The 113,834-nt window shown below is 66.9% G+C and carries 112 protein-coding genes, 1 tRNA gene and 4 pseudogenes (1 of these 117 running past the window's edge); 60 read left to right on the top strand and 57 right to left on the bottom strand.

What is annotated here, in order from left to right:
• The 4 genes from A5758_RS00975 to phoU all read left to right on the top strand — a co-directional run.
• A protein-coding gene (locus tag A5758_RS00975; protein ID WP_067202980.1) for an acyl-ACP desaturase crosses the window boundary here: on the top strand, window positions 1–899 show its 3' portion. Its footprint begins 124 nt before the window's first position; only the last 899 of its 1,023 coding nucleotides appear in the window; its start codon lies off the left edge, out of view; the stop codon is at window positions 897–899.
• A 7-nt stretch (window positions 900–906) separates the two neighbouring features.
• Complete coding sequence (dusB, locus tag A5758_RS00970; RefSeq protein ID WP_067735257.1) at window positions 907–2,040, top strand: tRNA dihydrouridine synthase DusB; 1,134 nt, start codon at window positions 907–909, stop codon at window positions 2,038–2,040.
• 218 nt (window positions 2,041–2,258) lie between these two features.
• Window positions 2,259–4,286: an LCP family protein gene (locus A5758_RS00965; protein WP_067735254.1), complete on the top strand. Its 2,028-nt coding sequence runs from the start codon at window positions 2,259–2,261 to the stop codon at window positions 4,284–4,286.
• A 58-nt stretch (window positions 4,287–4,344) separates the two neighbouring features.
• Window positions 4,345–5,013: a phosphate signaling complex protein PhoU gene (gene phoU / locus A5758_RS00960; RefSeq protein WP_066957929.1), complete on the top strand. Its 669-nt coding sequence runs from the start codon at window positions 4,345–4,347 to the stop codon at window positions 5,011–5,013.
• A gap of 17 nt (window positions 5,014–5,030) precedes the next feature.
• On the opposite strand, the gene pstB is transcribed toward phoU, so the two are convergent.
• The 6 genes from pstB to A5758_RS00930 all read right to left on the bottom strand — a co-directional run bounded on the left by pstB (window position 5,031) and on the right by A5758_RS00930 (window position 10,757).
• Complete coding sequence (gene pstB, locus A5758_RS00955; protein ID WP_067202987.1) at window positions 5,031–5,807, bottom strand: phosphate ABC transporter ATP-binding protein PstB; 777 nt, start codon at window positions 5,805–5,807, stop codon at window positions 5,031–5,033.
• Window positions 5,808–5,820: 13 nt separating this feature from the next.
• Window positions 5,821–6,735: a phosphate ABC transporter permease PstA gene (gene pstA, locus A5758_RS00950; protein WP_067203159.1), complete on the bottom strand. Its 915-nt coding sequence runs from the start codon at window positions 6,733–6,735 to the stop codon at window positions 5,821–5,823.
• Complete coding sequence (gene pstC, locus A5758_RS00945) at window positions 6,732–7,766, bottom strand: phosphate ABC transporter permease subunit PstC (RefSeq protein WP_369816356.1); 1,035 nt, start codon at window positions 7,764–7,766, stop codon at window positions 6,732–6,734. Before pstC ends, pstA begins: the two co-directional genes overlap by 4 nt.
• A gap of 48 nt (window positions 7,767–7,814) precedes the next feature.
• Complete coding sequence (pstS, locus tag A5758_RS00940) at window positions 7,815–8,945, bottom strand: phosphate ABC transporter substrate-binding protein PstS (protein ID WP_067735251.1); 1,131 nt, start codon at window positions 8,943–8,945, stop codon at window positions 7,815–7,817.
• A 127-nt stretch (window positions 8,946–9,072) separates the two neighbouring features.
• Window positions 9,073–9,984 (bottom strand): mycothiol synthase, encoded by a 912-nt coding sequence (mshD, locus tag A5758_RS00935; protein ID WP_067735248.1) that lies wholly within the window; start codon window positions 9,982–9,984, stop codon window positions 9,073–9,075.
• On the bottom strand, window positions 9,981–10,757 hold the full coding sequence (locus A5758_RS00930) for a response regulator transcription factor (protein WP_067202995.1): 777 nt from the start codon (window positions 10,755–10,757) through the stop codon (window positions 9,981–9,983). The genes mshD and A5758_RS00930 overlap by 4 nt, the downstream gene beginning before the upstream one ends.
• A 177-nt stretch (window positions 10,758–10,934) precedes the next feature.
• On the opposite strand from A5758_RS00930, the gene lmeA reads away from it, so the two are divergent.
• The 8 genes from lmeA to A5758_RS00895 all read left to right on the top strand — a co-directional run bounded on the left by lmeA (window position 10,935) and on the right by A5758_RS00895 (window position 18,639).
• Entirely contained in the window at window positions 10,935–11,747 is an 813-nt protein-coding gene (gene lmeA / locus A5758_RS00925; protein WP_067735245.1) for a mannan chain length control protein LmeA, read from the top strand.
• 84 nt (window positions 11,748–11,831) lie between these two features.
• The gene (locus tag A5758_RS26435) at window positions 11,832–11,921 is read left to right on the top strand and encodes an Ms5788A family Cys-rich leader peptide (RefSeq protein ID WP_369816355.1); all 90 of its coding nucleotides are present in this window, start codon (window positions 11,832–11,834) and stop codon (window positions 11,919–11,921) included.
• A gap of 102 nt (window positions 11,922–12,023) precedes the next feature.
• Window positions 12,024–12,491 carry a DUF4395 domain-containing protein gene (locus tag A5758_RS00920; protein ID WP_067203000.1) on the top strand — a complete coding sequence of 156 codons (468 nt, stop codon included), beginning with the start codon at window positions 12,024–12,026 and terminating at the stop codon, window positions 12,489–12,491.
• A gap of 35 nt (window positions 12,492–12,526) precedes the next feature.
• Complete coding sequence (locus A5758_RS00915) at window positions 12,527–13,360, top strand: sulfurtransferase (RefSeq protein WP_067203002.1); 834 nt, start codon at window positions 12,527–12,529, stop codon at window positions 13,358–13,360.
• 1 nt (window position 13,361) lies between these two features.
• Complete coding sequence (locus A5758_RS00910; RefSeq protein WP_055403506.1) at window positions 13,362–13,664, top strand: DUF1416 domain-containing protein; 303 nt, start codon at window positions 13,362–13,364, stop codon at window positions 13,662–13,664.
• A 145-nt stretch (window positions 13,665–13,809) separates the two neighbouring features.
• Window positions 13,810–14,466 (top strand): FABP family protein, encoded by a 657-nt coding sequence (locus A5758_RS00905; protein WP_067735242.1) that lies wholly within the window; start codon window positions 13,810–13,812, stop codon window positions 14,464–14,466.
• Between the two features lie 129 nt (window positions 14,467–14,595).
• Window positions 14,596–16,971: a hypothetical protein gene (locus tag A5758_RS00900; protein ID WP_067735239.1), complete on the top strand. Its 2,376-nt coding sequence runs from the start codon at window positions 14,596–14,598 to the stop codon at window positions 16,969–16,971.
• 141 nt (window positions 16,972–17,112) lie between these two features.
• On the top strand, window positions 17,113–18,639 hold the full coding sequence (locus A5758_RS00895) for a sensor domain-containing protein (RefSeq protein ID WP_067735236.1): 1,527 nt from the start codon (window positions 17,113–17,115) through the stop codon (window positions 18,637–18,639).
• A gap of 242 nt (window positions 18,640–18,881) precedes the next feature.
• On the opposite strand, the gene A5758_RS00890 is transcribed toward A5758_RS00895, so the two are convergent.
• Window positions 18,882–19,754: an aminodeoxychorismate lyase gene (locus tag A5758_RS00890; RefSeq protein ID WP_156622467.1), complete on the bottom strand. Its 873-nt coding sequence runs from the start codon at window positions 19,752–19,754 to the stop codon at window positions 18,882–18,884.
• 151 nt (window positions 19,755–19,905) lie between these two features.
• Between A5758_RS00890 and A5758_RS00885 the strand changes: the two genes are divergently transcribed.
• A complete protein-coding gene (locus A5758_RS00885) occupies window positions 19,906–21,000 on the top strand; it encodes a folate-binding protein YgfZ (protein WP_067735233.1) in 1,095 nt (364 codons plus the stop codon).
• A 144-nt stretch (window positions 21,001–21,144) separates the two neighbouring features.
• The gene (locus A5758_RS00880; protein WP_067735230.1) at window positions 21,145–21,330 is read left to right on the top strand and encodes a DUF3073 domain-containing protein; all 186 of its coding nucleotides are present in this window, start codon (window positions 21,145–21,147) and stop codon (window positions 21,328–21,330) included.
• Window positions 21,331–21,391: 61 nt separating this feature from the next.
• Here A5758_RS00880 and purM read toward each other — a convergent pair whose 3' ends face one another.
• From purM to A5758_RS00865, 3 genes are all read right to left on the bottom strand, one after another.
• Window positions 21,392–22,486, bottom strand: a complete 1,095-nt coding sequence (gene purM / locus A5758_RS00875; RefSeq protein WP_067735227.1) for a phosphoribosylformylglycinamidine cyclo-ligase — start codon at window positions 22,484–22,486, stop codon at window positions 21,392–21,394.
• A gap of 71 nt (window positions 22,487–22,557) precedes the next feature.
• On the bottom strand, window positions 22,558–24,084 hold the full coding sequence (gene purF, locus A5758_RS00870) for an amidophosphoribosyltransferase (protein WP_067203019.1): 1,527 nt from the start codon (window positions 24,082–24,084) through the stop codon (window positions 22,558–22,560).
• Between the two features lie 139 nt (window positions 24,085–24,223).
• On the bottom strand, window positions 24,224–24,613 hold the full coding sequence (locus tag A5758_RS00865) for a sterol carrier family protein (protein WP_067203021.1): 390 nt from the start codon (window positions 24,611–24,613) through the stop codon (window positions 24,224–24,226).
• A 19-nt stretch (window positions 24,614–24,632) separates the two neighbouring features.
• On the opposite strand from A5758_RS00865, the gene A5758_RS00860 reads away from it, so the two are divergent.
• The gene (locus A5758_RS00860) at window positions 24,633–25,847 is read left to right on the top strand and encodes an MCE family protein (RefSeq protein ID WP_067735224.1); all 1,215 of its coding nucleotides are present in this window, start codon (window positions 24,633–24,635) and stop codon (window positions 25,845–25,847) included.
• Here A5758_RS00860 and A5758_RS00855 read toward each other — a convergent pair.
• The 5 genes from A5758_RS00855 to A5758_RS00835 form a co-directional block, all read right to left on the bottom strand.
• Window positions 25,829–26,464, bottom strand: a complete 636-nt coding sequence (locus tag A5758_RS00855; RefSeq protein ID WP_067735221.1) for a CPBP family intramembrane glutamic endopeptidase — start codon at window positions 26,462–26,464, stop codon at window positions 25,829–25,831. The genes A5758_RS00860 and A5758_RS00855 overlap by 19 nt on opposite strands.
• Window positions 26,465–26,483: 19 nt before the next feature.
• Entirely contained in the window at window positions 26,484–28,781 is a 2,298-nt protein-coding gene (gene purL, locus A5758_RS00850) for a phosphoribosylformylglycinamidine synthase subunit PurL (RefSeq protein ID WP_067735218.1), read from the bottom strand.
• A 49-nt stretch (window positions 28,782–28,830) separates the two neighbouring features.
• Window positions 28,831–29,178, bottom strand: coding sequence for a VOC family protein (locus A5758_RS00845; RefSeq protein WP_067735216.1), 348 nt, complete (start codon window positions 29,176–29,178; stop codon window positions 28,831–28,833).
• Between the two features lie 70 nt (window positions 29,179–29,248).
• Complete coding sequence (locus tag A5758_RS00840; protein ID WP_067735215.1) at window positions 29,249–30,775, bottom strand: multicopper oxidase family protein; 1,527 nt, start codon at window positions 30,773–30,775, stop codon at window positions 29,249–29,251.
• Window positions 30,772–31,194, bottom strand: a complete 423-nt coding sequence (locus A5758_RS00835; protein WP_067735213.1) for a hypothetical protein — start codon at window positions 31,192–31,194, stop codon at window positions 30,772–30,774. Before A5758_RS00835 ends, A5758_RS00840 begins: the two co-directional genes overlap by 4 nt.
• Window positions 31,195–31,507: 313 nt before the next feature.
• Between A5758_RS00835 and A5758_RS00830 the strand changes: the two genes are divergently transcribed.
• Together A5758_RS00830 and A5758_RS00825 are read left to right on the top strand one after the other, a co-directional pair.
• Window positions 31,508–31,957 (top strand): nitroreductase family deazaflavin-dependent oxidoreductase, encoded by a 450-nt coding sequence (locus tag A5758_RS00830; RefSeq protein WP_067735211.1) that lies wholly within the window; start codon window positions 31,508–31,510, stop codon window positions 31,955–31,957.
• Window positions 31,958–32,004: 47 nt separating this feature from the next.
• On the top strand, window positions 32,005–32,373 hold the full coding sequence (locus A5758_RS00825; RefSeq protein WP_067735208.1) for a DoxX family protein: 369 nt from the start codon (window positions 32,005–32,007) through the stop codon (window positions 32,371–32,373).
• Between the two features lie 12 nt (window positions 32,374–32,385).
• Here A5758_RS00825 and A5758_RS00820 read toward each other — a convergent pair whose 3' ends face one another.
• A complete protein-coding gene (locus A5758_RS00820) occupies window positions 32,386–33,654 on the bottom strand; it encodes a M18 family aminopeptidase (protein ID WP_067736046.1) in 1,269 nt (422 codons plus the stop codon).
• 166 nt (window positions 33,655–33,820) lie between these two features.
• On the opposite strand from A5758_RS00820, the gene A5758_RS00815 reads away from it, so the two are divergent.
• From A5758_RS00815 to A5758_RS00805, 3 genes are all read left to right on the top strand, one after another.
• On the top strand, window positions 33,821–34,831 hold the full coding sequence (locus A5758_RS00815; protein WP_067203046.1) for a Dyp-type peroxidase: 1,011 nt from the start codon (window positions 33,821–33,823) through the stop codon (window positions 34,829–34,831).
• Entirely contained in the window at window positions 34,828–35,625 is a 798-nt protein-coding gene (locus A5758_RS00810) for a family 1 encapsulin nanocompartment shell protein (protein ID WP_067203048.1), read from the top strand. Before A5758_RS00815 ends, A5758_RS00810 begins: the two co-directional genes overlap by 4 nt.
• Window positions 35,626–35,688: 63 nt before the next feature.
• Window positions 35,689–36,429, top strand: a complete 741-nt coding sequence (locus A5758_RS00805) for an SDR family NAD(P)-dependent oxidoreductase (protein WP_067735206.1) — start codon at window positions 35,689–35,691, stop codon at window positions 36,427–36,429.
• Between the two features lie 14 nt (window positions 36,430–36,443).
• On the opposite strand, the gene A5758_RS00800 is transcribed toward A5758_RS00805, so the two are convergent.
• Window positions 36,444–38,138: an MOSC and FAD-binding oxidoreductase domain-containing protein gene (locus A5758_RS00800; protein WP_067735204.1), complete on the bottom strand. Its 1,695-nt coding sequence runs from the start codon at window positions 38,136–38,138 to the stop codon at window positions 36,444–36,446.
• A 203-nt stretch (window positions 38,139–38,341) separates the two neighbouring features.
• Here A5758_RS00800 and A5758_RS00795 point away from each other — a divergent pair, with 203 nt between their 5' ends.
• From A5758_RS00795 to A5758_RS00760, 7 genes and pseudogenes are all read left to right on the top strand, one after another.
• Window positions 38,342–39,214, top strand: coding sequence for an alpha/beta fold hydrolase (locus A5758_RS00795; protein ID WP_067735201.1), 873 nt, complete (start codon window positions 38,342–38,344; stop codon window positions 39,212–39,214).
• A gap of 65 nt (window positions 39,215–39,279) precedes the next feature.
• Window positions 39,280–40,598 (top strand): annotated as a pseudogene (locus A5758_RS26430) (TetR/AcrR family transcriptional regulator).
• 145 nt (window positions 40,599–40,743) lie between these two features.
• Window positions 40,744–41,790, top strand: coding sequence for a zinc-binding alcohol dehydrogenase family protein (locus tag A5758_RS00780; RefSeq protein ID WP_067735193.1), 1,047 nt, complete (start codon window positions 40,744–40,746; stop codon window positions 41,788–41,790).
• Window positions 41,791–41,852: 62 nt separating this feature from the next.
• Complete coding sequence (locus A5758_RS00775) at window positions 41,853–42,446, top strand: TMEM175 family protein (protein WP_231987193.1); 594 nt, start codon at window positions 41,853–41,855, stop codon at window positions 42,444–42,446.
• A 2-nt stretch (window positions 42,447–42,448) separates the two neighbouring features.
• Window positions 42,449–43,129, top strand: coding sequence for a haloacid dehalogenase type II (locus tag A5758_RS00770; protein ID WP_067735190.1), 681 nt, complete (start codon window positions 42,449–42,451; stop codon window positions 43,127–43,129).
• A 26-nt stretch (window positions 43,130–43,155) separates the two neighbouring features.
• Window positions 43,156–44,607: an NAD(P)/FAD-dependent oxidoreductase gene (locus A5758_RS00765; RefSeq protein ID WP_067735188.1), complete on the top strand. Its 1,452-nt coding sequence runs from the start codon at window positions 43,156–43,158 to the stop codon at window positions 44,605–44,607.
• A gap of 3 nt (window positions 44,608–44,610) precedes the next feature.
• Window positions 44,611–45,066, top strand: coding sequence for a cupin domain-containing protein (locus A5758_RS00760; protein ID WP_067735185.1), 456 nt, complete (start codon window positions 44,611–44,613; stop codon window positions 45,064–45,066).
• 4 nt (window positions 45,067–45,070) lie between these two features.
• On the opposite strand, the gene A5758_RS00755 is transcribed toward A5758_RS00760, so the two are convergent.
• Complete coding sequence (locus A5758_RS00755; RefSeq protein ID WP_067735182.1) at window positions 45,071–45,478, bottom strand: VOC family protein; 408 nt, start codon at window positions 45,476–45,478, stop codon at window positions 45,071–45,073.
• 131 nt (window positions 45,479–45,609) lie between these two features.
• Between A5758_RS00755 and A5758_RS00750 the strand changes: the two genes are divergently transcribed.
• The 4 genes from A5758_RS00750 (at window position 45,610) to A5758_RS00735 (ending at window position 49,478) form a co-directional block, all read left to right on the top strand.
• Window positions 45,610–46,428 (top strand): GntR family transcriptional regulator, encoded by an 819-nt coding sequence (locus tag A5758_RS00750; protein WP_067735179.1) that lies wholly within the window; start codon window positions 45,610–45,612, stop codon window positions 46,426–46,428.
• 97 nt (window positions 46,429–46,525) lie between these two features.
• The gene (locus A5758_RS00745; protein WP_067735176.1) at window positions 46,526–47,002 is read left to right on the top strand and encodes a hypothetical protein; all 477 of its coding nucleotides are present in this window, start codon (window positions 46,526–46,528) and stop codon (window positions 47,000–47,002) included.
• 207 nt (window positions 47,003–47,209) lie between these two features.
• Window positions 47,210–48,025 (top strand): lysophospholipid acyltransferase family protein, encoded by an 816-nt coding sequence (locus tag A5758_RS00740; RefSeq protein WP_067735173.1) that lies wholly within the window; start codon window positions 47,210–47,212, stop codon window positions 48,023–48,025.
• Window positions 48,026–48,098: 73 nt separating this feature from the next.
• Window positions 48,099–49,478, top strand: coding sequence for a wax ester/triacylglycerol synthase family O-acyltransferase (locus tag A5758_RS00735; RefSeq protein ID WP_197503666.1), 1,380 nt, complete (start codon window positions 48,099–48,101; stop codon window positions 49,476–49,478).
• On the opposite strand, the gene purQ is transcribed toward A5758_RS00735, so the two are convergent.
• The 3 genes from purQ to A5758_RS00720 form a co-directional block, all read right to left on the bottom strand.
• Complete coding sequence (gene purQ / locus A5758_RS00730) at window positions 49,475–50,149, bottom strand: phosphoribosylformylglycinamidine synthase subunit PurQ (protein WP_067203085.1); 675 nt, start codon at window positions 50,147–50,149, stop codon at window positions 49,475–49,477. The two genes, A5758_RS00735 and purQ, sit on opposite strands and share 4 nt — an antisense overlap.
• A complete protein-coding gene (purS, locus tag A5758_RS00725; RefSeq protein WP_066955000.1) occupies window positions 50,146–50,385 on the bottom strand; it encodes a phosphoribosylformylglycinamidine synthase subunit PurS in 240 nt (79 codons plus the stop codon). The genes purQ and purS overlap by 4 nt, the downstream gene beginning before the upstream one ends.
• Window positions 50,386–50,446: 61 nt before the next feature.
• Complete coding sequence (locus A5758_RS00720; protein WP_067735170.1) at window positions 50,447–51,181, bottom strand: ATPase; 735 nt, start codon at window positions 51,179–51,181, stop codon at window positions 50,447–50,449.
• Between A5758_RS00720 and A5758_RS00715 the strand changes: the two genes are divergently transcribed.
• Window positions 51,158–51,796, top strand: a complete 639-nt coding sequence (locus tag A5758_RS00715; RefSeq protein ID WP_067735167.1) for an MBL fold metallo-hydrolase — start codon at window positions 51,158–51,160, stop codon at window positions 51,794–51,796. The two genes, A5758_RS00720 and A5758_RS00715, sit on opposite strands and share 24 nt — an antisense overlap.
• A 94-nt stretch (window positions 51,797–51,890) precedes the next feature.
• Here the strand turns inward: A5758_RS00715 and A5758_RS00710 are convergent, their stop codons facing one another.
• Together A5758_RS00710 and A5758_RS00705 are read right to left on the bottom strand one after the other, a co-directional pair.
• Window positions 51,891–53,558, bottom strand: coding sequence for an FAD-binding dehydrogenase (locus A5758_RS00710; RefSeq protein ID WP_067735164.1), 1,668 nt, complete (start codon window positions 53,556–53,558; stop codon window positions 51,891–51,893).
• Between the two features lie 48 nt (window positions 53,559–53,606).
• Entirely contained in the window at window positions 53,607–54,311 is a 705-nt protein-coding gene (locus A5758_RS00705) for a DUF2334 domain-containing protein (protein ID WP_067203096.1), read from the bottom strand.
• Between the two features lie 137 nt (window positions 54,312–54,448).
• On the opposite strand from A5758_RS00705, the gene A5758_RS00700 reads away from it, so the two are divergent.
• Complete coding sequence (locus A5758_RS00700; protein ID WP_067735161.1) at window positions 54,449–56,104, top strand: DHA2 family efflux MFS transporter permease subunit; 1,656 nt, start codon at window positions 54,449–54,451, stop codon at window positions 56,102–56,104.
• A gap of 84 nt (window positions 56,105–56,188) precedes the next feature.
• Complete coding sequence (locus A5758_RS00695) at window positions 56,189–57,811, top strand: DHA2 family efflux MFS transporter permease subunit (RefSeq protein WP_067735158.1); 1,623 nt, start codon at window positions 56,189–56,191, stop codon at window positions 57,809–57,811.
• 266 nt (window positions 57,812–58,077) lie between these two features.
• Here A5758_RS00695 and A5758_RS00690 read toward each other — a convergent pair whose 3' ends face one another.
• A complete protein-coding gene (locus A5758_RS00690; protein WP_067736037.1) occupies window positions 58,078–60,240 on the bottom strand; it encodes a S9 family peptidase in 2,163 nt (720 codons plus the stop codon).
• On the bottom strand, window positions 60,237–61,124 hold the full coding sequence (locus A5758_RS00685; RefSeq protein ID WP_067735155.1) for a phosphoribosylaminoimidazolesuccinocarboxamide synthase: 888 nt from the start codon (window positions 61,122–61,124) through the stop codon (window positions 60,237–60,239). The genes A5758_RS00690 and A5758_RS00685 overlap by 4 nt, the downstream gene beginning before the upstream one ends.
• Before the next feature lie 64 nt (window positions 61,125–61,188).
• On the opposite strand from A5758_RS00685, the gene A5758_RS00680 reads away from it, so the two are divergent.
• A complete protein-coding gene (locus A5758_RS00680; RefSeq protein WP_067203105.1) occupies window positions 61,189–61,809 on the top strand; it encodes a hypothetical protein in 621 nt (206 codons plus the stop codon).
• Here the strand turns inward: A5758_RS00680 and A5758_RS00675 are convergent.
• From A5758_RS00675 to purB, 3 genes are read right to left on the bottom strand one after another with little or no spacing between them, the layout of a single operon-like run.
• The gene (locus A5758_RS00675) at window positions 61,774–62,793 is read right to left on the bottom strand and encodes a tellurite resistance/C4-dicarboxylate transporter family protein (RefSeq protein ID WP_067735152.1); all 1,020 of its coding nucleotides are present in this window, start codon (window positions 62,791–62,793) and stop codon (window positions 61,774–61,776) included. The genes A5758_RS00680 and A5758_RS00675 overlap by 36 nt on opposite strands.
• Complete coding sequence (locus A5758_RS00670; protein WP_067735149.1) at window positions 62,790–64,037, bottom strand: cytochrome P450; 1,248 nt, start codon at window positions 64,035–64,037, stop codon at window positions 62,790–62,792. The genes A5758_RS00675 and A5758_RS00670 overlap by 4 nt, the downstream gene beginning before the upstream one ends.
• Entirely contained in the window at window positions 64,034–65,452 is a 1,419-nt protein-coding gene (gene purB / locus A5758_RS00665; RefSeq protein WP_067735146.1) for an adenylosuccinate lyase, read from the bottom strand. Before purB ends, A5758_RS00670 begins: the two co-directional genes overlap by 4 nt.
• Before the next feature lie 42 nt (window positions 65,453–65,494).
• On the opposite strand from purB, the gene A5758_RS00660 reads away from it, so the two are divergent.
• Window positions 65,495–66,241 (top strand): DUF429 domain-containing protein, encoded by a 747-nt coding sequence (locus A5758_RS00660; protein ID WP_067735143.1) that lies wholly within the window; start codon window positions 65,495–65,497, stop codon window positions 66,239–66,241.
• Here A5758_RS00660 and A5758_RS00655 read toward each other — a convergent pair.
• Window positions 66,175–66,837, bottom strand: a complete 663-nt coding sequence (locus A5758_RS00655) for a TetR/AcrR family transcriptional regulator (RefSeq protein ID WP_067203118.1) — start codon at window positions 66,835–66,837, stop codon at window positions 66,175–66,177. The two genes, A5758_RS00660 and A5758_RS00655, sit on opposite strands and share 67 nt — an antisense overlap.
• A gap of 73 nt (window positions 66,838–66,910) precedes the next feature.
• On the opposite strand from A5758_RS00655, the gene A5758_RS00650 reads away from it, so the two are divergent.
• Entirely contained in the window at window positions 66,911–67,828 is a 918-nt protein-coding gene (locus A5758_RS00650; protein WP_067735140.1) for an alpha/beta hydrolase-fold protein, read from the top strand.
• A gap of 75 nt (window positions 67,829–67,903) precedes the next feature.
• Complete coding sequence (locus A5758_RS00645; RefSeq protein ID WP_067736034.1) at window positions 67,904–69,487, top strand: gamma-glutamyltransferase family protein; 1,584 nt, start codon at window positions 67,904–67,906, stop codon at window positions 69,485–69,487.
• On the opposite strand, the gene purD is transcribed toward A5758_RS00645, so the two are convergent.
• Both purD and A5758_RS00635 read right to left on the bottom strand, forming a co-directional pair.
• Window positions 69,484–70,752: a phosphoribosylamine--glycine ligase gene (purD, locus tag A5758_RS00640; protein WP_067735137.1), complete on the bottom strand. Its 1,269-nt coding sequence runs from the start codon at window positions 70,750–70,752 to the stop codon at window positions 69,484–69,486. The two genes, A5758_RS00645 and purD, sit on opposite strands and share 4 nt — an antisense overlap.
• Window positions 70,753–70,776: 24 nt before the next feature.
• Window positions 70,777–71,208: a MarR family winged helix-turn-helix transcriptional regulator gene (locus A5758_RS00635; RefSeq protein ID WP_231987192.1), complete on the bottom strand. Its 432-nt coding sequence runs from the start codon at window positions 71,206–71,208 to the stop codon at window positions 70,777–70,779.
• Window positions 71,209–71,266: 58 nt separating this feature from the next.
• On the opposite strand from A5758_RS00635, the gene A5758_RS00630 reads away from it, so the two are divergent.
• Entirely contained in the window at window positions 71,267–72,352 is a 1,086-nt protein-coding gene (locus A5758_RS00630; RefSeq protein ID WP_067736028.1) for an aldo/keto reductase, read from the top strand.
• Between the two features lie 9 nt (window positions 72,353–72,361).
• On the opposite strand, the gene A5758_RS00625 is transcribed toward A5758_RS00630, so the two are convergent.
• The 5 genes and pseudogenes from A5758_RS00625 to A5758_RS00610 form a co-directional block, all read right to left on the bottom strand.
• Complete coding sequence (locus A5758_RS00625) at window positions 72,362–72,796, bottom strand: carboxymuconolactone decarboxylase family protein (protein WP_067203126.1); 435 nt, start codon at window positions 72,794–72,796, stop codon at window positions 72,362–72,364.
• Complete coding sequence (locus A5758_RS00620; RefSeq protein WP_067735134.1) at window positions 72,796–73,653, bottom strand: NAD(P)-dependent oxidoreductase; 858 nt, start codon at window positions 73,651–73,653, stop codon at window positions 72,796–72,798. The genes A5758_RS00625 and A5758_RS00620 overlap by 1 nt, the downstream gene beginning before the upstream one ends.
• Window positions 73,650–73,748, bottom strand: a pseudogene (locus A5758_RS26425) (hypothetical protein); the annotation flags it as partial. The gene A5758_RS00620 and the pseudogene A5758_RS26425, both read right to left, overlap by 4 nt.
• Before the next feature lie 2 nt (window positions 73,749–73,750).
• Window positions 73,751–74,500, bottom strand: coding sequence for an SDR family oxidoreductase (locus A5758_RS00615; RefSeq protein ID WP_067203130.1), 750 nt, complete (start codon window positions 74,498–74,500; stop codon window positions 73,751–73,753).
• A 14-nt stretch (window positions 74,501–74,514) separates the two neighbouring features.
• Window positions 74,515–75,984: an aldehyde dehydrogenase gene (locus A5758_RS00610; RefSeq protein ID WP_067735131.1), complete on the bottom strand. Its 1,470-nt coding sequence runs from the start codon at window positions 75,982–75,984 to the stop codon at window positions 74,515–74,517.
• Window positions 75,985–76,203: 219 nt separating this feature from the next.
• On the opposite strand from A5758_RS00610, the gene A5758_RS00605 reads away from it, so the two are divergent.
• From A5758_RS00605 to A5758_RS00560, 10 genes and pseudogenes are all read left to right on the top strand, one after another.
• Window positions 76,204–76,842, top strand: coding sequence for a TetR/AcrR family transcriptional regulator (locus A5758_RS00605; protein WP_067203137.1), 639 nt, complete (start codon window positions 76,204–76,206; stop codon window positions 76,840–76,842).
• Entirely contained in the window at window positions 76,839–78,065 is a 1,227-nt protein-coding gene (locus A5758_RS00600) for a cytochrome P450 (RefSeq protein ID WP_067735128.1), read from the top strand. Before A5758_RS00605 ends, A5758_RS00600 begins: the two co-directional genes overlap by 4 nt.
• On the top strand, window positions 78,066–78,890 hold the full coding sequence (locus A5758_RS00595; protein WP_067735125.1) for an SDR family oxidoreductase: 825 nt from the start codon (window positions 78,066–78,068) through the stop codon (window positions 78,888–78,890).
• Window positions 78,887–80,242: a cytochrome P450 gene (locus A5758_RS00590; protein WP_067735122.1), complete on the top strand. Its 1,356-nt coding sequence runs from the start codon at window positions 78,887–78,889 to the stop codon at window positions 80,240–80,242. Before A5758_RS00595 ends, A5758_RS00590 begins: the two co-directional genes overlap by 4 nt.
• 8 nt (window positions 80,243–80,250) lie before the next feature.
• Complete coding sequence (locus A5758_RS00585; protein WP_067201549.1) at window positions 80,251–80,460, top strand: ferredoxin; 210 nt, start codon at window positions 80,251–80,253, stop codon at window positions 80,458–80,460.
• Window positions 80,460–80,999 carry a hypothetical protein gene (locus A5758_RS00580; RefSeq protein ID WP_067735119.1) on the top strand — a complete coding sequence of 180 codons (540 nt, stop codon included), beginning with the start codon at window positions 80,460–80,462 and terminating at the stop codon, window positions 80,997–80,999. The genes A5758_RS00585 and A5758_RS00580 overlap by 1 nt, the downstream gene beginning before the upstream one ends.
• Before the next feature lie 154 nt (window positions 81,000–81,153).
• Window positions 81,154–82,281 (top strand): NDMA-dependent alcohol dehydrogenase, encoded by a 1,128-nt coding sequence (locus A5758_RS00575; protein ID WP_067201556.1) that lies wholly within the window; start codon window positions 81,154–81,156, stop codon window positions 82,279–82,281.
• Window positions 82,282–82,308: 27 nt separating this feature from the next.
• Window positions 82,309–84,363 carry an FAD-dependent oxidoreductase gene (locus A5758_RS00570; RefSeq protein ID WP_067735116.1) on the top strand — a complete coding sequence of 685 codons (2,055 nt, stop codon included), beginning with the start codon at window positions 82,309–82,311 and terminating at the stop codon, window positions 84,361–84,363.
• A gap of 17 nt (window positions 84,364–84,380) precedes the next feature.
• Complete coding sequence (locus A5758_RS00565) at window positions 84,381–84,800, top strand: ketosteroid isomerase family protein (protein WP_067201563.1); 420 nt, start codon at window positions 84,381–84,383, stop codon at window positions 84,798–84,800.
• Between the two features lie 37 nt (window positions 84,801–84,837).
• Window positions 84,838–85,140 (top strand): annotated as a pseudogene (locus tag A5758_RS00560) (HIT family protein); the annotation flags it as partial.
• 85 nt (window positions 85,141–85,225) lie between these two features.
• On the opposite strand, the pseudogene A5758_RS00555 reads toward A5758_RS00560, so the two are convergent.
• Both A5758_RS00555 and phoP read right to left on the bottom strand, forming a co-directional pair.
• A pseudogene (locus A5758_RS00555) lies at window positions 85,226–86,684 on the bottom strand (sensor histidine kinase).
• Between the two features lie 40 nt (window positions 86,685–86,724).
• Window positions 86,725–87,444, bottom strand: coding sequence for a two-component system response regulator PhoP (phoP, locus tag A5758_RS00550; RefSeq protein ID WP_067201572.1), 720 nt, complete (start codon window positions 87,442–87,444; stop codon window positions 86,725–86,727).
• 153 nt (window positions 87,445–87,597) lie between these two features.
• Here phoP and A5758_RS00545 point away from each other — a divergent pair, with 153 nt between their 5' ends.
• Both A5758_RS00545 and A5758_RS00540 read left to right on the top strand, forming a co-directional pair.
• Entirely contained in the window at window positions 87,598–88,314 is a 717-nt protein-coding gene (locus A5758_RS00545) for a hypothetical protein (RefSeq protein ID WP_067735110.1), read from the top strand.
• Window positions 88,315–88,342: 28 nt separating this feature from the next.
• Window positions 88,343–88,414, top strand: a tRNA-Thr gene (locus A5758_RS00540).
• A gap of 548 nt (window positions 88,415–88,962) precedes the next feature.
• Here A5758_RS00540 and A5758_RS00535 read toward each other — a convergent pair.
• Complete coding sequence (locus tag A5758_RS00535; protein WP_067735107.1) at window positions 88,963–89,748, bottom strand: DUF732 domain-containing protein; 786 nt, start codon at window positions 89,746–89,748, stop codon at window positions 88,963–88,965.
• A gap of 305 nt (window positions 89,749–90,053) precedes the next feature.
• Here A5758_RS00535 and A5758_RS00530 point away from each other — a divergent pair, with 305 nt between their 5' ends.
• Window positions 90,054–90,257, top strand: a complete 204-nt coding sequence (locus tag A5758_RS00530; protein WP_067201582.1) for a cold-shock protein — start codon at window positions 90,054–90,056, stop codon at window positions 90,255–90,257.
• Window positions 90,258–90,760: 503 nt separating this feature from the next.
• Here A5758_RS00530 and A5758_RS25560 read toward each other — a convergent pair.
• Window positions 90,761–90,979, bottom strand: coding sequence for a hypothetical protein (locus A5758_RS25560; RefSeq protein WP_156622454.1), 219 nt, complete (start codon window positions 90,977–90,979; stop codon window positions 90,761–90,763).
• A gap of 398 nt (window positions 90,980–91,377) precedes the next feature.
• On the opposite strand from A5758_RS25560, the gene A5758_RS00525 reads away from it, so the two are divergent.
• Entirely contained in the window at window positions 91,378–92,286 is a 909-nt protein-coding gene (locus tag A5758_RS00525; protein ID WP_067736025.1) for a transglycosylase SLT domain-containing protein, read from the top strand.
• Between the two features lie 73 nt (window positions 92,287–92,359).
• Here the strand turns inward: A5758_RS00525 and A5758_RS00520 are convergent, their stop codons facing one another.
• The 6 genes from A5758_RS00520 to A5758_RS00495 form a co-directional block, all read right to left on the bottom strand.
• A complete protein-coding gene (locus A5758_RS00520; RefSeq protein WP_067735105.1) occupies window positions 92,360–93,130 on the bottom strand; it encodes an enoyl-CoA hydratase in 771 nt (256 codons plus the stop codon).
• Between the two features lie 16 nt (window positions 93,131–93,146).
• Window positions 93,147–93,386, bottom strand: coding sequence for a hypothetical protein (locus tag A5758_RS00515; protein ID WP_066955110.1), 240 nt, complete (start codon window positions 93,384–93,386; stop codon window positions 93,147–93,149).
• Between the two features lie 67 nt (window positions 93,387–93,453).
• On the bottom strand, window positions 93,454–94,452 hold the full coding sequence (locus tag A5758_RS25985) for an MAP_0585 family protein (RefSeq protein WP_067735102.1): 999 nt from the start codon (window positions 94,450–94,452) through the stop codon (window positions 93,454–93,456).
• A 40-nt stretch (window positions 94,453–94,492) separates the two neighbouring features.
• On the bottom strand, window positions 94,493–94,960 hold the full coding sequence (locus A5758_RS00505) for a lipoprotein LpqH (protein ID WP_067735099.1): 468 nt from the start codon (window positions 94,958–94,960) through the stop codon (window positions 94,493–94,495).
• A 149-nt stretch (window positions 94,961–95,109) separates the two neighbouring features.
• A complete protein-coding gene (locus A5758_RS00500) occupies window positions 95,110–95,757 on the bottom strand; it encodes a S1 family peptidase (RefSeq protein WP_067201596.1) in 648 nt (215 codons plus the stop codon).
• 168 nt (window positions 95,758–95,925) lie between these two features.
• The gene (locus A5758_RS00495; protein WP_197503695.1) at window positions 95,926–96,792 is read right to left on the bottom strand and encodes an alpha/beta fold hydrolase; all 867 of its coding nucleotides are present in this window, start codon (window positions 96,790–96,792) and stop codon (window positions 95,926–95,928) included.
• 90 nt (window positions 96,793–96,882) lie between these two features.
• On the opposite strand from A5758_RS00495, the gene A5758_RS00490 reads away from it, so the two are divergent.
• Window positions 96,883–98,367 (top strand): amidase, encoded by a 1,485-nt coding sequence (locus A5758_RS00490; protein WP_067736019.1) that lies wholly within the window; start codon window positions 96,883–96,885, stop codon window positions 98,365–98,367.
• Here A5758_RS00490 and A5758_RS00485 read toward each other — a convergent pair whose 3' ends face one another.
• Window positions 98,368–98,547: a hypothetical protein gene (locus A5758_RS00485; protein ID WP_067735096.1), complete on the bottom strand. Its 180-nt coding sequence runs from the start codon at window positions 98,545–98,547 to the stop codon at window positions 98,368–98,370.
• A gap of 265 nt (window positions 98,548–98,812) precedes the next feature.
• A complete protein-coding gene (locus A5758_RS00480) occupies window positions 98,813–99,961 on the bottom strand; it encodes a TDT family transporter (protein ID WP_067735093.1) in 1,149 nt (382 codons plus the stop codon).
• 63 nt (window positions 99,962–100,024) lie between these two features.
• On the opposite strand from A5758_RS00480, the gene A5758_RS00475 reads away from it, so the two are divergent.
• On the top strand, window positions 100,025–100,297 hold the full coding sequence (locus A5758_RS00475; RefSeq protein ID WP_197503693.1) for a hypothetical protein: 273 nt from the start codon (window positions 100,025–100,027) through the stop codon (window positions 100,295–100,297).
• A gap of 278 nt (window positions 100,298–100,575) precedes the next feature.
• Window positions 100,576–102,132 (top strand): LCP family protein, encoded by a 1,557-nt coding sequence (locus A5758_RS00470; protein WP_156622452.1) that lies wholly within the window; start codon window positions 100,576–100,578, stop codon window positions 102,130–102,132.
• 17 nt (window positions 102,133–102,149) lie between these two features.
• Here the strand turns inward: A5758_RS00470 and A5758_RS00465 are convergent, their stop codons facing one another.
• Window positions 102,150–102,941, bottom strand: a complete 792-nt coding sequence (locus A5758_RS00465) for an SDR family NAD(P)-dependent oxidoreductase (RefSeq protein ID WP_067201611.1) — start codon at window positions 102,939–102,941, stop codon at window positions 102,150–102,152.
• Window positions 102,942–103,017: 76 nt separating this feature from the next.
• Here A5758_RS00465 and A5758_RS00460 point away from each other — a divergent pair, with 76 nt between their 5' ends.
• Window positions 103,018–103,911: an NAD(P)-dependent oxidoreductase gene (locus A5758_RS00460; RefSeq protein ID WP_067735087.1), complete on the top strand. Its 894-nt coding sequence runs from the start codon at window positions 103,018–103,020 to the stop codon at window positions 103,909–103,911.
• Here the strand turns inward: A5758_RS00460 and A5758_RS00455 are convergent.
• The 4 genes from A5758_RS00455 to A5758_RS00440 form a co-directional block, all read right to left on the bottom strand.
• A complete protein-coding gene (locus A5758_RS00455; protein ID WP_067201619.1) occupies window positions 103,894–104,724 on the bottom strand; it encodes an SDR family oxidoreductase in 831 nt (276 codons plus the stop codon). The genes A5758_RS00460 and A5758_RS00455 overlap by 18 nt on opposite strands.
• A 92-nt stretch (window positions 104,725–104,816) precedes the next feature.
• Complete coding sequence (locus A5758_RS00450; RefSeq protein ID WP_067201623.1) at window positions 104,817–105,740, bottom strand: enoyl-CoA hydratase; 924 nt, start codon at window positions 105,738–105,740, stop codon at window positions 104,817–104,819.
• Between the two features lie 64 nt (window positions 105,741–105,804).
• Window positions 105,805–106,602, bottom strand: coding sequence for an iron export ABC transporter permease subunit FetB (gene fetB, locus A5758_RS00445; protein ID WP_067735084.1), 798 nt, complete (start codon window positions 106,600–106,602; stop codon window positions 105,805–105,807).
• A complete protein-coding gene (locus tag A5758_RS00440; protein ID WP_197503664.1) occupies window positions 106,602–107,279 on the bottom strand; it encodes a phosphate ABC transporter ATP-binding protein in 678 nt (225 codons plus the stop codon). The genes fetB and A5758_RS00440 overlap by 1 nt, the downstream gene beginning before the upstream one ends.
• A gap of 16 nt (window positions 107,280–107,295) precedes the next feature.
• On the opposite strand from A5758_RS00440, the gene A5758_RS25545 reads away from it, so the two are divergent.
• The 3 genes from A5758_RS25545 to A5758_RS00430 all read left to right on the top strand — a co-directional run bounded on the left by A5758_RS25545 (window position 107,296) and on the right by A5758_RS00430 (window position 109,605).
• Window positions 107,296–107,460: a hypothetical protein gene (locus tag A5758_RS25545; protein ID WP_156622451.1), complete on the top strand. Its 165-nt coding sequence runs from the start codon at window positions 107,296–107,298 to the stop codon at window positions 107,458–107,460.
• Window positions 107,461–108,942 (top strand): trehalose-6-phosphate synthase, encoded by a 1,482-nt coding sequence (locus A5758_RS00435; protein WP_067735080.1) that lies wholly within the window; start codon window positions 107,461–107,463, stop codon window positions 108,940–108,942.
• 84 nt (window positions 108,943–109,026) lie between these two features.
• Window positions 109,027–109,605 carry a hypothetical protein gene (locus tag A5758_RS00430; protein WP_067201633.1) on the top strand — a complete coding sequence of 193 codons (579 nt, stop codon included), beginning with the start codon at window positions 109,027–109,029 and terminating at the stop codon, window positions 109,603–109,605.
• 9 nt (window positions 109,606–109,614) lie between these two features.
• Here the strand turns inward: A5758_RS00430 and A5758_RS00425 are convergent, their stop codons facing one another.
• Genes A5758_RS00425 through A5758_RS00410 form a run of 4 tightly spaced genes read right to left on the bottom strand, consistent with a single transcriptional unit; the run spans window position 109,615 to window position 113,687 of the window.
• Window positions 109,615–110,106: a mammalian cell entry protein gene (locus A5758_RS00425; protein WP_067735077.1), complete on the bottom strand. Its 492-nt coding sequence runs from the start codon at window positions 110,104–110,106 to the stop codon at window positions 109,615–109,617.
• Entirely contained in the window at window positions 110,106–110,795 is a 690-nt protein-coding gene (locus tag A5758_RS00420) for a mammalian cell entry protein (RefSeq protein ID WP_067735074.1), read from the bottom strand. The genes A5758_RS00425 and A5758_RS00420 overlap by 1 nt, the downstream gene beginning before the upstream one ends.
• A complete protein-coding gene (locus tag A5758_RS00415; RefSeq protein WP_067735070.1) occupies window positions 110,795–112,519 on the bottom strand; it encodes a virulence factor Mce family protein in 1,725 nt (574 codons plus the stop codon). The genes A5758_RS00420 and A5758_RS00415 overlap by 1 nt, the downstream gene beginning before the upstream one ends.
• A 13-nt stretch (window positions 112,520–112,532) precedes the next feature.
• On the bottom strand, window positions 112,533–113,687 hold the full coding sequence (locus A5758_RS00410) for a virulence factor Mce family protein (protein WP_156622450.1): 1,155 nt from the start codon (window positions 113,685–113,687) through the stop codon (window positions 112,533–112,535).
• Between the last annotated feature and the right edge of the window lie 147 nt (window positions 113,688–113,834).

Raw genomic sequence — 113,834 nt, 5'->3', positions numbered from 1 at the left:
ACGGCAAGAACTTCTACGCGCTCGGGGGTCAGGACTGGGAACCCGAGCAGAGCAAGCTATCCGACCTCGCCCAGGTGGCGATGGTGCAGAACCTGATGACGGAAGACAACCTCCCCTCGTACCACCGCGAGATCGCGATGAACTTCGGCCTGGACGGCCCCTGGGGCCAGTGGGTCAACCGGTGGACCGCCGAGGAGAACCGGCACGGGATCGCGCTGCGCGATTACCTGGTGGTGACTCGCGCGGTGGATCCGATCGAGCTGGAGAAGCTGCGCGTCGAGGTGGTGAACCGGGGCTTCAGCCCGGGCCAGAACCAGCAGATTCGAGCCGACCTGTTTGCCGAAAGCCTGTTCGACTCGGTCATCTACGTGACGTTCCAGGAGCTGGCCACCCGGATCTCCCACCGCAACACCGGCAAGGCGTGCAACGAGACGATCGCCGACCAGCTGCTGGCCAAGATCTCGGCCGACGAAAACCTGCACATGATCTTCTACCGCGATGTCAGCGACGCCGGGTTCAGCGCAGCGCCCAACCAGGCGATGAAGTCGCTGCACAAGGTGCTGCGCAACTTCCAGATGCCGGGCTACCAGGTACCCGAGTTCCGCCGGAAGGCTGTCCTCATCGCCGTGGGCGGCGTGTACGACCCGCGCATCCACCTCGACGACGTGGTCATGCCGGTGCTGAAGAAGTGGCGCATCTTCGAGCGTGAGGACTTCACCGGAGAGGCGGCCGCCATGCGCGACGACCTTGCGCTGCTGATCAAGGAGCTCGAGCAAACCTGCGAGAAGTTCGAGATCTCGAAGCAGCGCCAGCTCGACCGGGAAGCCCGCACCGGCAAGAGGACCACCGCGTTCGAGCTGCACCAGACCGCGGGCACGCTGAGCATGAGCCGGCGGTAACCACGCCGTGCGCATCGGGCCCATCGCACTTGCCAGCCCGGTGGTGCTGGCACCGATGGCGGGCGTAACCAACGTCGCCTTTCGGACCCTGTGTCGTGAACTAGAGCAGTCGAAGGTCGGCACGGTCAGCGGCCTCTATGTCTGCGAGATGGTGACGGCGCGCGCGCTCGTCGAGCGGCATCCGGTCACCATGCACATGACCACCTTCGCGCCCGACGAGTCGCCACGCTCGTTGCAGCTCTACACCGTCGATCCGGCGACCACGTACGCCGCGGCCAAGATGATCGCCGACGAGGGCTTGGCCGACCACATCGACATGAACTTCGGCTGTCCGGTGCCCAAGGTCACCAAACGCGGCGGCGGCGCCGCCCTGCCGTACAAGCGGCGGCTGTTCGGGCAGATCGTCGCGGCGGCCGTGCGCGCAACCGAAGGCACCGACATCCCGGTGACCGTCAAATTCCGCGTCGGCATCGACGACGAGCACCACACGCACCTCGATGCCGGCCGCATCGCCGAAATGGAGGGTGCCGCCGCGGTCGCGCTGCACGCCCGCACGGCGGCGCAGCGCTACTCGGGCATCGCAGATTGGGAGCAGATCGCCCTGCTCAAGCAACACGTGCGGACGATTCCAGTGCTGGGCAACGGCGACATCTATGACGCCAGCGACGCCCTGACGATGATGGCCAGCACCGGATGCGACGGCGTCGTGATCGGGCGCGGCTGCCTGGGCCGGCCCTGGCTTTTCGCCGAGCTGTCGGCCGCGTTCACCGACAGCCCAGCCCCCATGCCGCCCACGTTGGGCGAGGTTGCCGACATCGTCCGCCGGCACGGGCAGCTGCTGGCCGCGCACTTCGGCGAGGACAAGGGGATGCGCGACATCCGCAAGCACATCGGCTGGTACCTGCACGGCTTCCCGGCCGGCTCGGAGCTGCGCCGAGCCCTGGCGATGGTCAAGACGCTCGACGAACTCGATTCGCTGCTAAACCAATTGGACGGCACCGTGCCCTTCCCGGACGCGGCGAGCGGCCCGCGGGGCAGGCAGGGCTCACCCGCCCGGGTGGCGCTGCCCGAAGGCTGGCTCACCGACCCGGACGACTGCACCGTGCCGGCCGGCGCCGACGTGATGCACTCCGGAGGCTGATCGACCGCGCGAAATCGCGTCCGGACAGATAACTCAGTACGATGTGGACCTTGCTGCATTGCGCGTTGCTGCGGCGGATCGGTAACGCGCCGCCGCCCGAGCGCGACAAAGGAGTGCGCCCACGGGTGGCACGGGCCGCAGCGCTGATACGCCAAGCGGGCCGATATTGCGCACGGATACGCTGACATCCGCATCAGAGCTTCGGAGGCCGGTAAGACATGAGTGACGCCGAGGACGACGCCACTCGCGACGCCCGACGCGCTGCGCTTGGCGCCGCCCCCTGGGAGCGGTTCTCGGAGCCACCGGCTGACTACAGTCGCCATCTCTGGCAGGCCGAGACCGCAGTCGAGCCCATCCAGTCCCGAGCCGCCGACGACGAGGAATCCGGATCCCATACGGCGGGCGGAGTGAGCGTCGCCGACCTGATCGCGAAACTCGGTGCCCCTTCGACCGCCCGGTCCACTCACCGTCGCGCCGAGTCGGACGTCGAACCCGTCGAGGCCGAATCGGCCCTGCCGGTGGAGCTGCAGAAAACGCAGGTGATCGAGGACCTGGCCTATTCGCTCGACGCGGTCTCGGAGCTCCCCGACCTCGACGCCGCCGACCATCCGAGCGGCCAGGGATCCGTATCCGACGACGATCCCGACGCTCAGCGGCGGACATCCCGGCGCCGCCGCCGGCCGATGCTGCTGGCCGCGCGCTCGGTGGCGGCGGTGCTCGCGGCGCTTACCCTGGCCATGACCGGCGGGGCGTGGCAATGGAGTACGTCGAAGAATGCCCGGCTCAACACCATCAATGCCCTCGACCAGGACTCCAGCGACATCCGCGACCGCAACGGCCAATACGGGGACGAAGACTTCTTGATCGTCGGCCTTGACTCTCGTGCCGGCGACAACGCCAACATGGGCGCCGGTAACACCGACGACGCGGACGGCGCCCGGTCGGACACCGTGATGCTGGTCAACATTCCGGCCAACCGCAAACGCGTGGTGGCGGTGTCGTTCCCGCGCGACCTGGCGATCACCCCGATGCAATGCGAGGCGTGGAACCCGGAGACGGGTAAGTACGGGCCCCTCTACGACGCAAAGACCAAATCCTGGGGCCCGAAGATGGTCTACACCGAGACCAAACTGAACTCGGCATTCGCCTTCGGCGGGCCGAAGTGTCTGGTCAAAGAGATCCAGAAGCTATCCGGTTTGAGCATCAATCGCTTCATCGCCGTCGACTTCGCGGGGTTCGCCAGAATGGTCGACGCCCTGGGCGGTGTGGAGGTGTGCTCGAAAACCGCGCTGCATGACTACGAGCTGGGCACGGTGCTCGACCACGGCGGCCGGCAAGTCCTGGACGGCTCGACCGCCCTGAATTACGTGCGAGCCCGCCAGGTCACCACCGAAACCAACGGGGACTACGGCCGCATCAAACGTCAGCAGCTGTTCTTGTCCTCGCTGCTGCGCTCGCTGATCTCCGAGGACACGCTGCTCGACCTGAACAAGCTCAACAATGTCGTCAACATGTTCATCAGCGACACCGTCGTCGACAACGTGCAGTCGAAGGACTTGATCCAACTCGGTCAGTCGTTGCAGGGCATGGCGGCCGGGCACGTCACGTTCGTCACCGTGCCGACCGGCGTCACCGACCAGAACGGCGACGAACCGCCGCGCATGGCCGACATGCGGGCGCTGTTCGACGCCATCATCAACGACGATCCGCTGCCCGAGGAAAACGACCAGAACGCAAAGAATCTCGAGACCTCCGACGACAAGTCCGGGCAGACGAAGGCACCCGCCACCAAGAAGGCGCCGGCCCCTACCGCGGCTCCCGAGGCCCGGCACGAGCAGGTCACCACGACCACGCCGGGCGATGTCACGGTGCGCGTCTCCAACGCGACGACGCAGAGCGGCCTGGCGGCCACCGCGACCAGCCAGCTCAAGCATGACGGCTTCAACGTGATGACGCCGGACGACTACCCGAGCTCGGTGAACACCACGACGGTGTTGTTCTCGCCCGGCAACGAGCAGGCGGCGGCGACCGTGGCGTCTTCCTTCGCCAACGCGAAGGTGCAGCGAGTGTCCGGCTACGGGCAGGTCGTTCAGGTGGTACTCGGACCCGACTTCAAGTCGGTCGCCACTCCCCAACCGAGCGGCTCGTCGATCAGCTTGCAGATCGAACGCGGCTCGAGCAGCGCCCCGGCCAAGCTGCCCGAGGACTTGACCGTTACCAACGCCGCCGACACCACCTGCGAGTAAGCGCCTTTGGCGGCGCTCCGCCGCTCTTTTTCTCTGCCGAGAACGTAGGCTTGGCGATATGCGGACCGCCTACCACGAGCAGCTCTCGGAGTTGTCCGAGCGGCTCGGCGAGATGTGCGGGCTGGCGGGCATCGCCATGGAGCGGGCCACCCAAGCCCTGCTGCAGGCCGATCTGGTGCTGGCCGAACAGGTGATCTCGGACCACGAGAAGATCGCCACCCTGAGCGCCCGCGCCGAGGAAAGCGCCTTCGTGCTGCTGGCCTTGCAGGCGCCGGTCGCCGGTGATCTGCGGTCCATCGTGAGCGCTATTCAAATGGTGGCCGACATCGACCGGATGGGCGCGCTGGCCCTGCACGTCGCGAAGATCGCCCGCCGCCGGCATCCCCAGCACGCGCTGCCCGAAGAGGTCAATGGTTACTTCGCCGAAATGGGCAGGGTCGCAGTCGAATTGGGGAACAGCGCGCAAGAAGTGGTGATGTCACGCGATCCGGAGAAAGCCGCCCGGATCCGCGAAGAAGACGACGCCATGGACGATCTGCACCGCCATCTGTTCTCGGTGCTGATGGACCGCGAGTGGAAGTACGGTGTGGCGGCCGCCGTCGACGTGACGCTCCTGGGCCGGTTCTACGAGCGCTTCGCCGACCACGCGGTCGAAGTAGCCAGGCGCGTCATCTTCCAGGCGACCGGCAAGCTGCCCGAGGAAGAAACGAAACCCACCTCGCAGTAAGCCAAAGCAGGGCCGGGCTAGCCGAAGCGCCCGGAGATGTAATCCTCTGTCGCCTTCTGGCTCGGGTTGGAGAAGATCTTTTCGGTGTCGTCGACCTCGATCAGTCGCCCCGGCTTTCCGACGGCTTCCAGGTTGAAGAACGCGGTGTAGTCGCTGACTCGCGCCGCCTGCTGCATGTTGTGGGTGACGATGACGATCGTGTAGTCCTGCTTCAGCTCGCTGATCAACTCCTCGATGGCCATCGTCGAGATCGGGTCCAGCGCAGAGCACGGCTCGTCCATGAGCAGCACGTCGGGCTGCACAGCGATCGCCCGCGCGATGCACAGGCGCTGCTGCTGGCCGCCGGACAATCCGCCGCCCGGCCTGTCCAGCCGGTCCTTGACCTCATCCCACAAGTTCGCGCCGCGCAGCGAGTATTCAGCGGTCTCGTCGAGCACCTTGCGATTGCGCACGCCCTGCAGCTTCAAACCCGCCACCACGTTGTCGCGAATCGACATGGCGGGGAACGGGTTCGGCCGCTGGAACACCATTCCGATCGCCCGGCGCACGCCGACGGGGTCGACCCCGGCGCCGTAGATGTCCTCGTCGTCGAGGAGCACGCTGCCCTCGACCCGGCCGCCGGGGACCACCTCGTGCATCCGGTTGAGCGTGCGCAGCACCGTCGTCTTGCCGCAGCCTGACGGGCCGATGAACGCGGTCACACTGCGGGGCAGGATCGACAGCGTCACATCCCCTACCGCGTGAAACGCACCGTAGTAGATGTTGACGGCTTTGAGGTCCAACCGCTTTGCCACTTAGTGCTCCTGCCTATGACTTTCTGGCGCCAAGAAACTTCGCTGTCACTCGGGCCCCGATGTTGATGGTGGCGATCACCAGGATGAGGGTTAGGGCGGCACCCCACAACCGATCCGTAGGGACCGGGTTCACGCCGGCACCGGCGCTGGTCTGGTTGTACATCATGCCGGGTAGCGTCCCCATGAATCCACTGAAGATGTCGAAGCTCATAGATTGCGAGTAACCGACGAGAATCAGCAATGGGGCCGTCTCGCCCATCACCCTGGCCACCGCCAGCATGATGCCCGTGATGATGCCGGAGACCCCGGTGGGAAGCACGACCCTGACGATCGTCTTCCATTTCGGGATGCCCAGCGCGTAACTGGCCTCGCGAAGATCCACCGGGACGATCCGCAGCATCTCCTCGGTGGCTCGCACGATCACCGGAAGCATCAACAGGACCAGCGCGAGGGACACCGCGAACTCGGAGCGAGGAAGTCCCAACGTCGCCACGAACAGCGCGTAAATGAACAACGCCGCCACGATCGAGGGCACTCCGCTCAGGACGTCCACCATGAACGTGGCCAGCCTGCCCAGCGGGGTACCGCCACCATATTCGGCCAGATAGATGGCGAGCATGAGGCCGATCGGGATGGAGATCAGCGCGCACACCACTCCTTGCAACACGGTGCCGACGATCGCGTGATAGGCGCCGCCGCCGGCCACGAACGCCGTCATGCCCGCTTGCGAATGCGTCCACCAAACGGTCGACGCGATCGCCTTGAAGCCCTTGGCGATCACCGAGTAGAGCACCAACAGCAGGGGCGTCACCGCAATCACCATCGACAGCGAAACCAGCACCGTCGCAACATGATCCGCGACCCGGCGGCGCCGGCTCGGCCGAGAGAACGTGCGCGGCTTCAGCGGGCGGTCCAACATCGAGGTCATCGCCCGGCGCTCCACCTGGTTTTGGAGGCGGCGCCGCGCGCCAGGGCGTCGACCAGGAAGGTGAGCACGAAGAGTGCCAGCCCCGCGGCGATGTACGCGCCGGCCTTGTATTGGTCATTGAACTGCGCCACGGTGCCCGCGATCTTGGTCGCGACCGTGGAGCCGCCGTCGAACAGCGACCAGCCGAACGCCGCCTGGGTTCCGCGCAAGATGATCAGCAACGCGACCGTCTCACCCATCGCGCGGCCCAGTCCCAGCACCGCTGCGCTGATGTATCCCGACCGCCCGAACGGCAGCACGATCGTCTTCACCACCTCCCAACGGGTGGCACCGAGGGCCAGCGCGGCCTCGACCTGATCCTGTGGTGTCTGGACGAACACCTCGCGGGTCACGGCGGTGATGATCGGCAGGATCATCACCGCCAGGACGATGCCGCCGGTGAAGATGGTGCCGCCGCCGGCCACCGACGCGTTGCCGTCGGCGAAAAGAAAGCACCAGCCCAGGTTGTGGTTCAGCCAGGTGGCCAGGGGTCGCAGCTGCGGCGCCAGCACATGCAGGCCCCACGCGCCGTAAATGATGGACGGGACCCCCGCCAGCAGATCGACGGCGTAGGCCAGGGAGGCGGCGGCGCGGCGCGGCGAGTACTGCGTGACGAAGATGGCGACGCCCAGCGCGACGGGCATGGCCAGGATCAACGCGAACGCCGACACGAACATGGTGACCTTCAGCAGGTCGGAGATGCCGAAGTGCATGGCCGAGGTGTCGGTGGTGATCCAGTTGCCGCCGTAGCTGAAGAAGTTCTCCCGATCGCGCCTCAGGGCCGGGATGGCCCGCAGCAGCAGGAATCCGCCAATTGCCCCGATGACGACGACGATCAGCAAGCCTGAGCCTTTGGCCAGCCAACGGAACGCGCGATCCCCGACGTGGGGGCGCGCATCTCCCCACGGGTTGATCGGTATCACCGGCGCTTCCGGGAAGGGCGCGGCGACGGTCGCGCCCGAGCCGGCGTCGATCGGGTTTGGCGTGGTCACTGTGATCCCAGCACAGTTCACTCGCTCCTTAAGCGCGGGGCCACTTGGTCACTGCAGAGCGTTGATCGCGGCAACCAGTCGCTCTTTGACCCTATCGGGCAGCGGGATATAGCCGGCCGAGGGAAGCTCGGTCTGCCCGCTGCCGGCGGCGACCGTGAGGAACGACTTGATCGCGCCGGAGGTGTCCGGGTCGGAGCCCTTCGAGCACACGATCTCGTACGTCGCCAGGACCAGCGGGTAGACACTCGGTTCTTGGGAGCGGTACATCGCGTTGAGGTCCAGCACCAGGTCGTTGCCGTCGGCCACGAAGTTGGCCGCCTTCACCGCATTCCCGGCCGTCTCGTTGGTGAGGGGGACCGCGACGCCCTTATTGGTGGCGATCTGGGCGTACGGCATACCGCCCTGGTCGGCGAAGCCCTTCTCGACGTATCCGATTGCGCCCGGCGTCGCCCGCACGGCCTGGACGACGCCGGCCGACTTCATGGCGCCCTCACCCACCCCGCCCTGAAATTCGGTGCCCACGCCTTTGGTCCAGCTCTGCGGCGCGGCGGCCGTCAGATATTTCTGCATGTTGTCGGTCGTTCCGGACGAGTCCGTCCGGTAGATCGGTGCGATCTTGGTGTCGGGCAGCACGACACCGGGATTGAGGGCCGCCAGGATGGGGTCATTCCAGGTGGTGATCCGTCCGCTGAAGATCTTGGCCAACGCGTCACTGCTCACCACCAATGCCGGCACTCCGGCCAGGTTGTAGACCAACGCGATCGGCCCGAACACCAGCGGCAAGTCCCACGCCGGGTTTCCCTCGCATCGTGCGGCGGCCGGACCGATCTGGTCGGCGGCCAGCGGCGAGTCGGCGCCCGCGAAGTCGACATGGCCGGCGATGAACTGCTCGCGGCCGGCGCCCGAACCGGTCGGGTTGTACGACACGCTCTTGCCCGGGCAGTACTGGCCCCAGACCTGGTTGAACAACGCCATCGCGTTTTGTTGGGCCGTCGAGCCTTCCGCCGTCAGCTTGTTCTTGCCGCCGCATCCCGCCGTGCCCGTGGGCCCGGAGGCCGCTGCCGCCGACGCGTCGCGGCGGTTCTGGTCGCTGCCACAGCCGGTCAATGCGCCCGTACCCACTGCCACCGCCACCGCCAGCACCGCCAGCGCTCTGCCACCACCCCTGTCGAGCCTCACCGATCTAGCTTCCTGCCCCCTACGGGCCCGCGTGTGCCCCGCCGGCCATCTCCCAACAGGTTGCCAGGTCGTCGCGAAAATATGCCCTGTCGCATCCCGCGCACCCGGTTTCGCGCGTGCGCGTCTGTCAGCCGGAGGCGACGGCGTAGGCGGTGTCCACGCTGTAGGTGGTGAAGCCCAAGCGCTGGTAGGTGCGCACCGCGGCGACGTTGTCCGACTCCACGTAGAGCAGCACGGTCGGTTCGGCCGCCCCGGCCAGCCGCCGCGCCAACGACTCGATCCCGATGGCCGTCAGCATCTGCCCCAGACCCCGCCCCTGCGCCGACGGGTCGACGCCCACGACGTAGACCTCCCCCAGGCCGGGTTGATCGGGATGCACCTTTGTCCAGTGGAAGCCCAGCAGCTTGCCCGGCTGATCGGTTTCGGACACGCCGAAAGCGAGGAACAAGCCGTCCGGGTCGAACCACGGCTCGTTGCGCCGCTCGGCCAGCTGCACTTCGGTCCAGCCGCCCTGTTCGGGATGGTCGGCGAAGGCGGCGTTGTTGACGCGCAGCAGCTCAGCGTCGTCGGCGGTTCCCGCGTAGGTGCAGACCCGTACGCCGGGCACGGGGCGGACCAAGTCGTGGGTGTCACGCAGCGTGCGGCGCATCTGCAGCAATTCGCGTACCGGGACCAGGCCCAGCGCGTCGGCGGTGGCCCGGGCCGGCTCGAGTGTGCCGTGCGCCCAGAACCGGTTCCGTCCGCCGGTCTCGGCCAGGGCCGCACGCGCCAGCGCCGTCCCGAAGCCGTGCCGGCGGACCCGCGGATGCACGACGAGTTCCGCCATCGCGGCTTCTGCGTCGTGCGAGAGATTGAGGTACCCCACGGTCTCGTCGGTCTCGGTGATGAGCAGATGCCCGGTGCGATCGTGCGCGAGCTCGCGCAGCACCTGTTCACCGACGGGCGCCACCCCATCGAATTCCGTTGTCGCCGTGATTAGTTCGCGCACTTGCCGCTGCTCGTCCGCGGTCAGCGCCGAGCGCCACTCAGGCGTGGTCACTGACTGCGCAACGGGTCGCCCAGGGGCTCTTGCATTTCCTCGGAGTCGGACTCGGCGTCGTCGGCGGCTTCGTCGTCCATGGTGTCGGCGATCGGGGCGCGGCCACGTGCAGGCCGGACGGCTTTGTAGCCGACGTTGCGCACCGTGCCGATCAGCGCCTCGTATTCGGGGCCGAGTTTGGCGCGCAGCCGACGCACGTGCACGTCCACGGTGCGGGTGCCGCCGAAGAAGTCGTATCCCCAGACTTCGTGCAGGAGCTGCGCGCGGGTGAAGACGCGTCCGGCATGCTGGGCGAGGTACTTGAGCAACTCGAACTCTTTGTAGGTCAGGTCGAGCGGGCGTCCCCGCAGTCTCGCGGTGTAGGTGCCCTCGTCGATCACCAGCTCACCCAGGCTCACCTTGCCGGCGCTTTCCTGGTCGGCCAGCCCGCCGCGACGCCCGACCACCAGCCGCAGCCTGGCGTCGATCTCGGCGGGTCCGGTGCTCGGCAGCAGGATCTCGTCCAGCCCCCAGTCGGCGCTGACCGCCACCAGACCACCTTCGCTCACGACAGCCAAGACGGGGACCGACCGGCCCGCCGTGCTCAACAGCCGGCAAAGGCCACGGGCCGACGACAAATCGGTGCGCGCGTCCACCAGCACGGCGTCCGCAGTCCCAGCCTCGAGCAACGAGGACGGTTCCGCCGGTGCCGTCCGGACGGTGTGGGGAAGCAGCGACAACGACGGCAGGACCGGGTCGGGATGCAGCTCCGAGGTAAGCAGTAATAGCTCCAACTAGCCCCTCCAGCTCGGGGGAACGGCATCTTCCACAATTCGCAACGCAACAACGCGTTAGTTGCCAGGCCACCTAACGATAACTTGCCACCTGCCATTTTTGCGTGGTGACGACGCAGTGTGAGCCCCGCCACCCGGGCGGTCCGCGACACGGCGCGCAGGGGGTTACGCGACAATATGCGGGTGCGCAAGGTCCTGATCGGGGTGGCGGCCGCGGCGATCGCCGTGGCCGCGGTTGTGCTCGGTGCGGTTGTTGTCGACTACGGAAGCAGCATCTACGCCGAATACCGGCTGTCCTGCAGCGTGCGCAAGGCGGCCAATCTGAGGTCCGACCCGTTCGTGGCCATCGTGGCGTTTCCCTTCATCCCGCAGGCGATGCGCCACCACTACAACCAGGTGGAGATCAAAGCCAACGCCGTCGACCATGCAACGGTCGGCAAGGCCACCCTCGAAGCCACGATGTACGCGGTCGATCTGGGCCACGCGTCTTGGCTGATCGAACCCGCCGCGAAGCTGCCGGTGGGCAAACTGGAGAGCCGCATCATCATCGGCTCGACCCACCTGGGCCGTTATATGGGCATCAGCGACCTGATGGTCGAGGCGCCGCCGAAGGAGACCAACACCGCCACAGGCGGCGTCACCGCGTCGGGCATCTCCGACAGCCACGGTCTGGTGTTCAGCGGCACCCCACACTCGGCCAACTTCGAGCACCGGGTGAGCGTCTCGGTGGACCTTTCCATCGCCCCGGACGACCAGTCGACGCTGGTGATCACGCCGACCGGCGTCTTGACCGGGGCGGACACCGCGGATCAAGCCGTTCCGGATGACAAGCGGGATGCGGTGCTGCGCGCCTTCACCACCAGGGTGCCCAACCAGCGGCTCCCGTTCGGAGTGGCACCGAAGACCGAGGGCGCGCGCGGCTCAGACGTGATCATCGAGGGCATCAGTTATGGAGCGACCGTCGATCTGGACGGTTTCAAGCAGTCGTGACCCCGGCATCGCCGACGGCTTGCGGTCCGCGGGGCAACCGCCGCTGGATTTGATCGCTGAACGTCATTCGGTAAGCTAGCCGACGTGCTAGCCCGCATTGAGCCCCTGCTCACCCAACGCCGCGCAGTCGATCTGTGCCGCACCGCGGGCTGTTGCTGTCGCTGTAGCTGCTGAGTCGCCGCGCACTTTCGCGTCGCACTCGGAGCAGCCCCGGAACGTTACCGTGGCCCGTCTCCCGTCGTTCCCTCAGCAACAGGCGTATCCAGGAGTAGTACCGTGCCGATCAGCAACACCACCCAGCCAGACACCGTCGACGTGCGCGGTCCGCGGTTTGCCGCCTGGGTTACCACCGCAGTCCTGGTGATCACCCTCGCCGTGTCCGCCGCCAGTCCCCTGGCGGCGGCGGTCATTCTGGGGGTGCAGGCCATTGTCTTCGCCGTCGGCGCCGCGGGCGGCCCGCGCAAGCATCCCTATGGGCGGATATTCGCCCTAGTCGTGGCACCCCGGCTCGGCCCCGTCACCGAGCGGGAACCGGTCGCACCGCTGAAGTTCGCCCAACTCGTCGGCCTGATCTTCGCGCTCGTGGGCGTCGTCGCGTTCGCCGCGGGCGCCTTCTTGGTCGGCGTCATCGCCACCGCCGGGGCGCTCGTCGCCGCCTTCCTGAATGCCGCCTTCGGCATCTGCCTGGGTTGCCAGCTCTACCCACTGGTTGCGCGTTTCCGAGGAGCCGCGCGCACCACATGACCTGTTCATAGAAAGCGATCGAAAGGATCCCCCGCATGGCACGCTCCGACGTCCTGGTCTCCGTGGACTGGGCCGAGAGCAATCTCGACGCAGCCGGCGTCGTCTTCGTCGAAGTCGACGAGGACACCAGCGCATACGACACCGGCCACATCCCCGGCGCGATCAGGCTGGACTGGCGTTCCGACTTGCAGGACCCGGTGAAGCGGGACTTCGTCGACGCGCAGCAATTCTCGAAACTGCTCAGCGAACGCGGCATCTCCAACGACGACACCGTGATCCTCTACGGCGGCAACAACAACTGGTTCGCCGCCTACGCCTACTGGTACTTCAAGCTGTACGGCCATGACAAGGTCAAGCTGCTCGACGGCGGCCGCAAGAAGTGGGAACTCGATGGGCGCGCACTGTCCAGCGACACGGTCACCCGGCCGGCAACCTCTTACACCGCCGCCGCGCCGGACAACAGCATCCGGGCGTTCCGCGACGAGGTCATCGCTGCCATCAACGCCACGAACCTGGTCGACGTGCGTTCACCCGACGAGTTCTCCGGCAAGATCCTGGCGCCGGCGCATCTGCCGCAGGAGCAGAGCCAGCGGCCCGGCCATATTCCCGGAGCGATCAACGTGCCGTGGAGCAAGGCCGCCAACGAGGACGGGACCTTCAAATCCGACGAGGAGCTGGCCAAGCTCTACGCCGACGCCGGACTGGACGGCACCAAGGAAACGATCGCGTACTGCCGCATCGGGGAGCGTTCGTCGCACACCTGGTTCGTGCTCCGGGAATTACTCGGCCACAAAAACGTCAAGAACTACGACGGAAGTTGGACGGAATACGGCTCCCTGGTGGGTGCCCCGATTGAGTTGGGAAGCTGATATGTGCTCTGCCCCGAAGCAAGGAGTGACGTTGCCCGCCAGCGTCGACTTGGAGAAGGAAACGGTGATCACCGGCCGGGTCGTGGACAGCGACGGCCAGGCGGTGGGTGGCGCGTTCGTCCGCTTGCTCGACTCGTCGGACGAGTTCACCGCCGAGGTCGTCGCGTCGGCCACGGGCGACTTCCGGTTCTTCGCGGCGCCGGGGTCCTGGACGCTGCGGGCGTTGTCGGCCGCCGGCAACGGGAATGCCGTGGTGAGCCCGTCGGGCGCGGGGATCCACGAGGTGGACGTCAAGATCGCCTGAGACCCCGACTGCCCTGACCGGGATCTCCCGCGGCGAATAGACTTGTCCCCGTGGTGCTCTTCTTCGAAATCATGCTGGTCGTCGCCGTCGTGGTGATCTCATGGTTCGCGCTGTACACGCTGTACCGGCTCATCACCGACGAATCGTGACCTCTGACGAACCGGGTTCTTCTGCGAGCTCCGGCGATCGCGCGGTGGCCGCCGCCGCTGAGCGCGCCAAGCTGACCGCCGGCCGCAACATTCCCGCCTTCGACGACCTGCCGTTTCCCGCCGACACCGCCAACCTGCGCGAAGGCGCCAACCTGAATGACGCATTGCTGGCGCTGCTGCCGCTCGTCGGTGTGTGGCGCGGAGAAGGCGAGGGTCGCGGACACGACGGGGACTACCGGTTCGGCCAGCAGATCGTCGTCTCGCACGACGGCGGCGACTACCTGAATTGGGAATCCCGCTCGTGGCGCCTCAGCGACACGGGCGAATACCAGCAGCACGCCTTGCGGGAAACGGGCTTCTGGCGCTTCGTCAGCGACCCCGATGACCCGAGCGAATCACAGGCCATCGAGTTGCTGTTGGCCCACTCCGCCGGGTACGTCGAACTGTTCTACGGACGGCCCCGCACCCAGTCGTCGTGGGAGCTGGTGACCGATGCGCTGGCCCGCAGCCGATCGGGTGTGCTGGTCGGCGGCGCCAAACGGCTCTACGGAATCGTCGAGGGCGGCGACCTGGCCTACGTCGAGGAACGGGTGGACGCTGACGGCGGCCTCGTTCCACACCTTTCGGCGCGGCTCTCGCGGTACGCCGGATAGCCGCCGACCTGTTGCCCGCCTGGGTAACTCGGCGGTGCGCACCGGCCCGCAATCATTGCTTTCGGCCTACCTTTTGCGTGTACTGTTCGACGTCCGAACAGCCGATACCGCGCGAAGGGAGATCGGCGGATGCGTCCCACGAGGGCACCCTCGCCCACGTTGCGCTGGGGCCTAACCGCGGTCGGCGTGCTGCTCATCGTGTACCTAAGTGTCCTGGACCTGTGGCCCTCGATCACCGACGCGCTGCCACCGGCCCTCGGCTGGTTCGGCCGGCCCGGATCGATGCCCACGCTCGCGATCGTCGTGGCCGTGCTGATCGCGGCGTGCGTACTGACCTTCCGCTCCGACAACAGCCACCGAGTGGTGGGCGTTTCGTTCACCGTGATCGCCGTCCTCATCGGCATGAGCGCGATCCTGGGCCTGACCTCGTATTGGGGATGCCACGACGCCAACCATCCCGCTTTCTTCACGCCACTGATGGCGACGGCCAGTCTGGTCAAGGGCGGCACCGGCGACTTCTCGGTGAGTGGGCGAACCTGCCCGAGCCCGACGCCGGTCGGCCTGGAACTGGCCCGCATCGCAGCACTTTCGGCGATCTTCACCGGATTGGGGGGCGTCGTGGTGGGGGTCTTCCGGGCCCAGGTGGACCGGATGCGGGCCAACCTCGCTGACTCCGTCACCGCCATCGTCGGCATCGACGGCGACACCCAGTCGATCGTCAGCGGGGTCGCGCGGACGCTGGACCGGCGCAGCACGCTGGTCGTCATCACCGGCGCCAGCGATGACCGGGTGCAGCGGGCACGCAGGCAGGGCGCCCGGGTCGTCCTGGTGGACTTCAACAACCCGTCCACCCTGGTGTCGCCGCGGCTGTGGCGCCACCTGTCCCGCCTCTACCTGATGGCGCCCGATCCGGCGATCAACCTGTTGTGGCTGGAGCTGATCGGCCGCCGGCTCGACGAGGTCGCCCACAAACGGCGGTTGCCGCTGATCGTGCGGATGGACGACCCCTGGCTGGCCCAGGCCTGGCGGGCCCAGCAGTTCGGCGGGTCGGACATTCGGTGGGCGGCCGACGTGGTCGGCAAGTATGAGGTGACCGCGGCAAGGCTACTCGACGGCATCATCGCAACTGGGCGAACGAAGCGGGTATTCGTCTGCGGCACTTCACAATTGACCCTGGCGCTGTGCGCGGACCTGACCCAACGCGCCCTGGAACGCGACTTCTACACGCCGCCGGGCGCGGTGCCGTTGCCCGCGCTCACCCTGGTCGAAAGGGACGCCCCGGAGTACTTGGCAGATCACGAGTTCTACCGGCAGCAGGCCGGATTCATGTCGGAGGGGCCGACCATCGATGCCACCGCCGAGGCGCCGACGGTGCCGACCATGCTGAAGCTGATCGGTGACGTCGACCCCGCGACCAGCGCCGTGATCTTCGTGGACTCCCACGCCGCCACGACCGCGGCGAGGCTGGCGGCCCGCTTCCCCGACATGCCCATCTACGCCTCGGACCTCAACACCAGCATCACTGACGACTCGGTTCAGGTCGTCGGCCGAATGCAGTCCTACTCGCTGGTGCTGGACACCCAGGAGGGCCAGGTGCAGGACGCCTGGGAGCGAGCGGCGAGGTTGATCCACGAGCGGTATGTCTCGACGATCGACGCGGCCGCGCCACGGTCTCCGGCCGCCATGCCCTGGGCCGAGCTCAACGAGTTTTACCGGGGGTCCAACCGGCGTCAGGTGCGCAACGCGCTGTGGATGGTGGAGCAGATCGCGGGGCACACCTGGAATACGTGGGGCAGCCCGCCCGCCCAGCTGTCCGGCAACGAAATGGCGGGACTGCCTCCCTTGGAGCAGCTGGCCCTGATGGGCTTCGACCAGTATTCGGCGATGAGCATGGCCCGCGCCGAGCACGAGGATTGGTGCCGCTACTACCGGCGCAACGGCTGGAAATTCGGTTCGCCGCGCGACGATTCGCGCAAGATCCACAACAAGCTGGTCGACTGGGTGGTCGTCGAGAGCGATCCGGAGCTGCTCAATGCCGCGGTGCGCAGCCTGGCGGCCACGTTGTGGAGCCTGCGCCGGCTTGGCTTCCGGTCGCGCCCGCTCTGGCGGTCCTTCACCCGGGTGGGGACGGTGGCCGCCGAACAACGAAGCGCCCCATGGACGTGGACGTCGGATTCGGGGCACACCATGCGCGCCGACGCCGGCGACTGGGCGATCCAGGAAGACGGCAGGGTGTGGTCTGTTCGCGACGACATCTTCAGGGATTCCTACGAGCCGGCCGGTGACGGGCGCTGGCAGCGCAAAGGGCGGGTCCAGGCCCGTCCTGCCTACCCGGGCGAGACGGTAAACACGTTGGAAGGGCCGACAACCGCAGCGGAGGGCGACTGGGTCGTCCGGGGATCCACCGGCGAGCAGTGGCCGGTTCCCGGTGCCGAATTCGCGCGTCGCTATGCCGAATTCCACCCTCCCGAGGACGCTTCGGCCTTTGGCGGCGCCCAGGGTTAAGTTTTAGCCGTCGCACCCCGAATAGCCGTGAATTTGCGCCGTCTGACACCGCCCGACACTGATACGGTATCGGCGCATGCCCAATAGCCGCGTGCGCCGATCTCGCCGTTCGTTTGCTACGCCTCCCCGTAGGAGACCGTGATGCCGCTGTTCATCAGCTACTCGAGCCAAGACAGGGCGGCGGTGGACGCCCTGACGGCCGCGCTTCGGCGCGCGCAGCAACAAGTTTGGTTCGACCAAGAGCTCGGCGGCGGCGAGTCGTGGTGGAACAAGATCCTCGAGCAGGTCCGCTCGTGTGACGTGTTCATCGTTGCGCTGTCCAACAACTGGCTGCAGTCCAAGCCCAGCCAGGCCGAGTTGCGCTACGCGAGGGCGCTGAACCGGCCGATCCTTCCCGTGCGCATCGGTGACGTCGACAGCATGCGCGTGAATCCCCTTGCCGCATTACAGATCATCGACTACCGGGAACCGACCGTCGACGCCGGCATCCAACTCGTTACCGCGATACACGCGCTGCAAAGCAAGCCGGTGCCGTTGCCGGACCCGCTGCCCGAAGAACCGCCCGTCCCGTTCGGGTACATCACCCGGTTGGGCGACACTCTCGCCGAAAAAGAACTCAGCCCGCAGGCGCAGACCCAGCTTTTGATCGAACTCAGGCAGGGACTCGACGAGGACGGCGACGATCCCAGCGCCCGCGGCGACATCGGGCAACTGTTGCGCATGCTGCGCCTGCGCCACGACGTCACCTACCGCACCCGCACCGAAATCGACAACGTGCTGGCCGAGATCGAGGCCAAGGACGGCAAGCCCGACGCCGCGACCACGACCGAGGCGCAGGCCGCGGCCGCAGCGCAGCCCGCCGCCGCGGCCCCAGCCGGCGGCCCGGCCGCCAGGGCCGCGGCGCCAGAGCCGGTGGGCGGATCCAGCAAGCGGCTGCTCATCATCGGCGGCGCCGCCGTGGCGGTGATCGCGGCGATCGCGATCGTCTTCGTACTCACCACGCAGGGCGGCAAGACCAAATCCGCCCCGAAGGCCGGCACCGGCCCGAATTCGACTCAGACCGCCGCCAACCCAGCGCCAAGTGTCCCGGATTCCGGGAATGCCTCGAAGCTGGACTCCTATCTCCTCGGCCCCGCGGAGGTCGGTGCGGTCGTGGGCGACCCGAACCTGGTGGTTTCCGACAAGGCCGCGCAGCTGCGCAACTTCCGGCCGACGCTGTCCAACCCGGATTGCAAGGGCGTCTTCGAACCCATCGAAGAATCGGCCTATAAGGGTGCGGACGGTTACACCGGGCTGAGTGGCCAAGCCGTGCACACCCCCGGCGAGAACCAGGCTCACCGCGTCTACGAAGCGGTCGTACAGTTTTCGTCGCCCGACAAGGCGACCGCGTTCGTGCAGGCGTCCGCGGATAGGTGGAAGGCCTGCGCGGGCCAATCGATCACGTTGACCTTCAACGGCAAGTCCAGCGAGTGGAAGTTCGGTGACGTCACCGGGGCCGTGCCGAAAATCTATCAAGGGCGGACGCAGGCGGACGGAACCCGCGCCTGCCATCACGCGCTGCACGCGGCGTCGAGTGTGGTCGTGGACCTCTTGGTGTGCGGGCCCGACGCCGAGAACGGTCAGGCGGGCAAACTCGCCGGCCAGATAGCCGCGAAGGTGAGCGAGTAACGGCTCCAGACATGGAGCGGCCCCCGAGCAAGGCTCCTGGTTGGACAGACCGGAAGCTCGGGGGCCGGGTGGCTACGGGGAATTCGCCAGCGCGCGTAAATCGCCGGCTCTTCGAAAGCCACTGCTGCTAGCGCGCAGCCACCTCACATGTCCATGAAGCTATCAATTCCTCGGACCACCTCCCTTCTTGTGTACGGCCGACCGTACCCGCGATTGCGCAAGCCGACAACACAATTCAGCGCTTAGCGATCACTGACGATCGCCGAGTCGACCAGTGCGGCGAATTCGGCGGCCAGCGGAGACCGGGGCAGCGGCCGACCGTCGAGCGTGTGTACGCGGGCGGCCAACGTCATACTTGAGACCAGCCAGATCCCTTGCGCCGCATTGAGATCGGCGAGCCGCAACGCGCGATAGTCGCAGTCGTAGCCCTTGTCCCGCGCCACCTCGAAGAGGGCCTGCTGTGTGGTGCCACGCAAAATCGGATACCACGGCGGCGGTGTCAGCAGGCACAGGTTCCCGCCTGCCGCGGTTTCGTCAGCGGCCGCGATCACCACCGTCGAGCGCGGTCCTTCCAGGATGTAGCCATCCGAGCTGACGAAGATCACGTCACCGGCCCCTTGCCGGGCGGCGTGACGCAAAGCCGCCATGTTGACCGCGTAGGACAACGTCTTGGCGCCGGCGAGCAGCCACGGCATCGCGCCGGCACCGCCCGAGGGCAGTCCGCGGTCCAACGTCACCGCGGCCAGGCCCTCGCGCCGAACCGCCGTCACTCGTTCGGGGACGGCGTTGACCATCACATAGGTGGTCGGCGTCGTCCCGCCCTCCCGGCCGCGGCTGTAGATCAGCCGCATCGCGCCTTCGTCAGCGGTGTCCGCGACCCACTGCCGAGTGGCCAGGTCGATCGCATCGCGCCAGCTCGGCAGGTCCGGCTCGGGCAGGTCCATCAGCCTCGCCGACTGGGTCAGCCGCTGCAGATGGGACTCGACCAGACAGGGCCTGCCGTCGCGGACCAGCAGCGTCTCGAAGATGCCGTCGCCGCGAACCGCCGCCAAGTCGTCGGCGTGCAGCAGAGGCGCGTCCGGCGGATGAATCGCGCCGTCCAGCGTGACGATCACACCCGCCTGGCCTGCCATGAAGGTAAAGCCTAGCCGCGAATGTGAGGGTGGCCGCACGCTCGGCGGACGGGGCGCCAGGGGGTCCGTAGAGTTGACGTGTGTCTCGCGCCGGCGACGATGCAGAGCGTAGCGATGAGGAGGAGCGGCGCACATGAACGCAGTTCCTGCACCCGATGCCGGACCCGACGCGGGCGCCGTCTGGCATTACGGCGATCCCCTGGGCGAACAGCGCGCGGCCGAAACCGCTGCAGTCGTGGTGGACCGCTCAAACCGCGCAGTCCTCACCCTGACCGGTGGTGACCGCCAGAAGTGGCTCCACAGCATCTCCACCCAGCACGTCAGCGACCTCCCCGAGGGCGCCAGCACGCAGAACCTCAGCCTCGACGGTCAGGGCCGCGTCGAGGACCACTGGGTCCAAACCGAACTCGGCGGCACCACCTACCTGGACACCGAACCCTGGCGCGGCGAACCGCTACTGAAATACCTGCGCAAGATGGTCTTCTGGTCTGATGTCACCCCGGCTGCCGCCGACATGGCGGTGCTTTCGCTGTTGGGCCCGCGCCTGTCCGACCGGGCGGTGCTCGACGCGCTCGGCGTGGAAGCCCTGCCCGCCGAGCTGACGGCGATCCCGGTGGCCGGTGGGGGCTTTGTGCGGCGGATGCCCGGCGGCCCCGCCGGCCAGATCGAACTGGATTTGGTGGTCCCGCGCGGCGAGTCCGCCGGCTGGCAGAAACGTTTGGTCCAGGCGGGCCTGCGACCCGCGGGGGTCTGGGCGTACGAAGCGCACCGGGTGGTGGCGCTGCGCCCGCGATTGGGCGTCGACACCGATGAGCGCACGATTCCGCACGAGGTGGGGTGGATCGGCGGCCCCGGCGAGGGCGCCGTCCACCTGGACAAGGGCTGTTACCGGGGGCAAGAGACCGTCGCGCGGGTGCACAACCTCGGTAAACCACCCCGGATGCTGGTGCTGTTGCACCTCGACGGTTCGGTCGAGCGGCCGTCGACGGGTGACCCGGTGGTCGCCGGCGGTCGCGCGGTCGGTCGCCTTGGCACCGTGGTGGACCACGTGGACCTCGGGCCGGTGGCCCTGGCGCTCATCAAGCGCGGGGTGCCGGCGGACACGGAATTGGCGACCGGCCCGCAGGCTTCGGTGGCTGCGGTGATCGACGCCGATTCGCTGCCACGCACGGAACAGATCGGCGCGGGACGGCTGGCCGTTGAACGCTTGCGGGGCGGTGCGAGATAATTGTGAATGACGTCCGCCACAGCGGCAGGGGGCACCGACGCCCAACCGTAAGGCACGGTAAACTGTCGGCAGGACAATAACGACACCAGGAGATCGGAGCCGCCTGATTCGGGCCGCTCCGTTATTGCGCGAGGGGGTTCCCCCATGGGCCGCGGCCGGGCTAAGGCAAAGCAGACCAAGGTTGCTCGAGAACTCAAATACAGTTCCCCGCAGACCGACTTCCAGCGGCTACAGCGCGAGCTGGCAGGAACGGATGCCGACGACTCCACCGGACTGGAGGACGACAGCGTCGCCGACTCCTGGGCAGACAGCGACGACTGGCGTCGCTAAGACCCACGCCGCTGCGCCGCTGCCATTCGCTTCGGCACGGCGCTAGCCCGGCTCCCGCCCTTTAAAATCTCGGGTGCTGCCCGACGAGCTTTGCCCGCGGGCCTTCTTTACCGCCTTTGCAGACGGTTCCCAACACCCAGCAGTCCAAGTGCCGGGCGGTCAAGATGGCCAGGGCCCGGTCGGTGTCCTCGGGGGCGACGATGGCGACCATGCCCACGCCCATGTTGAACGTCTTCTCCATCTCCTCGCGCGCCACCCGGCCACGCTGGGCGATCATGGCGAACACCGGTGCGGGCGTCCAGGTCCCGCGGTCGATCTCGGCGACCAGGCCGTGCGGGATGACGCGTTGCAGGTTGCCGGCCAGCCCGCCGCCGGTGACATGGCAGAACGTGCGGACATGGGTTTCGGCGGTCAACGCCAGGCAGTCTTTGGCGTAGATCCGGGTGGGTTCCAACAGCTCTTCACCCAGCGTGCGGCCGAACTCCTCGACATAACCCGCCAGGTTCATCCGGTCGATCTCAAGCAGCACCGTGCGGGCCAGGGAGTAGCCGTTGGAATGCAGGCCGGAGGAGCCCATCGCGATGATGGTGTCGCCGGGTTTGACGCGTTCGGGACCCAACACGTCGTCGGCCTCGACGACGCCGATACCGGTCGCCGAGATGTCGTAGTGGTCCGGTTCCATCAGGCCGGGGTGCTCGGCCGTTTCCCCGCCCAGCAGCGCGCAGCCGGCGCGCACGCACCCCTCGGCGATACCCGCCACGATCGCGCTGAGGCGTTCGGGCACCGTTCGGCCCACCGCGATGTAGTCCTGCAGGAAAAGCGGCTCGGCGCCGCACACCACGAGGTCGTCGACCACCATCGCGACCAGGTCCAGGCCGACGGTGTCGTGCTTGTCCATCGCCTGGGCGACCGCCAGCTTGGTTCCCACACCGTCGGTGGACGCCGCCAGCAGCGGTTCGCGGTAATCGTTGCGCAACGCGAACAGCCCGGCGAACCCACCTAGGCCGCCCCGCACCTCGGGCCTGGTGGCCTTCGTCGCCAGCGGCTTGAACATTTCAACGGCGCGGTCGCCCGCCTCAATGTCCACCCCGGCCGAGGCGTAGGTGATGCCGTGGGTGCCCGGGCTTCGTCCGGGGCTTTTTCCGGGATCCGTCATCGCGATAAAGGCTACCGGGCGCCGCCGACCGCCGTTATCAAACGTCTTGGAAGGGGCGCGCCGGACGTCCGTCAGTGGACGATCGGCACTTCGTCGGGTGCCAGATCGTCGAGACCGGCTCCGCGGGCGGCGTTGGTGAGCATGTGCTCGATGACGTTCTTGCCCAAAGCCGTCTCCTCGGGCAGTTCGATCGGATACTTGCCGTCAAAACAGGCGGTGCAGAGCCGCGACGCGGGTTGCTCGGACGCCGCCACCAGGCCGCGCAGCGAGATGTAGCCGAGGGTGTCCGCGCCGATGGCATGCCGCACCGCCTCGAGTATCTCCTCTTTGTCCTGCACGGCGTTGGCGATCAACTCGGCCGGCGACGGGAAGTCGATGCCATAGAAGCAGGGCCACTTCACCGGCGGCGACGCGATCCGCACGTGGACTTCGACGGCGCCGGCCTCGCGCAGCATGCGCAGTAGCGCGCGCTGGGTGTTTCCCCGCACGATCGAGTCGTCGACGACGATGAGCCGCTTGCCGCGGATGACCTCGCGAAGTGGGTTGAGCTTCAACCGGATACCGAGCTGGCGGATGGTCTGGGACGGCTGGATGAAGGTCCGCCCGACGTAGGCGTTCTTCATCAGGCCCTGCCCGTAAGGAATGCCGGACTCCTGCGCGTATCCCACCGCGGCCGGGGTGCCCGACTCCGGGACCCCGATCACCAGATCGGCGTCGACCGGGCATTCACGGGCCAGCCGGCGACCGATCTCCACCCGGGTGGCGTGCACGGACCGGCCGGCGATCGTGCTGTCCGGACGCGCCAGGTAGACGTATTCGAAGACGCAGCCCTTGGGGGTGGGGTTGGCGAAACGCGTGGAGCGCACCCCGTCGGCGTCGATCGCGAGCAGCTCGCCCGGCTCGATGTCGCGTACGAACGACGCGCCGACGATGTCGAGGGCCGCCGTTTCGGAGGCCACCACCCAGCCGCGATCCAGCCGTCCGAGCGAAAGTGGCCGCACCCCATGCGGATCGCGGCAGGCATACAGCGTGTTCTCGTCCATGAACGTCAGACAGAACGCGCCGCGCACGGTTGGCAGCAGATCCAGGGCCGCCCGCTCCAGCGTGGAATCGGCCGCGCCGTGGGCTAGCAGCGCGCCCAAGATGTCGGAGTCCGTCGTGGCGGGGGCGGGCGCACGCCGGGCGATCAGTCCCGCGTCGCGGGCGCGGGCGGCCAGCTCGGCGGTGTTGACCAGGTTTCCGTTGTGCCCCAGAGCGACGCCGGTGCCGGCGGCGGTGTTGCGGAACACCGGTTGCGCGTTCTCCCAAGTGGTGTCACCCGTGGTGGAGTAGCGGCAATGCCCGATGGCCACATGGCCCGGCATTGCCGCGAGCGTCTGCTCGTCGAACACCTGGCTGACCAAGCCCAAGTCTTTGAATACGAGGACCTGCGATCCATCGGCGACGGCGATACCCGCGGCTTCCTGCCCGCGATGCTGCAGGGCGTACAAGCCGTAATAGGTGAGTTTTGCGACGTCCTCGCCCGGGGCCCAAACCCCAAAGACACCACACTCTTCACGAGGCGAGTTCAGGTCCTGCTCGGGTTCCTGGACGGTCACGATTGGGCGGCTCCCTGGGGAACGATTGGTGACGTAACGGAGTCTACGGGTCCGACGCCCGCGACCGCGAATTAGCAGCGCGTGTTGGGCGGCGAAAATTCCCGCACCCGACCCTAAACCTGCAGTTCAGAGTTGTCATTCAGCCGACACCGAACAAGGGCAGACAGTGTTCGATCTCACCCGTCCGAGCGCCGGAAAGGCTCAGCGCACCGGCGTCCTTCGCGTCCTGGAAGGACAGCATCCCGGTCGCCAGCAGCAGCCACGTCCGCGGATCGGTCTCCACCACGTTGGGAGGCGTGCCCCGGGTGTGCCTCGGCCCGGCGACGCATTGCACCGCGACAAACGGCGGTATACGCACCTCGACGCTGGCGCCGGGCGCCACGGCGGCCAGAGTGCGGGCGGTGAGCCGGACGGCCGCGGCCAGGCCCTCGCGGTCGGGGGCCGGCAGGGATTCGTCGCGCAACCAATCCGCCACCGCCAACACGGCCTGCCGGGTCTTTGCCGGATCGGCCTTTTCACGGGCGGCCATACCCTAGGGTCTCAAACTCATGGAGCGTCGTCGCCTGCGGCGCGGGCCACCGTACAAGACCGTCGGCCTCGTGACGATCATCATCATGGGTTTGGCCGGGTCGCTCCTGTACCTACAGTTCCGTGGCGACCTCACGCCGACGACGAAGCTCACCATGGTCGCCACCCGGGCCGGACTGGTGATGGATCCGGGATCCAAGGTCACCTACAACGGGGTGCAGATCGGCAGGGTGGCGAGCATTTCCGAGATCACCCGCGACGGCAAGCCGGCCGCCAAGGTGGTCCTTGATATCACCCCCCGGTTCGTCCCGATGATCCCGGCCAACGTGGCGGCCGCCATCAAGGCGACCACGGTCTTCGGCAACAAATACGTCGCGTTGAACTCGCCGCCTCAGCCCGCGGCCCAAGCGATCACACCGTCGACCGTGATCGATGCGAGGTCCGTGACGACCGAATTCAACACCGTGTTCGAAACACTCATCTCGATCGCCGAGAAAGTCGATCCGGTCAAGGTGAATCTGACGCTCAGCGCGGCCGCGCAAGCCCTGACGGGATTGGGCGACAAGTTCGGCGAATCTGTGGTCAACGGCAACACCATCCTCGACGACGTGAATCCCCAGATGCGCGAAATCCGCGCCGACATTCAGCAGTTGGCCGCGCTCGGTGACACGTACGCCAACGCCTCGCCGGACTTGTGGGACGCGCTCGACCACGCGGTGACCACGGCGCGTGCGCTCAACCGCCAGCAAGCCGACCTGGACGCGGCGCTGCTGGCGGCGGCCGGACTGGGCGGCACGGGCGCCGACGTATTCGGTCGCGGCGGACCGTACCTGGCGCGGGGGGCCGCCGATCTGGTCAGCTCCGGCCAGCTGCTCGACGAGTACAGTCCGGAAATCTTTTGCACCATCCGCAATTTCAATGAAGTCGGACCCAAGATCCACAACGCCCTCGGCGACAACGGCTACTCGCTGGGTGCCCACGCCGCGGGCGCAATCGCCGGGGCACCCAATCCGTACATCTGGCCGGAGAATCTGCCCCGGACCAACGCCAGGGGCGGCCCCGGCGGCCTGCCGGGCTGTTGGCAGACGATCACCCGGCAGCTGTGGCCGGCGCCGTTTCTGGTGATGGACACCGGCGCAAGCATGGCCCCCTACAACCACTTCGAACTCGGCTCACCACTTTTCGTCGAGCATGTGTGGGGTCGGCAACTGGGCGACTACACCATCAACCCGTGACGCCGCACGCCCAGCGCGACGATCGCGCCGGCCTCGTTGATGGCCAAGTGCACCAACATCGGCGCGGCGATGCTGCCGGAACAGTCTGCCAGCCAACCGAATAACCAGCCTGCGATGCCCGTCACCAAAACGGTGCCCACCACCGGGTCACCCGCCGACCTCGCGTCCGCGACGTGGGAGAGCCCAAAGCACGCCGCTTGCAACAACATTCCACCCGACCTGCCGCACGCCCTGGAAGCGGCGGCGGTCAGCGCGGCGCGAAACGCGGCCTCCTCGGCCCAGACGGTCCCGACGGGGATTCGCAGCAGCAACCAGCCGGACACCGATCCGGGCGGCTCCCGCTCGGCCATCGATGCCCGCACCGAAGGCACCGCCGTCGTCGCCGCGATCACGCTCGCCGCCGCCGCGCCGGCCGCCGACCCAAGCCGCAGCCCCGCCCACAGCCGCGGCGGAGATAAACCCAGCGGAGCACGCGTCACCAGCACCAGCAGGCCGGCCGCACCCGCCTGCACCGCGGCGCGCCAGGCCGTGGGCAGTCGCGGGCCGACGAAGCTCCAGCCAACCAGGGCGGCGGCCAAAGAGAACGCTTCCGCCCGGCGAAAACCGGTTCGGCCCATCAGGATTCGCCGCTAGGGCTCATCCGAAGAGGCGGGGCAGCACCGCCTCGGACGTCTCGCGCAGTTCCTCGAGCGACACGGTGAACAGGCCCTGAACCTCCACCGCGTCCGAGGCCTGATCGACGACGCCGATGCGCACCGCGGGCAGCCCCCGCGCCTCACACATCGCCCGGAACCGGCTCTCCTCGGTGCGCGGCACCGCCACCAAGACCCGGCCCGCCGACTCGGAGAACAACGTGACGAACGGATCGGCACCCTCGGGAAGCACAATGCGGCAACCGGTTTCGCCCGCCAGGGCAGCCTCCACGATCGCCTGCGCGAGCCCGCCCTCGGACAGGTCGTGCGCCGCGGACACCAGCCCGTCGCGGGAGGCCGCGGTCAGCACCTCGGCCAATAACTTTTCGCGCGCCAGATCGACCGCGGGCGGCAGCCCACCCAGGTGGTCGGCCGTCACCTGCGCCCAGATGGAACCGTCGAGTTCATCGCGCGTATCGCCCAGCAGCATCAGGGCCTCGCCCGGTTCGCCGCCCAGACCGGTTGGGATGCGCCGGCCGACATCGTCGAGCACACCGAGCACACCGACCACCGGCGTGGGCAGAATCGCCGCCGACCCAGTCTGGTTGTAGAAGCTGACGTTGCCGCCGGTGACCGGAATGCCAAGGGCCGCACAACCATCGGCCAGCCCTCGCACCGCCTGAGAGAACTGCCACATCACCCCGGGATCTTCCGGAGAGCCGAAATTGAGGCAGTTGGTCACCGCGACCGGGGTGGCGCCGGTGACGGCGACGTTGCGGTAGGCCTCAGCCAGCGCGAGTTGGGCTCCGACATAGGGGTCGAGCAGCGTGTAGCGCCCCGACGCGTCAGTCGACAAAGCGATGCCGCGGCCGGTGGTTTCGTCGACGCGGAGCACACCACCATCGGCGTGCTCGGCCAGCACGGTGTTGCCGCGCACGTAGCGGTCGTACTGCTCGGTGATGAAGGCGCGGCTGCACAGGTGCGGGCTGCCCAGCAGTGCAAGCAAAGTCGCGCGCAGTTCCTCCCCGGTCGTTGGCCGCGGCAGGCTGGTGGACCGGTCGGCGTTCAGGGCATCCTGCGATTCGGGCCGTGCGACCGGCCGCTGGTACACCGGGCCCTCGTGGGCCACGGTGCGCGGCGGCACGTCGACGATCGTTTCGCCGCGCCAGGTGATCCGCAACCGGTCGCCGTCGGTGACCTCGCCGATCACCGTGGCCAGCACCTCCCATTTGCGGCAGACCGTCAAGAAGGCGTCCACGTTCTCCGGCGCCACCACCGCGCACATCCGCTCCTGCGACTCGCTGCAGAGCACCTCCGCGGGCGTCATGTCCTTGGCCCGCAACGGGACGGAGTCGAGCTCGATCGCCATCCCGCCGTCCCCGGCAGACGCTAATTCCGAAGTAGCGCAAGACAATCCGGCCCCACCCAGATCCTGGATGCCTATCACCAGGCCGCCCGCGTAGAGCTCGAGGCAGCACTCGATCAGCACCTTCTCCATGAAGGGGTCGCCCACTTGCACCGACGGGAGCTTCTTGCGGGACCCTTCGCTGTCGAAGGTTTCCGACGCCAGCACCGACACCCCACCGATGCCGTCGAGGCCGGTGCGCGCGCCGAACAGGATGATCTTGTTTCCGGTGCCCGAGGCGAACGCCAGGTGCAGGTCCTCCTGGCGTAACACGCCGACGCACAACGCGTTTACCAACGGATTTCCGGCGTAGCACGCATCGAAGACCGTCTCGCCGCCGATGTTGGGCAACCCGAGCGAGTTGCCGTAACCGCCGATGCCACGGACCACCCCGTCGACCAAGCGGCGGGTGTCGGGCGCGTCGGCGGCGCCGAACCGAAGCTGGTCCATCACCGCGACCGGTCGGGCCCCCATGGCCATGATGTCGCGGACGATGCCGCCTACGCCGGTCGCCGCGCCCTGGTAGGGCTCGACGTAGGAGGGGTGGTTGTGGGACTCCACTTTGAAGGTGACGGCCCAGCCGTCGCCGATGTCGACCACGCCGGCGTTTTCGCCGATGCCCGCCAGCATGCCGGCGCGCATGTCGTCGGTGGTGGTCTCGCCGAAGTAGCGCAGATGAACCTTCGACGACTTATACGAGCAGTGCTCGCTCCACATCACCGAGTACATCGCCAGCTCGGTGTCGGTGGGTCTGCGGCCCAGGATCTCGCGGATCCGCTCGTACTCGTCCTCTTTGAGGCCCAGCTCGGCGAACGGCTGCGGCTGGTCGGGGCTGGCAGCGGCGTGCTCGACGGTGTCGGTCGCCTGGGTGCGGGCGCTCGTCCCGGAGACAGTCACGCCAGACAGTCTAGGTCGACGCCGCTATCGCCGTGGGGTCGCCGCGTGGCTATTGACCGACGACGCAGAAGACGTTGCCCTCGGGGTCGGCCAGCACCACCCAGCGAAAATTGTCACCGAACCTGTGCCGGCCGACCTCCGTGGCCCCGGCGGCCGTCAGCCGGGAGACCTCGGCGTCAACGTCGGCGGCAGCGAAGTCGAGGTGCACGCGGTTTTTCCCGGGCGTGGGATCGGGCACCTTCTGGAATCCGAGCCGGGGTCCTTCCGACAAGCTCACCGCGGTGAACTCGTCGGCTAGCAATTCCTGCGTCGTACCCCCGAACTGCTCGGCCCACCATCCGGCCAGCATCGCGGGGTCGCTGCAGTCGAAAGTGATCATCTCCACGTTGAGCGCCATACCGCCAGACCTTAGGCCTCGGACTGACTCGGGTGAAAGGACTGCGCGCATCGCCGAGGCAACCCGGCGGTTAAGCGATTGTCAGGAAGTCGGCCATCATGGCCATGTCCTCGTGCTCGAGGTTGTGGCAATGCAGAAGGTAGGAGCCGGCGTAGTCGGTGAATCGGGTGAGGACTTCCACCGCCTCGGCCGGGCGGACGTCGACGGTGTCCTTCCAGCCCACGTCGAAACGTCCGGGTGCGCGGTTGTTGCGGGACAGCACTTGGAACGAGTTCAGGTGCACATGAACGGGATGGTGGAACTCGGTGATGAACCGCCAGATTTCCGTCGTGCCGATCCTCGGGCGCGCCAGCGGCCGGCCCGGTTGATACGGCAGGTCGTTGATCGTCCATACCCCTCTTCTGCCTAGGCGGAAGAGGAAGGTCCGAGTGCCCACCACTTGCTCTCGGCTTAGGGGGGTGCTTGTGCTGAGCCGCTCGGGGATCGCCGAATCATCGGAACGATCGGTACCGACGATGTCGAACCGCATAACCTCGGCGGCGCTTCCGGTACCCAACAGGTTGAGGAGGCGCACGCTTGTTCCGCGTTGGTAGCGGCCGAAGTCGACCACGACCTCGAAGCGTTCGCCCGGAGCGATATCGATGGAGTCATGGCTTACCGGCCGCGCGAGCAATCCGCCATCACTGCCGATTTGCACCAGCGCCGACCCTCCGGGCGGCTGCGGGTCCAATTGCAGCCGGTAGCGACGGGCGTTGGATGCGTTGAGCAGCCGTAGGCGATAGCGGGCAGGATCGGTTTGCAGCACCGGCCATGGCGCACCGTTGACGAGGATGACGTCACCCAGGACGCCGTTCATGTAGTCGCCCGTCGCCCCACCGGACTCAGCGGCCGGGTACCGAAACGAACCATCGGCGGCGAACGCACGATCGGTGACCATCAGCGGGATATCCCGATAGCCGCGAGGCAGCGGCAACGCGTCTTCCTCGTCGTCGTGAATCAGGTGAAATCCGGCTAGCCCGCGCCACACCGCGGCGCCGGTGTAGCCCATGCGGTGATCGTGGTACCACAACGTGGTGGCCCGCTGATCCATCGGATAAACGTATTCACGTTGTCCGACAACGGTATTGCGTGCCATTTCCATAGCGGCGGGTTGACCGGCCTGCGGCAGGATGAGATCGGTGGGGTACCCATCGTGGTCTGGCGGGGTGTGCCCGCCATGCAGATGTACCACCACCGGCACCGGCAGAGCGTTGCGGTGCCGCACGACGGTGCGTCGGCCGGACCGTGACGCGATAGTGGGGCCCGGGAAGCTCGTGTTGTAAGTCCATGCCGCAGTGGTTATCTCGGGCAGGATGCGCAATTGCGTGACCTGCTGTGTGATCTCGTAGTAGTCGGTGTGAGCATCGGTGCTGACTGGCGTCAACTGGCCCGGGATCGGCAGCCGGACTTGGTACCGGGCGGGCAGTTTGGTCTCACTGCGAATCAGCCGTCCCGACTCGGCGGAGCCCAGTAGTGCGTGCGACATTGGCCAGCTGGCGCCCACGACGCCGATCCCTGCCGCGGTGGCGCCCAACCGCAACGCGCTGCGCCGATTCACCGAGTCACATCCTGCTGTTCCGCGAGAGGGTGTGCGGTCAGCGGCAGGCGCCAAACCGACGCGGTCAGCTGCAGGATTCCCGCAACGAGCAGGACCCCGAGTGGAACGTGCAGGCCGGTCAGCCGCAATTCGCCCGAGGCGAACTCGGCGACGAAGAGAATCGTCACGAGCGTACCGACCGCTATCGGCCATCGCGGCCCGCCTGTCCTGCTGACGATCACCAGCGCAACCACCTGCACGACGGAGAGCAATGTGGTCACCCTGGCGCCGACCGAGTGCAGCATCAGTGCGTTGTACTGCCCGCCCAGGAAACTGCCGGCGAATGCGGCCTGAGCCACCGCCAGGATCGCCAACGTGGCGGTGGTAGCACGGGCGACTACCCGGGGCCAGCGTCGGCCGTGCCAGTTATCCGCTGTCATCGCGGCACACCCGCTCCGCCAAGGGTTTCGTCGACGCTGTTCTTCCGCCGGATTTGGTTGGCGTCGCGAAACCACCAGCCTGCGTACAGCTTGGCGCCTGTCATGGTTCTCCTTCGTCATGGGCGTCGGACATCCGTGCTCAGGAATGACGACGAGACGGCGCTGCGAAAAGTTACGGACGTAGTTGTAACTTTCTACGCCGACGATCCGTCCTTGAATTACGAGCTGCGAGTGGGCTTCGGTTACCACCTCGACGGTGCCCCGTCACAGCCGATTCCACGCTCACCGCAACGGAATACACCAAGGAGAAGTGATGTCGAACCCGACGCCGCCCCGCTGGCTGAAGCCGATGAACAAGTTCATGATCGCGATGCAAAAGCTCGGCGTACCCACGGGACCGCCCATGGTATTGACGGTGCCGGGCCGCAAATCTGGGAAGCCACGCAGCACGCCGATGACACCCTTCAGGCTGGACGGACAGCTTTTTGCCGTGGCCGGATTCCCCGGTGCTGATTGGGCACGCAATGCGCGCGCCGCCGGCGCCGGGACGCTGCGCAAGGGCCGAAAGGTGCGGCGTGTCAGGATAACTGAGCTGACCGCCGAGCAAGCTCGCCCGGTGTTGCGGGAATACCCGAACGAAGTGCCGGTCGGTGTTGGCTTCTTGAAGCGCTCGGGCCTGGTGCGCCACGGCCATCCCGAAGAGGTCGAGGCGCTGGCCGGCCGGATCGCCGTGTTCCGGCTGGACCCCATTCCGGCGAGCTAACGCCGGACGATTCCGCTATAGGTCGACGATCCCCGGAAGCCACCAACATGTACACCGCTTACCTTGTCGTGACAATAATTGCCGTTGCCCTCGACGGATTTTCGGGCGTGAGCGCGCTCCTCCAATTCGCACCCATCATTCCGCCCATGAGACGGGCCGGGGTTCCGCTGTCCTGGCTGAGATTTCCCATCGGCACCCTGAAAACCTTAGGTGCGCTCGGGCTTGTGGCCGGACTGTGGGTTCCGGCAATCGGCATCGCGGCCGCGGCCGGGCTAACCATCTTCTTTATCTGCGCGATGTACACCCACGTACTCGCCAACGATATTTCCGGTCAGTTCGTCTTCGCCGGATTCCTGCTCACGCTCAACGCCGCGACCTTCGCACTCACCCTGATCGCCCACCCCGCTGCCGTTTAGGCCTGAGGAACCTCAGAATGACTCAGGCGAAAGGAACGCGCGCATCGCTGCCGAGTAGGTGCCTACGTCGTGGGCGCCCATCAACTCGCGCGCGGAGTGCATCGCCAGCTGCGCGGCGCCGATGTCGACGGTGGGGATGCCGGTCTGGGCCGAGGCCAGCGGCCCGATCGTCGACCCACAGGGCAGGTCGGCGCGGTGCTCGTAACGCTGCAGGGCAACCCCGGCCTGCTGACAGGCCAGCGCGAAGGGCGCGGCCGTGCGCCCGTCGGTGGCATAACGCAGGTTCGGGTGCACCTTGAGCACCGGCCCGGCGTTGACCTCGATGAGATGGCCGGGCTCGTGCCGCTCCGGATAGTTGGGGTGGGTGGCGTGCGCCATGTCCGCCGAGGCCAGCAATGACGCGGGCAGCCGACGCAGGAAGTCCTCCCGGGTGCCGCCGGCGGCGAGCACGATCCGCTCGAGGACGGTGCTCAACAGGTTGGACTGCGCACCGTGATCGGAAGACGAACCGACTTCCTCGTGGTCGAAAACCACCAGCACGGGCAGGACGCCCCGTGGCTCGGCAGCCAGCAGAGCCTCCATCCCCGCATAACAGCTGGCCTGGTTGTCCAGCCGGGGAGCGCTGAGCAGGTCGCCCTCGGCGCCGAGCACCGTCGATCGGGTGAGATCGTGAGTCATCAGGTCGGCGCCCAGCACGGCGGCCGGCGCAACCCCGGCGCGTTCCGCGACGAAGTCAATGAACGACCTGGCTTCGGCGCCGGCGCCCCAGACCGCGTTGACGTGTCGCTGGGGGTCCAGCGTCAGTGATTTGCGGTCCTCGGCCAGGTGAATGGCCAGCTGCGGTACCCGAAGGATCGGCTCGTCTATCCGGACCAGCCGGTGCTCGATCCCCGTGCCTTGATTCGAGTGCACCGATAACCGTCCGCTGATGCCCAGGTCGCGGTCCAGCCAGGAGTTAAGCCACGCTCCGCCGTACGGTTCCAGCGCCACGACACGCCAACCGGCGACCAGCCGATCGGGATGCTGCTTGACCCGCAGGTTAGGGCTGTCGGTGTGGGCGCCGACGATCCGGAACGGGCCGTCGGGCCCGTCGGAATTCCAGGCGACCAGCGAGCCCGCCCGCACGGTGAAGTACCGACCCGGTCCGTCCGGCCAGCGTTGGGCCTCGCTCAGTTCGGTGTACCCGGCGGCGGTCAGCCGCGCCGCCACCGTGGCACAGACGTGAAACGGCGACGGAGAAGCGTCGATGAAATCGCAGAGGCCTGCGGCGCTGGCCGACATGTTCAACATCATGGCTGTCGACCACAACGGAGTTCACGCTAGGTCCGATTGCGCGGCTCCTTCCTCGCGCACTTCCTGCGCTCGCCGTCGCCACGCTCGGTCCGATTGCGCGGCTCCTTCCTCGCGCACTTCCTGCGCTCGCCGTCGCCACGCTAGGGTCAGCAGAGTGCCTCCCGTCCAGCCACAGCCGATCCTCGAGCCATTGACGCCTGCGGCTGTCTTCCTGGTAGTGACCATCGACGACGGCGGAGAAGCGACGGTGCACGACGCGCTGCCCGAGATTTCCGGCCTGGTGCGCGCGATCGGCTTCCGCGAGCCGCCGAAACGGTTGTCCGCCATCGCCTCCATCGGCTCGCGAGCCTGGGATCGCTTGTTCTCTGGTCCGCGTCCCGCCGAGTTGCACCCGTTCGTCGAACTGGAAGGCCCGCGGCACACCGCCCCGGCCACGCCCGGGGATCTGCTGTTCCACATCCGGGCCGAGAGCTTGGACGTGTGTTTCGAATTGGCCGACCGCATCCTGAGGTCAATGGCCGGTGCCGTCACCGTCGTCGACGAGGTACACGGATTCCGCTACTTCGACAACCGCGACCTGTTGGGCTTCGTCGACGGCACCGAAAACCCCGATGGCCCGTTGGCCGTCAGCGCCACCGCCATCGGCGCCGAGGATCCCGAATTCGAGGGCTCGTGCTACGTACACGTGCAGAAGTATCTGCACGAAATGTCATCGTGGAACGCGCTGTCGGTCAGCGAGCAGGAGTTGGTGATCGGCCGGACCAAACTGGAGAACCTCGAACTCGACGACGACCAAAAGCCGGCCAACGCCCACATCGCTCTCAACGTCATCACTGACGACGACGGCACCGAGCTGAAGATCGTGCGGCACAACATGCCGTTCGGCGAACTCGGCAAGGGCGAGTACGGCACCTACTTCATCGGCTATTCCCGCGCGCCGCGGGTCACCGAACAGATGCTGCGCAACATGTTTCTCGGGGATCCACCCGGAAACACCGACCACATCCTCGAGTTCTCCACGGCGGTCACCGGTGGCTTGTTCTTCTCCCCCACTGTGGACTTTCTCGATGATCCACCGCCACTGCCCGCAGCGCCGGTGGCGGAAACGTCTGTTGCACAAGACGGCTCACTTTCGATCGGAAGCCTGAAAGGAACCCCTTCATGAACAACCTCTACCGCGACCTGGCACCGGTCACCGAAGCCGCTTGGGACGAAATCGAAACGGAGGCGACCCGGACATTCAAACGCCATGTCGCCGGGCGCCGGGTCGTCGACGTCAGCGGACCCGGTGGTCCGGTCACCGCGGCGGTCAGCACCGGCCGCTTGATCGACGTGGCGGCACCGTCCGACGGCGTGGAGGCTCACCTGCGGGCGAGCAAACCCCTTGTCCGGCTGAGGGTTCCGTTCACCCTCTCACGTTACGAGATCGACAATGTCGAGCGTGGTGCGCAGGACTCCGACTGGGACCCGGTCAAGGAGGCCGCCAAGAAGTTGGCGTTCGTGGAAGACCGGGCAATCTTCGAGGGCTACGCCGCCGCATCGATCGAGGGCATCCGCTCCGCCAGCTCGAACAAGCCGCTGACCTTGCCGGCCGATCCTCGCGAAATTCCGGATGTCATCACGCAGGCGATCTCCGAATTGCGGCTGGCCGGGGTCGACGGCCCCTACTCGGTGTTGTTGTCCGCCGACGTCTATACGAAGGTCAGCGAGACCACCGAACACGGATATCCGATCCTCGAGCACATCGACCGGCTGGTTCCGGGAGACATCATCTGGGCGCCGGCCATCGACGGTGCTTTCGTGCTGACCACCCGCGGCGGTGACTTCGATCTGCAGCTCGGGACCGACGTGTCGATCGGCTACACGAGCCATGATGCGGACACCGTGCAGCTGTATCTGCAGGAGACGCTGACATTCCTGTGCTACACCGCCGAGGCGGCGGTCCCGCTGGGCTCCTAGGAATAAAAGCCGGGGAGCGGCTGCTGTCGGTGAGGCAAGTGAACTTCTCACCAGGAGGATCCGATGGCAGCACCGATGGCCGGCTCCACTGCGCTGGTGACCGGGGCCACGTCCGGTATCGGCAAGGAAATCGCGCTACAACTCGCGGAACGCGGGGTCGAGGTTGTGGTACACGGCCGCGACGCCGAACGCGGCGCGAAGACCGTGCGCGAGATTGAAAATGCCGGCGGTAGGGCGCGTTTCGTCGCGGCGGACCTCAATGACGGCGAAGACGTCCGCCGGTTGGCCGATGAGGCGGGGCCGGTGGACATATTGGTCAATAATGCCGGCGTCTACCAATTCGGCGCCACCGTGGACACCGACGATGCGACGTTCGAACAGCACGTGGATGTCAACCTGCGCGCCCCTTACATTTTGGTCCAGCAGTTGGTGCCGGGAATGATTGAGCGCGGCGGTGGCGCGGTGGTCAACGTGAGCACCGTCGCGGCGTCGGTGCCGGCGAGCGGCGCGGGCATCTATGGCGCCACCAAAGCCGGCCTGGAGCTGCTAACGCGCGTCTGGGCGGACGAGTTCGGCCGGTCGGGGGTGCGGGTGAACGCGATCGCGCCGGGGCCAACCGACACTCCCGGTGTGGCGGTCCTACCGGGCGTGTTGGACGCGGTGGCGGCCAACACCGCGATCGGCCGGCCCGCCGAGCCGAGTGAAATCGCCAGCGCGGTCATCTTCCTCACCTCTCCCGACGCCAGTTATGTCAACGGCGCTGTGGTGCCCGTGAGCGGCGGTCAACGCGCGATCACCGCCTGACGCAACGGTTTTCGTTACAGGTCGAGCACCAGCTCGCTCTCCGGGGCCGCCGAGCAGATGAGTACGGTCCCCTGCTCGGGGGGCTCCAGCGGCGGCTGCACGTAACTGGCCCTGCCGGCGACAACGCCGGTGACGCACACATGACACACGCCGCTCCGGCAGGAGAACCGGGTGGCCACGTCGCAAGCTTCGGCCAGCTCGAGGATGCTTCCGAATCGGGATGACCAGTTAACCGTTAGGCCGCTGCGCGCGAAGGTGATCGACGGGCCCGTTCCCGCAAGTCCCGCCGGCGGGTGCGGTGGCGTACGAGGGGCGCCATCGACGATGCCCGGATTGATCGACGGCAGGGCGCCGAATAGCTCGCTGTGGATCCGCTCGGAGGCCAGGCCCTCCGCGGTGAGTGCGTCGCGCATGTCGCTCATGAATTGGTTTGGGCCGCAGAGGTACGCAGTGGCGTTAGCTGGGATACCCAGCGCCGCGAGCGCCGACCGGCCCAACCGCCCCTGTGTGTGCGTATAGAACACCGACTGCCGCGCGCGCGGCAACGACTCGATCAAGCTGGCGACTTCGGCTGCGAACGCTTGTGTTTGAGGACTGCGGGCGGTGTGCAGCCACCAGATCTCGCGGGGGCTGCGGACCGCCGCGAGCGCATGCAACATCGCCAAGACCGGGGTGATGCCGATTCCCGCCGAAAGCAGCAACACTGGGCCGTCACCCTCGGTGAGGTGAAATTCGCCTCGTGGGGCGGCGGCCTCGACGACCGAGCCCGCTTCGACGTGCTCGTGCAACCATCGGCTCACCAGACCTTGCTCTTCACGTTTGACGCTGATGCGGTAGTACCCGGCGCCGGGGTCGCCCGAAAGGGAGTAACTGCGCAGCGGCACTGGTGCGCCCGCGCCGGGGATTCGCACCGTCAGGTATTGCCCGGGGAGCGGCGGTGGGAGACTCGCATGGTCGTCGGCCTCCAGCCAAAGGGACATCACCTGTGAGCTTTCCCGGCGTATTTCGCTGACACGCAAGGGACGAAAGCCCTCCCACGCCGGCTGCGCTTGGGCTGTGGATTCCTGCTGCGCTGCCAGCATGTCGCGGAACGACTGCCGCCAGCCCGGGCTGAGCGGGGGGATGTCGACGACCTTGTGAAGTCGGTCGAGGTCGCGGTTCGGCAGATAAAGGAGCGCATCGACGTCGGCGACGCTGAGCTCGTGTCTACCACGGTGGGTACGCACGATGTCATCACCGGCGCGGACCTCTCCCTCGGTGATCACCCGGAAATAGAAGCCCGGGCGCCGTTGGGCGACAAGCAAGTTCGGCATTCTGGGTTCGTTCAGGCGCAGACCAACGCGGAAGCAGGTGACCCGGGGCTGGGTCACCTCGAACTCGGCCCCACCGATCCGGTAGCGGTCACCGATGCACACATCGTTGTCGGGCAGCCCGGTGATCGTGAAGTTCTCCCCGAAGTGGCCGGGCGCGAGGTCGTCGCGACCCAGGTAGCTCTTCCAGAAGTCGTATGACTCGGTCTGGTAGACCATTACGGCGCGCTGCTCACCGCCATGGCCGCCGAGATCGCCCTGGGCGTCGCCGTCGATGTTCAGGCGGCGCACCATGACCGGCCCCTCGACCGGTGTTTTCCAGATCCCGGTGTAGACGGTCTTGTCATGCCACTGAACGTTCTTGGGCATGCCGACGTTCACCGAAATCAGCTTGCCCACGATGTCACCTCCGGGCTTCGCCAGTGGGACGGCCGGCCCAGAATATGCCGCTCCGCGCCGGAGGGCAACAGGAGGCGGGACTGTTGCGCCGTGCCCGCTCTGGTGCATACTGGGTCGTACAACCCAAAATGCCGCTCCGGTGGATTCCGTGCCCGTCCGCCCAGCGCGTGGTGTTCGAGGGGCGAAACTGAGGAGGACATGTCATGGCGGCTGTGCATCATCGATACGCCACCGTCGACGGCCACCGGCTCTTCTTCCGCGAAGCGGGCGACCCGAACGCTCCCGCGCTGGTGCTGTTGCACGGGTTTCCGACCAGCTCCTACATGTTCCGGCATCTGCTTCCGGCACTCGCCGACGATTTCCACGTCATCGCGCCGGATCACCTGGGCTTCGGGCTATCCGACGCGCCGTCCGTGCAGCAGTTCGACTACACCTTCGACGCGCTGACCGACCTCACTGCCGGGTTGCTGAGCGCGCTCGGCATCAACAGACATGCCATATACGTCCAGGATTACGGCGCACCGATCGGTTGGCGGCTGGCGCTGCGCGACCCGTCGGCGATCACCGCGATCATCACCCAGAACGGCAACGGCTACGACGCGGGATTCGTCGACAGCTTCTGGAAGATCGTCCGGGCCTACCAACGCGAACAAACGCATGAGACGGAGGCCGCGGTACGGCAGTTCCTTACGCTGGACGCCACGCGATGGCAGTACGTCACCGGCGTTCCCGACGAGACCCTCGTCGACCCGGAATCGTGGCATCACGACTACGCGCTCATATCGCGGCCGGGCAACGACCTGGTGCAGCTGAAACTGTTGCGAGACTATGCCACTAATGCGCCGCTCTATCCACGCCTGCACGAATACTTTCGCGCCAGCCAGGTGCCGCTGCTGGCGGTGTGGGGTCGCGGCGACGAGATCTTCGGTCCGGCCGGCGCCGAGGCGTTCGCCGACGACCTGCCGGATGCCGAGATCCGCCTGCTCGAGGGCGGCCACTTCCTGCTGGAGTCCGCACTGGACGACGTCGCCACGCTGATCCGCGGCTTCCTAACCAAGGTTGACATGACCGCCTGACCGGTTCCGGGATCAATGGGTTGGATATCCCATAGTTCCCGAGCCTCGCGGGTTAGCCTGACGCGATGGCCCATTCCGATGTTCAAGACGAACAACGGTTGACCGCCAAGGGGCGCGCCACCCGTGACCGCATCGTGGAAGCGGCCGCCCAGCTGATCGTCACCGAGGGCCTGTCCGCGGCGAACATGGAAAACGTCCGCAAGGCGGCATCGGTCAGCGGTTCGCAGCTCGCCCACTATTTCGCCGACAAGAGCGCACTGATTCGCGCGGTCCTCAGGCGTCAGATCGGGGTGGTGCTCGACTTCCACCGGCAGCCCAAGCTGGGGTGCCTGGATTCCTTCGAAGACTTCGAGCGGTGGATCGACCTCAACATGCAATACCTCAGGCGCATCGGATATTTCGGCACACCCACCTACCACGCGCTTGCCGCCCAACTGGCGAAGTCCGACGACGCGACGCGCGAAACGCTGGCGGCCGGCTATTGGCAGTGGGTCGAGTTGCTCCAGGCAGCGATCCAGCGGATGAAGGACGGTGGCGCCTTGGTCGCCGACGCCGACGCTCGACGATTGGCGATGGTCATCGTCGCCGCCCATCAGGGCGGAGGTACCTTGGCCTTCACCTACCGGGCGGCGTGGCCGCACGCGGATGCGGTTCGCTTCGCGATCAATTACTTACGCAGCTTCGCCACCGACCCCGGCGAGCGGGTTGCCCGGCCTGCGCGGCGTCCACGGGGCCGCCGAAGGACCGTCACGTGAGCGACGACAGCCCGGCGCGATTCACCAGCAAGGGACTGGCGACTCGCGCGCGCATCGTTGACGTAGCCGCCCGTCTGATGTTCGAGCGGGGCGTCGCCAACACCAGCATCGAGCAGGTACGGCGCGCGGCGGGGGTGGGCGGCTCTCAGATCGCGCACTATTTCCGGGACAAACGCGATCTGACCCGCCAGGTCGTTGCCACCCGCCGCGGAGACGTGCGGGCATTTCACACCCAGCCACCGCTGGGCGCCCTGGACAGCGTCGACGCCCTGCAGGCTTGGGCCGACGCCTGCGTCGCCGACATAGACGCCGTGTACCGCGTCGGCGGTTGCGTCTACGGCTCGTTGGCGGGTGAGCTGATCGACGCCGACGACCAGATACACGACGACCTCTCCGCCGGCTATGACCAGTGGATCGACCTGTTTCAGGCCGGCCTGACGGCGATGCGCCGACGCGGCGACCTGCGCGCCGGCGCGGACCCCCGCCACCTGGCGGTGTCGCTGGTCGTCGCGCATCAGGGCGGTGCGCTGTTGACGTATGCCACCGGGGATCCGGAACCGCTGCGGACCGCCGTCAACGCCGCCGTCGACTACGTCCGCTCGTTCGCGACACCCTCGCGCAAGCGCTGAGCCGAATCGAGACAACCCCCTGGACAGAATGGGATGCATAGCCCATAATAATTGGGTCAGCTGGCCCATTATGTGCGGGAGCCCTAACCGCGGTTTCGCACCTCCGGATTCGTTGGGGCGGCCGGGAATTTGGGAGGAGCGGCACGTGTCCACCACCGATGCACCCCAGCTGCCGACCGCCCCCGCGATGGTGCGCGAGCAGCCCGGCGGGGAAACGATGCGCGCGATCATCCTTGACGGGTTCGGCGCCCCGGACAGGCTGGTCTACGCCGACATTCCGAAGCCGCTGCCCAAGGACGGCGAAGTGGTGATCGAAGTCAAGGCATTCGGCATCAATCACGCCGAGATGCACATGCGGCGCGGGGAATGGGCCGAAGCCGCGGAAGTCAGCGGAATCGAATGCGTCGGTGTCGTCGACACATGCCCGGGCGGCGAATTTGCCGTGGGCGCCAAGGTGGCGGCGCTGATGGGTGGTCTGGGCCGAACCATCAACGGCAGCTACGCGCAGTACACCCGCGTACGCGCGGCGAACGTCGCCCTCATCGAATCCGAGCTGCCATGGTCGGATTTGGCCGCGCTGCCCGAAACCTACGCGGTCGCTTGGACATGCCTCTTCCGCAACCTCAACCTGAAAGCCGGCCAGACGCTGGTGTTGCGCGGCGCGACATCGTCGTTGGGCCAGGCCGCACTGAAGATGGCCGTCGCCGCCGGTGCGCGCGTCATCTCCACCGCGCGGAATCGCGGCCGGTTTCCCATGCTGGAGGAGCTGGGCGCGTCGCGCGTCGAATTGGAACGGGGCGACCTGTCCGACCGCCTCCCCGAGGCCAAGCGGGTAGACGCGGTTCTGGACCTGGTCGGCAACAGCACCATCCTGGACTCCCTCGACATGCTGCGCCGCGGCGGAACGGCCTGCTTGGCGGGCTGGCTGGGCGGACTCGACCCGATCGGGGATTTCAATCCACTGCTGCGCATGGCAAGCGGCGTCAACTGGAACTTCTTCGGCAGCTTCGTCTTTGGAACTCCGGGATTCCCGCTGTCGGACGTCCCTCTGCAAGACATCGCGCAGCAGGTCGCCGAGGGCGCTCTGGAGGCCAAGCCATCTCGCGTCTTCTCCTTCGAGGAGATACGTGAGGCGCACCGGGTGATGGAAGCGGGGGAAGCGGGCGGCAAGATGGTCGTGGTGATGCGGTGAGCTACGCCGTTTCAGCACCGGGGCCTATCGGACTCTCGCCCCTTCCGGTCTGAGGAGGCGTCGTGGTCGCGAGGAAAACCAGCCCGGGCCGGGTGGAAGCATTTTCGGACGGTGTGTTCGCCGTCATCATCACGATCCTGGTGCTGGAGCTCAAACTGCCGACCGCGCACAGCTTCAGTGGCCTGCTGCCGCTGTGGCCCACCGGCCTGAGCTATGTAGTCAGCTACCTGTTCATCGCGATCGTGTGGGTCAACCATCATCACTTGTTCAGCTACGCGGAGCTAGCGACGCCGCGGCTGGTGTGGTCGAATTTCGCGCACTTGTTTTCGGTGTCGCTCATACCGATCACCACCGAGTGGATCGCCGACAGCAGACTGGCCGCTGAGCCCGTGGCCTTGTACGCGTTCGTGTTCGTCCTCGTCAACGTCACCTATCTCGCGCTGTGCCGGGAAGTGGTCGACCGGCCGGCCCACGAAGACCTCACGGACCGGATGCGCCGGTTGTTGCGGATGCGGTCATTCATCACGATGGGCATCTTCACAACGGCGGGGGTGGTCGCACTTTGGTTGCCGTTGCTCGGGATGGCTTTGATTTGCCTGTGCTTGATCGGGTACTTACGGCCGGACGTGCCCACATTGCGGAAGATCGAGGCCTGACCATGCCCACACCGTCCGTCCTGGTTTTCGACGTCAACGAGACGCTGCTCGATATCGACTCTCTCGCACCGCTGTTCACCGATGTGTTCGGTGAAAAGCGGGTGCTTCGCGAGTGGTTCGCCCAGCTGATCGTGTACTCGATGTCCGCAACATTGGCGGACAGCTACGTCGACTTCTCCACGCTCGCCCAAGGCGTGCTGCGCATGGTCGGCGACGTGCACCGCGTCGGCGTCTCCAACGATGACCTGCACCGCCTGAAGACCGGCCTGCTCACCATGCCGGCGCACCCGGATGCCGCGGAAGGGCTAGCGCGGCTGCGGGACAACGGGTTTCGCCTTGTGACCCTGACGAATTCACCGCCCAACCCGGATGGGCCGACGGCGCTGCAGAGTTCCGGGCTGGGCGAATTCTTCGAACTACAACTGAGCGTTGACGCCTGCCGCGCCTTCAAGCCGGCGCCCACCGTGTACCGATACGCGTGCGAGACGCTCGGGGTGGCCCCGGCCGACTGCATGATGGTGGCCGCGCACGTGTGGGACACCCTGGGCGCCCAGAAGGTCGGCTTCAGCGCTGCGCTCATTACCCGGCCCGGCAATCCGCCGCTGCCGGTCGACGGGCTACCCCAGCCGAACCTCATGGTGGGTGACTTGCGGGAGCTTGCCGAGAAACTCATCGACAACTAAGAGACGCACGGGGAGGACCGCCGGCAATGGCAGCAAACACAACGGTCTACGACGTCATCGTTCTCGGCGCCGGGCCGATCGGCCAGAACGCCGCGGAGCGTGCCCGGGCGGCGGGCCTGAGCGTCGCGCTGGTCGAGCGTGAACTCGTCGGCGGTGAGTGTTCTTATTGGGCCTGCGTGCCAAGTAAGGCCTTGCTCCGCCCGGTAATTGCCGTCTCGGAAGCCTGCCAAGTCGACGGCGCGCGCGAGGCGGTCAGCGGCCCCATCAATGCCGCCGGAGTTTTCGGACGCCGCAACCGTTACGTCAGCGACTGGGACGATAGTGGTCAGGCCGACTGGGTGAATCAGATCGGCGCAACCCTGGTGCGCGGCCATGGCCGGTTGGACGGCGCCCGACGAGTCGGCGTCACCGCTCGCGATGGTGCGACGGCCGTGTTGACCGCACGGCACGCGGTCGTGATCTGCACCGGAAGCCGGCCCGTCCTCCCCGACTTGCCCGGAATCGACGAAGCCCGGCCGTGGACCAACCGCCAAGCCACCGACAGCAGCAACGTCCCCGAGCGGCTCGCGGTGGTGGGCGCCGGCGGCGTGGGCGTCGAAATGGCAACCGCGTGGCAAGGATTGGGATCCCAGGTGACCCTCCTCGCGCGAGGTTCGGAACTGCTGCCGAAGATGGAATCCTTTGTTGGCGAGCTCGTCGGCCGCGGCCTCACCGATGCGGGCGTGGACGTGCGTATCGGCGTATCGGTCCGCGCGCTGCACCGGCCCGACGGCGGACCCGTGACCCTCGAATTGGACGACGGCTCCGAATTACAGGTCAGCGAGGTACTTTTCGCAACGGGCCGGGCACCACTCACCGACGACATCGGCCTGCAGACCGTCGGTCTGACACCTGGCAGCTGGCTCGACGTCGACGACACCTGCCGGGTGCGGGCCATTCGGGACGGTTGGCTCTACGCGGCGGGCGACGTCAATCATCGGGCGTTGCTGACCCATCAAGGCAAGTACCAGGGCCGCGTTGCCGGAGCGGCGATCGGGGCGCGCGCGGCGGGTACCCCATTGGACACCGCACCGTGGGGCCGGCATGCCACCACCGCCGACCATTACGCGGTGCCGCAGGCCTTCTTCACCAACCCCGAAGCCGCCGCGGTCGGCCTGACGGCCCGGCAGGCCGAGCGGGCCGGGCACCGGGTACGGACGGTCGACGTGCAAATCGGCGAAGTGGTGATGGGCGCCAAGCTTTACGCCGACGGGTACACCGGTCGGGCGCGGATGGTGGTGGACCTCGATCGCGGGCACTTGCTCGGGGTCACGATGGTTGGGCCCGGGGTCACCGAAATGCTGCACTCCGCCACCATCGCTGTCGCCGGTCAGGTGCCCATCGACCGGTTGTGGCACGCCGTGCCCTGCTTCCCCACGGTCAGCGAGCTGTGGCTGCGGCTCCTCGAGGCGTATCGGGATGCATCGGACCATAATTGACGCATGGCCACCACAGACGGATTCCACCCGGATTTCGACGAGACAACACCCGAAGTCACCCATAATCGAGTGCACCACATCAGGGCATCGGACCTCAGTTCCGACACCGCGCAATCGGAGGGACTCCGTCGCTTCGCCGCGCTCAGCGGCGCGTCGGTCGGAGCTGAGAAGCTCTGGATGGGCGAGACACACGCAATGCCGTCGACCGCCTCGTCCAATCACCATCACGGCGATTCGGAGACCGCCATCTACGTGCGCAGCGGCCGCCCGGAATTCGTCTTTCACGACGGCGCCCAAGAGGTGCGCATCTCGACTTCGCCCGGGGACTACGTCTTCATCCCGCCTCACCTGCCGCACCGAGAGGAAAACCCCGATCCCAACACAACGGCGGAGGTCGTCATCGCACGCAGCACACAAGAGGCGGTCGTGGTGAACCTACCGGCGTTGTACCCGCTCTAGACCGCTATATCGTTGAGTAGACGGCGATTTCGACCAGATTCCCGTCGACGTCGCGGCAGTAGTGCGAGGTCATCGGGCCGAGGGCTCCGGTTCTAGTGACCGGTCCCGCGATGATCCGAACTCCGCAGTCGACGAGGTGGGCGCGGACCTCATCCGGGCTGCTCAGCGTGATGAAGCACAAGTCCTCGGAACCGGCCGCTTCGACCGAAGCGGTGGCCCACTCGGGATCACCGGCCAGCGCCCCGACCGGCCGCAGGTTGAGTTTCTGCTCGCCGAAGCGCAGGGCGATCCGGCTCGAGGGACCAAACGTTTCTCGCCGCATGCCCAGAACCCGCTCGTACCACGCGGCGGTGGCCTCGACGTCTTTGCAGTTCAGCACGACATGATCAATCCGCTCCACCGCGAATCCCACGGCCAACCTCCTGTGGTGCCCAGCCCAAACTCGCTCGGCGCCAGAGTAATCCGACGGCGGGTGCCGGCGTGGACGACGAGGAACGGCCGCCGGCCTTTACGCCCTGCTCACCAGACGTTTTAATACGTCTTATGACCACCCGGTCGCTCGACCTCGGGTCCGCCGATCTGCGAGTCAGGCGCGGCAGCGTGCCCGCGAGCACCCAGCTCGCCGAAGCGCTCAAGGCCGCGATCATCAAGCAGCGCGTGCCCCGTGGCGGACGCCTGCCCAGCGAGCGGGAGCTCATCGATCGATCCGGTCTGAGCCGGGTGACCGTGCGAGCGGCAGTCGGACTGCTCGAGCGCCAGGGCTGGCTGGTGCGGCGCCAGGGTCTGGGCACCTTCGTGACCAACCCGGTAAGACAAGAATTGGGCTCCGGCGTGCGGACGATCACCGAGGTCTTGGCGAGCTCCGGGATCACTCCACACGTCGACGTGCTGTCCCATCGCATCGATGAGCCCCCGCAACGAATAGCCGAAACGCTCGGCTTGCCCAAAGTCCTTTGCATCCACCGGCGCTTTCGCGACGGGGACGTACCGCTGGCGCTGATGATCGCCTATCTGCCGCCGGGGCTGGGCAAGGCCGTCGAACCGCTGCTGTCGAGCGTGTCGGACACGCAACCCACACGGGCGATGGAAAGCACCTACACGATGTGGGAGCGGCGACTGGGCATCCCCGTCGCCCGGGCCGGCTATGAGATCCACGCGGCGGGGGCCTCCGTCGAGGTGGCCGGCGCGTTGAATCTGCCGTTGGGTTCCCCCGTGCTTGTGCTCGAACGCATCAGCTACGGCAATGACGACAAGCCCCTGGAGGTCGTGGAGTTCCACTATCGTCCCGAGCGGTACCGGTTCTCGGTAACGCTGCCCCGGACCATGCCGGCGCCCGGTGCGGGGATTGTCGAGCGGCGCTGAAACGACCGACTTGACTCAGCCAATTCTCAACAGATTCTTCGGCGGCTCATGGCTTGTCTCCCAGCATCCACAAAGCCACTGGCCGCAGCATGTTTTCATGACGAACGAGCCCACGTGCGCAAACTTGGTCGAACGTTACCTGCGCACCCGCGGGCGACGCTATTTCCGTGGCCACCACGACGGTGAATATTTCTTCGTCACCAGCGCCCGCGCGTCCGTCGCGAGGCGCCTGCACGTCCACCTCGAGATCTCGCCCGAGCATGGCGACGTGCTGATCATTCGCGTGACTCCGGGGTGCTTCTTCCCCGCCGCCGAGCGCCCCTGGTTGGTGCACTTCTCTGACACCTGGAACCGCCAGGAACGCGAAGTCACCGTGATCGTGCACGGCTCGTCCGATCCACAGCGAATCGGTGTGGTGGCGCGCAGGTCGCACTGGATCCGGCAGAACGTTTCCTTCGAGGACTTCGCCGCCTTCGTCGACCGCACGATCGCGGACGCGACCGACCTCTTCGCCGACTTGAGCCCCGCCGTCGAACTGCCCACGGCGCATCCATTGCTGCGCGACGCCGGCTGATTCTCGCGCGCGGGTGCCACGCGTACCACCCGTGGTCACCGGGTGAGGGCGACGAGGGCTTTCTCATACACCGTCCGGCGCCGTCAGCAAACGAATATGCCATTCTCCTATCCGGAGAGTAGGCTATGCCGGTCCGGGACTCAGGTTTGAGATCTGCGTCACACCGGCAATCAATAGCAAACAGCAAGAACACGTCAGCGGGGAGCCATGACAGGCAGCGGTGTTGAGGCGGCCGAAAACCACGAGACCGCCAAGTGGGATCCGGCCTTCACCGAGCAGGTCTGCAACGCCCTGGGGCCGGTCATCAAGCGGTGGTATCGGGCCGAGGTGCGCAATCTCGACAACGTCCCGCCGTCCGGCGGAGCGTTGGTGGTGTCCAACCACTCGGGGGGCATGCTCACCCCGGACGTGTTGATCTTCTCCCCGGCGTTCTACCAGAAGTTCGGTTACGACCGGCCCGTCTACACCCTGGGCCACTACGGCCTGTTCATAGGCCCCCTGGACGGCTGGCTGCGCCGCCTTGGGGTTATCGAGGCGAGCCGCGAAAACGCTGCCGCGGCGCTGCATTCGGGCGCGGTGGTGTTGGTGTTTCCGGGCGGTGACTACGACTCCTACCGGCCTACCTTCAGCGCCAACTCCATTGACTTCAACGGGCGCACCGGCTACGTGCGGACCGCCATCGAGGCCGGGGTGCCGATCGTGCCCATCGTCTCGATAGGGGGCCAGGAGACCCAACTCTTCTTGACCCGCGGCAACTGGCTGGCGCGCAAATTGGGGCTGACGAAGGCGCGTATGGACATCTTGCCGGTGAGCTTCGGGTTCCCGTTCGGGCTGAGCGTGATCTTCCCGCCGAACCTGCCGCTACCCGCAAAGATCGTCACCGAGGTGCTCGAACCGATCGACGTCACCGCCCAGTTCGGCGACGACCCCGACATCGACGAGGTCGACGCGCACGTGCGCGCGGTCATGGAATCGGCGCTCAAGCGACTCGCCGGTCAGCGCCGGCTCCCCATCCTCGGTTGACCTCCGATGACTGAGGGCGAGACGCCATGCGAAAGTCGTTACAGCACAAGCTGATTCCACGGCGAGGTGGCGGGTGAAAAGGCTCAACGGCATGGACGCCATGCTGCTCTACAGCGAGACGCCCAACCTGTACACGCACACGTTGAAAGTGGCGGTCATCGACCCCGCCGAATCCGAGTTCGGTTTCGAGGCGTTCCGCCGTCACGTTCGTCGCCGGCTGCACCTGCTGGAACCCTTGCGCTACAAGCTCGTCGACATCCCCTGGCAGCTTCATCACCCGATGTGGCAGGAGGACTGCGAGGTCGACCTCGATTACCACCTGCGGCGGGTGCAAGTGCCCGCGCCGGGCGGCCGGCGAGAACTCGACCAGGTGATCGGCCAGGTCGCATCGACGCCGCTGGACCGCAGCCGGCCGCTGTGGGAGTTTCACTTCGCCGAGGGTCTGGCCGGTGGGCGGTTCGCCCTGGTCGGCAAGATCCATCACGCACTGGCCGACGGCGTGGCGTCGGTCAATCTGCTGTCCCGCGCCATGGATCTCGAGGACGGGCCGACCGACGAACGCGACAACGACGAAGCGGGCGCCACCGCTTCGACCGCCGATCTGCTGCGCGCCGCAGCCCGCGACCATGCCCGGCAGATCGCCGAGCTGCCGGGGCTGGTCAGGGACGCCGCCGTAGGGCTGACGCGGGTGCGCCGCCGGTCCAAAGAACGCGGTGACCACCCGGACCTGGCCGATGCCTTCGACGCACCGCCGACCTTCTTGAACCACGTGGTATCGCCTCAGCGGCGGTTCGCCAGTGTGACGCTGCCGCTGGCCGACGCCAAGGCGACGGCCAAGGCGCTGGGCATCACCATCAACGACCTGATCCTTGCGACGGCCGCCGGCGGCCTGCGCACGCTGCTGTTGGCCTATGACGGCGCGGCCGACCGGCCGATCATCGCATCCGTACCGACGGCCACCGACAAGTCGGACCGCGTCACCGGCAATGAGATCAGCGGCCTCATGATCTCGTTGCCGGTACACGTCGCCGATGCCGCCGACCGGGCGCGGCTGGTGGCACTGGCAACTCGAATTGCCAAGGAAGACCACGAGATCCTCGGCCCGCAGCTCTACCGGCGACTAATGGCCTACCTCCCGACCGCCGCTGCCCCGGCCGCTTTCCGGTGGCTGGGGCGGCGCGACGCGCCGAACAAGCTGATGAACGTCGCTGTCTCCAGCGTGGTGGGCCCGCGTGAGCGCGGGCACTTCGGCGGCGCGGCGGTCAGCGAGATTTACTCGACCGGGGTCTTGTCGCCGGGCGCCCCGGTCAATATCACCGTGTGGAGCTATGTCGACCATCTCGGCGTCGCGGTGCTCACCGACGACCGGACGTTCAACGACCCACACGAAGCGACCGACGCCATCAGCTCAGCATTCGCCGAATTGCGTGCAGCCGCAGGGGTTTCCGCCTAGACCGAAAGCACCGCGTCCAGCGCCGAATAGAACAGGCCCAAGCCGTCGTCGGAGGGGCCCGTCAACGCTTCGATGGCGTGCTCGGGGTGCGGCATCAGCCCGACGACACGGCCGTTGGCGGAGCTGACTCCGGCGATGTCGTGCAGGGAGCCGTTGGGGTTGTCGAGGTAGCGGAACACGACCCGGCCCTCCCCTTCCAGCTCGTCGAGCACATCGTCGGGGGCCACGTAGCGGCCCTCGCCGGACTTCAGCGGCACCAGCAGCTCAGCGCCCCATTCGAAACGCGACGTCCAGGCCGTCGAGATCGACGCCACTCGCAACCACACATCGCGGCAGACGAAGTGCAGACCGACGTTGCGAGTCAGCGCCCCGGGCAGCAGCCCGGCCTCGCAGAGCACCTGAAATCCATTGCAAATGCCCAACACTGGCATGCCGCGGTGCGCGGCGGCCACCACTTCACCCATCACCGGGGCGAACCGGGCGATCGCCCCCGCCCGCAGGTAGTCACCGTAGGAGAAACCGCCGGGTACCACCACGGCGTCGACGCCCTTGAGGTCGGCGTCGGCGTGCCACAGGCTGACCGCCTCGGCCCCGACACGCCGCGCCGCCCGGGCGGCGTCGACGTCGTCCAGGGTTCCGGGAAAGGTGATGATGCCGATTCGTGCCGTCACTTGGTTTCCCGGCTGATCGTCCAGTCCTCGATCACCGTATTCGCCAACAGCGTTTCCGCTATGTCGGCCAGCACCGAATCGTCGACGGTGTCGTCCACCTCGAGTTCGAATCTCTTGCCCTGTCTGACATCTGAGATCCCCGGATGACCGAGTCGGCCCAACGCGCCGACGATGGCCTGACCCTGCGGGTCGAGAATCTCCGCTTTGGGCATCACATGAACGACTACCCGGCCCACCGGCGCTCCTCCTCAGATCTGTCTTCGCGCCAACTCTACCGGCGGAGGTGCAGCTCGGCCGTTACGGGCACGAGGCAATGTAGGCCTCGCAGAGGGGCGCGGTCATGGCGTTCAGCACGGGGTCGTCGGCCATTGCCGGCCACGAGACCTGCGGCGGGCCCGACGACCAGAGCGTGAGCTCGCTGATCGTGCTGCTGGCCGGGTGGGCGAGCAGGTAGGTATGCATGACGACCGGACCACTGATCACCGCGGCCATCCGGTTCGTTTCGTCGCTGGTGATCGATGGTGATTGCAACGGCGCACGTTGCTGGCAGGACCGCAGCGCGGCGACGGCGTTGCTGAACACCGACCCGGCGATGGCGCCGCCGCTTGCCGTATCGCCGCGCCAGTGCAGGATCTGTGCCTGCAACTGCCACTGCCCGTCCGGGTGGGCGACCGTGGCGCGTGCCACGACCGCCGAGTCGCGGGGATCACGCGGCACCGGCGGTGTGGCACACACCTCCTCGAACCGGAATCGAGGGCCGGGCGTCGACCCGGTCACCTGCGCTGCCAGGCCCGCCAGCGGGGGCCAGCTGTAAACCGGATCCAGCGGCACCGCTCGGCGCTGGATCCACGCGGAGTCGGGGATCTGGTCACACACGGGCGGACAGGCCTGCGGCTCGGCGGGTGCGGGCACGGCGATGATGAGAGCCACCGCGAGGCCGCCGACCACCACCATGGTCGCCAGGATCACCCGCATCGGCATCACCCCCGTCGGGGCACAATCGTAGTCATGCAGCTGACGCATTTCGGCCATTCCTGTCTACTTGCAGAATTCGACCACACCCGCGTGCTCTTCGATCCTGGAACGTTCGCACACGGTTTTGAGGGCATAACGGGGTTATCGGCCATCCTGATCACCCATCAGCACCCCGACCACGTCGACGGCAGCCGCCTGCCGGCGCTGCTCGAGGGCAACCCGGACGCCGCGCTGTTCGCCGATCCGCAAACCACCGCCCAGCTGGGCGCGCCGTGCCAGGCCGTGCACGTCGGTGACGAGCTGAGCATCGGTGAGCTGACGGTTCGCGCGGTCGGCGGCAAACACGCCGTCATTCACCCCGAAATCCCTGTGATAGAGAACATTTCATTCCTGGTGGGCGACGGCGATCATCGCGCCAGGCTGATGCACCCCGGCGATGCACTGTTCGTGCCCGACGAGCCGGTGGACGTATTGGCGACACCGGCGGCCGCCCCGTGGATGAAGATCTCCGAGGCCGTCGACTACCTGCGCGCGGTGGCACCGGCGCGCGCGGTGCCCATCCACCAAGGGATCATCGCCCCGGATGCCCGGGGCATCTACTACGGCCGGCTCACCGAGATGACCACGACCGATTTCCAGGTGCTGCCCGAGGAGGACGCGGTCACCTTCTAGTGCGAGCAGACGCAAAAATGGCACGATTTCTGCTCGATCAATGCGATTTTGCGTATGGTGGCCGGGCAGGGCCCGGCGAACACCGCTGGCGGAGCTAGGCGATGTCGTCGGCCACGCCGCGGCCGGCGGCCCGGCCGGAGAAGATGCAACCACCCAGGAACGTGCCCTCCAGGGCGCGGTAGCCGTGCACGCCGCCCCCGCCGAACCCGGCCACCTCACCGGCGGCGTACAGACCGGTCAGGGGTGTACCGTCCGCCTTCAGCACGCGGGTGGCCAAATCGGTTTCGATGCCGCCCAACGTCTTCCGGGTCAGGATGTGCAGCTTCACCGCGATCATCGGCCCCGCCTTCGGATCGGTCAGGCGGTGCGGTGCCACCACCCGGCCCAGCCGGTCGCCCAGATAGCCCCGGGCGGCGCGGATGGCGGTGATCTGGCCGTCCTTGCTGAACTTGTTGGCCACCTCGCGGTCGCGGGCGGTCACCTCGCCCTCCACCGTGGCGTAGTCCAGCGGCGCCACGTCGGGCAGCTTATTCATCCCGGTAACCAACTCCCGCAACGAGTTTGCGCTGACGAAGTCCACTCCCCGGTCGACGAACGCCTGCACCGGCCCCGGCGGTCCGGAGCGCGCCCGGTTACGCAGCAGCTCGCGCAGGCTCTGCCCGGTCAGATCGGGATTCTGCTCCTGCCCGGACAGTGCGAATTCCTTCTCGATGATTTTGGCGTTCAACACAAACCAGGTGTAGTCGTACCCGGATTTGGTGATGTATTCCAGCGTGCCGAGGGTGTCGAAACCGGGGTACAGCGGCACCGGCAACCGCTTGCCGGTCGCGTCGAGCCACAGCGACGACGGCCCCGGAATGATCCGGATGCCGTGCAGCGGCCAGATCGGGTCGTAGTTGGTGATGCCCTCGGTGTAGTGCCACATCCGATCCGGGTTGATCACCCGCGCACCGGCCCGCTGGGAGATGCCGATCATCCTGCCATCAACGTGCGCGGGCACGCCGCTGAGTAACTGCTCGGGGATGCGGCCCATCCGCGTCGGCCAGTTCTTGCGCACCAGATCGTGGTTGGCGCCGATGCCGCCGCTGGTGACGATCACCGCGGGCGCGCGGAACTCGAATTGCCCCACGGCCGTTCGTGACGACGCCACCCCCCTGGGCGCGGCCGAGGGCTCCAGCACCGTGCCCCGGACGCCGGTCACCGCGCCGCCCTCGACGATCAACTCGTCGACCTGGTGGCGGTGCGCGAAGCGCACCGTCGAGCGGTCCCGCAGCTGGCGGGCGAAGATCTCGACCAAAGCGGGCCCCGTGCCCCACGTGATGTGGAAGCGGGGCACCGAATTGCCGTGGCCCTGTGCGTCGTACCCGCCACGTTCGGCCCAACCCACCAACGGAAAGAGCTTGAGTCCCCGATCACGCAGCCAACTGCGCTTCTCCCCCGCGGCGAAATCGACGTAGGCGTGCGCCCATTGGCGTGGCCAGTAGTCCTCCGGCCGATCAAACGCCGCGGTGCCGAGCCAGTCCTGCAAGGCGAGTTCGTGACTGTCTCGGATCCCCAAACGGCGCTGCTCGGGGCTGTCGACGAAGAACAGGCCGCCGAACGACCAGAACGCCTGCCCACCCAGGTTGGCACTGCTCTCCTGGTCGACGATCAGCACCCTCATGCCGCGGTCCACCAATTCGCAGGCGGCCACCAACCCTGCGAGTCCCGCCCCCACGATGATGGCATCGGCGCCGAACCCCGCGGCCGAAGAATCGCTCATGTCAGACCAGGGTAGTGCCCGTGCCGGGCGGGTTGAGGGGACGCTTCGTCAGGCCGCGTCGAGAATCGCCTTGTCGCGCCGCCAGCGGTAAACCGCGGGCGCGCAGCCATGCATCAGCGACAGATCAACGGCGTCCACCATCGCCTGCAGCGGACCGGATTTGCGCAGGTGACGAGCTGCGACGGCGACCCGCACCACCCCGCCGCGCCGGGCGATCCGCTCGGCGGACAGCACCACCATCCGGCACCACCACGGTTCGGTGAGGAAGCCTTCCCCGATACCCAGTACCCGGGAGCGCACGGTGGTGTGCCGAATCAGGTCGGTGATGCCATGTAGGTCGGCGAGCAGGCGAAAACCGTTGTCCGGCAACGCCTTCACGACGCCCGGGGACACCACCCAGCCGGGTGCCGCGAACAGCCGCGTGCGCAGCCCGAGGTGCTCGAGCACCCGGTCGGCAGCCATCAGCCGCAGGTTTGCCTCGTGTGCCCGAAGGATCGCGAACTCGCCGCGGCGCTTCTTGGTGGCGGCATCGTCATAGCCGTGCAGCACGATGGCGTCGCCGCCGGATCGCCGGTCGGTCAACCATTCGACGGTGCGCGGGTCGTGGTCGAGCCGGTAGTCACCACTGAGCCGGGGTGCCACCAACAGCGACACCGGCACGTTGCGGGCATCCATTTGCGCACAGAACGCCTCGACGTCGCTCAGGGTGCGTTCGCCTATCCCCGAGACCGAGACGATCAATTTTCCAGCCACACCCGCAGTTTGACGATCTCAGGTGTCGGAATGGTGAAGGACACGCAGACGGCAGGCGTATATCGATACCGCAGGTCCTGCCGATCCGCTCCGCGCGGCACGGGCCCGCGGGCGACGGCAAAGAGAATCGGTTCGATATGCTAAGCAACGCCATGGATCAGGCCCCGTACGCAGCGGCCGACACCCCGCTGCCTTACGTCCCCGCCCCGCAGCTGGGCGAGGGTGAGCGGGGCTACCCCGACAAGCTGGACGCCGGACTGTTGCGGATTTCCGGCGTGTGCATCTTGGCCACGGTGATGGCGATCGTGGATATCACCGTCGTCAGCGTCGCGCAGCGCACCTTCATCGACCAATTCGCGTCCTCGCAGGCCGTTGTCGCTTGGACAATGACCGGCTACACGCTGGCGTTGGCGACCGTGATACCGATCACCGGGTGGGCGGCCGACCGGTTCGGCACCAAGCGACTCTTCATGGGCTCCGTCCTGGCGTTCACACTGGGCTCGCTGCTGTGCGCGCTGGCCGCGAACATCTTGCAGCTCATCGTCTTTCGGGTGGCCCAAGGCATTGGCGGTGGCATGCTGTTGCCCCTGAGTTTCATGATTTTGACCCGGGAAGCGGGCCCGTTGCGGCTCGGTCGCCTGATGTCGATCCTGAGCATCCCGATGCTGCTCGCCCCGATCGGTGGCCCAATCATGGGTGGCTGGCTCATCGGCACCTCCAGCTGGCGGTGGATCTTCCTGATCAACCTGCCGATCGGAGTCATCACCATCGTGCTCGCGGGCATCGTCTTTCCCCGGGACCACCCTGCGCGGTCGGAGACCTTCGACCTCGTCGGCGTGCTGCTGCTGTCTCCCGGCCTGGCGACATTCCTGTTCGCGGTGTCGTCGATCCCGCATTGCGGGACCGTGGCCGACCGCCGCGTGCTGATACCGGCGACCATCGGTCTGGGGTTGATCGCCGGGTTCGTTGCGCACGCATGGCGCCGTGCGGATCACCCCCTCATCGATTTGAGGTTGTTCCGCAACCCGGTGCTCACTCACGCCAATGTGACGATGCTGGTGTTCGCCGCAGCCTTCTTCGGCGCCGGCTTGCTGCTGCCGAGTTACTTCCAGCAGGTGCTGCACCAGACGCCGATGCAGGCGGGCCTGCGCATGATCCCCCAGGGACTCGGCGCCATGCTCACGATGCGGCTGACCGGACCGTTGGTGGACCGGAAGGGGCCCGGCAAGATCGTGCTGGTCGGGATCGCGCTGATCACCGCCGGCCTGGGCACCTTCGCGGTCGGCGTCGCCAGGCAGGCCGACTACCTGCCCACGCTGCTGATCGGCCTGGCGATCATGGGCCTCGGCATGGGCTGCACCATGATGCCGCTGTCGGTCGCCGCGGTGCAGGCGCTGGCCCCGCACCAGATCGCCCGGGGCACGACGCTGATGAGCGTCAGCCATCAAGTGGGCGGGTCGGTGGGCACCGCGCTGATGTCGATGATCCTGACCAATCAATTCAACCGGAGTGAGAACATCGTCGCCGCAAACAAGGTTGCGGCGTTGCGGCAGGAAGCCGCCGTCAGCGGGGTGCCGGTCGACCAGTCCGCAATACCGCGGCAGACGCTCGACGCCGGTTTTTGGGCCAACGTCGTACACGACCTTTCCCACGCCTATACGGCGGTATTTGTGATTGCGGTGGTGTTGGTGGTCTCCACGATCATTCCGGCGTCCTTTTTGCCGAAAAAGCCGGCGAGCCAAACCGTCGGTAAGTGGCAAGATTCCGACCCCAGCCCAAGCGGCAGCCAATGAACCGAAAATGCCCTGGCCAGCCGGTTACCGGCTCTGGCGGAGCCAAACGCCTAAAAGAGTCGGCGGGCGGGTACCTATCTCGCTATGCTCGGCGACACGATGCAGAAAGCCTATTCCGGCTTGACCGACGCCCCCGTGCCCACCGCTGACACAGGGGCGTCAGACGACGACGCCGCACCTAATTACCCCGACAAGCTTGACATCGCACTGCTCCGTATCGCTGGGGTGTGCGGACTGGCCTGCATCATGGCGATTCTCGACAACACCGTCGTCGCCGTGGCGCAACGCACCTTCGTCGATCAGTTCGGGTCGACCCAGGCCGTCGTTTCGTGGACGATGGCGGGGTACATGCTGGCGTTCGCGACTGTGATCCCAATCACGGGCTGGGCAGCAGACCGGTTCGGGACTAAACGACTCTTCATGGGCTCGATTCTGTTGTTCACGTTGGGCTCTTTGCTGTGCGCGGTGGCGCCGAACATTTTGCTCCTCATCGTCTTTAGAGTGTTGCAAGGCATCGGGGGCGGCATGCTTTTGCCGCTGAGCTGGACCATTTTGACTCGCGAGGCCGGCCCTAAACGGGTGGGTCGCCTGATGGCGGTCGGAGGGGTTCCGATTCTGCTCGGGCCAATCGGTGGACCGATCTTGGGTGGCTGGTTGATCGGCGCCTATGGCTGGCAGTGGATCTTCCTGGTCAACGTCCCGATTGGTCTGGCCACATTCGTCCTCGCTGCGATCCTCTTTAGAAAAGACTGCCCGGCCCCTGCGGAAGCACTCGACGTCACTGGACTGCTGCTGTTGTCACCGGGGGTGGCGATCTTTTTGTGTGGTGTGTCGTCCATCCCAGGACGACACACCATAGCCGACCGCTACGTCTTGGTACCGGCGGCAGTCGGCCTGGCGCTGATCATCGGCTTTGTCTTGCACGCCCGGCGCACAGATCACCCGCTCATCGATCTTCGGCTGTTCAAGAACCCAGTCGTGACCCAGGTCAACGTGACGCTGCTGATCTTCGCCGCCGCCTCGGTTGGCGCGACGCTTCTAATACCCAGTTACTTTCAGCTCGTATTGCATCAGACGCCCATGCGGGCTGGGCTCTACATGGTGCCGGTGGGAATCGGCGCCCTGATAACCCTGCCGATCGCAGGGGTTTTCATGGACAGATACGGGCCGGGCAACATAGTGCTGATTGGCCTCCCAGTGATGGCAGTAGGTCTCGGCATCTTCACGTTGGGGGTGGCCCGGCAGGTCCACTATTCCCCGATGCTGCTTGGCGGGCTGGCGATCACAGGCCTGGGCGTGGGTTGCACCACGACGCCGCTCTCGGCGGCGCTCATGCAATCCCTCGCCCCGCATCAGATCGCACGGGGCACCACCCTGGTAAGCGTCAACCAGCAGCTGGGCGGCTCGATAGGAGCCGCCTTGATGGCAGTCGTCTTGACCAACCAATTCGCCAACAACGAAACTCTGGTCGCCGCGAACAGGCTTGCATCACTGCAGGAAGACGCCGATAAGCGCGGGCTGCCGCTCGACCCGTCGGCGATACCACGGCAAGCTCTCTCCCCGGATTTCAGCAGCCATGTGATCCATGACCTTTCCAAGGTCTACACGCTGGTGTTTGTGCTGGCCGTCGCACTGGTTGCGTTCACAATCATCCCAGCGGCGTTTTTGCCGAAGACACCGGTAACACCCGACCCCGACGTTTCCTAACGGGTCCGGACTTCCCTAATGCGGCATCGCCCCGGTCCGCCGCTATGTGCACGTCGAGCCGCCGCCTGGGCCTGACCATTGAAGGGGCCGTTGAGCCACAGCGTCAAGAAGGCCTGGGCCAGCTCTCGCGGTGTGATGCGAGGCGACGCATGTGAGACATCCCCCGGAGTCGGTTCGCTCAGTGACTACGTCCGCGGCGCGCTCAGCCACCACGCCCTGCGGCTTCGCGCAGGATCACCCGACCCGCCTAATCCCGAGCCGCGCATCTACCGCTGGGGACCGCCACCGACGTCGTCTTTCTGTCCAGCGCTATCGCGGTGGCCTTCGGCGACAGCTAACAGCCAGGCGTACTGGAATGCGGTTTCCTGCCACGCCTTGTAGCGGCCACTGACCCCGCCGTGTCCGGCGTTCATCTGGGTCTTCAGCAGGATCGGACTGCCGTTGGCGTTCGCGTGCCGCAACGCCGCCACCCACTTGGCGGGCTCGACGTAATAGACCCTGGTGTCGTTCAGGGAAGTCATCGCCAGAATGGCCGGATACTGCTTGGGCTCGACATTCTCATAGGGCGAATATGACTTCATGTAGGAATATACGTCTTTGTCCTGCAATGGGTTTCCCCACTCGTCCCATTCCGTGACGGTCAGCGGCAAGGAGGGATCGAGGATGGTGGTCAGCGGGTCGACGAACGGGACCTGCGCCAGGATGCCGGCGAAGAGATCCGGCGCCAGGTTGGAGACCGCCCCCATCAGCAGGCCGCCCGCACTGCCGCCCAGCGCCACCAGCCGATGTGGCCGGGTGACACCCGTGTCAACCAAGTGCCTTGCCACGGCTACGAAGTCGGTGAAGGTGTTCTTCTTCTCCAACAGCTTGCCGTGCTCGTACCACGGCCGGCCCATCTCACCGCCACCGCGGACGTGGGCGATGGCGAAGACCATGCCGCGGTCGAGCAGCGACAACCGAGCGATGGAGAAGCTGGGGTCGGTACATATCTCGTAGGCGCCATAGCCGTAAAGCAAGGCCGGCGCGGGGAATCCGATCCCGGCGCGGTGCACGATGGATACCGGGATGCGGGTCCCGTCGTCCGCTAGGGCCCAGTCGCGCCGTTCTACGTAGTCGTCGGTGCGGTAACCGCCGAGCACGGGTTGCTCGCGCAGCAAGGTTCGTACCCCGGTGGCAAAGTCGATGTCGTATACCCGCGCCGGGATGACCAGCGACCCCGCTCTGATTCGCAACTTGGGCGCATCCCAGTTCGGGTTGCCCGCGGGACCGGCCGACATCAGCTCTGAGTCGAACGTAATGTCCTCGGGCTCAGCGTATTCCCCTCCGGAACCGATGTGCCACACCTGGAGCCGGGGCAAAGCCTCCCGTCGGTAGCTGACCACCAGATGGCCGGCGAAGGCGTCTACGCCGTCGAGTCGCACGTCGTCGCGGTGCGGGATCAGGGTGCGCTGCTGGGTCGGGTCGCTCACCGGCGCTTCGGTCAGTGTGAAGTTCACCGCGTCTTCGTTGTGCAGAATCAAGAACCGGTCCTGCCCACCGACGACCGCGTGCTCGACGGCGTACTCGATGCCTTCGCGCCGCGGCAGCACGACGGTGAACGGTGCGCGCGGATCGGCGGCGTCGGCGTACCGGTACTCGGAGGTGATGGAGGAGCCCGATGCGATCAACACGTAGGCCTCGCTACGGGTGAGCCCCACGCCGAGCCAAAACCGTTCGTCGGCCTCGTGATACACCAACTCCGCGGGCTCGCCGGAGCCCACCCGGTAGCGCCAGACCTTGTCGGGGCGGTGGGCCTCATCCAGGGTCAGGTAGTACACGGTGCGGTTGTCGGCCGCCCAGGTCGCGCCCGCCCCGATGTCGGCGATCTGGTCCGGATACAGCTCGCCGGTGCGTAAGTCCTTGAAGCGCAGCGTATAGCGTTCGTCCCCGACGGTGTCGACGGAATATGCCAGCAGATTCCCGTCGAGGCTGACGGTCGCGGCACCGAGCGCGAAGAATTCGTGGCCTTGCGCTTCGGCGTTCGAGTCGAGCAGGATCTGCTCGCTGGGTATTTCGGTTTCCTCTTCCAAAGTCGGCGGATCCCAGTCATCGGGATCGCTTACCGGACAACGGCACTGGACGCGGTACTGCTTTCCTTCGAAGGTGCGGGCGTAGTACCACCAGTCGCCCTGCCGCGTCGGAACCGACAGGTCGGTCTCCTTGGTACGCGCCTTGATCTCCTCGAAGATCTTCTGCCGCAAAGGTTCGAGATCAGCCGTCATCCGATCGACGTAATCGTTTTCCGCCTCGAGGTAGGCGATGACTTCGGGGTCGGACTTGTCGCGCAGCCACTCGTAGGGGTCGATGAAGACGTCTCCGTGATGCTCGCGTCGGGTCTCCTCGCGCTTGGCGACGGGCGGCGCCGACGCGCCGGCGCGCGTTTCCGTCATGCGCCGATCCACTCGCCGAAACTCAGGCCGGAAATGCGTTCGTAGGCATCGATGTAGCGGCCCCGCGTGGCGTCGATGATGTGGTCGGGCAGCGGTGGCGGTGGTTGCGAGCCATGGCGGTCCCAGCCCGACTCGGGGCTGGTGAGCCAGTTACGGACGAATTGCTTGTCGAAGCTCGTCTGCACAACCCCGACCCGGTAATCCTCGGCCGGCCAGTATCGCGAGGAGTCCGGCGTGAAGATCTCGTCGGCCAGCAGCAAGTTGCCGTCGCGGTCGGTGCCGAACTCAAACTTCGTGTCGGCGATGATGATTCCCCTCGTCAAGGCGTGGTCGGCGGCCTGCACATAGATCTGCAGCGTGCGGTCGCGCAGCTGGTTGGCATAAACCCCGCCCACCAACTCGATCACCCGGTCGAACGAGATGTTCTCGTCGTGATCCCCGAGCGCGGCTTTGGTGGCGGGGGTGAACAGCGGTTCGGAGAACTTGCTGGCCTCGACGAGGCCGGGCGGCAGGGTGATGCCGCAGACCTTCCCGGTCGCCTGATAGTCCAGCAATCCCGACCCGGTGAGATAGCCGCGCGCCACACACTCCACCGGCAGCATCTCCAGCCGACGCACCACCAGGGCACGACCCAGGACCTCCTCGGGGATTCGTGGGTCATCCGGTGGCCCGGCCAGGTGATTGGGAGCGTCGACCAGACCGAAGAAGAAGACACTCATCGCGGTGAGGATGCGGCCCTTGTCCGGGATCGTGCTGTCGAGGACGTAGTCGTACGCCGAGATCCGGTCAGTCGCGACCAGCAGCAGATGTTCGTCGTCGACGCGATAGATCTCGCGGACCTTGCCGCTGGCCAGGTGCCGGTAGTCGGACAGTGCAGGGCGCATCGGGTCAGCCTATCGGGCACCCGCGAAGGGGCCGCGTGTCGGGAGCTGTGCTGGGATCGAGACCATGACCCCGCGGTTCTTGCCCTACTCCACCCGGCCCGGCCGGCTGATGGCCCAGCTGCTCAGCGACTTCGCCGTCGTCCTGTGGACCGCCATCTGGCTGCTCGTCGGCCTGGCGGTTTACGACGCCGTTTCGACGATCGCCGAGGCCGGCCGGCAAGTCGAGAGCGGCGCGCATGGCATCGCCGGCAATCTGGCGTCGGCCGGCAAGGGCGCCCAGCACATCCCTTTGGTGGGGGATGCGGTCAGCCAACCGCTGAACTCCGCCAGCCAGGCGGCGCTCGATCTTGCGGGCGCCGGCCACGACCTGGACTCCACGGCCAGCTGGCTTGCGGTCCTGCTGGCGATGGCCATCGCCGCCGTCCCGATCCTCGTCGCGGACGTACCGTGGCTTCTCCTGCGGCTGCGGTTCTTTCGACGGAAATTGACGGTGACCGCGCTGGCCGCGACCCCGGCCGGCGAGCAACTCCTTGCCTTGCGGGCATTGACGAACCGACCGCCGGGAAAGCTCGCCGCGGTCAGCGCGGATCCGGTCGGTGGGTGGCGCCGGGAGGATCCGTTCACCATCCGGGCGCTGGCCGCACTCGAATTACGCGCGGCCGGCATCTCGATCGGCCGGCTCTAGCAGCCCGCGGCCGAGGAGCAACAGCCCAGCGACGACCACAACGAGCCACGCCGCCAACGCATCCCAAAAGAAGACCAGCGAAACCGTCAGCAATGACCGCTGGCCGATCTCGCCCGCCATGGCGTAGCTGGCCGCGGAATACATACCCAGCGGGAACACGAACGCCCACCACACCCCGGCGAAGCGCAACACGTTGGGACGCCGGCTGATCCGGTGCAGGCCGAAGTAGATCAGTGGCGGTATCCACAGGGTGGCCGTCATCCATGTCACGACGGTGACGATGCGCACGGGCCCGCCCAGCCAGGCGGGGGCCAGGGGGTGGATGTTGTCGCCGGCCAGCGTCGCAATCGCCATGCCGCCCATCAGGATCCAGGTGTCCGGCTCGAATCCGTCCCGGTCCTGTCGTTCGTTCACGACCCGCCGTAGGATCAGCCAGGTCATCAGGCCATAGATGAGGATCGCCGCCGCCCACACCGCCACGGCTACGGTCAGCCACCAACGATGACCGGTGTGGTACGCCGCCCGGGCGATGACGATCGCTAGCCCGGAGCTTCCCACGCTACCCAGTTCCCACGCGCCGTGGGCGTGGTCGCACAGCGCCGACCAGCGGCGCGCCAACATGTTCCGCGCGGTGAGGCCGATCAGCACCAACCAGGACGACAGTCCGACCGCGCCGAGTACCCGCAGCACCCACACATTGGACGACAAACGGGTGTCGATCACCGCGCAGGCGGCGACGAAGGTGAACAACCGAAGGGTGACATCGGGATCCGCCAGATCCCAGCGCAGTTTCCCGCGCCTGCCGACGGCTGTCGTGACCACCAGGGCCACCAAGAACACCAGGCCGACGGTGGCGACGACGCCCAGCGTGTCACTGATCCAGCGGTAGCCGTGGTTGTGCGCAGCGATCGACAGAATTCCGGTCGCCATGACCGCGGCGAAGACATCCGGCGTCGGCTCGGCATCGACGTGTCGGATCGTCACCGTTCCTCGAGTAGTTCCACAATCAGGTGCCGGATGCCGGTATGCCGATTACTGCGAGCCCATTCGATCGGCCGGACAACCCGCACGCCGCCGAACCGGGAGAACAGCTCCTCATAGAGCACGCGCAGTTCCAGCCGGGCCAGGTTGGCGCCCAGGCAATAATGCACGCCTTGACCGAACCCCAAGTGCGGGTTGGGCTTTCGGGCGATATCAAAATTGTCGGCGCGCTCGAATGCAGCGGCGTCGCGATTCGCCGAGCCTTCCCAGATCTGGATCTTCTGGCCCGCTTCGATCGACTGCCCGCCGAGCGTGGCGTCGCGCGTGGCGGTACGCCGCTTGGACGGCGACGGCGACGTCCACCGCACGATCTCCTCGACGGCGGTCGGCAGCGCGCCGAGATCCGCGCGCAGCGCCCGCAGTTGCTCCGGATGGTTGGCCAGCGCCAGCAGCCCTCCGGCGACCGCATTGCGCGTCGTCTCCGCGCCGGCGCTGAACAACAGGCTGAAGAACAGGTAGAGCTCGAGATCCGACAGGGACGGCGCGTCCGCGTCGTCGACCATCGCGTTCGCCACGACCGACAACATGTCGTCGGTCGGCTCGGCCCGCTTCGACGCGATCAGCTGCTGGCCGTACTCGTACATCCGTGACCCGGCCTCTTCGACCGACAGCTGCGATAATGACGCCTTGCGCGAGCCGCCGAAGTCGAACTGCGGCTCGATGGCCTCGAACAGCCAATGTCGTTCGGACTCGGGCACTCCCAACAGGATGCAGATCATCTGCATCGGCAGCTCGGCGGCGATGTCGACCAGGAAGTCGAACGGTTCGCCGGGCACCACCGCGTCCAGCAGCCGACGCGTCCGCGCCCGCAGGTCGTCTTCGACCAGCCGGATCATTCGCGGTGTCAGCCCGGAGCTGACGAGTCGCCGTATCTGTGAGTGGCGCGGGTCGTCCATCATGTTGAGTACTTGCCCGGCGACGGAGAGGTCCTGCAGCAGCGTGCCGCCGTACGGCCGGCCGCCGCCCGTGACCGATGAGTATGTCGCCGGATCCTTAAGCACCTCAAGCGTTTCCGCATAGGTGGCGACGGACCAGAAACCCTCGCTGTCGGGGGTGTTGTCGGTCGGGCCGTGCCAGTACACCGGCGCCTCGCGACGGTGGATGGCGAACAAGTCGTGCGGAAATCCGTTGGCGAAATTTTCCAGATCGGTGAAGTCGATCCCCGCGAGCGCGCCGGCGAGGGTCACAGGATCGCGCCCGGGGCGTACTTGGCAGCGTCCGGGCAGCGGCTTACCAGCGCGTCCACCGTGGCGGCCATCTCGTCCACCTGATCGCCGGCGGCTCCGATGAACGCCTTCTTGTCGGCCAGCGCGGCATCCAGCGCCGCCCGGTCCAGCGGCAGTCGCTCGTCGGCGGCCAACCGCTCCAGCAGGTCGGGCTCCGCGCCCTGCTCCCGCATGGCCAGGGCCGTCGCGACCGCATGCTCGCGGATCACATGGTGCGCGGCCTCGCGCCCCATCCCCGCGCGGACTGCCGCGATGAGCACCTTGGTCGTGGCCAAGAACGGCAGGTAGCGATCCAGCTCGCGGCTGATCACCGAGGGGTAGGCGCCGAACTCGTCGAGCACGGTCAAGAACGTCTCGATCTGCCCATCTATGGCAAAGAAGCTGTCCGGCAATGCAACTCGGCGCACCACCGAGCAGAACACGTCACCCTCGTTCCACTGCGCGCCCGCGAGCTCGGCGGCCATCGAGGCATAACCGCGCAGCACCACCTGCAGCCCGTTGACCCGTTCGCAACTGCGGGTGTTCATCTTGTGCGGCATCGCCGACGAGCCGACCTGGCCCGGAGCGAATCCCTCGGTGACGAGCTCGTGCCCGGCCATCAGCCGGATCGTGTGGGCCATCGACGACGGTCCGGCGCCGAGCTGCACCAGCGCGGAGAGCACGTCGTGGTCGAGCGATCGTGGATAAACCTGCCCGACGCTGGTCAAAACCGTTGCGAAGCCGAGGAATTGGGCCACGCGACGCTCGAGTTCGGCCAGCTTTGCCGCGTCACCGTCCAGCAGGTCCAACATGTCCTGGGCGGTGCCCATCGGGCCTTTGATGCCGCGCAGGGGGTAGCGGTCGATCAACTCGCGCAGCCGCGTCAACGCGATCAGCGTCTCTTGCCCGGCGGACGCGAACCGCTTCCCCAACGTGGTGGCCTGCGCGGCGACGTTGTGGCTGCGTCCGGCCATCACCAGGTCGCGGTAGGCCACCGCACGTTCGGCGAGCCGCGCCACCACCGCGATCCCATGGGAGAAGACCAACTCCAGGGACCGCCGGATCTGCAACTGCTCCACGTTCTCGGTCAAGTCGCGGCTGGTCATGCCCTTGTGCACGTGCTCGTGACCGGCCAGCGCGTTGAACTCTTCGATGCGGGCCTTGACGTCGTGGCGCAGCGCCCGCTCGCGCTCCGCGATCGAGGCCAAATCGACGTCCTCGAGCACCCGCTCGTAGTCGGCGATGGCGTCCTGCGGAACGTCCACTCCTAGCTCCGCCTGTGCCCGCAGCACCGCCAGCCACAGCCGGCGTTCGGCGACGACCTTGGCCTCCGGCGACCAGATCGCGACCATTTCCGCGCTGGCGTACCGGGCGGCCAGGACGTTCGGAATGCTCACAGACATAGAGCTTACGATCCGGCACGCCATACCCTGGGCAGGATGTACTTCGCCGGCGTCGATCTGGCGTGGGCCGGGCGCAATCCCACCGGGGTCGCGGTCGTCGACGCCGGGGGCTGCCTCGTGCACATCGATGCCGTCGGCGACGACGCGGCGGTGCTCGCCGCATTGTCGCCCTATGTACAGAAGCAGTGCCTGGTCGGATTCGACGCGCCGCTGGTGGTGACCAACCCGACCGGCCAGCGTCCCGCCGAAACGGCGCTCAACCGCGACTTCCGCAAGTTCGAAGCCGGGGCGCACCCGGCTAACACGGCGAAACCGGAGTTCGCCGACGGCCCGCGCGCGGCGCGACTGGCGCGGGCGATGGGACTGGACATGGACCCGCTGTCACCGGCGTCCCGGCGCGCCATCGAGGTCTACCCGCATCCGGCAACCGTGGTGCTGTTCCGGCTGGAGCGAACGCTCAAGTACAAGGCGAAGCCCGGCCGCGGCGTCGATCAGCTCAAATCCGAGCTGCTCTTGCTGATGGACGGCATCGAGAAGCTCGCGCACGCTGCGGTGCCCCTGCAGGTGGCGGGTAGTGAAGAGTGGGCTCGGCTGCGCAAGCGCGTAACCACCGCCGAGCGCAAAAGCGAGCTGCGCCGCGCCGAGGATCCCGTCGACGCCGTCGTCTGCGCCTATGTGGCGCTCTACGCGCAGCGCAGCCCGGCGGACGTGACGATTTACGGCGACTTCGCCACCGGGTACATCGTGACGCCTTCGCTGCCGGCCGACCGCAGGGGCCGCTGATCGATGGGGGCGAGCACTTCGATGAGATCGACCACCGTCCCCAGCGCCGCCGCCCGAGGATCGCGGCCCTCGACCAACGCGGACACCACCGAACCGTCGACCGCGCAGATCAGCGTGCACACCAGCTCGATGTGTACCGTGCGGCCCGATCGCTCGACGGCCTCGGCCACGGCCTCGGCGCGCTGCCGCAGGCTGCGACGCATGGTCTCGCGCAATGCGGGCAGCCGGGTGCACGCGATGTGTCGCTCGTAGCGCGAGATCAACTGGTCGCTGAGCCCCGGGCTGGACACGTCGCCGACGAGCAGATCGACCAACACCTCGGCGATGGTCTCCGGTCCGCGGCGCCGACGGGAAAGGGCGGTGACCCGCGACCGCAGCTGCGCCACCTCGATCATCGCGATGTGTTCGACGGCGCGCGCAATCAAATCATCAAGGGACGAGAAGTAATACGTAGTAGACGCCAACGGCAGTCCGGCCCGCCGAGCGACCGCGCGGTGGCCCACCGCCTCGAATCCACCTTCGGCAAGCAGCTCGGCGGCAGCGCTCACGAGCGCATACCGCCGACGTTCTCCCTTCGGAGTGACCGCTGCCGTCACGAGTAGCCATCGTGCCAGCCAAAGTGGTACTGCATTGCCATTTCGGCCAAACGGCCCGCCAAACGAACGTGGCATGATGGCCCGCATGCCCGACTTCAGCCGCCGTGCCCTGCTGGGTCTCGGCGCCGGCGCCGCCGCGGGCGCAGCGGGCACGTATGCGCTCGACATCCTGTTCAAGCCCCGACCATCCCAGGCTATGCCGCTGTCAACGGCCGGCACCCAGGCGCCGCTGGCGCCGCCGCCGACCCCACCTCTCGAACCGGCTCCCCCGGGTCAGCCGGCGCCCACCATGGTGACGGGTTCCTTCGTATCGGCGGCGCGCGGCGGCATCAACACCAACTGGGCCATCGCACGACCGCCAGGCCAAACGAAGACGCTGCGACCGGTCATCGCGCTGCACGGCAAGGGCAGCGACGCATCCACGGTGATGGCCGGCGGCGTCGAACAGGGCCTGGCCCAGGCCGTCAACGCGGGCCTGCCGCCGTTTGCCGTGGTCGCCGTCGACGGTGGCGGCAGTTATTGGCACAAGAGAGCTTCCGGCGAGGACAGCGGGGCCATGGTGCTCGACGAGCTCATCCCGATGTTGAGTAGCCAAGGCCTGGACACCTCGCGGGTGGCGTTCTTGGGCTGGTCGATGGGCGGCTACGGCGCGTTGCTGCTGGGGGGCCGGCTGGGTCCGGCGCGCACCGCGGCGATTTGCGCTGTCAGTCCCGCACTGTGGCTTTCCTCCGGCGCGGCTGCGCCTGGCGCCTTCGACGGGCCCGACGACTTCGCGGCGAATTCGGTGTTCGGGATGCCTGCGCTGGGGTCGATTCCCATTCGGGTCGATTGCGGCGACGGCGATCCGTTTTACGCCGCGACCAAACAGTTCATCGCGCAACTGCCCCATCCGCCTGCGGGCGGTTTCTCGCCCGGCGGCCACAACGGGGAGTTCTGGAGTTCGCAGCTGCCCGCCGAGCTGACCTGGATGGCGCCGCTGCTGACGGCGTGAATGCGCTTGGCCATCGTGCGTCACGCGAGCGCGGCGCTGGGCACCGAGCGTCACGCCAGCGCTACGCTCGCGAAGGTGACGGCACCCTTCGATTGGGAGTTCCCTTACCCCTGGCCGCGAAAGCCCATGCTGGCGGACAACGTTGTGTGCACGTCGCAACCGCTGGCGGCCCAAGCGGGCCTTCGGATGCTCGCCGACGGAGGCAGCGCGGTGGATGCGGCCATCGCCACCGCGATCGCGCTCACGGTGGTGGAGCCCGTCTCCAACGGCATCGGCTCGGATGCCTTCGCCATCGTGTGGGACGGCCGGCGCTTGCACGGGCTGAATGCCTCTGGCCGTTCGCCCGCGGCCTGGACGCCGGAATACTTCGGCGGCAACGCCGTTCCGGTGGTCGGCTGGAACGCGGTCACCGTGCCCGGGGCGGTGTCGGCGTGGACCGAATTGCACGCCAAGTTCGGCAAGCTCCAGTTCGAAAAGCTCTTCGAGCCCGCAATCAGCTACGCCCGCAACGGGTTCCTGGTCTCACCGACCGTCGCGGAGCAATGGGCGGCGCAGATACCGCTGTTCGAAAGGCAGCCGGGCTTCGCCGCCGCCTTCATGCCCGCCGGGCGGGCGCCCAAACCCGGTGAGCGGTTCAGCTTCGCCGAACAGGCCGCCACGCTCGAGAAGATCGCCGCGACCAACGGCGACGCGTTCTACCGCGGAGAACTGGCCGCCCAACTCGAGGCGCACGCGCTGGCCAACGACGGCGTGATGCGCGCCAGCGACCTCGCCGCTCACCGCGCCGACTGGGTGGGCACCATCCGCGGCAGCTACCGCGGATACACCGTCCACGAGATCCCGCCCAACGGTCACGGGATCGTGGCCCTGATCGCCCTGGGAATCCTGCAGCACTTCGACATGGGCTCGTTCCCAGTCGATTCCGCCGACAGCGTGCACCTGCAGATCGAGGCGGTGAAGCTGGCCTTTGCCGACGCGCAGGCCTACGTCGCCGACATCGAGCACATGCCGGTCCGCCCGGAACACCTGCTGGACGCCGACTATCTGAGGCAACGCGCGGCCCTGATCGATCGCGCCCGGGCGAGGCCGGCGTCAGCGGGCGCTCCGAGTGGGGGAACCGTGTATCTGACCGCCGCCGACGCCGCGGGGATGATGGTGTCGATGATCCAGTCGAACTACATGGGATTCGGGTCCGGTGTCGTGGTGCCGGGCACCGGGATATCGCTTCAGAACCGCGGTGCGAATTTCGCTGCGGCCGAAGGACACCCGAACCGCGTGGGGCGGGCCAAACGGCCCTACCACACGATCATCCCGGGCTTTGTCACCAAAGACGGCGCCCCCGTGATGAGCTTCGGCGTGATGGGCGGAACGATGCAGCCACAGGGTCACACGCAGGTGATGGTGCGCATCGCCGACCATGGACAAAATCCGCAGGCCGCGTGTGACGGCCCTCGGTTCCGGTGGGTGCAAGGCATGCAGGTCAGCTGCGAGAAAGGCGTCCCGGCCGCGACGCTCGACGAGCTTCGCCGCCGCGGACATGACCTGGTTGCCGTGGACGACTACAACCAGTTCGGCAGCTGCCAGGCGATCTGGCGGCTCGACGGCGGCTACCTTGCGGCAAGCGATCCCCGCCGCGACGGCCAGGCCGCGGGTTTCTAGACGCTGATCTTGCCCTCGGCCGCCAACAGCGCGATGTCGCTTCGAAAATGGCTGCCCGGCAATCGAATCGACCGCATCAGCTCGTATGCCTGCGACCGCGCGGCGGCGAGGTCGGCGCCGGTGCCCACCACCGACAGCACGCGGCCGCCCGACGAGACCACCTCGCCGTCGTCGCGACGCGCCGTGCCCGCGTGCAGCACCCCCTCGGCTTCCGAGCCGGCGACGACGTCCCCGACGCGAGGGCGCCCGGGATAGTTCTCCGCCGCCAGCACCACCGTGACAGCCGCCCCCTCGTGCCAGCGCAGCTCGCCGAAGTCGGCCAGCTTGCCGGTGCCCGCCGCGTACAGCAGCTGCCCGAGCGGTGATTCCAGCAGCGCCAGCACGGCCTGGGTCTCCGGATCGCCGAACCGACAGTTGAATTCGACCACGGCCGGCCCGTTGGTGGTGATCGCCAGTCCGACGTACAACAAACCACAGAACGGGCTGCCACGCTGAACCATTTCCGCCGCAACGGGTTCGACGATATTGCCGACGATGTCCCGGTACACCCCGTCTGGAAGCCACGGAACCGGTGCGTAGGCGCCCATGCCGCCAGTGTTGGGTCCGCTATCGCCGTCGCCGACACGTTTGAAGTCCTGCGCCGGCAACAGCGGCACCACGGTATCGCCGTCGACGACACAGAACAGCGACACCTCCGGGCCGTCTAGATACGACTCCAGCAGCACCGGATGGCCCGCCTCGAGCAGTCCGGCGGCGTGCGCGCGGGCGACGCCGCGGTCCGCGGTCACCACTACGCCCTTGCCCGCGGCCAGCCGATCGTCCTTGACCACCCAGGCGGGGTCGCCCACCGGAGGCCCGAACCGATCCAGTGCGGCGTCCAAATGCGCCGGGCTGTCAACGGTTTCGCTGGCCGCGGTACGGACGCCGGCCGCGGCCATGACCTCCTTGGCGAACGCCTTGGAGCCTTCGATGCGGGCGGCGTCCTTGCTGGGCCCAAAGCAGACGATGCCGGCGGCTCGCAGCGCGTCGGCCACCCCCAGCACCAACGGCACCTCGGGACCGATCACCACCAGGTCGGCGCCGAGCTCGCGCGCCAGGGCGACGACGTCGGAATTCGACGTGATGTCGACGTCATGCTGCTCGGCCACGCGGGCGGTACCGGCGTTGCCGGGAGCGACGAATAGGCCCGTGACCTGGGGGTCTTTCCGAAGCGCCAGCAACAGCGCATGCTCTCGCGCACCCGAACCGATCACCAGAACTCGCACGACACGTCAGACTAGCTCAGGCGTTCAGACGATTCGCTCCAGCAGGTCTTTCAGCTCTTTTTGCTGCGCGGCAGTGAGGCGTCCGAGACGCTTGTCGAACTCGTCGGACAGCAGTGCCAACCCGTCAGTGGCGGCCTTCCGTCCGGCCGGAGTGAGCAGTAGTCGATGGCGCCGCAGATCGGAGGCGTCGATCTCACGACGCACGAATCCCGCGGCCTCCAGTCGTTTGAGGTAGACGGTGACCGTCGCTTTGGGCATGCTCAACGTCGCCGCCAGTTGGGCGGGGTAGGGATGCTCGTCGATCTCGGCGAGCAGGAACAGCTCCTTGGATTCGAGCCCCAGCGCGCAGATGTCGGGCTCGGAGCACGAGATCACCGACAGCAGCACGCGGTAGTTCAACGACCAGATCTTGGCCGCGTCGATCGCAGGCTTCGACTTGCCTGATCGTTCAGACATGAACTAGTTTAGGATGGAACAAACCCATAACCGAACAATTTACCAGAAGGCGGCCACTATGCCCCTGGATCAGTACGTGACACTCGGACGCTCCGGATTGCGCGTCAGCCCCTTGTGCCTGGGCGCCATGACGTTCGGCGAGGACCTCGGCTGGGGCACCAGTGTCGAAGAGTCCCAACAGATCATCGATCGGTACACCGAACTCGGCGGCAACTTCATCGACACCGCCAACTTCTACACCCGAAGCCATTCCGAGAAGATCATCGGCGACCACGTCGGGCGCAACGCCGCCCGCCGGGATCGATTGGTGATCGCCACCAAGTTCAGCGGCAACCTGTATCCCGGCGATCCCAACGGCGGGGGTTCGGGCCGTAAATCCCTGATCAACGCTTGCGACAACTCCCTGCGGCGTCTGCAGACCGACTACATCGACCTGTACTGGCTGCACATCTGGGACGCCAACACTCCGATCGACGAGACGATGGCGGCGCTCGACGACCTCGTCCGCGCCGGAAAGGTGCGCTACATCGGCGTTTCGGACACCCCGGCGTGGAAGATCGCCGAGGCTAACCTCATCGCCCGGTTCCGTGGCTGGTCGAGCTTCGTCGGCCTGCAGGCCGAGTACTCGCTCTTGGAACGCTCCATAGAACAGGAACTCGCCCCGATGGCAGCGGAGTTCGGCCTCGGCCTCACACCATGGTCGCCGCTGAAGAGCGGCGTGCTCAGCGGCAAGTACACCCGAGCCAATGCCGGTCAGCACGACGCCGATCGCGGCGCGATGGTCGACGCATTCCTCAACGACAAAACCTACGCGCTGATCGACGAACTCGAAGGCATCGCCAAGGCGCACGAGACGAACGTCGCCAGCGTCGCACTCGCCTGGGTGCTCGCGCAGCCCGCCGTCTCCTCGGTCATCATCGGCGCGCGCAGGCTCTCGCAGCTCGAGGACAACGTCCGCGCCGTCGATGTGCGGCTCAGCGCCGACGAACTGGGCCGGCTCGACTCGCTGACCAAGCCGAAATTCGGTTTCCCACACAACATGCTGGAAATGGCGCCGGGCATCATCAACGGTGGAACGTCGGTCAACGGCGGCTCCGCGCCGATCTCCGAGTACGTGATGCCCGAAGGTGGCCGGCCTTACTGACGTGTCGGGTCAGTCCTTGTCCCCGGAGTGCATCTTCAGGGCGGCGTCCACGTTGGCCTTCTTGTCCTCTCCGGCACCCTTCGCCGCGGCCTTCTTCCGCTTCGCGACGACGGCGTCGACGGCGCCGTTGAGCGCGGAACCGAGCGGGAAACCGAGATAGTGGGTGAGGAAGACGGCCATCTCCTTGAGCTCCGTCTCGGTGAGCTCCCCGTTGAGCAACGCGGCGTTGATCTGAATCTCGGCCAGGTCGCGGTTGCCGATCGCGGTCACCGCCGTCAACGTCATGATGCGCTTGTCGCGCATCGACAATCCGGGTCGCGTCCAGATGCTGCCGAACAAGTGGTCCACGGTCAGGTCGAAGTACGCGTCGCCCTCGATGTTGGGCATCTCCCAGCCGTAGACCTCGTTCATCTTTTCGAGGCCCTTGCGGCGAAGTTCGTCCATCACGCCTCTTTCTCTGTGTGTGGCACCCCGAGGCCGGCCGCCAGCCCCTGGTAGGCCAATCGGGCCAGCGGCAGATCCACCGACACCGCCTCGCCCAGGGCCAGCGCCAGGCTCAGGTCTTTCTCCCCCAGCCCCCGGGTGTGCATGAACGGCTGGTACAGGAAATGTTCCGGCTCAAGGTCTTTCATGTCATCGCGGACCATTATCGCCCCGGGCCCGCCGGTAAGGGCATCGGTATGACGCACCACCCGACCCAGCGCCTGCAGATCCAGGCCCGCCGCCTCCGCCAGTTTCATGGCTTCGCACGCCGCGACATACGAAGTGAACGTCAACATGTTGCGGGCCAGCTTCATTCGAGTCCCGGCGCCGGGCTCACCGGCGTGGATGACCACCGCCGCCCAGTGTTTGAACGCCGGCTTGATCCGCTCGTACACCTCCCGATCGGCCCCCACCATGGTGGCAAGCTCGCCCTTCGCGGCGGCCGCGGCGCCACCGCTGACCGGTGCGTCGACGATGTGGATGCCCTGCGGCTTGAGGTCACTGGCCAGTTCCGCAGCCGTGGTGTCGCTGATGGTCGAGTGGATCGCGATGACCGTTCCGGGCTTGGCGTGGGCGGCCAGCTCGCCGACGACCTCGCGCACCTGCGCATCGTCGAGGACGGTGACATGGATGATGTCGGCGGCGGCGACGTCGGCGACGCTGTCGGCCAGGCGGGCGCCCTTTTCGACAAGCGGCGTCATCGCCTCGGTCCGGATGTCGTAAACCGTCACCCCGCCGGGCCATTCGGTCATCTTCGTGGCCATCGGCGCACCCATGTTGCCCAGCCCGATGTAGCCAAGCCTCACGTGCTCACTCATATGCGCCGCTCCTCTCCCCCGCAAGCGGGAGATGCCCCCACATCGCTACGTCCCCCACAAGCGGGAGGTGCCCCCACTGCATCGTCGCCGGCACGAGTCATGATCGGATTATCTGCCCGCCGTCAACGTTGAAGATCTGCCCCGTGATCCACGACGCCTCATCCGAGAGCAAGAAAAGGCACATCCCGACCAGATCCTCGGGAGTCCCCATGCGCGACAAGGGAAGACCCTTGACGATGTCGGCGACCATCTCCTGCGGCGTGGTGGTCCGATTGGCCTCGGTGTCGATGGGCCCGGGCGCGATCGCGTTGATCCGGATGTTCTGGCCGCCCAACTCGCGGGACAACTGTTGGGTCAGGCCGTTCACCCCGACCTTGGCCAGGCCGTAGTAGTTCGAGTACAGCCACGCCGCCGTGGACGACTGGTTGACGATCGCCCCGCCGCCGCGCTTGGCCATCTTCTTGTAGACGGCGCGGGTGCACCACAAGGCGCCGTCGAGGTTGACGCTCATGAACTTCTTGTAGTACTCGGGGTCGATGGTGAGCAGGAAGTCCAGCTTCATGCCCCCGAAGATCGCGGCGTTATTGACCAGATAATCGATGCCGCCGAACTCGGCCAGCGCGCGGTCGGCCATCGCCTTCGCCGATGCCGGGTCGGACACATCGACCGGCACCGCCAGGGCCGTGCCGCCGTCGGCGACGATCTGCTTGGCCACCGCCTCGGCCGCCTCGGATTTGATGTCGGCCACGACAACCGCGGCGCCTTCACGTGCCAGCGCTTCGGCGTACGCCTGCCCGATGCCGCCGCCCGACCCGGTGACGATGGCGACCTTGTTCTCAAACCGCATGCTCTCGAGCTCCTCTAGTTAACCGCTGTCGCGATGGTCTTGATCTCCAGGTATTCCTCGAAACCGGCCAGGCCCATCTCTCGGCCGTTGCCGGACTGCTTGTAACCGCCGAATGGGGCGTCGGCCGAATACCACACGCCGCCATTGACATTGATGGTTCCCGCGCGAACCCGCGCGGCAACCCTCGCCGCCCGATCCGGGTCAGCTCCGAATACGGTGCCCGACAAGCCGTATGGCGAATCGTTGGCAATGCGCACCGCGTCGTCGTCGCCGTCGTGCGGAATCACCGTCAGGACCGGGCCGAAGATCTCCTCGCGCGCGCAGCGGGCGTCGTTGCCCAGCCCCGCGATGACGGTGGGCTCGATGAAGAAACCGACGTCACGGCCGGCCGGCCGGCCACCCCCGCAGGCGAATGTGCCGCCCTCGGCGATCGCCGAGTCGAGGTAGCCCTGGATCCGGTCCCGCTGACGCGCCGAAATCACTGGCCCGCAGATGGTTCCGGGCTCAGTGGGGTCGCCGGCCTTGATGCCGCCCATCGTCGCAGCCGCGATGGCGACGGCTTCGTCATACTTCGCGCGGGGCACCACCAATCGGGTGGTGATCGCGCATCCCTGGCCGGCGTGCATGCAGACCGAGAACCCTGCCACGCCCACGGCACCGCTCAGGTCGGCGTCGTCGAGGACGATGAACGCCGACTTGCCGCCGAGCTCGAGGAAGACCTTCTTGATGGTCGCGGCGCCGTCGGCCATCACGCTGCGACCGGTGGCCGTCGACCCGGTGAACGAAACCATGTCCACCCGAGGGTCTTTGGCCAACAGCGCACCCACTCCGTGGTCGCTGGAGGTGACGATGTTGATGACACCGGGCGGGAACTCGGTGTGCTCGGCGATGAGTTCGCCCAGCACGGCGGCGCACCAGGGGGTGTCGGGGGCGGGTTTGAGGACCACGGTGTTTCCGGCGGCCAGCGCGGGTCCGATCTTGGCGAGGTTGATCTGGTGGGGAAAGTTCCACGGCGTGATCGCCCCTACGACGCCGACGGCCTCACGCGCGATGGTGCGCCGGGTACGGATACCCATCGGCGACGCCTCGCCGAGATCCTGGTTGTAAACGTAGGATTCGGCGGTATCCGCCGCGAACGCCAGGTCGTTGACCGGGACTTCGAGCTGGGCGATGCTGGTGAGCATCCGCGGCGCGCCGACCTCGGCGATGGTCAGGTCCCGCAGTTCTTCGAGGTGCTGCTGCATCGCCCCGCGCAGTTGGCGCACGCACCGCACCCGCAGCTCGGTGTCGCGCGACCAGTCGGTGTCGTCGAAGGCGCGCCGCGCGGCGTCGATTGCGCGGCCCATGTCGTCGGCGCCGCCATCGGCCGCGGCTCCCAATACTTCCTCGGTCGCCGGGTTGATCGTCGGGAACGTGCCGGCGCTGCCGGGCGACATCTTCCCGTCGATGAAAAGTGCGCTCACGCCGTCGGCCAACAAGGCCATCTCCAGCTCCCGTCTCTGCGACCAATCGAGCACGCGAATTTCAATGGAGTTCAGTGGACAGTTGTCCGATATTATCCGATGGAACCATAGCCGTCCGGCTGTTGGCGGTGCAAGGGCCGATCTCGGCTGGTACGGCCATTCGACCGAAAACAGCACATTAACCCACATCTTTGCCGATCGGTCTTGCCTCCGGCTGAGTCGGTCCGATAGCTTGGACATGTGTCCAGCGATGCACTGGTGACGATCACGTCTCAGGCCGAGCACCAGACCGGCCGGCCCGCGCGAAACCGCCGCCAGGAAGAGACCTTCCGGAAGGTGCTCGCGGCGGGCATCGAGACGTTGCGCGAAAAGTCGTACGCCGACCTGACGGTGCGCGCGGTGGCGGCCCGCGCCAAAGTCGCCCCGGCCACGGCGTACACCTACTTCTCGTCGAAGAACCACCTGATCGCCGAGGTCTACCTGGACCTGGTGCGGCAGGTCCCCTACTTCACCGACGTCAACGACCCGATGCCCACCCGGGTGGAACAGGTGTTGCGCCACCTGGCCCTGGTGGTCGCCGATGAGCCAGAAGTCAGCGCCGCGTGCACGACGGCCTTGCTCAGCGGAGGCGCCGAGCCCGCGGTGAGGGCCGCACGCGACCGGATCGGCGCGGAAATCCACCGCCGCATCACGTCCGCGATTGGCCCCGACGCCGACCCCACCGCCGTGTCCGCGCTGGAGATGTCGTTCTTCGGGGCGCTCGTTCAGGCCGGCAGCGGCGAATTCACCTATCGCGAGATCGCCGACCGGCTGGCCTATGTGGTCAGGCTGATCCTCACCGGCGCCGGAGAGACGAGCCAGGAGATAAACACCGAATGACCATCCATGTTGGCGACCACGAGCTGGTCCTCGATCCGTACGACTACGACTTCCACGAGGACCCGTACCCGTACTACAAGCGCCTCCGCGATGAGGCCCCGCTGTATCGCAACGAGGACCTGAAGTTCTGGGCGTTGTCGCGGCACCAAGATGTGCTGCAGGGGTTCCGCAACAGCACCACGCTATCCAACAAGTACGGCGTCTCGCTGGATCCGGCATCGCGTGGCCCGCACGCGTCCAAGACGATGTCGTTTCTGGCGATGGACGATCCCGCCCATCTGCGTCTGCGGACGCTGGTGTCAAAAGGCTTCACACCGAGGAGGATTCGCGAACTCGAACCCCGGGTCACCGAGATCGCCACGCGGCACCTCGACACGATGCTGGAAAAGGCTAGTACTTCAGCGGACGGCACCGTCGATTATGTCGACGAGTTCGCCGGCAAGCTGCCCATGGACGTCATCTCCGAGTTGATGGGCGTTCCCGAGCCGGATCGCGATCAGGTCCGGGCCTGGGCCGATGGGGTGATGCACCGCGCGGAGGGCGTCACCGACGTGCCGCCGGAGGCCGTCGAGGCCTCCATCAACCTGATCGTCTACTACCAGGGGATGGTCGCCGAACGGCGCAAGAAGCTGACGGATGACCTGACCTCGGCGCTGCTGGGAGCCGAGATCGACGGCGACCGGCTCACGGACGAGGAAGTCCTCGGCTTCATGTTCCTGATGGTGATCGCCGGCAACGAGACGACCACCAAACTCCTTGCCAACGCCGCGTTTTGGGGCCACAAGAACCCCGATCAGCTGACTCCGGTCTACGCCGACTTGTCGCTGGTGCCGCTGTGGGTCGAGGAGACCCTGCGCTACGACACGTCCAGCCAGATCCTGGCCCGCACCGTGTCGGGGAAGCTCACCCTCTACGACACCACCATTCCCGAGGGCGACGTCTTGCTGCTGTTGCCCGGTTCCGGCCACCGCGACGAGCGGGTCTTCGACGATCCCGACGACTATCTGATCGGCCGCGAAATCGGGCCCAAATTATTGAGTTTCGGTAGTGGCGCACATTTCTGCCTGGGCGCGCATCTGGCGCGGATGGAAGCCCGGGTCGCGCTCACCGAGTTGTTCAAGCGAATCCGCGGATATGAGGTGGACGAGGCCAACGCCGTCCGCGTCCACTCCAGCAATGTCCGCGGATTCGCTCACCTACCAATGACCGTGGAGGTCCGCTGAATGCCCCGCTTTGACCCCCTGCCCGAACGCCGGCCGGCCATCGTGGCCGGCGCCTCGTCCGGCATCGGAGAGGCCACCGCCATCGAACTCGCGGCGCACGGCTTCCCGGTCGCGCTGGGCGCGCGCCGCGTCGAGAAGCTCAACGACATCGTCGGCAAGATCAACGCCGAAGGCGGCGAGGCGGTCGGATTCCACCTGGACGTCACCGATCCGAACTCGGTGAAATCCTTTGTCGCGCAGTCGGTCGACGCACTGGGCGACATCGAGGTGCTGGTGGCCGGCGCCGGTGACACGTACTTCGGCAAACTCGCCGAGATCACCACCGACGAGTTCGAGTCGCAACTGCAGATCCACCTCGTCGGTGCCAACCGGCTGGCCGCTGCGGTGTTGCCGGGAATGCTGGAGCGCCAGCGTGGCGATTTGATCTTCGTCGGCTCCGACGTGGCCCTGCGCCAGCGGCCGCACATGGGCGCCTACGGCGCGGCCAAGGCCGCTCTCGTGGCGATGGTCACCAACTTCCAGATGGAGCTCGAGGGCACCGGCGTGCGGGCCTCGATCGTGCACCCCGGCCCGACGAAGACCTCGATGGGCTGGAGCCTGCCGGCCGAGAAGATCGGCCCCGCACTGGAGGACTGGGCCAAGTGGGGCCAGGCGCGCCATGACTACTTCCTGCGGGCGGCGGACCTGGCGCGCGCCATCACGTTCGTCGCCGAGACACCGCGCGGTGGGTTCATCGCGAACATGGAGCTTCAGCCCGAAGCCCCGTTGGCCGACAAAAAAGATCGACAGAAGCTCGCACTCGGCGAGGAGGGGATGCCGTCATGACAACCACTGCGATTGTGCCGCGGGTTTCCGGCGGCGAGGAAGAGCACGGTCACCTCGAGGAATTCCGTACCGACCCAATCGGTCTGATGAAGCGCGTCCGGGACGAGTGCGGCGACGTCGGCTGGTTCCAGCTGGTCGACAAACACGTCATCCTGCTGTCCGGCGCGGGCGCAAACGAATTCTTCTTCCGCTCCGCGGACGAGGATCTGGACCAGGCCGAGGCCTACCCGTTCATGACGCCGATCTTCGGCAAGGGTGTGGTTTTCGACGCCAGCCCCGAGCGGCGCAAGGAGATGCTGCACAACTCGGCGTTGCGCGGCGAGCAGATGAAGGGCCACGCCAGCACCATCGAGGGCGAAGTCAAGAAGATGATCGCCAACTGGGGCGACGAGGGCGAGATCGAGCTGCTCGACTTCTTCGCGGAGCTGACCATCTACACCTCGACCGCCTGCCTGATCGGGTTGAAGTTCCGTGAACAGCTCGACCACCGGTTCGCGGAGTACTACCACGAGCTGGAACGCGGCACCGACCCGCTGTGCTACGTCGATCCCTACCTGCCGATCGAGAGCTTCAAACGACGTGACGAGGCGCGCGTCAAACTCGTTGCGCTGGTGCAGGAGATCATGGACCAGCGGCTGGCGAATCCGCCGAAGGACAAGGGCGACCGCGACATGCTCGACGTGCTGGTCTCGATCAAGGACGAAGGCGGCAATCCCCGGTTCTCGGCCGACGAGGTCACCGGCATGTTCATCTCGCTGATGTTCGCGGGGCACCACACCAGCTCGGGGACCTCGGCGTGGACGTTGATCGAGTTGATCCGCCACCCCGATGTGTACGCCGAGGTGCTCGCCGAGCTCGAGGAGCTCTACGCCGACGGCCAAGAGGTGAGTTTCCATGCGCTGCGGTCGATTCCGAAGCTGGATAACGTGGTCAAGGAGACCCTACGGCTGCACCCGCCGCTGATCATCTTGATGCGGGTGGCCCAGGGCGAGTTCGAGGTCGAGGGCTTCCCGATCCACAAGGGCGACTACGTCGCCGCGTCCCCGGCGATCAGCAACCGGATCCCCGAGGACTTCCCCGATCCGGATGCCTTCAAGCCTGACCGCTACAACAAGCCCGAGCAGGCCGACATCGTCAACCGGTGGACCTGGATTCCGTTCGGCGCGGGGCGACACCGGTGCGTCGGCGCCGCCTTCGCCCAGATGCAGATCAAGGCGATCTTCTCGGTTCTGCTGCGCGAGTACGAATTCGAGATGGCGCAGCCGGCCGACAGCTACCACAACGACCACTCCAAGATGGTCGTCCAGCTCGCCCGGCCGGCAAAAGTCCGCTATCGCAAGCGCCAGAAGTAGGTTCTCCCATGGGATTCAGGATCGAAGCCGATCTGGATTTGTGTCAGGGCCATGCCATGTGCGAACTGGAGGCGCCGGACTACTTCCGGGTGCCCAAGCGGGGCAAGGTCGAAATCGTCGACCCCGAACCGCCCGAAGACGCCCGCGACGAAGTCGAGCGCGCGGTCGATTTGTGCCCAACGCATGCACTGTTCATCAGAGAGAAAGAAGACCAATAATGGCGTCACGCGAGGAACTCGAGGCATGGGTCGACCGCTGGCTGCAGGCCAACAAGGACTGCGAGAAGGCCGGTGACTGGCGGCCGTTAGCGGACTTCTACACCCAGGACGCCACCTACGGCTGGAACATCGGCCCCAAGGAAGACGTGATGTGCGTCGGCATCGACGAGATCCGCGACATCGCCCTCGGCCTGGAGATGGAGGGCCTGGAGAACTGGGTGTACGACTACCAGAAGGTGCTCATCGACGAGAAGCAGGGCGAGATCGTCGGCTTCTGGAAGCAGATCGTCAACAAGTCCGACGGCACCCAGGACGAGATCTACGGCATCGGCGGCAGTTGGTTCCGCCTCAACGCCGAGAACCTCATCGAGTGGCAGCGGGACTTCTTCGACTTCGGTCATGTCGCGTACATGTTCGGCAAACTCATCGAATCCGGCGACCTCAGCTCCGGCATGCAGAAGCGGATCGAGCGCAGCATCGCCGGCGAGAAGCTGCCGGGCTACTACCCGCTCGGCCAGGCACCGGTGCCGATCTGGTGACCGGAGCCAGTGGCGGACCAACCAAGCATTTGATTTGTTGCACGCGCTATGCTGACGCGACAAGGGTGCCTGTGGCGCCCGTCACCAAGTTGTCCGGCATGAAGGGGCCGGCCAGCTCTGATCGATTCAAAGGCGAAATGGGGTCAGGACCATCGTGAAGACAAAAGGCGCACTGATCTGGGAGTTCAACCAGCCCTGGTCCATCGAGGAAATCGAGATCGGCGACCCGCAAGCGCATGAGGTCAAGATCCAGATGGAAGCGGCCGGCATGTGCCACTCCGATCATCACCTCGTCACCGGCGGAATCCCGATGGCCGGTTTCCCGGTGCTCGGCGGGCATGAGGGTGCCGGCATCGTCACCGAGGTCGGTCCGGGCGTCGAAGACATCGCCCCCGGCGACCACGTGGTGCTGTCCTTCATCCCGTCCTGCGGGCAGTGCCCGACGTGTCAGGCCGGCATGCGCAACCTGTGCGACCTGGGGGCCGGACTGCTCGGCGGTGCCGCGGTCTCCGACGGCACGTTCCGCATCCAGGCAAAAGGTCAGAACGTCTTCCCCATGACGCTGCTGGGCACGTTCTCGCCGTACATGGTGGTCCACCGCAGCTCCGTGGTGAAGATCGACCCGTCGGTCCCCTTCGAGGTTGCCGCCTTGGTCGGCTGCGGCGTCACCACCGGGTACGGCTCGGCGGTCCGCACCGCCGACATCCGGCCGGGCCAGGACGTCGCCATCGTCGGTGTCGGCGGGGTTGGCATGGCAGCGCTGCAGGGCGCCGTCAACGCCGGCGCACGCTACATCTTCGCGATCGACCCGGTCGAATGGAAGCGCGACCAGGCGCTGAAGTTCGGTGCGACCCACGTCTATCCCGACATCAACGCGGCGCTGATGGGCATCATGGAGGTCACTTACGGGCTGATGGCCCACAAGGTCGTGGTCACGGTCGGGGAGCTGCACGGCGCCGACGTCGACAACTACCTCAACATCACCCAAAAGGGCGGCACCTGCGTGCTGACCGCCATCGGCAGCCTGCTGGACACCAACGTCAACCTCAACCTGGCGATGCTCACCCTGATGCAGAAGAACCTGCAGGGCACCATCTTCGGCGGCGGCAACCCGCAGTACGACATCCCGCAGCTGCTGTCGATGTACAAGGCCGGCAAGCTGAACCTGGACGACATGGTCACCACCCAGTACCGCCTGGAGCAGATCAACGAGGGCTACCAGGACATGCTGAGCGGCAAGAATATTCGCGGCGTCATCCGGTACACGGACGCCGACAGGTAACTGCCGCCCCAACCGACTGGGTCCCGAGTGACGGGGTTCGGGCATCTGCTGGCGCCGGGACAGATCGGCGCCATGACGGTGCGCAACCGCGTGGTCATGTCTCCGATGGAGACCATGTACGGCACGCCTGATGGGCTGCCGTCCGAGCGCACCCGCGACTACTTCGCCGCACGCGCCAAGGGCGGCGTCGGCCTGATCACGCTGGGCGCCACCGGGATCGACCACCAGCACCCGGAGACTCCCGGCGGGTTGCACCTGGCCACCGACGAATCGGTCGACGCGCATCGGGCGCTCGTGGAGGTGGTGCACGAGCACGGGGCCAAGATCCAGCCACAAATCGTGCATGCCGGCCCCGATGGCCTGGGGCCCGAGATCTTCGGTGTCACGTCATTGGGCCCGTCGGTGATTCCCTCCTACCTCACCGGGCGCCCGTCGGTCGAGATCAGCAAGCAGCAGCTGTGCGGAGTGTTCGATTTGTTCAAGGCCGCGGCGCGGCGTGCCGTCGAAGCCGGGTATGACGGCATCGAGCTGCACGCCGCGCACGGCTACATGCTGCTGGGCTCCTTCCTTGCGCCGCAACGCAATCGCCGCACCGATGACTATCGCGGTGATTCGGTGCGCGGCCGGGCGCGGGTGGTCCTCGATGCGCTGGCCGCGATCCGTTCCGAGATCGGTGACGCCCTGCCGATCACGCTGCGCATCTCGGGCTACGAACGGGTCGCGGGTGGCCGGCCGATCTTCGAGACCGCGCAGCTGGCGCCGGAATTCGTGGCCGCGGGTGTCAACGCGTTCCACGTCAGCGGTGGGGTGATCGACCGGTTGGTGACCGGGATGGTCAACGGTGCCGACGACGGCGACGGGCTCAACGTCGGGGCCGCGGCCGCGGTCAAGCAGGTGGTCGACGTGCCCGTGATCGCCGTCGGCCGCATCCACGATCCGGCGCGGGCGGAACGGATTCTGGCCGACGGACGCGCCGATTTCATCGCGATGGGCCGCCCGCTGCTGGCCGACCCCGAGCTGCCGCGCAAACTGCACGACGGGCAGGCACACCGGATTCGCAAGTGCATCTCCTGTGAAAACTGCATCGATGCAATGGAACTGCGCTTCTCTGTCGACTGCGCCGTCAATCCACGCACTGGCAAGGAGCGCGAAATGGCGGCGACTCCCGCCGCGCGCACCAAGCGCGTGGTGGTGATCGGCGGCGGGCCCGCCGGGCTTGAGGCCGCCCGGGTGGCCGCCGAACGGGGACACCGCGTCACGCTTTTCGAACGCAGCGCCGCGTTGGGCGGCGCGCTGCGCTGGGCGGCGGTTCTGCATCCGGAGAATGAGCCTTTCCTGCGCTACCTGCGCGAGGAGATCAAGCTCAGCAGCGTGGAAGTCCGCCTGGGTCAATCGGTTTCGTCTCAAGACGTCGTCGATGCCGGCCCGGATGCGGTGGTGGTGGCGACCGGCGGCAGGGTCACCGTGCCGGCGATCCCCGGATCCGATCTACCGCACGTACACACCGGGCCCGGGTTGCGCGAATTGCTGGGTGGGCGAGCCGAATCCGGCGCACCGGCCTGGCAACGGCTGGGGGCTTCCGCGCTGGGCGGGTGGCGGCAGCGGCTGGTGCGGCCTGCCGCGGTCCGGATGGTCAGCCGCGCCTGGATGCCGGTCGGACGTCGGGTCGCCATCATCGGCGGTGACCTGGTCGCTCTTGAACTGGCCGAATTCCTGGCGAGCCGGGGCCGGCTGGTGTCGATACTCGAATCCGGAAAAAGCATCGCCCCGGAGGTGGGCAACAAACGCAAGACTGAACACATGGATCGCCTCGACCGGCTGGGCGTCACCGTGCATGTGCGGGCCACCGTGGATCGGATCACCACCGAAGCGGTGGTGTTCACCCCGGCCGGTGGCACCGCCCGGCAGCTGGAGGCCGACAGCGTCGTGCTGGCCGGCACGGTCGAACCCGACGCCACGATGTTCGACGCGCTGGTCGCCGCCCTGCCCGGCGTCCAGGTGCACGCCGCCGGCGACTGCACCGGGCTCGGGCTGATCCGCAAGGCCACCGAGGAAGGCGCGCGCGCCGCGTGCGCAATCTAGTGACAGGAGAGATAACCATGACGCAAACCGCCCAATCCCCGGCACTGACCGCGTCGCAGTCCTCATGGCGCTGCGCACAAGCCAAAGATCGGGACGGCTGGCTGGCGCTGATGACCGACGATGTGGTCATCGAGGACCCGATCGGCAAGTCCGTCACCAACCCCGACGGCACCGGCGTGCGCGGCAAGGCAGCCGTCGGCGAGTTCTTCGACAACAACATCGCCAAGAACCAGCTGACTATCACTTGCGAGGAGACTTTCCCGTCGAGCTCACCCGACGAAATCGCTCATATTCTGGTGCTGCAGAGCAAGTTTGAGGGCGGCATGACCAGTAAGGTGCGTGGCGTGTTCACCTACAAGGTCAACGAAGCGGGACTGATCACCAACATGCGGGGCTACTGGAACCTCGACGTCATGGAGTTCGGCCAGGAGGACTGACGCGGGCGCGGCCCGAGGCGAAAACCTTGTCGCCCCTATGCTTGGGGCCATGGCGTCGATCTTCACCAAGATCATCAACCGTGAACTTCCCGGCCGCTTCGTCTACGAGGACGACGACGTCGTCGCGTTCTTGACGATCGAGCCCATGACCCAAGGGCACACGTTGGTGGTGCCGCGGGCCGAAATCGATCAGTGGCAGGACGTCGACGGCGCGACGTTCGCCCGGATCATGAGCGTGAGTCAGCTCATCGGCAAGGCCGTGTGCAAGGCCTTCAAGACTGAGCGGGCGGGGGTGATCATCGCCGGGCTGGAGGTGCCTCATCTACATGTGCACGTGTTCCCCACCCGCCGCCTGAGCGACTTCGGTTTCGCCAACGTCGACCGCAACCCGTCACCGGAGTCCCTGGACGAGGCGCAGGCCAAAATCAAGGCCGCCCTGGCTCAATTGGCGTGAACCGGTTCCTGCGCCGGCACTTCGCTGACGCGCGGCAGCGTGACGCGGAAACAGCAGCCCTCCCCGGGCGCGGTCGTCACCGTGACGGCGCCGCCATGCGCACGCACCAGCGAGTCGACGATCGATAGCCCCAGTCCGGTACCGCCGCTGGCACGTGCCCGCGACGAGTCGGTGCGATAGAAGCGTTCGAACACGCGCGACGCGTCCTGCTCGGTCATGCCGGGACCCTTGTCGGCCACTTCGAGCACGGCGTCGTCCCCCTCGGTGCCGACCCGGACGGTGACGTCGGCGCGCTCGGGGGTGTGCTGCAAGGCATTCGCGACCAGGTTGCTCAGCACCTGCCGGATCCGCGGTTCGTCTCCGAGCACCTCCGGGGTGCCAGGGCCGTCGAGCACTTCCATCGCAATGGTGCGTTTGGGGTCCATCGCCTGCGCGTCGTGCACGGCGTCGCTGGCCAGCGCCAGCAGGTCGACCCGGTTGTGCTCGAGCGGTCGCTGCACATCCAGGCGGGCCAACAGCAACAAGTCGTCGACCAGCAGCCCCATCCGGCTGGCTTCGCTTTCGATGCGCGACAACAGCATGGCGACGTCGCGCGCGGCGCCCTGCCGATACAACTCCGCGAAGCCCCGGATGGTCGTCAGCGGGGTGCGCAGCTCGTGGCTGGCGTCGGTGATGAACCGCCGCATCCGCTCCTCGGAACCGCGGGCCTTCTCGGCCGACGACTCCGAGGACGCGAGCGCTTCCTGGATCTGCGCAAGCATTCCGTTGAGGGCGAGGGACAGCCGGCCGACCTCGGTGCGTGGATCACGTTCCGGGACACGGCGATCCAGCTGGCCGGCGGCTATCGCCGCGGCAGTTTGTTCGACCTCGGACAGCGGCCGCAGGCTGCGCTGCACGACCGCGAAGCCCGCGATGCCGACCACGACCAGCACCGCCACCCCGATGCCGATCTGCAACCAGACCAGCGAGCTGACGGTGTGCTGGACATCGGACAGGTCGATCGCCACGGTCGTCAGGCCGTGCGGGCCGCGCACCGACACCGCGCGCCACTGGATGTCGGACCCGTTGACCGACGGCAGCGTCGTCGGATTGGGGCCGACGTCGTTGTTGGGCGGCAATGCCGGTTCGGAGTTGCGGTCGTTGATGGCGGTGAACGGGGTGCCGTCGATGCCGACGCCACGCACGTAGAACTTCGACGGTGGCCGGCCGGGGTCGGGGCCCTCGTAGGGTGGCGCTGACTGTCGCCGCGGGTTCTGCGCCCAACCGCGCGACGCGTCTAGCAGCGTCTGGTCGATCCGGGTGACCAGGCTGTGCCGCAGGATCGACGTGACCGCGATGCCCGAGACCGCCAGCCCGCACGCCACCAGCACCAAGGTGGCGGCGACCAGCCCTACCCGGAGCGGCAATCCACGTCGATGCTGTTTGGCCATGTGAATGATTCTTCGCTAACGCTGATGACCGAGCGCGGGCTCAGCGTGGTTCCCGCAACACATAGCCCACTCCACGCAGGGTATGCAGCAGCCGCTTCTCCCCGGTATCGATCTTGCGACGCAGATACGACACGTAGGACTCGACGACATTGACGTCACCTCCGAAGTCATATCGCCACACATGGTCGAGGATCTTGGGCTTGCTCAAGACCGTGCCCGCGTTGATCACAAAGTAACGCAGCAGCGTGAACTCGGTCGGCGAGAGGGAGACCGGTTCGCCGGCCTTCCACACCTCGTGGGTCTCCTCGTCGAGTTCGATGTCGGCGAAGGTCAGCCGGGCGCTGCGGGGCTCCGCTCCGCCCTTGCCGGCGCGCCGGAGGATGACCCGCAGCCGGGCGACGACTTCCTCCAGGCTGAACGGCTTGGTCACGTAGTCGTCGCCGCCCAGGGTCAGGCCGGCGATCTTGTCCTGCAGTGAATCGCGGGCCGTCAGGAACAGCGCCGGGGCGTCGATGCCGTCGGCACGCAGACGCCGCAGCACCCCGAATCCGTCCATGCCGGGCATCATCACGTCCAGGATCACCGCGTCCGGGCGGGCTTCCCGGGCCCGATCCAGGGCTTGGGCGCCGTTGGTCGCGGTGTAGACCTCGAACCCCTGGAACTTGAGGCTCACCGAGAGCAGCTCGACGATGTTGGCCTCGTCGTCGACGACGAGGACGCGAGCCTCCGGTTTCGTTTCACTTGGGGTTGCCGCGGTCATCAGGTTCTGCCTCTTGTTGAACGTTTCCTATGTGAATCTTGTGTGGTTGCTGAAAGCTCAGTGCCAACCCTCTGAGTGTAGTCTGCCAGGAATCATCACATCGGCTTGGACCTGCGCGGGTCAACGGGGTCGCGTCGCGAATAAACTCGTGGGATGAACCTCGCCGCACGGATCGTCTTGGCCGCGACCGCCCCGGCCCGCGTCGGGCTCGCCGCCGCGGACGCTGGCCTGACCGTCGCCACCGCGGCGGTGGGTCTGGCGAAACGGGCGCTGGGTGATGGTGGGACCGGCGGAACGAACGCCATGACGTCCATGCTGGGAATCGACGACGCGATCGTTCGCGCCAACCGGCTCGCCCGGCTACTGGACGACGACGCGCCTCTGGGACGGGCCGTGGCGCCGGAGGGACCGATCGACCGGCTGCTGCGCCCGGGCGGGTTGGTCGACATGCTGACGTCGGACGGCGGTCTGCTGGACCGCCTGACCGAGGAGGGCGGAGGCCTACACCGCACGCTGCAGCCCGGCGGCCTGGCCGATCAGCTTGTCTCCGAGGACGGGTTGATCGAGCGACTGCTGGCCGAGGATGGGCTGGCCGACCGGCTGCTCAGCGAGGGTGGCCTGGTCGACAAGCTGACGGCGAGGAACGGGCCGCTGGACCAGCTCGCCGACGTCGCCGACACTCTGGCGCGACTGACGCCCGGGATGGAAGCGCTGGAGCCCGCGATCGGCACGCTGCAGGACGCCGTCGTCGCGCTCACCATGGTGGTCAACCCGCTGAGCAACATCGCCGACCGCATCCCGCTGCCGGGCCGGCGGCGCCCTTCGTCCCGGGCGGTGCGCTCAACGCGCGTCATCGACGGCGGCGAGTGACCGATTAGGCTTGGACCGGCTTGATCCCGCCTCCTTAGCTCAGTGGTAGAGCACTCGCCTTGTAAGCGAGCGGTCGTCAGTTCAATCCTGACAGGGGGCTCCCTAGCTGAACGTACGACGTCTACCTGGGCCGGTAGGCATCACCGCCGGTCTGGCGCTGTCAGATTCCTGCGCAGATATGGATGAATGGAATCGGCGCGCAGATGCTGGCCGAGACGTATGGCCTGGGGCCGTAATAGCCACCCCAGGCGGGCGGCGGAGGCGGCGGCGGTGGAGCTGCCGGAGGCGGTGGCGGTGGGGCCGCCGGTGGCGGCGCTACTGGTTGGGCCGCCTGCGCGAGAACCACACAGGTATCGGATGGTGCGTCGTAGACCGTGCCTTCGCCACATTCAGCGGCCCTGCCTATCGCCGGCGATAGGGACGTCATGGTGACCGCCAGCGTGAATACGGCTGGGCCGATGAGTGCCAAAAGGTTAGCTATTCTGAGCATCACATGTCTCCGTGCAGGGAGATCGTAGCCCTGACCCTGTTGCTACGGAAGAGGCCGAAGTAGCCTTATTGACGCGAACTCAACCCAAAACCAGTCGGCGAGTTCGGGGGCTCCGCTCGCCAATTTTCCTGGCCGGGCGAAGGCGACCACCACCCCGATTATGGCGGGCCGGGGACGCCTTCCAGATCTCGGTGGATACCTTGCAGGTCCCCTTGGATGCCTTGCAGCTTTCCCTCGATTGCCTGCAGATCGGAGAGAGCACTCTGGTAGGCCGGCGACAAGTCAGCCGGGGTGGCAGGTTGAGACTGAGGGCAGTAGGCGACGATGGCGCCCGCGGTGACTTCGGTGCTTTGGTTGGCGTCCCAAATCGACGATCGCTGCACGAATTCGACCGCGTCGGCGAAATTGGGTTGGCGCACCAGGAAGTCGCAGACCGCATGACCCTGGGTTATCACGTATTCGCGGCTGGGGACCGGTACGCCTTCGTGCTTCAACGCGGCGATGAACGCCGCGTCGGCTATCTCGATGCGCGAAGTAGGTGCTTGCGGCGCAACAGGTTTTGGTGCGGGCGCAGCCGACGGCGGCGTTTCCGCTTGCTGCGCCGGTGAATCCTGGCGGTGGACCGAAAACATCACCACCACCGCCGCGGCGACGGCCACCAGCGACAGCGGCAACGCCGCGAGCAGGCCCAAATGCCGCGGCACGCCCCTACGCCGGTGAAGCGTGGCGTCGATTTTGCTGCCCCGCGACCAGGTGCTGGCGACGACCTCGGTTCCAGACGTTTTCGCCGCACCGGGGAGAGACGTCCCGGCGCTGTGGGCCAGGAGCTCGTCGAGCAGTTCGTCCACCTCTCGGGACGACGGCTCGCCGCCATGCTCTCGGACCGCTCGTCGCCCGAGCGCGATGCGCCGCAATTCCGAATCGATCGTCTCGCGGTCGCGCATATCAACCAGTTTGAGCGCGTCAGGACAACGTCACAAGCCCCCGTTAATACCGACCAGTAACGGCGCACTCGCACGGTTGCGTTCCCGGGTGGCCACGCAGCAGTGGTGAGGCTGCCGCGAACGCCCCCGAACAATCAGGCTCTTCAGCGGGGCCCTGGAGACTCCAGCACCGACTCGCCGTCCTCAGCCTTCGAAAGGCATGAAAAGTATTCCGTCGCAGTCGATTAGACTTTGTTCGCACCGCACGTGCTACGCTGGCCCGGGATGCCCGTCGGCATCCGTTCAGAATGAGAGAAGTTGAAGGTATGACACAGGGAACTGTGAAATGGTTTAACAGCGAAAAAGGCTTCGGTTTTATCGCTCCGGACGGCGGCGCAGCAGATGTGTTCGTCCACTACTCAGAGATTCAGGGCAACGGCTACAAGTCGCTGGAGGAAAACCAGCGAGTTGAGTTCAGCGTCGAGCAGGGGGCCAAGGGTCCGCAGGCAGTCGGAGTGACCGCCGTCTAGTGCGAGTTCTACTCCGTGTGGGCTGGTGGGGGTTCCCCACCAGCCCACAGCACGTTGAGGGGTTTGCGGCTTACTCCTGTCGGGGCGTACGAGAGGCGTGGTTTCCGGCCCTTCGCGATCGCGGGCGTGTAGATTGGTGGGAGCAGTTCGTGTTTGCACTGCCCCAAGCCAATTTTTGTGCAGATGAGCACATCTATGAATCGATCGCCCTTCGCCCGAGCCAACTACTTTCGGGCTGAAGCCGAACTAACCTGAGGACCCGCTCCATGACATCGTCCGACTTGTTTTCGCACCGCTACGAGCCCGAGGTCGTGTCACCTACCAGTCGCGATGCAGAACCGGTGCAACTTCCGACTTTCTCCGACCGCCCCAATAGCGATTCCGCCGCTCCGAAACCCTGAGTGTCTGAGCGCGATCCCGGCTGACGGCCGGCCACCCGCGGCGTGAACGCGACGACCGCCGACCTCGGACTTTCAGATCGCCGCCCCACCGCGCTCCGTCGCCTACTGAGCCGGAGGTGGAACGGGACCCGGCGGCGGTCCGTCCGGCGGGGGCGGTGGAGCCGGTGACCGGTGCGTGCAGTCCGGCACGAAAATCAGCACGCCCCCGACCATCGTCCAACCGATCGCGCATCCCGGCGGCAGCAGAGGGCGGGTACCGGGCGCAGCGATCAGCGCCGTCACCGCCGCGGTAAGCAGCGCCGGACGAATGAGACGGGACATGAACTTGGTCGTTGCCGGGGCCGCTCGGCGAATCCCGTTCCGTCTCTCGGTCGGTTCAGCCGCGGCGTCACACATGTAGCTTGTCCACTCTGCTGGGAAGGTAATTCTCAAGTCTGGAATAAGCCGCGGCCACCCGCAACTCGTGGGGATTTCCCGGTCCCCCCGAGATTTCGCCAGTTTCCACTCGGCGTGAAGCTGGTTACCCTCAACGAGATTTCGCACTTCAGGGATGCCTTGAGGCCACTACCTAAGGCGATCTACCTCCGCCGATACGGGCCACGGCATTGCTGTCAGGCGGTCAGATGCGAAAGACTATTCCGGGCAAATCGACGGAAGTGACTCCAGTGAGCCGTAACCCGACAGTCGCTGCGACCGCGCCGGTGTTTCTCGGCGCGATCATGTTCCTAGTCGTCGGCTGTTCGTCCCCGACGGTGAAGCCCAATGCAACGCCGATGACCGCTTCAACCGCAGCGACGGCGGGCGCCGCACCGCTCGCATCGAGAACCGTTGCCGCAGCACCGAATCCGCCCCTTGGCGCCCAGCCGCAACTGGCGTCTGACCCGGCTCAGTTGGCCGACGATTTGGTGGCGGACGAGCGCGCGCTGCGTGAACCGTCGACGGGGGAGCCGGCACTGACGGCGGCGGCGCACCGCGAGCAGGCCGCGTACCGCGCCATTGGGCGGCACCCTGAATGGGACTCGATCACCCGGCCGCGCATCCCGCCGGAGCTAAGCGGCGTCTACGACCGTAACCTCGATGCCCGTCGCCAGCTTCAGGCGATGACGCCCGCCAAAGACACGCTGCCCGCGTGGCGGATCGAACCTCCCGTACCCGCTGACGAGCTGACGAATGACTACCACGCGGCGGAAGCGGAGACCGGCGTCGGCTGGAACTACCTGGCCGCGATCAACTTGGTCGAGACCCGGTTCGGCAGCATCAACGGCGCGAGCACGGCAGGCGCGCAGGGCCCCATGCAATTCTTGCCGTCGACGTTCGCCACCTACGGCCAGGGCGGCGATATCAATTCGCCGCGCGACAGCATCATGGCGGCGGGCCGCTTCCTTGCCGCCAACGGCTTCGCCAGCGACCCCGACCGCGCCATTTACGGCTACAACCACGCACACGAATACGTCCAGGCGGTCGATCAATACGCCGCGCTGATCGCAGCCGACCCGGCCGCGTTCCCCACCTACTACCGGTGGGACGTCTATTACGTCACCACCGCCGGCGACGTGTTGCTCCCGGTCGGTTACGCGGCGCCGTCACCGATCCCGGTCGGGGACTACCTGGCGACCCACCCGCAGTAAGGCCTCGTGCGCACGGGTGATCCGTGAAGCGCCGCAAGGGATTTTGTGCACAACCTGCCGTTTACGGCCGCCGCTACGCTCGGTCCTTCTTGCGGGCCAGAAACGCTCGCATGTGGCGTTGGGGCTCTCCGGTCAAGAACGCCAGACCGAACTGCTCGATGCTGTCCTCGATCGCCCCGTGGACCGTCATGTCGAACCACTTGTTGAGCAGGCGCTTTTGCTGCCGGACCGTGTGCGGGCCGAATCCGGCGAGTTTCGCAGTGAGTTCGGCGATGCGAGAGTCGAGCGCGTCGGCGGCAACCACCTCATGCACCAAACCCCACGTGACGGCCGTGTCCGCGTCGATTGTCTGACCGGTCAGCAGGAGCCAGGCCGCGTGCGACGCCCCGATCAGCGCGGGCATCAAGGCCGAGTGGATCACCGAGGGGATGCCGACCGCCACTTCCGGCATGCCGAATGTCGCCCCGGATTCGGCGACCCGCAGATCGCAGCACATCGCGACCTCGAGCCCACCGCCGAGGCAGTACCCGGCCAGCCGGGCGATGACGGGGGCAGGACATTCGCGGATCGACTCGCACAGGGTTGCGAGCCGACGGATGAACGCCTCGGCGCTCGACCGGTCCAGGTTGACCATCTCGTTGATGTCGGCGCCCCCGATGAACGCCGCGTCCCCCGCCCCCCGCAGCACGACCACCCGGACGTCACCATCGCCGTCGACGGCGCGGAATGCCTGTGTCAACTCCTCCACGGCGCGCGTGCCGACGATGTTGAGCCGTTTCGAATTGGTCAGCTCGATGGTGAGTACGCCGCCGTCACCACCGACCCGGACGAACCGCTTCTCCATCGCGTTCACGCACCGCTCATAGGTACTTCAGGGCGATGTCTTGGAGGTGAGCGCGCATCTTTTGGCCGGTCGCCTTCTCCAGCTTGATCCCCAGCTCGCCCGCGAGGTTGACGAAGCCCATCAACAGCAGGATTTCTCCGTCGGGCTCATCGATCACGTTCTCGACGAGCCGGTTCCAGGCGAATTCGTTGCCGCTGTCGGACGTCCAAGCCGTCATCACGTCTATGGCTCGGCGGACGTTCTCTCGCACATCCATTCCCGGAGCCTGCCACGCCCCCCCGATTGCCGCCCGCCAATGGCGCGCCGGCTAAGCCGGCGGACCGTCAGTACAGCGGAACCCAGACGCCCATGTACCAGAATCCCCAACCGCCGAACTGCCAGTTGAAGACCGGGATGGCGGTGTAGGAGTCGTACTGGAACGGCCCAAAATCGACCTGCGCGACGGCGACATCACGCTGCGGCCCGGACCATGGTCGGTTCCAGCCGCCGGGAGGCGGCGGACCGTCCCAACCCCCTGGAGGCGGCGCGCCGACCCAGTGCGGCGGCTGGTGGCCGGGGGCCGGACCGTCGTTCCAGCCGTGACCCCGCGGCGGGGGTGGCGGCGGTGCCCCGTGGTCGACGATGCTGAAGCCCGCTCGCGCATCGCCGGGCCCGCCTACCTGGGCGTTACCGCTGACGTACGTCCCGCGCGGAACGTAAGGCTGATGCGGAGGCTGGGTGCTCGGCGGATTGAGGGCCTGCCTGCCCTGCGGCGGCGGCGGGTTTTGCTCGCTCGCCGGCGCGTTGGGTTGTCCACCCGGCCCGTTCTGATCGTGATCACCCGGCTGGTTGCCCGGCCCGCCCTGCTGCGGGTACTGCCCGTGGTCGTTGGGCGCCGGCGAGTTCTGCCCGCCCTGCTGGGGGTTGTTCTGCCCGCCCTGCTGCGGGTACTGGTTGGGCGCCGGCGAGTTCTGCCCACCCTGCTGCGGGTTGTTGTTCTGTCCGCCCTGCGGTGGGTTCTGCCCGTGCCCACCCTGGGGAGGATTGTCTTGGCCACCCTGCGCGCCGCCGGGCCCGCCCTGCTGCCCACCGGGTCCGCCCGGCTGCCCACCGGGTCCGCCCGGCTGCCCGCCCGGTCCGCCCGGCTGCCCGCCCGGTCCGCCCGGCTGCCCGCCGGGTCCGCCGGGGTTGCCCCCGCCGCCACCGCCACCGCCGCCGCCATGGCAGCCAGGGCACGGCGGCGGTGGGTCGAGCGGAGCCGCGAAGGCCGAACCCGCGTTCAAAGTAACCGCGGACATGCTCAGGCCCGCCGCGACGGCCGCCGCGCTGACGACACGTTTCATAGACATAGCTGCGTCCCCTCTTGGGTCTCGGTCGCCTGCACTACGGGCAGGTCACGTCCAACTCGAAAGACTTGGTCACCTGCTGCGGTTGCTGCGGGTTGCTCATGTCGAGCCCGGTCGCGGTGCCCTTGATTGCGTAAGTCTTCCCGTTGACCGCGGCTCCCGCGTTGCCGCCTTGATTGGGGGCCGCGTCAGAAAAGCCGAGCGTGATGCCGTTGACGCTGCCGAGTCCGACCGAGTGCACGATGGGCGGGCTGGCGTTGCTGACCACGGCGCCGACCCCCGCCGTCGGGTCACCGATGCCGATGTTGGTGTTGTCGCCCGCCGGCGTGCACGTGACCTGCCCGCTGACGTTCTGAGTCTGACCGTCGACGATGACCTGCGGGCCGGCCGCTGACGGCGACGAGGAACCCGACGATCCAGTGCTTGACTTGTTACTCGAACAGCCGGCGCACGCCGCGACCACTACGGCCACGCCCGCCACGCCGACGACGATCCCACGCTTCACTACTGCTCTCCCTCGTGTCGCTGGTGTCGCACTAACGAACTCATTGGCCTCGTCAACCTAGCGAGCCCCGGCCAGTGCCGCGGCGCGCGGATACCCGTTAGCCGCAAGTTACAAACGCTGTGTTAAAGGCGGCCGGGCGCGGTTGACTGTCAAGGGAGAACGCGTAACCCCCACCTGCCCAGCAGCGGGTCGATGAGCGTGAAGTAGGTCGTGTAGTCGTCGCCGTCGGGTGAGGACATCAACAGACCCACGGCACTCACGGTGCCGTCGGGGTTCTTCACGAAACCCGGACTGCCGCTGTCGCCATTGAGGCTGAACACGCTGGCTTCGACAACGTCACCGTCTACGTGTGTGACGGAACCACAGGTCTCACCGGTGACCGCGCCAAATTTGCAGAAAGGCATGCCTTCGCGAATTTGGTTAGCGCTCAACACATCCCGGACAGTGTACCGTCCGCCGACATCTCCGAGGGGCGCTCCCACGCTCGGGCCGAGGAGGATGATGGCGGCGTCCCTCGTGTCGCCCTCTTTCTCGCTGGCGGTGATTTTTCCGAGCGGGACGTCATTGCCGTATGTCCACTGTGAGCCGTCGTGGGCGTCGCAGTGGCCGCTGGTCATCAGATAGTAGCTGCCGTCATTGCCCTGCGCCGCGAAACCCGATGTACACGAGCTATTTTCGTCTTCGACCTTGATGCCCGGCGTGACGTGCGCATCGGCCTGCGCCGGGTTCGCCAGCGCCGTCGCGGCGACGAGCACAGCACCGACCAAGCCCAAACCTCGCAACCACCGCAATGCCACGCCGCCTCTCTTGATGTGTCGGCAGCATGCTAACAGCGCGAGCGGGTTTCGGCCGCCTGGGCGCCAAGTGCGGGCCCACACCTGACCCAGACCGAATTGACATGAGCGACAAAACCTTTAGTGAATACCCTGTCGGACAACGACTTTCACCCTAGTTCGACGGACCGATCAGTCGCCCAGATGCCGGGCGAGGAACCCCAGGACGGCGTCGGCGAAGATGTCGTTGCGATCGCCGGCGACCATGTGTCCGGCACCGCGTACGTCGGTGAATTCGACCTGCGGAAAGCGCGCCAGGAATTCGTCCGCGCGTTCCTGGCTGACGAGGTCACTCATCTGACCCCGAATCAATAGCATCGGCACGCCGCTGCCCAAGATGGCGTCGACGGCCGCGTGCATGCGGTCGGGGTCGGTGACCTCGAATGGGGGATACGCGGCGGTGCCGCTGATGAACTGGGGATCCCAGTGCCAGTACCAGCGATCGCCACGGCGGCGCAGATTCGTGGTCAGTCCGTCTAAGTCGGTTGGGCGCGGGCGGTGCGGGTTGTATTGGGCGATCGCGTCAGCGACCTCGTCAAGTGAGGCGAAGCCCGATTCCACCCGATCGGACATGAAGGCGTGTATCCGATTGGCTCCGGACTGGTCCATGTTCGGCACGATGTCGACCAACACGACCGCGCTTGCGATGCCCGGGGAAATCTCACCCGCGAGCAGCATCGAGGTGAACCCGCCCAGAGAGGCACCGACCAGTACCGGCTGCGGTGGCAGCGTGCCCAGCACCTCCTGGACGTCGCCGGCGAAGCTGACGACGCGGTAGTCGCCTTCGTCGGACCAGTCGGATTCGCCGTGGCCGCGCAGGTCGACGGTGACGGATTGCCAGCCACGCTGTGCGACGGCTGCGGCGGCCTTGCCCCAGGAGCGACGGGTCTGCCCGCCGCCGTGCAGGAACACCACGGCGCGCGCTCGAGGATCGCCCAGGCGGTCGGCGACGATGCGTACGCCGCCGGGTCCCTGGATCGAAAACGGTTCCACTGCCATGGGCATCAGGTGATACTAAGCCGCTTCGGCGCCGACCCGGTGTCGAAGCGGCTCCAATACGATGCAGCGGGGCGTCCAGAGGAGAAACCGATGCAGCTTGACGAGTACATGTCCTTGGACGCGACCGCGTTGGCCGAAATGGTCGACCGCAAGCAGGTCACGCCGGCCGAACTCCTCGCGTTGGCGCGTCAGCGAGCGGACGCAGTGAATCCGCGGTTGAACGCGATCGTCCGCCGCCTCGGCGATGTGGCGGACCGGCAGGCCGCCGACCCGGGCCTGCGCGGACCGTTTGCCGGTGTGCCCTTCGTGATCAAAGACCTTGCTCAGGAGTACCGCGGCTTTCCGACCTCGAGCGGTTCGCGTTCGCTCGCCAACGACGTGGCCGACCAACACGCCCTGGTGACTCAGCGGTTCCTGGACGCGGGATTGGTGATCTTCGCAATGACCAACACCCCGGAGTTCGGGGCCAAGGGCGTGACGGAATCGGATTACTGGGGCCCGGCCCGCAACCCCTGGAACACCGAGCACACTCCCGGCGGTTCGTCGGGTGGATCCGGCGCAGCGGTCGCCGCCGGGATCGTCCCGGCGGCCGGGGCCAACGACGGCGGTGGATCGATCCGCATTCCCGCCGCCTGCAACGGGCTGGTCGGACTCAAGTTCAGCCGGGGACTGTCGCCCTACGGCCCGCAGACCGGCGAGCCGATGTTTGGGATGGTGACCCAGGGCGTCGTATCACGCACCGTGCGCGACAGCGCCGCACTGTGTGACGCAATCGTCGGCCGCGATCCGCATGCCGCCTACGAAGTTGCCCTTCCGCGAGGTACTTTCGCCGACCACATCAAGCGCCGGCCAGGCGAGTTGCGCATCGGATACTCGTGGTCCTCGGCGATCAACCCCCATCCCGACCGGGAAGCCGTCGCCGCGGTGGAACGGGCGGTGGCGCTCCTCAGCGACCTGGGGCACCGGGTCGAGGAGGTTCCACCCCCCTACGACGACGCCGCCCTGGCGCGGGACTTTCTCACCATCTGGTTCGCGCAGCTCTATCAGCACGTTGCCGACGCCAGACAACGCACCGGCGCCCGCGACCGCGATTTCGAGGCCGACACCTTGGCCGTGAGTGAACTCGCCCGCGCCACCGGCGTTCTGGCGCCCATTCTTGCGTTGGAGAACAGAAACAATCACATCCGATCCCTGTCGACGTTCCACGAGACCTTCGATTGCTTGTTGACGCCGACCCTGGCCACGCCGCCACTTCGCGTCGGCGCCACGGCGACGCCGCGCCCGCTGCAACAGGTGGCACGCGTCGCCAGCAAGCTCCGGGCGGGAAAAGTCATGGCGCACAGCGGAATTCTCGACCAACTGATCCAGGAAAGCCTGGGCTGGGTACCTTACACGCAACTCGCCAACATCACCGGGCGCCCCGCGATCAGCGTGCCCCTGCATTGGACAGCGGCCGGGCTTCCGCTCGGTGTGCAGTTGGTGGGGCGCCTGGGCGCGGACGGTGATCTACTCCAGCTGGCAGCCCAGCTCGAAGAAGCCGGCCCCTGGGCGCACCGGTATCCGGCGCCCGCGTGACTAACTCGGTGACCCGGGCTGGTCCCCCGGCGCGTGATCGCCCCGCCACAACCTGGCGAACCGCCGGGCCACGTCGCCAAGCCGATACCCGGCTCGCTGCGAAGCGTTGATCCTGCCGAGGGCCTGTTTGCCCTCCTCGGCGTAGTCCTTGACCGTTTCGTCGCCTTCTTCAGCGCGCATCCTCAACCTCCGGTCCTCATCAAGCTGCTTGTGTCCGCGCCTAACGCTCGGACGGTTCCGACGGCGTCAAACGCTCCGGCGGATCTGCCGGTGCGAGCCGTTCAGGTGTTTCCGTCGGCGCCGGCGCCTCGGGTGTCTCGCTCGGAGTACCCCGCTCCGGCGGCTCGCTTGAGTCCATCATTCAGCCCTCCGATCGGCTCAGAGTTGCCTACCCGCCGACCCCGGGGATCGAAACGCCTACGGCCCCTCCCACACCGACGCCCGATCAGGACACCGGTTCCTTGCTGGCCTTCACCGGCGTGGTGCTCGGCGGCAGCTTGAGCAGGTTGCCGTGGAGGCTGCCCCGCGCGGTGCGCGCGGCAACCAGCAGCCAGGTGAACAACAGGCCGGCGTACGCGATGACCGCGGCCACCCGGAACGCGGGCAGATGCGTGTGGCCGGCGAGCTGGGAGGTACCCGTGACGAAGGTTCCGACCGGGAAGGTCAGACTCCACCACGTCAGGGCGAACGGCATGCCGCGCCGCAGGGTGCGCACGGTAAGCGCGGTGGCCAGCGCGATCCACAACACCGCGAAGCCCCACACCGGCACTCCGTACAGGATAGCGAAGGCATTCATGTCCTCGGCCACTTCGGGGCCAACGGCCAGCCCGGCGCTGGCACCCAAAAGTCCTGCGGCGGTGATGGATTGGCCGAGGGGACCCAGGACGATCCACAGCGTTGGCACCCGCGCGGAACCCGAGGTGCCATAGAGGGTCAGGCGCGCCCAGATCATGGCGATGATGTTCAGGGAAGCCAGCAACGACAGCCCGAACATCGCGTAGCAGCCGTACAGCATGGTTTCGCGCCCGGTGCCCGCCGACATGTGCGGCAGCAGCAGCGCACCGGTTGCCGCGGTCACCATGGGCGGGACCACGGGCATGAGCCAGCCACCGAATGCCGCGTCGGGCTCGACGTTGTGCTGGGTGAACATCAAGAACGGAATGCTCACCGCGGTGAACAGCCCGCCCAGCGTGCCGGCGGTCCACAGCACCCAGTCCAGGTCGACGGCGATGCGTTCGCCCAGCAGATCCCTGCCGACCAACACCGCTCCGCCGCCGACCGTCATCAACGCCATCGGGGCGGCACCGTAAAAGTGCGCCATCTGCGGATTGCGCGCGTGCGTGCGTGCGACGGTGGGGTGGCGCAACCAGTGCCCCCCCACCAGGACGATCAGCACCACGAGCAGGACGGCGGCCATTACCCAGACCACCTGGGCGAATGCGCGCAATCCCGCCACGTGCACGGGCAGGGTGGCGCCGGCGATGGCGACGATCCCGGTGCCCATCACCGAGGCGAACCAGTTGGGTCCGATGTTGCCCAGTACCTCGACCCGGGTCTGCGGCGACGGCGTGCCGTCCGGGTTGATGGTGGTCATAGCTGAAAAACCCTACTGCGCCGCGCCGAACCGGGCGGGCATCCCGCTTACACTCCAACGGTGATGCATCCGGCGCCCACGAGGAGGCAGGCAATCACGAGGGTCCCGCTCATGGTCGGGATTGCCGTGGTGGTGGCGCTCGCCATTCTCGCCATCCCCATCAAGCAACGATGCGGGGCGCCGGGCTTGTCCTGCGCGACGGCGGTGGACCCCCAGGGCAATGTTCATTACTACTACGAGGTCGAGCCGCTCGGTGTCTACCTCGCCGAGATCGTGACCGGCTCGAACATCACCGTTTTCTACGAGTCGGGCGAGGACCTCGTCCCAGCCCGGTAGCCGCCGTCTCGGCTCGATAACAAGTTCGAGTCGGTCCCGTCGGCAGTGTGACCTTGTCGAAACCACGGTGCGACGCTCGAGCCGGAACGCGCTGGTCAGACCCGGATTGGCGCCGCTAACGCTCGCGCGGGCCGCCGCAGGGGGCCGACCTGGGAAGCGTTCTCGATTGGGGGCTTCACAGCAAGCTAACGCATACTTGACACCATGCTTGAAGCGACATCGCCGCAGACCGCCGTTGCGGTGGCTGGTGATGCGCTGGGCGTGGGCAGAGGTTTGTGATGGCCCGCTCGGGCGGTGCTCATCGCCGCCATCGAGCCGTCCGCCAACCCTCACGTTTCCGTAGAGGGCTGACGCGCACCTTGGGCGCGCTGATCTCGGTGGCGGCGGTGGGGCTGACCGGGGCGGGTTACTACGTGGCTCACGGCGCGCTGGGCGGCATCACCGTCTCGAACGCCCTGCAGCCCGACGATCCGCGGTCCAGCGGCGACGACATGAACATCCTGCTGATCGGGCTGGACTCGCGCAAAGACCAGGACGGCAACGACCTGCCCTGGTCGATCCTGAAGCATCTGCACGCCGGCGATTCCGACGACGGCGGGTACAACACCAACACGCTGATCCTGGTGCACGTCAGCGCCGACAACAAAGTTGTCGCCTTCTCAATCCCGCGCGACGACTGGGTGCCCTTCACCGGGGTCCCCGGATACAACCACATCAAGATCAAGGAGGCGTACGGCCTCACCAAGCAGTACGTCGCGAACAAGCTTGCCAACCAGGGCACCAGCAGCCAGAAAGAACTCGAGACCAAGGGTCGCGAAGCCGGCCGGGCGGCGACCCTGCGCGCGGTGCGCAGCCTGACCGGCGTTCCGATCGACTATTTCGCCGAGGTCAATCTGGCCGGGTTCTTCGACCTGGCACAGACCCTGGGCGGGGTGGAGGTCTGCCTCAACCATCCCGTCTACGACTCGTATTCCGGCGCCGACTTCCCGGCAGGGCGACAGACGCTGGACGCCTCCCAGGCGTTGTCCTTCGTCCGGCAGCGCCACGGGCTGGAAAACGGTGACCTGGACCGGACCCACCGGCAGCAGGCGTTCATTTCGTCGGTCATGCAGGAGTTGCAGGCCGCGGGAACCTTCACCAACCTGGACAAGCTCAAAGGCCTCATGGCGGTGGCGCGCAAGGATGTGGTGTTGTCTTCCGGTTGGGACGAGGAGATGATCCAGCGGCTGGGTTCGCTGGCATCCGGCGGCCACGTCGAGTTCCGGACGCTGCCGGTGGTGCGCTACGACAACATCGACGGCCAGGACGTCAACATCATCGACCCGGCCGCGATCAAGGCGGAGGTAGCCACGGCGATCGGCGCCTCGCCCCCGACCACGACGCCCGCCACCACGGCCGCCAAACCGAGTCCGTCGACCATCGTCGACGTCATCAATGCCGGCAGCATGAGCGGACTCGCGACCGAGGTGTCCCACGCCCTGCAGAACCACGGCTACACCACGGGGCAGACCCGGGACCGCAATTCGGGTGAGCCCTCGGCGAGCACCGTCGCGTATGGCGCCGGGGCGGAAACCGACGCGCGTAATGTGGCCAAACTGCTCGGCCTCGACGCGCCCAGTCAGCCCGATCCCAACGTCCAGCCCGGACACATCAGGGTGACCGTTGATACCAATTTCTCGGTGTCGATGGTTGACGACGGCACTTCGGACGAAACCGCGAGCACCACAACGTCGACCAAGGCCAAGACGTATTCCTACAACGGCACCACCACGACCTATCCGACGCCGGATCAGGGGAAACCGATCGACGGCGGCGGCGTGCCCTGCGTTAACTAGCGGCGATCGCAAGCGCGCTAAGCGTGCGTCCCGCCGTCGATGCGGATCTCGGTCCCGGTGATGAACGCACCGTCATCGGAGACCAGCATGGCGATCACCCCGGCGACCGCCGACGGGTCCGCCATCCCGGTGCCGCTGGACTCCACCGTGGTCGGCAGGATCGGCATCAACCTCGAAAACAACGACCAGTCAGCGTCTTTCGGGATATATCCCCCGGTCGCGTCGGTGATTCCGGACTTGATGCTGCCGGGTGCCACGCAGACCGCGCGCAGGCCGTCACGCGCGTATTCGAGCGCCAGTGAATGGGTGAAGGCCTGAATTCCGCCTTTGCTTGCCGCGTATGCCGCCATATACGGGTGGGCGAACGACGCCGAGGTCGAACTGAAGTTGACGATCGCACTGCGCGGATTCGCCAATAGCATCGGAAGCGCTTCGCGCACAACGAGGAACGTCCCGGTCAGGTTGACGCCGACGATCTGGTTCCACAGTTCCAGGCTGGTCTGGTGGGTGTGCGCAGCGCGCAGGATGCCGGCGGCATTGACCAATGAGTCCAGGCCGCCGAGCTTTTCGACGGCCCGGCGCACACCGTCGATCACCGAGTCCTCGTTGCCCACGTCCATCGGCACGGTGGTGAGGCGGCCGGCGGTCGCGGCCTCGTCCGCGCGGCCCCGGGTGGCGTCCAGGCCGGCCTCGGCGACGTCGGAGGCGACCACGGTGGCGCCTTCGTCGAGGAGCCGCAGCGCGGTCGCCTGCCCGATCCCCGACGCGGCGCCCGTCACCAGAATTCGCTTGCCCTCGAGTCGATTCATTGCTGCTCCCGTGCTCGTCGCGTCACTAGGCGCTCATCATCGCAAAGGACGGCCCCCGACAAGGCAGAGTGGATGCATGGACATCGGATTTATCGGCTTGGGCAACATGGGCCGGGGCATGGCCGCCAACCTGATCGGGGCGGGCCACCAGGTCACCGTCTACAACCGCTCCCCCGGCAAGGCGGAGGGCCTGGTCGAGCGGGGCGCCACCGCCGCCTCAACGGTCGCCGAGGCGTGCACCGGCGACGTGGTGTTCACCATGCTGGCCGACGACCACGCCGTCGAGGCCGTTGCGTTCGGCGAACACGGGATTCTGGCGGCACTGGCCGCGGGCGCCACGCACGTCTCGTCGAGCACCATCAGCGTTGCCCTCTCGGAGCGCCTGGCCACCGCGCATGCCGAAGCGGGTCAGCGGTACGCCGCGGCGCCGGTATTCGGTCGGCCCGAAGCGGCAGCCGCCGCAAAGCTTTTCGTCGTCGCGGCGGGCGAGCCGCAGGTGCTGCAGCCGCTGTCCCCGCTGTTCGACGCGATCGGCCAGCGGACCTTTGTGGTTTCCGAGCAGCCGCACAGCGCCAACCTGGTGAAGCTGAGCGGCAACTTCCTGATCGCTTCGGTGATCGAGAGCGTCAGTGAGGCCGTCGCGCTCGTCGCCAAGGCGGGGGTCGACAGGCAGCAGTACGTCGACATCCTCACTTCGACGTTGTTCGCGGCCCCCGTCTATCAAACGTACGGCGGGCTCATCGCCCGGCGGGAATTCGAGCCGGCCGGCTTCGCCGCCCAGCTGGGCCTCAAAGATGTTCGCCTGGCGCTCGCCGCCGCGGAGCAGTTGCAGGTGCCACTGCCGGTGGCGAGCCTGCTGCGTGACCGCTTCCTCACCTTGGTGGCCACGGGCGGCGGGCACCTGGACTGGTCGGCGCTCGCCACGCTCGCCGATCGAGACGCCGGCCTGGGATCAGACGACTCCGCGTAGCCCGTCGGCACCGAACGCGGGTTCCAGCATCGCGGAGTAGTCCGGGCCGCGTCGCAGCATGAGCCCACCGTCGACGTTGATGATCTGCCCGGTGATGTAGCACGCGGCGTCGCTGAGCAAGAACATCGCCAGGTTGGCGACGTCCTCGACCTCGCCGGGCCTTGGCAGCGGCGTGCACTCGCGGTAGTCGTCGCTCACCTCCGGCAACGCGAAGACCGGGGCGACCAGATCCGTGCGGATCAGGCCCGGCCGGATGCTGTTGACGCGCACCCAGGACGGGCCGAGCTCGTCGGCGGCCAGCTGCATCATGTGGTCGACGGCCGACTTGCTGACGCCATAGGCGCCGAACCATCGGTGGGTGTTGCTGGCCGCGATCGATGAGATGCCCACGAACGAGCCGCCGCCACCGCGGACCAGCTCCCGCGCGGCGTGCTTGAGCACGTACATGGTGCCGTTGACGTTGAGATCGACGGTGCGCCGCCAGCCGTCTGAGTCGATCTGGGTGATCGGCCCGATGGTCTCAGAGCCACCCGCGCAATGCACCACCCCGTGGAGTTGACCGTGCCAGGCCGTCGCGGCGTCCACCGCGCGGGCGGCCTCCTCTTCGTTGGTGACGTCGGTCGGCTCGTAGCGAATGGAGCCGTCACCTGGAAGTGCTTCGATCTCGCTGACGGCCCCCGCCAGCCGGTCGGGGTTGCGGCCGACGATCATGACCGAGGCGCCCGCCGCGACCAGCCCGGCGGCCACGCCCTTGCCGATCCCGCTGCCACCACCGGTGACCAGATATGTCCGGTTCTCAAAAGAAAGCTGCACGCGACGCCCTCTCAAACTGAAACAGGTTCCAGATATCGAACCACGCGGAGAACTCGCCGCGGCAACGGGTGGCCGCGTGCGGCCGGCGAGCGCTACGGCGTATCGCGGCGGGCCACCTGCGTCGGCTTCGCGTTGCGCCAGTCCTCGACGTCGGGCGGCAGTCCGACCGCGTACCTGTTCTCGTTGTGGGCCGCCCAGTGCGCATGCCCCAACTCGTGGATGTGGAACGCGTGCCGCAGGGCCTCGGTGAATCCCATCGCGTCGGAAGCGGCGTTGACCGAGTCCTTGACGAGCAGCGCCGCCATCGTGGGCCGGTCGGCGATGCGCCGGGCGAATTCCAGTGTCTTCTCGGCCAGCTCGTCGACGGGGAACACCTTGGACACCATGCCAAGCCGATAAGCCTCGTCGGCGTCGAGCGAATCTCCGGTCAGTAGCAGCTCTTTGGCCTTGCGGGGACCGAATTCCCAAGGGTGGGCGTAATATTCGACGCCCGGCATCCCCAGGCGCACCGCGACGACATCGCTGAACTTGGCATTGTCGGCGGCCACGATGAGATCGCATGCCCAGATCAGCATCAGGCCAGCGGAGATCGCGTTACCCTGCACCTGGGCAATGGTGATTTTGCGTAAATCCCGCCAGCGGCAGGTGTTTTGGAAGAAGTAGTGCCACTCCTGCAGGTAGATCTTCTCCGCGATCGGATCGCGGGTCCCGCCGTTGATGCGGAAGCTCGGAAGCTGGCTGCGCTCGGCGATCGCCAGCTCTGAGCCCAGGTCGTGGCCCGCGGAGAAGTTTCGGCCGCGCGCCGCCAGGATCACCACGCGCACGGTGTCGTCGGCCTCGGCGCGCAGAAACGCCTCGTCGAGTTGCACCAGCAGGCCGCGGCTTTGCGCGTTGTGGGCGTCCGGCCGGTTGAGCCATATCCGCGCGATGCGGCCCTCGTCGAGGGTTTCGTAGCTCACCAACTCTTCGGCGTTGGCGTCGCCCGTCTGAGCACCGGTTTGCTCGGAGAGTGTCATGCGGCCCACCTCACTTGTTGTCAGGTCCGACGTCTTTACACATTACGGCCAGTGTGTAAGTGGCTCACCGGTGGGTGGGTGAGCCGTCCGGCCGCGTGCCGAGCGGCAGCAGGCGGTGGTCACGGGTGAACGCCAGGCGGACCAGTCCGAGTGCGACGACGACGGTGGTGGCCGCCACCGAGCCCAGGATCAAGAACATCACGACGGCCTGGACCAGCACGGCCTGCACCGGATGCACGCCGGCGAGGATGAGTCCCGTCATGGCACCCGGGAGGAACACCAGCCCGGTGGCTTTGGTGGTTTCGATCTGCGGCGATATCGCCGACCGCAACGCGGTCCGCAGGTACGGGGAGGCGGCCTGGCGGGAGGGTTGCCCGAGGGCGAGCCTGGCTTCGATCTCGTCGCGCTTGTCGCGGAGCTCGTCGACCAACCGCCGCGCCACCAACACCGTGGCCGTCATCGAGTTGCCGATCATCATCCCGGCGACCGGCACCAGAGTCCGCGCCTGCAGGGGGAACACCCGCAGCCCGAAAATCACCCCGAGGGTGATGACGGCCGCGGCGGCGAACGCCGCGATCGTCAGCGGCGCGAGTCGCGGCACCTCAGGCGCCCGACGCCGGGCGAGATCCCCGGCGTAGACCACCATGCCCGCCACCCACGCCCATGACCACCACAGGGAACGGCCGGGCTCGAACAGCAACGTCAGCGCGCCACCGACGAGCAGCAACTGCGCCAAGGCGCGCGCCGCCGCCCAGGCGAGCTGCCCCTGCAGTCCCAACCGCTGCCACAGCGAAATCACCGCCGCGAACGCCACCAGAATCAGCGACGCCGCCAGGCCCATCCAGCCAACCTGGCCGTTCATCACGCCACCGACCCGACCGGGCCGAGCCCCAGGCTTCGGCCCCGCTCGATGTGCAGGACCCGGTCCGCGGCGCGTTCCACCTGCGGCGAATCGTGGGTGACCCACAGAGCGGGAATCCCGTCGGCCGCCAGGTCTCGCACGGCACGCTCGATCACCCTGGCGGCTTCGGCGTCGACGGCGGAGGTGGGTTCGTCGAGGAGCAAGACCTGCGGTTGGGCCATCAGCGTGCGGGCCAGGCACATCCGCTGCGCCTCCCCGCCGGACAAGGCCGTGGCGTCGCGGTCCAGCCAGGATCCGGTCAAACCGACCCGGGACAGCGTGTCCCGCATCCGTTCGTCGGATGCTTCTGGGGCGGCTGCCCGCAGGTTGTCGGCGACCGTCCCCGGAAACGGCGACGGACGCTGGAAACACATGCCGACCCGGCGACGCAACCACAGGGGATCGATGCCGGCGACGTCCTCGCCGCAGAACGACACCGTGCCGCTCGTCGGCACCTCGAGCCGGTTGCACAGCCGAAGCAGGGTGGATTTGCCCGAGCCCGACGGGCCGAACACCGCCGTCACACCCCGACCCGGGATGGCTGCCGTCAGGCCGTCCAGCGCCCGCACGCCTTGCCGCTCTACCACCACGTCGAGGAACTCGAACATCAAGTCCTCACCCACCTGCTCATCCTGCATCACCTACAGTTATGTCATGGCTACGAAATCTGACCCTGGCGAGATCGACGACGTCGAACCGGTTGCCGACAGCACCGCGAGCCAGGCCAGGCGAGTCGTCGCGGCCTATGCGAACGACGCCGACGAGTGCCGCGTCTTCCTGTCCATGCTCGGTATTGGGCCCGCAAAACTCGACGCGTAAATGACACCCGGGGACGGGCACGACTCGAAGACACCGACCTTCGGGAATTCCGACTTTGTGGTGGTCGCCAACCGGCTGCCGGTAGACCAGGAACGGCTTCCCGACGGCACCACGGCGTGGAAGCGCAGCCCCGGCGGCTTGGTGACGGCCCTGGAGCCGCTGCTGCGCCGCCGGCGGGGCGCATGGGTCGGCTGGGCGGGCGTCGCCGAGGAAGAGACCGATTTCGATGACGAGCCCATCGTCCAGGAGGACTTGGAGCTGCGCCCGGTGCGGCTGAGCGCCGACGACATCGCCCAGTACTACGAGGGATTCTCGAACGCCACGCTGTGGCCGCTCTACCACGACGTCATCGTCAAGCCGATCTACCACCGCCAATGGTGGGACCGCTACGTCGAGGTCAACCGGCGCTTCGCCGTGGCCACCTCCCGCGCCGCCGCCCAGGGCGCGACCGTATGGGTGCAGGACTACCAGCTGCAACTCGTGCCGGCGATGCTGCGGGAACTGCGGCCCGACCTGACCATCGGTTTTTTTCTGCACATCCCCTTCCCGCCGGTGGAACTGTTCATGCAGCTGCCGTGGCGCACCGAGATCATCGAGGGCCTGCTCGGCGCCGACCTGGTTGGCTTCCACCTGACCGGGGGGGCCCAGAACTTCCTGTTCCTGGCACGGCGATTGATCGGCGTGAACACGTCCCGCGGGTCGGTCGGGGTGCGCGCGCGGTACGGCGAGGTCGATCTCGGGTCGCGCGTCGTCCGGGTCGGCGCCTTCCCCATCTCCATCGATTCGGGCTCACTCGACCAGGCCGCCCGCGACCGCGACATCAGGCGGCGCGCCCGGGAGATCCGGACCGAGCTGGGCAACCCCCGCAAGGTGCTGCTCGGCGTCGACCGGCTGGACTACACCAAGGGCATCGATGTGCGGCTGAAGGCCTTCTCGGAACTGCTCGCGGAGGGACGCGCAAAACGCGACGACACCGTTTTGGTGCAGCTCGCGACGCCGAGCCGCGAACGTGTGGAGAGCTACCAGATTCTGCGCAATGACATCGAGCGCGAGGTGGGACACATCAACGGCGAATACGCGGAGGTCGGCCATCCGGTGGTGCACTACTTGCACCGTCCGGTCCCCCGCAACGAATTGATCGCGTTCTTCGTGGCCGCCGACGTCATGCTGGTCACCCCCCTGCGTGACGGCATGAACCTGGTCGCCAAGGAGTACGTCGCCTGCCGCAGCGACCTCGGCGGTGCGCTGGTGCTGTCCGAATTCACCGGCGCTGCCGCCGAACTCCGGCAGGCCTATCTGGTCAACCCGCACGATCTCGAGGGCGTCAAGGACGCGATCGAAGCGGCGCTGAGCCAGCCCGTCGAGGAGGGCCGGCGGCGGATGCGGTCGATGCGGCGCCAGGTCCTCGCCCACGACGTCGACCGCTGGGCGCGGTCATTCCTGGACGCGTTGGCGGAACCGCAGGCGCAGAACGCCAAGTAGGCCGCCCGAACCCATGGTGCTGCCGCGCAAACGCTGTGATACTCGGTGGATCGGTGCAGGGGAAGCTCCGGAAGGGAGGGCACTGTGAAGCTCCGTCGCGGGTTGGCCGCTGGCGCAGGCATCTTCTCGGCAGTCGCCATCGGAATCGCGCTGGACTCCGGCGATCCCGCGCACGCGATCGGACCGCCACCGGATGGCAACTACAACTTCAACGAGGCAGGGGTCTCCGGGGTGACCTGGACGATCTCGGCGTTGTGCGACCAGCCGTCCGGAACCCGGAACATGAATGACTACTCCGACCCGATCGTCTTCGCGATGAACTGCGCCCTGAACATCGTGAGTTCGACGGCCGAACGGATCACCCCCGCGGACAAATTGCAGAACTTCAGCGGCAGGGCCCGAATGTCCAGCATGCTGTGGACGTTCAAAGTCGAGAAACCGGACGGCGTCTCGTGTCCGGGCGGCGGCACCGCACCGTCCACCGAGACCTACGCGTTCAGCGACGAGAACATGAGCGGCACCCACACCAGTCTGCACGGCGCCGTCTGCGGGATGCAGCCGGAAATGAAGAAGCAACCGTTCTCGCTGCAGATGACCGGGCCGCCGCCCAGCCCGATCGAACGTTATCCGTTGTACTGCAACGGCATTGCGATGTGCTATTAGGACCTGCGCCTAGATCGGCGTGATGTAGGCGATCAGCCATTGCTTGCCGATCTTTTTGAAGTCGACCCGCAACCGGCTGCCGTCGTAGAGCGGCTGGCGTGTTTTGTCGGTCACGGTGCGGTTCATATAGACCATCAGCGATGCCGAATCACGCTTGGCGGACATGACTCCCACGCCCACGACGCTGGCCTGGACGACAACCTCGCGCTTCTTGGCCTCCGGAATAATCTGCGTGTTGGCGCTTTTCCGGAATTCCTGGCGATAGTCGGGGGTCAACAGCGGGTACGCGTCGCTGAGGCTGCGTTCCACCGTCTGATAGTCATAGGCGAAGACCTGGGGAATCTCCTTGGTAGCCAACGCAGGTAGCACCGCCCGCGCCGCTTCCTCGCCACGCGTCTGCACCCGCCCCCAGTAGAACCAGCCGGCCGCCGCGGACAACCCGACGAACACCAGAATCAGGAGGTAGCCCGCGACGACGAGCAGCCATCGCCGCCACCGCATCAATTACCCCCGTTGGGATACTTCAGGTCGTAGCCCGTCATCCGCCCCTGCTCGTCCTCGTGCACGATCACTCGCAGACGATAGGGCATGGAGGGTTTGTTCACGCCGTCGATGTCGGCGACCGTGACCCGCACCGAAACAAGCACGGACGCGTTGTCGGTGACCGTGTCGATGCCCTCAAGCGCGGCGCCGTTGATGACCGCTTCCGACGTGGCGTTGGTGGAGCGGAAGATGCCCTTGAGGTTCTCGATGTTGTTGTTGGCGCCGAGCATGCCGCGCAGCGGTCCGCTGGTGCCGTTGAAGAAGCGGTTCACGCTCTCGTCGATGTTGTCCTGCTTGTAGCTGAACATGTTGACCACCGTCTGCGTGGCGGTGTCGACGAAACGCTGGTCGCGCGCTTGCTGGGCGTTGGCGTGCCGCTGCTGCATGACGAGAACGGCCAGGCAACCGGCCAGCGCGCCGATGGCCAACACCGCGGCCGCGAAGGAAATCCATGCCACCAGGGCACGGTGCGGTCGCCGCCGCGGTGGCGGCTTGAGGGACTTGAGCGCCTTGACGGGCTTGGCCGGCTGCGTCGGCGCGGCTTCGACCTGCACCGTGGCGGCTTCGTTCGCTTCGCCGTTCGCGGGGCCGGCCGCGCGGGAGGCCCGACGACGGACGCGCGGATTGTTCGTTGGCTCCTCTGCCACTACATCGGCCTCGGATCGAGCATCAGGTCCACCCAATTCTCGGCGCTGGACACGCCGCTAGCACCGGCCGCGAAAATACCAGTGCCACCGGCCGGGTCCCTAAATGCGCCGGTCTTCTCGTCATAGGTGGCGTACGCGGGTCCGCTGGCCTGCGGCTGCGGGCCAGGTGGCGGACCCCACGGCTTCTCCGGTCCCGGGCCCGCGGGTGGGGGATTGATCCCTTCCGGCGGCGCCGGAGGCGGCAGCCACTTGGGATACGGCAGCTGCGGCGGCACGGGCGGAACCCCGGGCGGCTGCCACGACGTGAACGGCGGTGGCGGCCCGTTGTCGTTGGGCGGTGGCGGATCGTATGCCGGCTGCTTGTTCGGCAGCGGGCCCGGCCCCGGCACCACCCCGGGCGGGGGTGGTCCGACGATCGGGGTGCCCGGATCGGGTTCCGCACCCGGCGGGATGTAGGGGAACTTGTTGGGCGGCAACACGTTCAGCCCGTTGGTCACCGGGGTGTCGTACGGCACGGGCGGACCCCGCCACGGGTTGCGGCCAATGGGAACGTAGCCCTTCGGGTCACGGCAGAGCTGCACCGTCGGCGCCCGTTTGCCGGGGAATTCCTGGCACGGATAGTTGCGCGCGCCCCGCACGGTGCTCGGATCGTTCTGGGCCACCTTGCAGTACATGTCCCTCGGCAGCTCGCGCACCGTCTCGTCGGCCGGCGTGCGCATCAACGGCGGGGGCAGGAAGCCGACGGCGCACGGCGGCGGGTCGTTCAGGTCCAGCTTGAAGTCCAGCTTGGCGCCTTCGTCCTGCGGTGCACCGCCGGCCGCCGTGGTGATCGCGGCGAACAGCGCCGGCAGCACGACCAGCAGCTGCTCTATCGACTTGTGGTAGATCACGCCCACCCGACCCAGGTTGGCCAGGCTGGCGGCCAGCGTCGGGAAGGACGGGCGGATGCCGGAGAACGCGGTGCTGGCCTCGTCGGTCGCGCCCGGCGCGGTGGCCAGCGTAGAGCGCAGCTGCGGGTCGGCCTGGCGCACCTCGGAGGTGAATCGCGCCAGCCCGTCGGACAGCGACTTGATGTCGGCGCCGGCGCGAATCTGCGACTGCAGGAACGGGCCCGCCTGGTCGATCAACTGGGAGACTTCCGGATAGTTGGCGTTGGCCTCGTCCACCAGCAGGCGGGCGGACTCGAACAGCCGGGCCAGCTCGGGTCCCGACCCGTTGGCCGCGATGAACGTCTCATGCAACACCTCGCGCAAGCGGGTGTCGCCCAGGCTGTTGGTCAGCGCCTCCGCGCGTTTCAACAGGTCGGCGACGTCCCGACCGATCCGGGTGTTCTGCTGCTCGATCCGAAACCCGTTGCGCAGCTTGGTCCCCGCCGGTGCGCTCGGTGGCACCAGGTCGATGTATTGCTCACCGACGGCCGACACGCTCTTGACGGTGGCGGTGACGTTCGACGGGATGGCGGTGCCGCTGTTCAGCCGCATCCCGGCGGTGACGCCATTGGGATTGAGCCCCACCGATTCCACCCGGCCGACGGCGACGCCGCGGTAGGTGACGTTGGCGTTCTTGTACAAGCCGCCGCCGGCCACGAAATCGGCCGTCCCGGCGTAGGTTCCGAGCCCGAACGTCGAGGGCAGCCGCAGGTAGAAGATCGCCATCACGGTCAATGTGACGGCGGTGATCACCGCGAATATCCACAACTGGATCCTGGTCAGTCTGTCGTGCATCTGCGCCCGCCCCCTATTGTCCCGAAGCCGTGCCGGGCGGAATCTTGAACGGATCGGCCGCCTGTCCGGACAGGTTGGCCATTTCGCCGACCAAAAAGTCAGGCGGATTGAGGATCTCGTTCATATGGGCCATGTTCGGGTCGAAATATGCCGTGGTGAAGAAGGTTTCACCGAGCCGGCGCAGCGTGAGATCGAAGGTGGTGAACACGTTGAGGTAGTCACCGCGCACCGCATTCTTGATACCGAAGTTGGGGAAGGGGAACGTCAGCAAGAGCTGCAACGACGTGACGAAATTCTTCCGGTTGTCGGCGAGCGCCTTGGAGGCGGCGTACAGATCCTTGAGGTCGGCGGCGAAGTCCACCTTGGTTTTTGCCAGTACATGCGAGGTCACCGTAGCCAGCTTCTTGAGCGCGGAGAACGCCTCGACGATATGGTCGCGGTTCTTATTGAGCACCCGGATTGCGTCGGGCAGTGTGTCCAGCGCCCGGCCCAGGTTGTCCTTGTCGCGGGCCAGGCTCGCCGAAAATCGGTTCAAGCCGTCGACCGCATCGATGATGTCGTTGACCTGCCGGTTGAGTCCGGCGGTCAGTTCCGCCAGCCGGGGTACCAGGTCGACGAACTGGTCCTGCCGGCCGGCGACGGCCTGATAGGTCTCGTCGGTGATCTCTTCGAGGGCACCGACGTTGCCCTTGTTCACCACGACGCCGAGGGCCGACAGCACCTCCTCGGTGGTGGGATAGCGGCCGGTGTTGGACTCGGAGATTTTGGACCCGTCGGTCAGTTTGCCCACGGCCGGCTTGCCCTTGGGGCGGGCCAGGTCGATGTGCATCGAACCCAGCAGCGACGTCTGGGCGACGGTCGCTGTCGCGTTGGCGGGCAGCGCGACATGCTTTTCCAACGACAATTTCACTGCCGCGTAGAACGATCCGTCGGACCGCTGCATGGCTTGGATGCCGGAGACGCTGCCGACGGTGACGTCGTCAACCATGACCGGAGAGTTCTGCGGAAGGGTCGCCACGTCGGGCAGATCGACGGTGATCGAGTAGGCGCCGCCGCCATGGCCCGCCGTGCCGGGCATCGCCAGCGAGTTCAGACCGTTGAATTGGCAGCCGGCCAGCAGCGCGCTGCCCACCGCTAAAGCGCCACCGCGCAACCACATTCGGTTCACTTAGCCGCCCCCTTGGTCGGCCGGCGGCGCCGGCGCCTGGCCCGGCGCGGGGCCCGGGAGCGGCCCGAAAGCGCTCCCCGGGTTGGGGCCGGGGGCCGGACCGGCATTACCCAAGGCCGGCGCCGGGCCCGGCGCTGTCTCTTATAC

Origin of the sequence: Mycobacterium sp. 852014-50255_SCH5639931 (assembly GCF_001665605.1) — a bacterium.
In the GTDB taxonomy this organism is placed as follows: Bacteria; Actinomycetota; Actinomycetes; order Mycobacteriales; family Mycobacteriaceae; genus Mycobacterium; species Mycobacterium paraffinicum.
The sequence above is the reverse complement of the archived record's forward strand: the minus strand, read 5'-3'. Positions and strand labels throughout refer to the sequence as shown.

Bases quoted from the DNA above. Each gene is read 5' to 3' on its own strand.
- A5758_RS00965 (WP_067735254.1), top strand. From the start codon at position 2,259: ATGAGTGACGCCGAGGACGACGCCACTCGCGACGCCCGACGCGCTGCG.
- phoU (WP_066957929.1), top strand. From the start codon at position 4,345: ATGCGGACCGCCTACCACGAGCAGCTCTCGGAGTTGTCCGAGCGGCTC.
- pstA (WP_067203159.1), bottom strand. From the start codon at position 6,735: ATGACCTCGATGTTGGACCGCCCGCTGAAGCCGCGCACGTTCTCTCGG.
- lmeA (WP_067735245.1), top strand. From the start codon at position 10,935: ATGCGGGTGCGCAAGGTCCTGATCGGGGTGGCGGCCGCGGCGATCGCC.
- A5758_RS00915 (WP_067203002.1), top strand. From the start codon at position 12,527: ATGGCACGCTCCGACGTCCTGGTCTCCGTGGACTGGGCCGAGAGCAAT.
- A5758_RS00910 (WP_055403506.1), top strand. From the start codon at position 13,362: ATGTGCTCTGCCCCGAAGCAAGGAGTGACGTTGCCCGCCAGCGTCGAC.
- A5758_RS00900 (WP_067735239.1), top strand. From the start codon at position 14,596: ATGCGTCCCACGAGGGCACCCTCGCCCACGTTGCGCTGGGGCCTAACC.
- A5758_RS00895 (WP_067735236.1), top strand. From the start codon at position 17,113: ATGCCGCTGTTCATCAGCTACTCGAGCCAAGACAGGGCGGCGGTGGAC.
- A5758_RS00885 (WP_067735233.1), top strand. From the start codon at position 19,906: ATGAACGCAGTTCCTGCACCCGATGCCGGACCCGACGCGGGCGCCGTC.
- A5758_RS00880 (WP_067735230.1), top strand. From the start codon at position 21,145: ATGGGCCGCGGCCGGGCTAAGGCAAAGCAGACCAAGGTTGCTCGAGAA.
- purM (WP_067735227.1), bottom strand. From the start codon at position 22,486: ATGACGGATCCCGGAAAAAGCCCCGGACGAAGCCCGGGCACCCACGGC.
- A5758_RS00865 (WP_067203021.1), bottom strand. From the start codon at position 24,613: ATGGCCGCCCGTGAAAAGGCCGATCCGGCAAAGACCCGGCAGGCCGTG.
- A5758_RS00860 (WP_067735224.1), top strand. From the start codon at position 24,633: ATGGAGCGTCGTCGCCTGCGGCGCGGGCCACCGTACAAGACCGTCGGC.
- A5758_RS00855 (WP_067735221.1), bottom strand. From the start codon at position 26,464: ATGGGCCGAACCGGTTTTCGCCGGGCGGAAGCGTTCTCTTTGGCCGCC.
- A5758_RS00845 (WP_067735216.1), bottom strand. From the start codon at position 29,178: ATGGCGCTCAACGTGGAGATGATCACTTTCGACTGCAGCGACCCCGCG.
- A5758_RS00835 (WP_067735213.1), bottom strand. From the start codon at position 31,194: ATGACAGCGGATAACTGGCACGGCCGACGCTGGCCCCGGGTAGTCGCC.
- A5758_RS00830 (WP_067735211.1), top strand. From the start codon at position 31,508: ATGTCGAACCCGACGCCGCCCCGCTGGCTGAAGCCGATGAACAAGTTC.
- A5758_RS00825 (WP_067735208.1), top strand. From the start codon at position 32,005: ATGTACACCGCTTACCTTGTCGTGACAATAATTGCCGTTGCCCTCGAC.
- A5758_RS00820 (WP_067736046.1), bottom strand. From the start codon at position 33,654: ATGTCGGCCAGCGCCGCAGGCCTCTGCGATTTCATCGACGCTTCTCCG.
- A5758_RS00810 (WP_067203048.1), top strand. From the start codon at position 34,828: ATGAACAACCTCTACCGCGACCTGGCACCGGTCACCGAAGCCGCTTGG.
- A5758_RS00805 (WP_067735206.1), top strand. From the start codon at position 35,689: ATGGCAGCACCGATGGCCGGCTCCACTGCGCTGGTGACCGGGGCCACG.
- A5758_RS00795 (WP_067735201.1), top strand. From the start codon at position 38,342: ATGGCGGCTGTGCATCATCGATACGCCACCGTCGACGGCCACCGGCTC.
- A5758_RS00770 (WP_067735190.1), top strand. From the start codon at position 42,449: ATGCCCACACCGTCCGTCCTGGTTTTCGACGTCAACGAGACGCTGCTC.
- A5758_RS00765 (WP_067735188.1), top strand. From the start codon at position 43,156: ATGGCAGCAAACACAACGGTCTACGACGTCATCGTTCTCGGCGCCGGG.
- A5758_RS00760 (WP_067735185.1), top strand. From the start codon at position 44,611: ATGGCCACCACAGACGGATTCCACCCGGATTTCGACGAGACAACACCC.
- A5758_RS00750 (WP_067735179.1), top strand. From the start codon at position 45,610: ATGACCACCCGGTCGCTCGACCTCGGGTCCGCCGATCTGCGAGTCAGG.
- A5758_RS00745 (WP_067735176.1), top strand. From the start codon at position 46,526: ATGACGAACGAGCCCACGTGCGCAAACTTGGTCGAACGTTACCTGCGC.
- A5758_RS00740 (WP_067735173.1), top strand. From the start codon at position 47,210: ATGACAGGCAGCGGTGTTGAGGCGGCCGAAAACCACGAGACCGCCAAG.
- A5758_RS00715 (WP_067735167.1), top strand. From the start codon at position 51,158: ATGCAGCTGACGCATTTCGGCCATTCCTGTCTACTTGCAGAATTCGAC.
- A5758_RS00720 (WP_067735170.1), bottom strand. From the start codon at position 51,181: ATGGCCGAAATGCGTCAGCTGCATGACTACGATTGTGCCCCGACGGGG.
- A5758_RS00710 (WP_067735164.1), bottom strand. From the start codon at position 53,558: ATGAGCGATTCTTCGGCCGCGGGGTTCGGCGCCGATGCCATCATCGTG.
- A5758_RS00700 (WP_067735161.1), top strand. From the start codon at position 54,449: ATGCTAAGCAACGCCATGGATCAGGCCCCGTACGCAGCGGCCGACACC.
- A5758_RS00695 (WP_067735158.1), top strand. From the start codon at position 56,189: ATGCTCGGCGACACGATGCAGAAAGCCTATTCCGGCTTGACCGACGCC.
- A5758_RS00690 (WP_067736037.1), bottom strand. From the start codon at position 60,240: ATGACGGAAACGCGCGCCGGCGCGTCGGCGCCGCCCGTCGCCAAGCGC.
- A5758_RS00685 (WP_067735155.1), bottom strand. From the start codon at position 61,124: ATGCGCCCTGCACTGTCCGACTACCGGCACCTGGCCAGCGGCAAGGTC.
- A5758_RS00680 (WP_067203105.1), top strand. From the start codon at position 61,189: ATGACCCCGCGGTTCTTGCCCTACTCCACCCGGCCCGGCCGGCTGATG.
- A5758_RS00660 (WP_067735143.1), top strand. From the start codon at position 65,495: ATGTACTTCGCCGGCGTCGATCTGGCGTGGGCCGGGCGCAATCCCACC.
- A5758_RS00650 (WP_067735140.1), top strand. From the start codon at position 66,911: ATGATGGCCCGCATGCCCGACTTCAGCCGCCGTGCCCTGCTGGGTCTC.
- A5758_RS00635 (WP_231987192.1), bottom strand. From the start codon at position 71,208: ATGTCTGAACGATCAGGCAAGTCGAAGCCTGCGATCGACGCGGCCAAG.
- A5758_RS00630 (WP_067736028.1), top strand. From the start codon at position 71,267: ATGCCCCTGGATCAGTACGTGACACTCGGACGCTCCGGATTGCGCGTC.
- A5758_RS00625 (WP_067203126.1), bottom strand. From the start codon at position 72,796: ATGGACGAACTTCGCCGCAAGGGCCTCGAAAAGATGAACGAGGTCTAC.
- A5758_RS00620 (WP_067735134.1), bottom strand. From the start codon at position 73,653: ATGAGTGAGCACGTGAGGCTTGGCTACATCGGGCTGGGCAACATGGGT.
- A5758_RS00615 (WP_067203130.1), bottom strand. From the start codon at position 74,500: ATGCGGTTTGAGAACAAGGTCGCCATCGTCACCGGGTCGGGCGGCGGC.
- A5758_RS00610 (WP_067735131.1), bottom strand. From the start codon at position 75,984: ATGGCCTTGTTGGCCGACGGCGTGAGCGCACTTTTCATCGACGGGAAG.
- A5758_RS00600 (WP_067735128.1), top strand. From the start codon at position 76,839: ATGACCATCCATGTTGGCGACCACGAGCTGGTCCTCGATCCGTACGAC.
- A5758_RS00595 (WP_067735125.1), top strand. From the start codon at position 78,066: ATGCCCCGCTTTGACCCCCTGCCCGAACGCCGGCCGGCCATCGTGGCC.
- A5758_RS00590 (WP_067735122.1), top strand. From the start codon at position 78,887: ATGACAACCACTGCGATTGTGCCGCGGGTTTCCGGCGGCGAGGAAGAG.
- A5758_RS00585 (WP_067201549.1), top strand. From the start codon at position 80,251: ATGGGATTCAGGATCGAAGCCGATCTGGATTTGTGTCAGGGCCATGCC.
- A5758_RS00580 (WP_067735119.1), top strand. From the start codon at position 80,460: ATGGCGTCACGCGAGGAACTCGAGGCATGGGTCGACCGCTGGCTGCAG.
- A5758_RS00565 (WP_067201563.1), top strand. From the start codon at position 84,381: ATGACGCAAACCGCCCAATCCCCGGCACTGACCGCGTCGCAGTCCTCA.
- phoP (WP_067201572.1), bottom strand. From the start codon at position 87,444: ATGACCGCGGCAACCCCAAGTGAAACGAAACCGGAGGCTCGCGTCCTC.
- A5758_RS00545 (WP_067735110.1), top strand. From the start codon at position 87,598: ATGAACCTCGCCGCACGGATCGTCTTGGCCGCGACCGCCCCGGCCCGC.
- A5758_RS00535 (WP_067735107.1), bottom strand. From the start codon at position 89,748: ATGCGCGACCGCGAGACGATCGATTCGGAATTGCGGCGCATCGCGCTC.
- A5758_RS00530 (WP_067201582.1), top strand. From the start codon at position 90,054: ATGACACAGGGAACTGTGAAATGGTTTAACAGCGAAAAAGGCTTCGGT.
- A5758_RS25560 (WP_156622454.1), bottom strand. From the start codon at position 90,979: ATGTCCCGTCTCATTCGTCCGGCGCTGCTTACCGCGGCGGTGACGGCG.
- A5758_RS00525 (WP_067736025.1), top strand. From the start codon at position 91,378: ATGTTCCTAGTCGTCGGCTGTTCGTCCCCGACGGTGAAGCCCAATGCA.
- A5758_RS00520 (WP_067735105.1), bottom strand. From the start codon at position 93,130: ATGGAGAAGCGGTTCGTCCGGGTCGGTGGTGACGGCGGCGTACTCACC.
- A5758_RS00515 (WP_066955110.1), bottom strand. From the start codon at position 93,386: ATGGATGTGCGAGAGAACGTCCGCCGAGCCATAGACGTGATGACGGCT.
- A5758_RS25985 (WP_067735102.1), bottom strand. From the start codon at position 94,452: ATGAAACGTGTCGTCAGCGCGGCGGCCGTCGCGGCGGGCCTGAGCATG.
- A5758_RS00495 (WP_197503695.1), bottom strand. From the start codon at position 96,792: ATGGCAGTGGAACCGTTTTCGATCCAGGGACCCGGCGGCGTACGCATC.
- A5758_RS00490 (WP_067736019.1), top strand. From the start codon at position 96,883: ATGCAGCTTGACGAGTACATGTCCTTGGACGCGACCGCGTTGGCCGAA.
- A5758_RS00485 (WP_067735096.1), bottom strand. From the start codon at position 98,547: ATGCGCGCTGAAGAAGGCGACGAAACGGTCAAGGACTACGCCGAGGAG.
- A5758_RS00480 (WP_067735093.1), bottom strand. From the start codon at position 99,961: ATGACCACCATCAACCCGGACGGCACGCCGTCGCCGCAGACCCGGGTC.
- A5758_RS00475 (WP_197503693.1), top strand. From the start codon at position 100,025: ATGCATCCGGCGCCCACGAGGAGGCAGGCAATCACGAGGGTCCCGCTC.
- A5758_RS00470 (WP_156622452.1), top strand. From the start codon at position 100,576: ATGGCCCGCTCGGGCGGTGCTCATCGCCGCCATCGAGCCGTCCGCCAA.
- A5758_RS00465 (WP_067201611.1), bottom strand. From the start codon at position 102,941: ATGAATCGACTCGAGGGCAAGCGAATTCTGGTGACGGGCGCCGCGTCG.
- A5758_RS00460 (WP_067735087.1), top strand. From the start codon at position 103,018: ATGGACATCGGATTTATCGGCTTGGGCAACATGGGCCGGGGCATGGCC.
- A5758_RS00450 (WP_067201623.1), bottom strand. From the start codon at position 105,740: ATGACACTCTCCGAGCAAACCGGTGCTCAGACGGGCGACGCCAACGCC.
- fetB (WP_067735084.1), bottom strand. From the start codon at position 106,602: ATGAACGGCCAGGTTGGCTGGATGGGCCTGGCGGCGTCGCTGATTCTG.
- A5758_RS00440 (WP_197503664.1), bottom strand. From the start codon at position 107,279: ATGCAGGATGAGCAGGTGGGTGAGGACTTGATGTTCGAGTTCCTCGAC.
- A5758_RS25545 (WP_156622451.1), top strand. From the start codon at position 107,296: ATGGCTACGAAATCTGACCCTGGCGAGATCGACGACGTCGAACCGGTT.
- A5758_RS00435 (WP_067735080.1), top strand. From the start codon at position 107,461: ATGACACCCGGGGACGGGCACGACTCGAAGACACCGACCTTCGGGAAT.
- A5758_RS00425 (WP_067735077.1), bottom strand. From the start codon at position 110,106: ATGCGGTGGCGGCGATGGCTGCTCGTCGTCGCGGGCTACCTCCTGATT.
- A5758_RS00415 (WP_067735070.1), bottom strand. From the start codon at position 112,519: ATGCACGACAGACTGACCAGGATCCAGTTGTGGATATTCGCGGTGATC.